This window comes from Aquirufa nivalisilvae, from assembly GCF_004307455.1.
Taxonomy (GTDB): domain Bacteria; phylum Bacteroidota; class Bacteroidia; order Cytophagales; family Spirosomataceae; genus Aquirufa; species Aquirufa nivalisilvae.
Genome location: NZ_SEWX01000008.1, coordinates 57672 through 173014 on the forward strand (window position 1 = coordinate 57672; position 115343 = coordinate 173014).

At 37.8% G+C, this 115343-nt stretch carries 97 protein-coding genes and 1 tRNA gene (2 of these 98 cut by a window edge); 44 read left to right on the forward strand and 54 right to left on the reverse strand.

The annotated features are described in order from the left end of the window. The 3 genes in view from EWU22_RS11315 to EWU22_RS11325 are tightly spaced (each overlapping or abutting the next) and all read right to left on the reverse strand, a layout consistent with a single transcriptional unit that may run on beyond the window. A protein-coding gene (locus EWU22_RS11315) for an MFS transporter (RefSeq protein WP_130925644.1) crosses the window boundary here: on the reverse strand, positions 1 to 696 show its 5' portion. The gene continues 570 nt to the left of window position 1, outside the view; the window shows 696 of its 1266 coding nt (coding positions 1–696); the start codon lies at positions 694 to 696; its stop codon lies off the left edge, out of view. Further along, positions 677 to 1474, reverse strand: coding sequence for a hypothetical protein (locus EWU22_RS11320; RefSeq protein WP_130925645.1), 798 nt, complete (start codon positions 1472 to 1474; stop codon positions 677 to 679). Before EWU22_RS11320 ends, EWU22_RS11315 begins: the two co-directional genes overlap by 20 nt. Continuing rightward, entirely contained in the window at positions 1461 to 2285 is an 825-nt protein-coding gene (locus tag EWU22_RS11325) for an MOSC domain-containing protein (RefSeq protein WP_130925646.1), read from the reverse strand. Before EWU22_RS11325 ends, EWU22_RS11320 begins: the two co-directional genes overlap by 14 nt. A 118-nt stretch (positions 2286 to 2403) precedes the next feature. Here EWU22_RS11325 and EWU22_RS11330 point away from each other — a divergent pair, with 118 nt between their 5' ends. Beyond that, a complete protein-coding gene (locus EWU22_RS11330; RefSeq protein WP_161566852.1) occupies positions 2404 to 3723 on the forward strand; it encodes a TolC family protein in 1320 nt (439 codons plus the stop codon). Here the strand turns inward: EWU22_RS11330 and EWU22_RS11335 are convergent. Next, positions 3694 to 5505 carry an ABC transporter ATP-binding protein gene (locus EWU22_RS11335; RefSeq protein ID WP_130925648.1) on the reverse strand — a complete coding sequence of 604 codons (1812 nt, stop codon included), beginning with the start codon at positions 5503 to 5505 and terminating at the stop codon, positions 3694 to 3696. The two genes, EWU22_RS11330 and EWU22_RS11335, sit on opposite strands and share 30 nt — an antisense overlap. Positions 5506 to 5595: 90 nt before the next feature. On the opposite strand from EWU22_RS11335, the gene nusB reads away from it, so the two are divergent. Genes nusB through EWU22_RS11365 form a run of 6 tightly spaced genes read left to right on the forward strand, consistent with a single transcriptional unit; the run spans position 5596 to position 11069 of the window. Further along, positions 5596 to 6759 carry a transcription antitermination factor NusB gene (nusB, locus tag EWU22_RS11340; RefSeq protein WP_109323429.1) on the forward strand — a complete coding sequence of 388 codons (1164 nt, stop codon included), beginning with the start codon at positions 5596 to 5598 and terminating at the stop codon, positions 6757 to 6759. Position 6760: 1 nt separating this feature from the next. Continuing rightward, positions 6761 to 7060, forward strand: coding sequence for a YtxH domain-containing protein (locus EWU22_RS11345; RefSeq protein WP_109323430.1), 300 nt, complete (start codon positions 6761 to 6763; stop codon positions 7058 to 7060). Position 7061: 1 nt separating this feature from the next. Continuing rightward, the gene (locus EWU22_RS11350; RefSeq protein WP_130925649.1) at positions 7062 to 7499 is read left to right on the forward strand and encodes a DUF1573 domain-containing protein; all 438 of its coding nucleotides are present in this window, start codon (positions 7062 to 7064) and stop codon (positions 7497 to 7499) included. A 16-nt stretch (positions 7500 to 7515) separates the two neighbouring features. Beyond that, entirely contained in the window at positions 7516 to 7806 is a 291-nt protein-coding gene (yajC, locus tag EWU22_RS11355; RefSeq protein WP_109323432.1) for a preprotein translocase subunit YajC, read from the forward strand. A gap of 4 nt (positions 7807 to 7810) precedes the next feature. After that, positions 7811 to 9232, forward strand: a complete 1422-nt coding sequence (gene coaE / locus EWU22_RS11360) for a dephospho-CoA kinase (RefSeq protein WP_130925650.1) — start codon at positions 7811 to 7813, stop codon at positions 9230 to 9232. Between the two features lie 40 nt (positions 9233 to 9272). Beyond that, on the forward strand, positions 9273 to 11069 hold the full coding sequence (locus EWU22_RS11365) for a DNA polymerase III subunit gamma/tau (protein WP_130925651.1): 1797 nt from the start codon (positions 9273 to 9275) through the stop codon (positions 11067 to 11069). Here the strand turns inward: EWU22_RS11365 and EWU22_RS11370 are convergent. The 13 genes from EWU22_RS11370 to EWU22_RS11430 form a co-directional block, all read right to left on the reverse strand. After that, positions 11066 to 11371: a helix-turn-helix domain-containing protein gene (locus EWU22_RS11370; protein ID WP_109323435.1), complete on the reverse strand. Its 306-nt coding sequence runs from the start codon at positions 11369 to 11371 to the stop codon at positions 11066 to 11068. The genes EWU22_RS11365 and EWU22_RS11370 overlap by 4 nt on opposite strands. Positions 11372 to 11515: 144 nt before the next feature. Next, positions 11516 to 12055, reverse strand: coding sequence for a DUF1697 domain-containing protein (locus tag EWU22_RS11375; protein WP_130925652.1), 540 nt, complete (start codon positions 12053 to 12055; stop codon positions 11516 to 11518). A 388-nt stretch (positions 12056 to 12443) separates the two neighbouring features. Further along, entirely contained in the window at positions 12444 to 12878 is a 435-nt protein-coding gene (locus EWU22_RS11380; protein ID WP_130925653.1) for a nuclear transport factor 2 family protein, read from the reverse strand. Between the two features lie 42 nt (positions 12879 to 12920). Next, positions 12921 to 14177, reverse strand: a complete 1257-nt coding sequence (locus EWU22_RS11385; RefSeq protein WP_130925654.1) for a glutamate-5-semialdehyde dehydrogenase — start codon at positions 14175 to 14177, stop codon at positions 12921 to 12923. Positions 14178 to 14190: 13 nt separating this feature from the next. After that, positions 14191 to 17253, reverse strand: a complete 3063-nt coding sequence (locus tag EWU22_RS11390) for a BamA/TamA family outer membrane protein (RefSeq protein ID WP_130925655.1) — start codon at positions 17251 to 17253, stop codon at positions 14191 to 14193. A gap of 48 nt (positions 17254 to 17301) precedes the next feature. Then, positions 17302 to 18342 carry an NAD(P)/FAD-dependent oxidoreductase gene (locus EWU22_RS11395; protein WP_130925656.1) on the reverse strand — a complete coding sequence of 347 codons (1041 nt, stop codon included), beginning with the start codon at positions 18340 to 18342 and terminating at the stop codon, positions 17302 to 17304. Continuing rightward, a complete protein-coding gene (cmk, locus tag EWU22_RS11400; RefSeq protein WP_130925657.1) occupies positions 18329 to 19015 on the reverse strand; it encodes a (d)CMP kinase in 687 nt (228 codons plus the stop codon). The genes EWU22_RS11395 and cmk overlap by 14 nt, the downstream gene beginning before the upstream one ends. Continuing rightward, complete coding sequence (locus EWU22_RS11405; protein WP_130925658.1) at positions 19008 to 19730, reverse strand: alpha/beta fold hydrolase; 723 nt, start codon at positions 19728 to 19730, stop codon at positions 19008 to 19010. The genes cmk and EWU22_RS11405 overlap by 8 nt, the downstream gene beginning before the upstream one ends. Position 19731: 1 nt before the next feature. Next, on the reverse strand, positions 19732 to 20256 hold the full coding sequence (locus EWU22_RS11410) for a hypothetical protein (RefSeq protein WP_130925659.1): 525 nt from the start codon (positions 20254 to 20256) through the stop codon (positions 19732 to 19734). A 7-nt stretch (positions 20257 to 20263) separates the two neighbouring features. Next, positions 20264 to 21514, reverse strand: a complete 1251-nt coding sequence (gene clpX / locus EWU22_RS11415; protein ID WP_130925660.1) for an ATP-dependent Clp protease ATP-binding subunit ClpX — start codon at positions 21512 to 21514, stop codon at positions 20264 to 20266. 2 nt (positions 21515 to 21516) lie between these two features. Further along, positions 21517 to 22224, reverse strand: coding sequence for a ClpP family protease (locus EWU22_RS11420; protein WP_109323446.1), 708 nt, complete (start codon positions 22222 to 22224; stop codon positions 21517 to 21519). 141 nt (positions 22225 to 22365) lie between these two features. Next, positions 22366 to 23706, reverse strand: coding sequence for a trigger factor (locus tag EWU22_RS11425; RefSeq protein ID WP_130925661.1), 1341 nt, complete (start codon positions 23704 to 23706; stop codon positions 22366 to 22368). A gap of 67 nt (positions 23707 to 23773) precedes the next feature. Continuing rightward, a tRNA-Leu gene (locus tag EWU22_RS11430) sits at positions 23774 to 23858 on the reverse strand. Positions 23859 to 24161: 303 nt separating this feature from the next. Here EWU22_RS11430 and EWU22_RS11435 point away from each other — a divergent pair. Next, complete coding sequence (locus tag EWU22_RS11435) at positions 24162 to 25853, forward strand: sodium:solute symporter (RefSeq protein WP_109323448.1); 1692 nt, start codon at positions 24162 to 24164, stop codon at positions 25851 to 25853. Here the strand turns inward: EWU22_RS11435 and EWU22_RS11440 are convergent. Both EWU22_RS11440 and EWU22_RS11445 read right to left on the reverse strand, forming a co-directional pair. Then, complete coding sequence (locus tag EWU22_RS11440) at positions 25837 to 26412, reverse strand: peptidylprolyl isomerase (protein WP_109323449.1); 576 nt, start codon at positions 26410 to 26412, stop codon at positions 25837 to 25839. The genes EWU22_RS11435 and EWU22_RS11440 overlap by 17 nt on opposite strands. Positions 26413 to 26460: 48 nt before the next feature. Next, entirely contained in the window at positions 26461 to 27672 is a 1212-nt protein-coding gene (locus EWU22_RS11445; RefSeq protein ID WP_109323450.1) for an MFS transporter, read from the reverse strand. 270 nt (positions 27673 to 27942) lie between these two features. Between EWU22_RS11445 and EWU22_RS11450 the strand changes: the two genes are divergently transcribed. From EWU22_RS11450 to EWU22_RS11460, 3 genes are read left to right on the forward strand one after another with little or no spacing between them, the layout of a single operon-like run. Then, on the forward strand, positions 27943 to 29082 hold the full coding sequence (locus EWU22_RS11450; protein WP_130925892.1) for a Gfo/Idh/MocA family protein: 1140 nt from the start codon (positions 27943 to 27945) through the stop codon (positions 29080 to 29082). Positions 29083 to 29093: 11 nt separating this feature from the next. Then, on the forward strand, positions 29094 to 30239 hold the full coding sequence (locus EWU22_RS11455) for a Gfo/Idh/MocA family protein (protein WP_130925662.1): 1146 nt from the start codon (positions 29094 to 29096) through the stop codon (positions 30237 to 30239). 5 nt (positions 30240 to 30244) lie between these two features. Beyond that, complete coding sequence (locus tag EWU22_RS11460; RefSeq protein ID WP_130925663.1) at positions 30245 to 31297, forward strand: sugar phosphate isomerase/epimerase family protein; 1053 nt, start codon at positions 30245 to 30247, stop codon at positions 31295 to 31297. Positions 31298 to 31472: 175 nt separating this feature from the next. Here EWU22_RS11460 and dnaG read toward each other — a convergent pair whose 3' ends face one another. The 8 genes from dnaG to kduD form a co-directional block, all read right to left on the reverse strand. Beyond that, positions 31473 to 33437: a DNA primase gene (gene dnaG, locus EWU22_RS11465; RefSeq protein ID WP_130925664.1), complete on the reverse strand. Its 1965-nt coding sequence runs from the start codon at positions 33435 to 33437 to the stop codon at positions 31473 to 31475. A 4-nt stretch (positions 33438 to 33441) separates the two neighbouring features. Beyond that, a complete protein-coding gene (locus EWU22_RS11470; RefSeq protein ID WP_130925665.1) occupies positions 33442 to 34680 on the reverse strand; it encodes a NupC/NupG family nucleoside CNT transporter in 1239 nt (412 codons plus the stop codon). 26 nt (positions 34681 to 34706) lie between these two features. Beyond that, a complete protein-coding gene (gene ppk1, locus EWU22_RS11475; RefSeq protein ID WP_130925666.1) occupies positions 34707 to 36995 on the reverse strand; it encodes a polyphosphate kinase 1 in 2289 nt (762 codons plus the stop codon). A gap of 7 nt (positions 36996 to 37002) precedes the next feature. Then, the gene (locus tag EWU22_RS11480; protein WP_109323456.1) at positions 37003 to 37215 is read right to left on the reverse strand and encodes a hypothetical protein; all 213 of its coding nucleotides are present in this window, start codon (positions 37213 to 37215) and stop codon (positions 37003 to 37005) included. A 3-nt stretch (positions 37216 to 37218) separates the two neighbouring features. Continuing rightward, a complete protein-coding gene (gene gyrB / locus EWU22_RS11485; RefSeq protein ID WP_109323457.1) occupies positions 37219 to 39186 on the reverse strand; it encodes a DNA topoisomerase (ATP-hydrolyzing) subunit B in 1968 nt (655 codons plus the stop codon). A gap of 140 nt (positions 39187 to 39326) precedes the next feature. Beyond that, the gene (gene purH, locus EWU22_RS11490) at positions 39327 to 40847 is read right to left on the reverse strand and encodes a bifunctional phosphoribosylaminoimidazolecarboxamide formyltransferase/IMP cyclohydrolase (protein WP_130925667.1); all 1521 of its coding nucleotides are present in this window, start codon (positions 40845 to 40847) and stop codon (positions 39327 to 39329) included. A gap of 180 nt (positions 40848 to 41027) precedes the next feature. Further along, on the reverse strand, positions 41028 to 42200 hold the full coding sequence (locus EWU22_RS11495) for a glycoside hydrolase family 88 protein (RefSeq protein ID WP_130925668.1): 1173 nt from the start codon (positions 42198 to 42200) through the stop codon (positions 41028 to 41030). A 91-nt stretch (positions 42201 to 42291) separates the two neighbouring features. Continuing rightward, positions 42292 to 43047: a 2-dehydro-3-deoxy-D-gluconate 5-dehydrogenase KduD gene (kduD, locus tag EWU22_RS11500; RefSeq protein ID WP_109325378.1), complete on the reverse strand. Its 756-nt coding sequence runs from the start codon at positions 43045 to 43047 to the stop codon at positions 42292 to 42294. A 183-nt stretch (positions 43048 to 43230) separates the two neighbouring features. Between kduD and EWU22_RS11505 the strand changes: the two genes are divergently transcribed. Further along, positions 43231 to 43443, forward strand: coding sequence for a DUF2188 domain-containing protein (locus EWU22_RS11505; RefSeq protein WP_130925669.1), 213 nt, complete (start codon positions 43231 to 43233; stop codon positions 43441 to 43443). 103 nt (positions 43444 to 43546) lie between these two features. Here EWU22_RS11505 and EWU22_RS11510 read toward each other — a convergent pair whose 3' ends face one another. Beyond that, a complete protein-coding gene (locus EWU22_RS11510) occupies positions 43547 to 44413 on the reverse strand; it encodes a helix-turn-helix transcriptional regulator (RefSeq protein WP_130925670.1) in 867 nt (288 codons plus the stop codon). Positions 44414 to 44544: 131 nt separating this feature from the next. Between EWU22_RS11510 and EWU22_RS11515 the strand changes: the two genes are divergently transcribed. Continuing rightward, a complete protein-coding gene (locus EWU22_RS11515) occupies positions 44545 to 45510 on the forward strand; it encodes a phytanoyl-CoA dioxygenase family protein (RefSeq protein ID WP_231962887.1) in 966 nt (321 codons plus the stop codon). Between the two features lie 54 nt (positions 45511 to 45564). Here EWU22_RS11515 and EWU22_RS11520 read toward each other — a convergent pair whose 3' ends face one another. Together EWU22_RS11520 and EWU22_RS11525 are read right to left on the reverse strand one after the other, a co-directional pair. Further along, the gene (locus tag EWU22_RS11520; protein WP_226998206.1) at positions 45565 to 46911 is read right to left on the reverse strand and encodes a glycoside hydrolase family 88/105 protein; all 1347 of its coding nucleotides are present in this window, start codon (positions 46909 to 46911) and stop codon (positions 45565 to 45567) included. Positions 46912 to 47037: 126 nt separating this feature from the next. Further along, the gene (locus EWU22_RS11525; RefSeq protein ID WP_231962888.1) at positions 47038 to 49890 is read right to left on the reverse strand and encodes a PQQ-dependent sugar dehydrogenase; all 2853 of its coding nucleotides are present in this window, start codon (positions 49888 to 49890) and stop codon (positions 47038 to 47040) included. Positions 49891 to 50057: 167 nt separating this feature from the next. On the opposite strand from EWU22_RS11525, the gene EWU22_RS11530 reads away from it, so the two are divergent. Further along, positions 50058 to 50483 (forward strand): YybH family protein, encoded by a 426-nt coding sequence (locus EWU22_RS11530; protein ID WP_130925672.1) that lies wholly within the window; start codon positions 50058 to 50060, stop codon positions 50481 to 50483. Here the strand turns inward: EWU22_RS11530 and EWU22_RS11535 are convergent. The 4 genes from EWU22_RS11535 to EWU22_RS11550 form a co-directional block, all read right to left on the reverse strand. Next, positions 50464 to 51078 carry a low molecular weight phosphatase family protein gene (locus tag EWU22_RS11535; RefSeq protein ID WP_130925673.1) on the reverse strand — a complete coding sequence of 205 codons (615 nt, stop codon included), beginning with the start codon at positions 51076 to 51078 and terminating at the stop codon, positions 50464 to 50466. The genes EWU22_RS11530 and EWU22_RS11535 overlap by 20 nt on opposite strands. Before the next feature lie 63 nt (positions 51079 to 51141). Continuing rightward, the gene (locus tag EWU22_RS11540) at positions 51142 to 51975 is read right to left on the reverse strand and encodes a diacylglycerol/lipid kinase family protein (RefSeq protein WP_130925674.1); all 834 of its coding nucleotides are present in this window, start codon (positions 51973 to 51975) and stop codon (positions 51142 to 51144) included. 33 nt (positions 51976 to 52008) lie between these two features. Further along, complete coding sequence (locus EWU22_RS11545) at positions 52009 to 52437, reverse strand: CBS domain-containing protein (RefSeq protein WP_109323465.1); 429 nt, start codon at positions 52435 to 52437, stop codon at positions 52009 to 52011. A gap of 109 nt (positions 52438 to 52546) precedes the next feature. Further along, positions 52547 to 53281 carry a dioxygenase family protein gene (locus tag EWU22_RS11550; RefSeq protein ID WP_130925675.1) on the reverse strand — a complete coding sequence of 245 codons (735 nt, stop codon included), beginning with the start codon at positions 53279 to 53281 and terminating at the stop codon, positions 52547 to 52549. 163 nt (positions 53282 to 53444) lie between these two features. On the opposite strand from EWU22_RS11550, the gene EWU22_RS11555 reads away from it, so the two are divergent. The 4 genes from EWU22_RS11555 to EWU22_RS11570 all read left to right on the forward strand — a co-directional run bounded on the left by EWU22_RS11555 (position 53445) and on the right by EWU22_RS11570 (position 58441). Continuing rightward, positions 53445 to 54161 (forward strand): SDR family oxidoreductase, encoded by a 717-nt coding sequence (locus tag EWU22_RS11555; protein WP_109323467.1) that lies wholly within the window; start codon positions 53445 to 53447, stop codon positions 54159 to 54161. A 78-nt stretch (positions 54162 to 54239) separates the two neighbouring features. Continuing rightward, positions 54240 to 55556, forward strand: coding sequence for an MFS transporter (locus EWU22_RS11560; RefSeq protein WP_109323468.1), 1317 nt, complete (start codon positions 54240 to 54242; stop codon positions 55554 to 55556). Then, complete coding sequence (locus EWU22_RS11565) at positions 55553 to 56503, forward strand: carbohydrate kinase family protein (RefSeq protein ID WP_231962889.1); 951 nt, start codon at positions 55553 to 55555, stop codon at positions 56501 to 56503. Before EWU22_RS11560 ends, EWU22_RS11565 begins: the two co-directional genes overlap by 4 nt. 6 nt (positions 56504 to 56509) lie before the next feature. Continuing rightward, a complete protein-coding gene (locus EWU22_RS11570) occupies positions 56510 to 58441 on the forward strand; it encodes an amylosucrase (RefSeq protein ID WP_130925677.1) in 1932 nt (643 codons plus the stop codon). Between the two features lie 16 nt (positions 58442 to 58457). Here EWU22_RS11570 and EWU22_RS11575 read toward each other — a convergent pair whose 3' ends face one another. Beyond that, positions 58458 to 59348 (reverse strand): sugar phosphate isomerase/epimerase family protein, encoded by an 891-nt coding sequence (locus EWU22_RS11575; protein WP_231962890.1) that lies wholly within the window; start codon positions 59346 to 59348, stop codon positions 58458 to 58460. Between the two features lie 174 nt (positions 59349 to 59522). On the opposite strand from EWU22_RS11575, the gene EWU22_RS11580 reads away from it, so the two are divergent. Continuing rightward, the gene (locus EWU22_RS11580) at positions 59523 to 60605 is read left to right on the forward strand and encodes a Gfo/Idh/MocA family oxidoreductase (protein WP_130925679.1); all 1083 of its coding nucleotides are present in this window, start codon (positions 59523 to 59525) and stop codon (positions 60603 to 60605) included. A 60-nt stretch (positions 60606 to 60665) separates the two neighbouring features. Here the strand turns inward: EWU22_RS11580 and EWU22_RS11585 are convergent, their stop codons facing one another. Next, positions 60666 to 62711, reverse strand: coding sequence for a S9 family peptidase (locus EWU22_RS11585; protein WP_130925680.1), 2046 nt, complete (start codon positions 62709 to 62711; stop codon positions 60666 to 60668). 58 nt (positions 62712 to 62769) lie between these two features. Between EWU22_RS11585 and EWU22_RS11590 the strand changes: the two genes are divergently transcribed. Beyond that, complete coding sequence (locus EWU22_RS11590; RefSeq protein WP_130925681.1) at positions 62770 to 64803, forward strand: M13 family metallopeptidase; 2034 nt, start codon at positions 62770 to 62772, stop codon at positions 64801 to 64803. Between the two features lie 361 nt (positions 64804 to 65164). Here the strand turns inward: EWU22_RS11590 and EWU22_RS11595 are convergent, their stop codons facing one another. The 7 genes from EWU22_RS11595 to EWU22_RS11625 all read right to left on the reverse strand — a co-directional run bounded on the left by EWU22_RS11595 (position 65165) and on the right by EWU22_RS11625 (position 78256). Further along, positions 65165 to 66610 carry a RagB/SusD family nutrient uptake outer membrane protein gene (locus EWU22_RS11595; protein WP_109323480.1) on the reverse strand — a complete coding sequence of 482 codons (1446 nt, stop codon included), beginning with the start codon at positions 66608 to 66610 and terminating at the stop codon, positions 65165 to 65167. 18 nt (positions 66611 to 66628) lie between these two features. Next, on the reverse strand, positions 66629 to 69778 hold the full coding sequence (locus tag EWU22_RS11600; RefSeq protein WP_130925682.1) for a SusC/RagA family TonB-linked outer membrane protein: 3150 nt from the start codon (positions 69776 to 69778) through the stop codon (positions 66629 to 66631). A 178-nt stretch (positions 69779 to 69956) separates the two neighbouring features. Beyond that, positions 69957 to 71387: a SusD/RagB family nutrient-binding outer membrane lipoprotein gene (locus tag EWU22_RS11605; protein ID WP_130925683.1), complete on the reverse strand. Its 1431-nt coding sequence runs from the start codon at positions 71385 to 71387 to the stop codon at positions 69957 to 69959. A 21-nt stretch (positions 71388 to 71408) separates the two neighbouring features. Then, the gene (locus tag EWU22_RS11610; RefSeq protein ID WP_130925684.1) at positions 71409 to 74615 is read right to left on the reverse strand and encodes a SusC/RagA family TonB-linked outer membrane protein; all 3207 of its coding nucleotides are present in this window, start codon (positions 74613 to 74615) and stop codon (positions 71409 to 71411) included. A gap of 206 nt (positions 74616 to 74821) precedes the next feature. Beyond that, positions 74822 to 76135: a gluconate:H+ symporter gene (locus EWU22_RS11615; protein ID WP_109323484.1), complete on the reverse strand. Its 1314-nt coding sequence runs from the start codon at positions 76133 to 76135 to the stop codon at positions 74822 to 74824. Between the two features lie 169 nt (positions 76136 to 76304). Continuing rightward, positions 76305 to 77171: a sugar phosphate nucleotidyltransferase gene (locus tag EWU22_RS11620; protein WP_109323493.1), complete on the reverse strand. Its 867-nt coding sequence runs from the start codon at positions 77169 to 77171 to the stop codon at positions 76305 to 76307. Between the two features lie 8 nt (positions 77172 to 77179). Then, on the reverse strand, positions 77180 to 78256 hold the full coding sequence (locus tag EWU22_RS11625; protein ID WP_130925685.1) for a GHMP family kinase ATP-binding protein: 1077 nt from the start codon (positions 78254 to 78256) through the stop codon (positions 77180 to 77182). A 78-nt stretch (positions 78257 to 78334) separates the two neighbouring features. Here EWU22_RS11625 and EWU22_RS11630 point away from each other — a divergent pair, with 78 nt between their 5' ends. Continuing rightward, positions 78335 to 79420, forward strand: coding sequence for a DUF5009 domain-containing protein (locus tag EWU22_RS11630; protein ID WP_130925686.1), 1086 nt, complete (start codon positions 78335 to 78337; stop codon positions 79418 to 79420). Between the two features lie 107 nt (positions 79421 to 79527). Here the strand turns inward: EWU22_RS11630 and EWU22_RS11635 are convergent, their stop codons facing one another. From EWU22_RS11635 to EWU22_RS11645, 3 genes are all read right to left on the reverse strand, one after another. Then, a complete protein-coding gene (locus EWU22_RS11635; RefSeq protein WP_130925687.1) occupies positions 79528 to 79920 on the reverse strand; it encodes a group III truncated hemoglobin in 393 nt (130 codons plus the stop codon). Then, positions 79913 to 81229, reverse strand: a complete 1317-nt coding sequence (locus tag EWU22_RS11640) for a vanadium-dependent haloperoxidase (RefSeq protein WP_130925688.1) — start codon at positions 81227 to 81229, stop codon at positions 79913 to 79915. The genes EWU22_RS11635 and EWU22_RS11640 overlap by 8 nt, the downstream gene beginning before the upstream one ends. A 66-nt stretch (positions 81230 to 81295) precedes the next feature. After that, positions 81296 to 82504 (reverse strand): protoporphyrinogen/coproporphyrinogen oxidase, encoded by a 1209-nt coding sequence (locus EWU22_RS11645; RefSeq protein WP_130925689.1) that lies wholly within the window; start codon positions 82502 to 82504, stop codon positions 81296 to 81298. Between the two features lie 86 nt (positions 82505 to 82590). On the opposite strand from EWU22_RS11645, the gene EWU22_RS11650 reads away from it, so the two are divergent. From EWU22_RS11650 to EWU22_RS11660, 3 genes are read left to right on the forward strand one after another with little or no spacing between them, the layout of a single operon-like run. Then, the gene (locus tag EWU22_RS11650) at positions 82591 to 83352 is read left to right on the forward strand and encodes an alpha/beta fold hydrolase (protein WP_130925690.1); all 762 of its coding nucleotides are present in this window, start codon (positions 82591 to 82593) and stop codon (positions 83350 to 83352) included. Between the two features lie 2 nt (positions 83353 to 83354). Next, positions 83355 to 84023: a CBS domain-containing protein gene (locus EWU22_RS11655; RefSeq protein ID WP_130925691.1), complete on the forward strand. Its 669-nt coding sequence runs from the start codon at positions 83355 to 83357 to the stop codon at positions 84021 to 84023. A 2-nt stretch (positions 84024 to 84025) separates the two neighbouring features. After that, positions 84026 to 84907: an NAD kinase gene (locus tag EWU22_RS11660; protein WP_231962891.1), complete on the forward strand. Its 882-nt coding sequence runs from the start codon at positions 84026 to 84028 to the stop codon at positions 84905 to 84907. Positions 84908 to 85168: 261 nt separating this feature from the next. Here EWU22_RS11660 and mutS read toward each other — a convergent pair whose 3' ends face one another. Continuing rightward, the gene (gene mutS, locus EWU22_RS11665) at positions 85169 to 87814 is read right to left on the reverse strand and encodes a DNA mismatch repair protein MutS (protein ID WP_130925692.1); all 2646 of its coding nucleotides are present in this window, start codon (positions 87812 to 87814) and stop codon (positions 85169 to 85171) included. Positions 87815 to 88108: 294 nt separating this feature from the next. Here mutS and EWU22_RS11670 point away from each other — a divergent pair, with 294 nt between their 5' ends. The 10 genes from EWU22_RS11670 (at position 88109) to EWU22_RS11710 (ending at position 98631) form a co-directional block, all read left to right on the forward strand. After that, on the forward strand, positions 88109 to 89863 hold the full coding sequence (locus EWU22_RS11670; protein ID WP_130925693.1) for a GMC family oxidoreductase: 1755 nt from the start codon (positions 88109 to 88111) through the stop codon (positions 89861 to 89863). Further along, complete coding sequence (locus tag EWU22_RS11675; protein ID WP_109323502.1) at positions 89863 to 90501, forward strand: gluconate 2-dehydrogenase subunit 3 family protein; 639 nt, start codon at positions 89863 to 89865, stop codon at positions 90499 to 90501. The genes EWU22_RS11670 and EWU22_RS11675 overlap by 1 nt, the downstream gene beginning before the upstream one ends. After that, the gene (pgeF, locus tag EWU22_RS11680) at positions 90494 to 91240 is read left to right on the forward strand and encodes a peptidoglycan editing factor PgeF (RefSeq protein WP_130925694.1); all 747 of its coding nucleotides are present in this window, start codon (positions 90494 to 90496) and stop codon (positions 91238 to 91240) included. The genes EWU22_RS11675 and pgeF overlap by 8 nt, the downstream gene beginning before the upstream one ends. 199 nt (positions 91241 to 91439) lie before the next feature. After that, positions 91440 to 91592, forward strand: coding sequence for a hypothetical protein (locus EWU22_RS13320; RefSeq protein WP_161566853.1), 153 nt, complete (start codon positions 91440 to 91442; stop codon positions 91590 to 91592). Positions 91593 to 91648: 56 nt separating this feature from the next. Next, complete coding sequence (locus EWU22_RS11685) at positions 91649 to 92515, forward strand: hypothetical protein (protein WP_130925695.1); 867 nt, start codon at positions 91649 to 91651, stop codon at positions 92513 to 92515. A 16-nt stretch (positions 92516 to 92531) separates the two neighbouring features. Further along, complete coding sequence (locus EWU22_RS11690; protein ID WP_130925696.1) at positions 92532 to 93800, forward strand: YcaO-like family protein; 1269 nt, start codon at positions 92532 to 92534, stop codon at positions 93798 to 93800. Positions 93801 to 93803: 3 nt separating this feature from the next. After that, positions 93804 to 94523, forward strand: coding sequence for a tetratricopeptide repeat protein (locus tag EWU22_RS11695; RefSeq protein WP_130925697.1), 720 nt, complete (start codon positions 93804 to 93806; stop codon positions 94521 to 94523). Positions 94524 to 94527: 4 nt separating this feature from the next. Continuing rightward, complete coding sequence (locus tag EWU22_RS11700) at positions 94528 to 95358, forward strand: SagB family peptide dehydrogenase (RefSeq protein ID WP_130925698.1); 831 nt, start codon at positions 94528 to 94530, stop codon at positions 95356 to 95358. Between the two features lies 1 nt (position 95359). Beyond that, positions 95360 to 96523 carry a zinc metalloprotease gene (locus EWU22_RS11705; protein WP_130925699.1) on the forward strand — a complete coding sequence of 388 codons (1164 nt, stop codon included), beginning with the start codon at positions 95360 to 95362 and terminating at the stop codon, positions 96521 to 96523. Then, positions 96520 to 98631 (forward strand): carboxypeptidase-like regulatory domain-containing protein, encoded by a 2112-nt coding sequence (locus EWU22_RS11710; protein WP_130925700.1) that lies wholly within the window; start codon positions 96520 to 96522, stop codon positions 98629 to 98631. Before EWU22_RS11705 ends, EWU22_RS11710 begins: the two co-directional genes overlap by 4 nt. Before the next feature lie 6 nt (positions 98632 to 98637). Here the strand turns inward: EWU22_RS11710 and EWU22_RS11715 are convergent, their stop codons facing one another. From EWU22_RS11715 to EWU22_RS11730, 4 genes are read right to left on the reverse strand one after another with little or no spacing between them, the layout of a single operon-like run. Then, positions 98638 to 99360 carry a peptidase associated/transthyretin-like domain-containing protein gene (locus EWU22_RS11715; protein WP_130925701.1) on the reverse strand — a complete coding sequence of 241 codons (723 nt, stop codon included), beginning with the start codon at positions 99358 to 99360 and terminating at the stop codon, positions 98638 to 98640. A gap of 55 nt (positions 99361 to 99415) precedes the next feature. Further along, entirely contained in the window at positions 99416 to 100246 is an 831-nt protein-coding gene (locus tag EWU22_RS11720; RefSeq protein ID WP_130925702.1) for a phosphatidate cytidylyltransferase, read from the reverse strand. Positions 100247 to 100255: 9 nt separating this feature from the next. Next, positions 100256 to 100462, reverse strand: coding sequence for a hypothetical protein (locus tag EWU22_RS11725; RefSeq protein WP_130925703.1), 207 nt, complete (start codon positions 100460 to 100462; stop codon positions 100256 to 100258). Beyond that, a complete protein-coding gene (locus tag EWU22_RS11730) occupies positions 100459 to 101409 on the reverse strand; it encodes a CPBP family intramembrane glutamic endopeptidase (protein ID WP_130925704.1) in 951 nt (316 codons plus the stop codon). The genes EWU22_RS11725 and EWU22_RS11730 overlap by 4 nt, the downstream gene beginning before the upstream one ends. 33 nt (positions 101410 to 101442) lie before the next feature. Here EWU22_RS11730 and dusB point away from each other — a divergent pair, with 33 nt between their 5' ends. The 3 genes from dusB (at position 101443) to EWU22_RS11745 (ending at position 104697) form a co-directional block, all read left to right on the forward strand. Further along, the gene (dusB, locus tag EWU22_RS11735; protein WP_130925705.1) at positions 101443 to 102435 is read left to right on the forward strand and encodes a tRNA dihydrouridine synthase DusB; all 993 of its coding nucleotides are present in this window, start codon (positions 101443 to 101445) and stop codon (positions 102433 to 102435) included. Between the two features lie 4 nt (positions 102436 to 102439). Next, positions 102440 to 103327 (forward strand): DMT family transporter, encoded by an 888-nt coding sequence (locus EWU22_RS11740; RefSeq protein ID WP_130925706.1) that lies wholly within the window; start codon positions 102440 to 102442, stop codon positions 103325 to 103327. A 101-nt stretch (positions 103328 to 103428) separates the two neighbouring features. Then, positions 103429 to 104697: a DUF2851 family protein gene (locus tag EWU22_RS11745; protein ID WP_130925707.1), complete on the forward strand. Its 1269-nt coding sequence runs from the start codon at positions 103429 to 103431 to the stop codon at positions 104695 to 104697. Here the strand turns inward: EWU22_RS11745 and EWU22_RS11750 are convergent. Then, on the reverse strand, positions 104689 to 106452 hold the full coding sequence (locus EWU22_RS11750) for a family 43 glycosylhydrolase (protein ID WP_231962892.1): 1764 nt from the start codon (positions 106450 to 106452) through the stop codon (positions 104689 to 104691). The genes EWU22_RS11745 and EWU22_RS11750 overlap by 9 nt on opposite strands. Before the next feature lie 77 nt (positions 106453 to 106529). Between EWU22_RS11750 and EWU22_RS11755 the strand changes: the two genes are divergently transcribed. The 3 genes from EWU22_RS11755 to frr are packed head-to-tail and all read left to right on the forward strand — an operon-like array spanning position 106530 to position 108569. After that, the gene (locus EWU22_RS11755; RefSeq protein WP_109323532.1) at positions 106530 to 107228 is read left to right on the forward strand and encodes a fatty acid desaturase; all 699 of its coding nucleotides are present in this window, start codon (positions 106530 to 106532) and stop codon (positions 107226 to 107228) included. 52 nt (positions 107229 to 107280) lie between these two features. After that, positions 107281 to 107991 (forward strand): UMP kinase, encoded by a 711-nt coding sequence (pyrH, locus tag EWU22_RS11760; RefSeq protein WP_109323536.1) that lies wholly within the window; start codon positions 107281 to 107283, stop codon positions 107989 to 107991. A 17-nt stretch (positions 107992 to 108008) separates the two neighbouring features. After that, positions 108009 to 108569, forward strand: coding sequence for a ribosome recycling factor (gene frr / locus EWU22_RS11765; RefSeq protein WP_109323537.1), 561 nt, complete (start codon positions 108009 to 108011; stop codon positions 108567 to 108569). 78 nt (positions 108570 to 108647) lie between these two features. Here the strand turns inward: frr and EWU22_RS11770 are convergent, their stop codons facing one another. Continuing rightward, the gene (locus EWU22_RS11770; protein WP_130925708.1) at positions 108648 to 109535 is read right to left on the reverse strand and encodes a patatin-like phospholipase family protein; all 888 of its coding nucleotides are present in this window, start codon (positions 109533 to 109535) and stop codon (positions 108648 to 108650) included. Positions 109536 to 109620: 85 nt separating this feature from the next. On the opposite strand from EWU22_RS11770, the gene EWU22_RS11775 reads away from it, so the two are divergent. Beyond that, positions 109621 to 110595 carry a polyprenyl synthetase family protein gene (locus EWU22_RS11775; protein ID WP_130925709.1) on the forward strand — a complete coding sequence of 325 codons (975 nt, stop codon included), beginning with the start codon at positions 109621 to 109623 and terminating at the stop codon, positions 110593 to 110595. Positions 110596 to 110690: 95 nt separating this feature from the next. Here EWU22_RS11775 and EWU22_RS11780 read toward each other — a convergent pair whose 3' ends face one another. Further along, the gene (locus EWU22_RS11780) at positions 110691 to 113309 is read right to left on the reverse strand and encodes a TonB-dependent receptor domain-containing protein (protein WP_130925710.1); all 2619 of its coding nucleotides are present in this window, start codon (positions 113307 to 113309) and stop codon (positions 110691 to 110693) included. Positions 113310 to 113451: 142 nt separating this feature from the next. On the opposite strand from EWU22_RS11780, the gene EWU22_RS11785 reads away from it, so the two are divergent. The 3 genes from EWU22_RS11785 to argB form a co-directional block, all read left to right on the forward strand. Further along, positions 113452 to 114012, forward strand: a complete 561-nt coding sequence (locus EWU22_RS11785; protein ID WP_130925711.1) for a GNAT family N-acetyltransferase — start codon at positions 113452 to 113454, stop codon at positions 114010 to 114012. Positions 114013 to 114095: 83 nt separating this feature from the next. Beyond that, a complete protein-coding gene (locus EWU22_RS11790) occupies positions 114096 to 115070 on the forward strand; it encodes a Rossmann-fold NAD(P)-binding domain-containing protein (protein ID WP_130925712.1) in 975 nt (324 codons plus the stop codon). Between the two features lie 4 nt (positions 115071 to 115074). Next, positions 115075 to 115343: the beginning of an acetylglutamate kinase gene (argB, locus tag EWU22_RS11795; RefSeq protein WP_130925713.1), read on the forward strand. 517 nt of this gene lie beyond the right edge of the window; the window shows 269 of its 786 coding nt (coding positions 1–269); the start codon lies at positions 115075 to 115077; its stop codon lies beyond the right edge, outside the window.

Genomic DNA, 115343 nt, shown 5'->3' on the forward strand with positions numbered 1-115343 from the left:
GATAATCTTGGTTTTAAAAACATAAACAATTCCCTCCTTTAAGCTATGCCAAATGGATTCATGGGTAACTGCTTTAGGAGGAACAGGCCTTTTCTTAATAAAAAACAAACAGGTCATCACCCCCAATAAAAACACAATCACCGTTTCTAAAGAACCTGCTAATCCCAAATAGGCATACAAAAATCCAGCCATACCAGGCCCTAAAATTGCCCCTAATTGCCAAAAAGAACTATTCCATGTGGCTGCATTCGCAAAAACTTCTTTAGGAACTAAGAATGGGTTTAGGGATGATGCCGCTGGACTAAAAAACCCTTTGGCCAAGCCAATCAGAAAAATGACAAAATAAATCGTATAAATATGAAAATCAGGGCTTTGTGAGTCTAATTGAAGGCTAGAATAGAGTAATAAAAAAGATCCAAAAATGATGACAGATAAAGATATTTGCATAATCTTTCGCTTATCTCTGTTGTCAGCATAATGCCCCCCAAATAGCGCTAAAGAAATATAAGGAATCACTTCCGCCAAACCGATTAAGCCTAAGGCCAAAGGATTATGAGTAATTTTATAAATTTCATATGAAACGATGACTTCTTGCATCAATAAAGCCATGGTAAATAACGTATTACCTACAATGAAGGCCCTAAATTCTGGGAATTTTAATGCGCTGTAAGCGTCCTTATTTTGAAAAAAACTCATAGGCGAAATAGAGAATAGGACTACAATAAGCTAGTTCTCCCCAAATGCGAGATGCTAACTTATTTTTTGAAAAGTAATGAATCCAACTTTGTATGGCAAATGTAATGGCAAATGGCACAAAAGTGATTTTTTCATCCAAGTAAAATAGTACAACTATGAATAGTAATAAAAAAAGCACTTCAATTCCAATTAAAAGATACTTCCAATAAGGCCATCCTACATTCGTATCCCCATACTCTTCCAATTCCCATGCATTGAACATGATTAAATTTTGCAGGACTAACAAAAATAGACTTGTCCCCAATATAACAGTCCTTTGAGTTGTTGGTATGTGATACCAAGTTGTAGCTCCTACTCCAAGGGTATAAATTAAGGCCGTCATAAATTCCTTGCTGAAAGGAATTCGACTAAATGCTCCAAAATACCACAATACCCAATAAATCAGCATGATGAAGCACAAACTTAAGCCGAAATAAATTAATGAGGGATCTAAAACTCGTAAACTCAAGCCTCCTATCAGCAGTAATACAAATACGATTATCTTAATTAAGTTTGCATATTGTGATTGGAATGAATGACGCTCATCTTGCAGAACACCTTTTTTCCGATCTATCATTCGATCGATGAGGTAAATTCCCCAAACAGCACATGCCAAGGAGATTTGTTCTGACCGACTTGGCATTTCTTTTAAAAATAGTTCGTGCAAAAGGGCTTGAAATGCGAGAGTGCCGCAAACAACATCGAAACTTAATAAGTGGGCTATTTTAATAAACCGCATCTTGTTGGACTTGAACTCTAATTTGATCTCCTAAAGCTAATTTCCCTAAACTCTCTGGAACAAACTGCTGTCCAAAATATACTTTGTTCCCAATCTTACGTATTTGGGACAATGCGCTTAATACTTCTTTGTGGATTGTCCCTTGCTTGGGATGGACTGTGATCAATTGACAGCGAGCACAAGGTTTTGCTCCAAATAACTGCACATCCCCAATTTGAATTTGCTTCCAAGTATCTTCCGCAAAGGCCTGAGTTCCTTTTACAATGATATTGGGACGAAAACGCAAACGGTCAACAGTATCACCTAATTGACTTTCCAATGCTTCAAAAGAGGCCTCAGAACACAGTAAAATGGGTAAAGCATCGGCAAATGAACTTTCCTTAGATAATGAAGTTTGATATTTCTCCTTCATTATGCGAGGAGAAGTATCATCCAAATGAACTAAATATACTTTTTCACCCAAGATTTGGCTAAACCATTCTGACCAATTATCAAGTACGATACGGGCTTCTACCTGATCGTCCCAAATTTCTACTGACATAGCATCGCCCAGTTCAACCGAGTGATGCAATATTTTAGTTTTGCCCAATTCCTTATCTTCCACCAAGAATCCACTGGGGTCAAGACTTAATTGAAATCGCGTTAGATCTGGACGAGTTCGCTGAGTAATAAACTTTCCTTGGTCATCAACCAACATGTATCGCCGATCTCCAGCAAAGCCTTGAATCTCCACATGAGCTTCATGCAAAGCCAAAGCTCCTAAGGATTTGATAGGGTAAATGTAGAGTTGAGTAATTTCTAAAGTAGGCATAAAACAAAAATAGCTAAAAACAGATCAAAATAGCTATGGGTACTTGTGTGGTATGTGCATCGAAAAATGCTTCAAAATCACTATGTTTGTTAATTATATATGCCAAATAGATTACCTTATGAAGATATCAGGCCTAAGCATTAGCCTCCTAGTTGCGTTTTCAGTAAGTATATTTCCATCTCAAGCACAGAAAAACTTGAGTTTAGAAGATGCGATTCAACAAGGATTACAGAACCACTATTCGATACAAATTGCCAAAAAAAGAGAGAAGCAAGCTCTTAATGACAATACTTTAGGGAATGCAGGATTTTTACCGACCATTACTGGAAACTTCAACAAAAACTATACCGTATCTGGCTTAGACCAGGAGTTTTTTGGGGGTGTACGTGCTCCTTTAGTTCAATCAGGAGTAAATTCCAACTCTTCTAATACAGGTGTTGCCATGGTGTGGACCTTGTATGATGGAAAAGGAATGTTTATTCTAAGAGATCGTTTTAAAGAATTGCAAAACCTAGGTGCAAAGCAAACTGAAGCTACCATAGAAAACTTAATTGCATTAATTAGCGCTTCTTATTACGATATCATTCGTCAAGATTTACGTGTTAATAACTTCAAAAAAGGATTGGAGATTTCTAATGACCGCTTGAAATTAGCCAAAGATCGTTTTGAGGTGGGCCAAGGTTCAAAAGTGGATTTTTATTCAGCACAAGTTGATTACAATGAAGATAAAGCTCTATTATTAGCTCAAGAGCAATCCTATTTAAGCACTAAAATTAATTTCAATACCCTTTTGGTTAGAGAGCACATGATCGATTTTGATGTGGTTTCAACCATTGAATTATTGCCAAAATTGAAATTGGAAGAATTAAAGAATCAGGCTTTACAGCAAAACCCAAATTTGATTTCAGCTCTTTTAAACAAAAAAGTAGCTGACATGGATATTAAAACGCTACAAAGTCAGCAGCAACCTGTCATTGACTTAGTTGCTGGATACAACTACAGTACAGTTAACAACGGTGCTGGTTTTGGTGTTTCCCGAGGAAGTAGTGATGTGATGAACTATGGTATTCGTGCCTCTATCAATATTTTTGACGGAAGCAATCAAAAGCGCCGTATTCAAAATGCCAAAATCAATGCTGAAATTGCGGATTTACAAGTTTTCGACTTGAAAAATACCTTGGTGTCTAACATTGAAAAAGCCTATGTTAATTATGAAAATGCCTTAAATTTAATCAACCTGGAAACAGAAAATTACGGCATAGCTAAGCAAAACATTGACATTGCTTTTGATCGATTCAAAGTTGGTATTGCGACTTCCTATGAATTAAGAGAGGTTCAAAGAAATGCAGTAGCAGCTGAGACTCGTTTGATTGAAGCTAAATTTGCAGCTAAAACGGCTGAAATTGAATTAATTAGATTGAGTGGAAACTTGCTCTAGATCTTGCTTTTCTTGATTTAATTGTTGCTGATACAACTCGTAATAACTTCCCTTCTTTTTCATTAAGGAAGTATGTGTTCCGTGCTCTACGATTCTACCTTCATGCAATACAAAAATACGTTTCGCTAATTTGGCAGATGATACCCGGTGAGAAATAATCAGGCAGGTTTTACCTTCCATGATGTGTTTCAAATGATTCAATATCTTATGTTCAGTATGTGTATCCACCGCTGACAAACAATCATCTAATACCAACATTCCTGGATTTTTGGCCAAGGCTCGAGCTAAGGAAACGCGTTGTTTTTGACCTCCAGATAAGGTTACCCCTCTTTCACCCAAAATCGTATTAAATCGATCTGGGAATTCCATGATGTTATCATATACATCAGCATACTTAGCCGCTTGCTCTAAATCTGTTGGATTTAAGTCCGCTTGTCCAAAACGAATATTCTCTGCTATACTCGTTGAAAATAAAAAGACATCTTGCGGGACAAAGCCTAGGTTAGTACGAACCAATTCCATATCCCAATCTTTCAACTCTATCCCATCCAATAATATTCTACCAGCCGTTGGATCATAAAAACGAGCCATCAGAGCCGCTATACTACTCTTTCCTGAACCTGTTGTACCAAGTAATGCCACAGATTCACCTGGCTCTATTTCCAAGTCTATATCACGCAACACCGTCCGATCTGTACCTGGATAAGTAAAATCAACATGTTCAAATGTCCATCGACCCTGAATCTTTTGTCGGATTTGTTTCCCCACCAACAGCTCAGATTTAACTTGCAAAAACTCATTGATTCTACCTTGCGAAGCAGCTGCCCGCTGAATTTGAGAACTGGTCCATCCTAAAGCGGTCACGGGCCATGTTAGCATAAATACATACATGATAAACTCCGTGATATTACCAATCGAGATTCTTCCTGCCATCACTTCTTGCGAACCTACATATACCACTAAAAGTGTAGAAAAGCCTACCAGCAATGAAATCAAAGGCGTAAACAAGGAATCCACCTTCACCAAGTCCAAGGATTTCTTGCGGTAATTTGCCGACGCATCTGCAAAGGCTTGAACAGATTCTTTTTCCCGCACAAATGATTTTAAGACGCGAATTCCTGAAAAAGCCTCTTGAGCAAAAGTAGAGATCGTAGATAGACCCGCTTGAATTTCCTCTGATTTCCTTAAAACAAGGGAATTGACATAATAAATGCTCACAGATAATATAGGAAGAGGCAATAAGACATACCACATCAAAGTTTGATTGACATGCCACATGTAGTAAATGACCAATACAAATACGCAAATGAGGTTAAGACCATACATCATACTAGGGCCCACATACATACGTACTTTACTTACATCTTCAGATATACGAGCCATCAAATCACCGGTATTCTGTTTTCTATAAAACGACATGGGCAAAGTTTGGTAATGCGCATAAATTTCATTTTTCATATCATATTCGATATGACGCGACATCACAATAAGCGTTTGACGAACTAAAAACAAAAAGACTCCTTTAATCAAGGCCATTAAAATGATTAATCCCCCATAGAAAAATAGGGTTGCCGCAAAAACCTCATAAAAGGCTCCTTGAAGAGAAAATTGCTTGAATAGAAAATAAACATCAATGGTCTCTGTCACTAAATCCAAGGCATAACGCACGAGTTGTGCTGGGACTACACCAAAAAAATTAGAACAAAATGTAAACAGGATACCTAAGAATAGTAGCCATTTATACTTCCAAAAATATTTATTGAGGTGACTTAGTGCGCCCATGCTTAATTTACTTCTAACAAAGATAGAATCTTTATCAATTAAAATCCTTAATTTTGTGTTTCAAACAACAAGAACGCTCTTTATTTTCGGATGGTAAACAGAAGATTACTTCGGGTGAAAGCATTTCAGCAATTGTATGCTTACAACACGCAAGAACGTGCCCAATATCAATTGGCATTTGATGAATTAGCTGTTATTTTTCAGCCAGATTTATCACTCATGGTGGCTAAAGAGGAACAAGCTCCTCGACTAGAAGGCCTAAAAAAATTGGCAGAAATTCAATTAAACGAGTTTTTTCAAGAAATCCCAACAGAAGAGAGTATACCACCTGAATCTTTGGCTGCGGCCAAATCGGTTTATCGAACCTATCAAAACAATACCAAAAAAATTGCGGAAAAGTTAAAAAAGGACATGGTGAAGGAAGTAGAGTCCATCTACAAACAATACCTAAAAATCCTATTTTACTTACAACATCTATCGGACATTGCCGTTTGGGATGAAAATCGTCGTTTATTAGAAAACCCCATTAAGACATCTCAGCTGAGCAAAAACAAAGTCTTAGCTATCATGCCCAAGTGGAAAGCTTTGCAACAAGCATTTGAAGATCAGCACATTGGATGGTCTGAAGATGAAGAAAATAGAATTAAAAAATTGTTTTTAGATGTAATCCTATTGGATCAAACTTTTGTTGACTACCTTCCTCAAGCTGGAAAAAGCTTTGAAGATGACATCGAAATGATTCGATATATTTTAAAAACATTTATTCTAAAACACTCGAGTATGACCGAGTATTTTGAAGAAAAAGATTTAAATTGGCATCTTAATAAGGATGTAGTTAAAAGTTTATCGACCAAAACATTTAAGGTTGATGCTCTAGAAGATTTAAGCTTACAACCTTTAGCTCTTCAATGGGATGATGATAAATTATTCTTCGAAGAGTTGTTTGAAAGTACCATTCAAAACGACAAAGATTTAGTGCTCTGGATTGGTGATCAAACAAAGAATTGGGAGTCGGATCGTTTGGCCATGGCTGATTTTATTTTGTTAAAAATGGCTTTGACAGAAATGATTAAATTTTCCAGTATACCCGTTAAAGTAAGTATTAACGAGTACATTGAATTAGCAAAAAATTACTCTACACCCAAATCAGGGCAATTCATCAACGGTATCCTAGATGTGATTTCTCTGAGATTGATACACGAAAAAATAATTACTAAATCAGGTCGAGGATTAATCGACATAGCTAGCAAATAATATGAGTAGATCATCAAAATCCTTTTGGGCATTTGTCGTAGGAGCTGCCACAGGTGCTATTATCGGAATTTTATATGCCCCTGATAAAGGTGAGAATACACGTAACAAATTGTATTTTCAATTAAACAAATACAGAGAGCAATTAAAACAATTGATCAATGATATTGTAGAAGGCAAGGAAGTTCCAGAAACTCTAGCTAAATCAGAAGGCAAAAAGGTAGTCAATGACACCAAAGTGAAAGCTGAAAAATTGTTAGAAGATGTGGAGAAAATGATGAGTCAGATTAAAGCGAAGCCTTAACATGAAGTATTTCGTTGCTATATGCTTTTTATGTCTTTTATCCTGTACGAACAAACAGAAAGAGGCGAGAAATTCGACAGAAGAATCCATTCCTATGGAATTGAGACCTTCCGTTGAAAAGCATCCCGTGATGAAATTTGATCAACCCAGCGTTTACCTTGGGAAAATTACCGAAGGTGATAGTATATCATATACCTTTCATTTCAAAAATGAAGGAAATATGCCTTTAAAGATTTTAACGGTGAATGCATCTTGTGGATGCACTACCCCAAAATGGAGCAAAGAATTGGTACAGCCAGGTAAAAAAGGCTTCATTAAAGTAAGCTTTGATTCCAAAGGCAAAGAAGGGAAAGTACAAAAAACCGTTACTGCCTACGCTAACACCATGCCATCAGATAATATGGTGGCATTTAAAGTAGAAATTGAAAGAAAAAAATAAACTATAAACGAACAAAATGGCTAACAATCCTCAAATCATGCAAATCTTCCTTTTTGGTGGAATCTTTGTGGTATTTTATTTTTTCATGATTCGTCCACAACAAAAAAAGGCGAAAGAAGCGAAAAAATTCATTGATGAATTAAAAACTGGTGATAAAGTAGTAACGATCGGTGGAGTACACGGAACAGTGGTTTCCATTCGTGAAAAAACATTGGTAGTTGAGATTGACTCTAGCAAAGGGGTTCGTGTCGTATTTGAAAAATCAGCTATTTCAAAAGATGCTTCTTCTCGCTTAACTGAAGAGTAAATCCATGAAAAAAAGCCTTCGACCTTTAATAGGTATCACAGGCGGAATGGGATCCGGCAAATCAATCATTTGTCGGATTTTTGCTTGTCTAGGCATTCCTATTTTTGAGGCCGACAAGGTGGCCCACCAATTGGTTAATAGTGATCCATCCATCCAACAAAAAATTATTGGCATTTTTGGTAAGGAAAGCTTTAATGAACATGGTAATTATAACAAAGACTTTATTCGTGGTCAAGTTAAAAGCAACCCTGATTTATTGTCGGCTTTAAATCACATCATTCACCCTGCTGTTCGTAAATCCTTACAGCAATGGGCTCTCATACCCAGTTCTGCGCCTTTCAAACTATATGAGGCAGCCCTTTTGACGAATAAAAACAAACCAACCTATATTTCACAATTAATAGCCGTTGATTGCCCTTTAGATGAACGCATTGAACGACTACAAAAACGAAACCATTTAACCTTTGAAGACAATATGAAACTGTTACAAAACCAACCTAGTCAGGAACAATACAATCAAGGTGTAGATTTAATTATCAAGAATGGCAAAAATGACCGCGTATGGCCACAAGTAGAGGCCATTTTCAAGCGCTTATCCATCATCTTGATTACCCTCTTACTTTTCAGTCATACAAGTATGGGACAAATTAAGGCCATGACTTTCAATATTCGCATGGATACTAAATCTGATGGGATAAATCAGTGGTCCAATCGTAAAGATCACTGTGCTGAATTAGTTAAATATCATCAAGCTGATATTATTGGTATGCAGGAAGCATTTATTCATCAGATCAAAGATTTTGCGGAAAGATTACCTGGCTTTGCTTGGTTTGGACGAGGACGTGACGACGGGAAAGAAGAAGGTGAATTTTCTCCCTTATTTTACAATACCAAGAAGTTTAAAGTTTTAGAGCAAAAAACATTCTGGTTATCAGATTCTTGTGATAAAGTAGGTTTTGGATGGGATGCCGCCTGCAGACGTATAGTTACTTGGGGACATTTTCAAGACTTGAAAACAAAAAAGAAATTCTATGTATTCAATACTCACTTTGACCATTTGGGTAAAATTGCTCGTAGAGAAAGCGCTAAATTAGTGTTAGCCAAAATCAAAGAAATCGCCAAAAACAACCCTGTCATTTTATTTGGGGATTTCAATGCCAAGCCAGATGATGAACCTATTCAAATCTTAGTTGATCCTAATAATCCAGATAGATTAACCAATTCAGAAAGTATCAGTAAGCTAGGACATTATGGACCAAAGAATTCGTTCAATGCGTTCAAAGAAGAAAGAGAGAACAGCCAAATCGATTATATTTTCGTGAAAAATGGAGTTAGTTGTGAGCAACATGCCACCCATTCTGAGACTTGGTCGAATCGATATCCTACAGACCATTTCCCAGTAAGCGCCACCCTCCGAATCCCTTAAATCGATTTGGGTTTTATGGCCTCAAATTGTAACTTGCAGTATGGAAAATTTTATTGTTTCTGCGCGAAAATACCGTCCTACCCAGTTTGATTCTGTGGTGGGTCAGAGCCATATTACCACCACGTTGAAGAATGCCATTAAGTCTAATCACTTAGCACAAGCATTCCTATTTTGTGGTCCTAGAGGGGTGGGTAAAACCACCTGTGCTCGTATTTTAGCCAAAACCATTAACTGTGAGAACCAAAGTCCAGAAGGTGAAGCCTGCGGAACTTGTTCTTCCTGCCAATCTTTCCAAGAAAATACCTCGCTGACTATACATGAACTTGATGCGGCATCCAATAACTCTGTAGATGATATCCGCAGCCTGATCGATCAAGTTCGTTACCCGCCTCAAAATGGACGTTATAAGGTTTACATCATTGATGAGGTTCACATGCTTTCTGCACAGGCATTCAATGCCTTTTTGAAAACATTGGAAGAACCTCCCTCCTATGCCATTTTTATCTTGGCTACTACGGAAAAGCACAAAATCTTACCTACCATTTTATCGCGATGCCAAATATTTGATTTCAATCGTATCAAATGGCAGGATATGGCCATGCATTTGGCTTCCATTGCTGAAAAGGAACATATTTCAGCTGAACCTGCTGCTTTGGAATTAATTTCCATCAAAGCAGATGGCGGTTTGCGTGATGCCTTGTCGATGTTTGATTTAAATGTCACCTTTTCAACAGATAATACCTTACGTCATAAAGCCGTTTTAGAAAATTTACATATCCTAGATAGCGACTATTATTTCAGCTTAACGGATCATTTATTAGAACAGAACCACACAGAAGTCCTTCTCTTAATTGAGGAAATCATGCGAAAGGGTTTTGATGGCATGCAGTTCATTTCAGGCTTAATGGAACACTTACGCTTATTGCTGTATGCCAAAGATCCCAAGACCTTAGCACTAATGGAAATGAGTGAAGAAACCAAGGCTAAGTTTAAAAAACAGGCGGAATTAACTAGTACTTCATTTTTACTCTCCTCTATGAATATATGTGCACAGTGTGAAGTAAATTATAAAAGTGCCAAAAATCCAAGATTGCATTTGGACTTGAGTTTACTAAAAATCAACTATTTAAACTCAGTATTCAAGCCTAACCAAACACCTGTGGTGGAGGACGGCGCTGGAAAAAAGCTTGAGGCTTCGGCCAATCCCAACCTTGAAAAAAGTGTTACACCATCACTAAATACTCCCTTAAAACCAGAAGTACTGGTTCTGGAAGTTCCAACTCCCCTGAAAGAAATCAAGGAGGAAAAAACGGAGCTACCTGAAAATATCCAAGCTAGTCCTGTACCGAACCGACCAAGCATTCAATCTTCCGGATTGCGAAGTGCTAAAAAATTAGTTGAAACCAAACAAGCGGAACAAAAGGAAGCTACCTTATTGACAGGAAGTGCCACGGGAGCAGAGAATAAAACTTTTACTTTAGAAGATATTAGTAAAGAATGGTTCCGAATTGCTAAGGCTTATGAAGCCAATCAAGACATCAATAAATTTGTCATGATGAATCGACCAATCGAGCTAGTGGGTACAGTTTTACATCTAAAAGTAGAAAACGAATTACAAATCCAGCAGTTTAATGAAGCCATTCGGATGGAAGTATTAAACCAACTCCGCTCTTCGCTGCATAATTTTGATATTGACATCGAACTCGATATCCTAGTTCAAGAAAAAAGTGATAAAAAGGTATTGTACACCCAATCAGATAAGTACGAATTCCTTTCCGAGAAGCATCCTATTTTAGTAGAAATGAAACAAAGGATGGGATTGGACTATGAATTTTAAAAATCGATGGATATATGAAGTTGACCTCCTAGACCTACTTCTACTATTTTCTTCAAGGTCGACAATCGAACTTCTTTCACATCATTTTCAATTTTAGAAATATATGATTTCGTAGTCCCTACTTTCAAAGCTAATTCTTCTTGGGTTAATCCCTGATTTTTTCGAGCTTCATGAAGCAAGAAGCCTAATTTGAAATGCTGATATCCTGACTCAAATTGATCCCTCGAATTGTTATCCGAATTACCATAGTTAGATTCAATAAATTGATCTAAACTAACAAATTCACTGTTTTTCGTTTTCATATATTATTCATTCAATATTGCTCTCTCTTTAAAGTGAGCTTTCAGCAAATGAAAGAAAATAGTATATCAATTCATCTCATAGATTTAATACGAATAATAATTATCAAGAAACTGATAATTTAAACATCGAAAAATATATGGTAATCACTTAAGCATATCTCGCAAAGTCAACATCGTCTTCCAATTTCGTGTGGTAGCTGACACCTTCAGCTTATTCTCTAAGAAATTATTGCTCAATTTGGCGTTTCCATAACCTTTTGGAACATATAAATATACTGCCCGATCAATGAGTTGATAGGTTTCTTCTTGAAAGGCAAAACTTGCTAATTTTTCCACGTTTTCAGGCAATGGCTCCTTCGCCAATAAACTCACATACAATTTAGCTTCATCCAGATTATCCCGCGTTACAAAGGGATTATTGGCAATAATTAGATTCCAATGAGGCACACTATAGACCTGAACGTCTACCTCAAACCCAAATCTTTCAAGAATAGACGAATGGATTTTTTCAACCATTTCATTCTCCATTAAATCCTTACTTTGAAACAAAACATTCCCACTTTGGATATAGGTCTGAACTGCGTCAAATCCTACTGATTCAAACATGGCTTTCAACTCCACCATCTTGATCATCTTCTGACCAGATACATTAATTCCTCTCAACAAAGCGATGTATGTAGCCATTACAATTGAATTAAATATCCCTCAAAAAATTAAATAATATTGCTAATTTGACCCTCAATTAATACTTACCCAAAGTAACCACTAAAAAATATGAAAAGTAAATTCAACTGCCCGAATTGCCACAAAGCCCAAAATTTAAAATATCTATTCCTTGTTCATAAATCCTTAAAATGGAAATGCCCACATTGTAAAATTGAAATTACACCCAAAAAAACATCTCCTATTCTAAGTGTTTTGATAGCAATCAGCTTTTATGTTACCTGCTTTATTCCTTTAATAATTTTGAAATGGAATATTGTCAATTCAATTCTTTTAGGTGTGATTAGCGGGCTTTTTACTTATTTCATAACGCTAGTGTTCTATTTTTTCACCAAGGAAATCGAATAATTTAAAAATTATCGTAATAGGTGAAGTCTTGTACAATCTTGCCATTTTCAATGCGGAAAATAACAACTATGGGCAATTCAAATTTCTTTTGATCGGCTCCAGTGCCTGTGGAAACAAACTCCACCGTCACGTGCTTTTCTCCAGATGGATAGATACTAAGCACTTGATCATGTACATCTGGAAACTGCTGTTGCAAACCAGTATACTCCTGCACAAACTGGGCTTTCGTCTTTTTAATTACCTTCATCCCTGAAGTCGGATCTTTAAACGCAGCCGTGTCCGCATACATCTCCGACAAAGCCTTCCAATCATGCTGATTAAATAATGTAAAATACTTTTCAATGAGCGCCCTATTCTTTTCCTCAATATTGGATGATGAACTTTGGCATGACACAAAAAACAAACTAAATACAAGAAGTGCAGATATCTGTTTCATCGTTTATTAATTATATAGAACGTAAATAATTTGCCAAAGCTTCTACCTCACATGCCCGTTTCCCACTAGCACCCACTTTTCTGTCACCAATTTCTCCAATGCAAATGGCCCTCGAGCATGCAATTTTTGTGTTGAAATACCAATCTCTGCTCCCAATTCAAAAACTCCCCCATCGGTAAATCGAGTAGAGGCATTCCAATAAACTGCGGCGGCATCAATGGCCTGCAAAAAATAATTGGCCTCTGCCTCATCTTCAGTTATAATAGCTTCCGAATGGCGTGAGGAATAATTGGATATATGTAAAATCGCTTCTTCTGTACTATCAACCACTTTAATGGAACAAGCAAAATCTAAAAACTCACGACCAAAATCTTCTTCGCTAGCCTCATATAAGTAAGGGTAGGCTTGTGCCTTTAACAAAGCATAAGAGCGAGGATCAGCATGAATCTTAACATGGTATTGAATAAAACCATCTTGAATCAAACTCAAAAAACGTGATAATTTACTCGCATGAATGACAATGGTATCCAAAGAATTACAAACAGATGGTCGAGTGACTTTGGCATTGACTACGACAGGCACTGCTTTTGCCAAATCTGCCGTTTCAGCCACGTAAGTATGGCAAACCCCTGCACCTGTCTCAATAGTTGGTACCAATGATTCTCTTCGTACTCGTTGAATTAATGCATCAGAACCTCTAGGAATGATTACATCGATGTATTTAGTAGCCGTTAGCAAGGTGCTAACATGTGCTCTGTCGGTAGGCAAAAGGCGAACTAACTCCTTTGAAAATCCATTTTTTTCTAGCGCCTGATGAATCAAAGACACCAAATAAGAATTACTATACCAAGCATCTGTTCCACCTCTCAAAACGGCTGCATTCCCCGAACGAATACAAAGAGCCGCCACATCAATGGTGACGTTGGGTCTAGATTCATATATAACTCCCACTAAACCCAAAGGCACTGCTAGCTTCCGTAAATGTAAACCATTCTTCAGCTGTTTCTCTAAAATAACCTGTCCAGAAGGATCTGGCAATAACATGATATCCCGTAAACTATCAGCCAACGATTGAATGCGCTCTTCCGTTAACAATAAACGATCACGCATGGGATTATTAGCATCATAATTTGCCAAATCTTGAGCATTCGCTTGAATAACCCCTAATTTGTTTTCTTCCAAAATAGTTGCCAAATCTGATAAAATGGCATTTTTTTGATCACTACTTGCCATCGCCAAAGAAATGGCAGCATGTCTTGTTGCAGCTAAAGAAGCTAATAGTTCACTCGTATTTTCCATGAATTAATGTAGGCTAAAAATCGTAACCAAATGACAAATAGGTTACTGGTGCTTTAATTTCTTTATTATCCATACCAAAGGCATAATCCAACTTAATGAAATAGCCTAATAAATAAGCCCTTGCTCCTAAGCCATAACCTACTAGGAATGGATTCCTAAAATCAGTTACTGTGGCTAAGAATGGATTGGTATTACCTCCGTAAGTATTCGTATTGAATCCATTGGTTCTGGCAAATGGATTGGAACCCGTCCAGGCGCTTCCTATATCTGTGAATCCCGCAAATTGGAAAGAATTCATGAATCTAGATTTTGAAAAATCTGGACCCATCAATGATTTCAATGGAACACGCAATTCTAAATTCAACAAAATATGACTTTGTCCAGACAATTTATTCACATTAAAGCCGCGCAAAGGGCTCGCCACATCACTCATAAATACATCTCTTTGAGCAATACCCGCCGTTCCCATAGGGTTTTCCTTATTCCTACTTTCTCTTTGAATAAATAACCAATTATCTACCCCACCTAACATCGTTTGGGGTGCAGCAGAACCTAGTGCATTAGAAGCAGATAGACGTGCTGCCAAAATAAAACTATTCGTCAACTTCAAGTATCGACGCATATCTATTCGGATTCGACTAAAATTCTGGGGTAATGCTAAACCTGTTTGGTATTCCGCAGAAAGGTTCATCCGAAATCCTGTTCTTAGATTTTCATCCAAATGTACCGTGTTGTCAAATGTATATTCCAATTTAGCTCCGGCATAGGTAGCTAAGTTTTCGGGAGTCGTTAGACTAAATTGATCTATTGCCCGATTGGAACTGAAAGATCCTGTAAAACTTAGTTTACTAAAAAGGTTAAATGGATAGACACCTTTCACCTCAATGCGATTGTAACGAACTTTCTGTGAAAAGCTTTCATTTTCTTGATCCAGGACCTTCCTGTCAAATCGAACAAACCAATCCACTTTATTGGCTAAATAGCCGTATTCCGCCCACAAATCAGCATTACGTAAATTAGAAGTCACAAAAATTCCCGTTCTCACCAAATGATTCTCCAAAAGATCATTCATCTTAACTTCGAAAGAATATCCCAATCCCCGAATGGGATCCACCATGAAATTTCCTTCTGATTTATTAACAACAAAAGAGTTTTGATAATCCACTGGCCCCAATAATTTACCTGGATCTTTTCTTAATCGCTGGCTTTGTTGCCTTAATTCTATCCTAGCTCTCCGTTGATCAGCCCGACGCATTAAGGGTTTGTCTACGCTGTCTTTAGTCCCCTGAATACTAAGATCTATTTGTGGAGTTTCAGTAATTTGAGGATACCATCGACTCTGTCCTGCGCTAAGTACGGAGCCCACGGGATATGTGCTGATCATTTGCGTCAGCATATCATTTTGCCGAACCACAATCTGATCTTTAGCCCACTCAACTGATCTCCATGGACCTGAGCGCGCTGCATTTTGATAGAAAGTAGTATCTGCCCAACGTAAACTAATCAAATTCGTTCCTGAAGTTTCTTCACTCAGAAAAGTCCAAACAGAATCTGATACTTGCCGTAGATTGTGGATGTATCCACGGTGAGCAAAAATACGGTTCGGATTAGAAGGGTCATCCGCTTTCCAATGATACAATGAATATATATCTTCTTTAGATGTTGTTGGCTTCCAAGTTGAATCCACATACTTTTCCGTGATATAGGCTACATCATTCCCATTATTCCACCAATGAGCCTCTATCTCGTCATTCGCATCTTGGGTCACTGCGGTATACCGATTTCTTCTTAAATCATAAATACCCACATCCACTTGTCCATTTCTAAGAGCCCTTACCAGCATGCGCTGACCATTTGAGGCAATCTCAAAATCCAAGCAATTCAAATCAATCAATTTCTTTTTGGATTCAACGCGTAGGCTAAATTTATTAGCTGTCAAAGCCGAGTACGTTTGCAAATAGGAATTACCTTCAGCACTATAAAGAATGGATAATGCATTGGATTTACCCCATGATAAAAGTGGACCTCGGTCCGTTGAAATTCTTTCTGAATCTTTCAGACCTGTTTGGAAAATACTTTGAGACCTTTGATTACTTAAATTCATCAAATTCACTTGAAATTTTCCCGATTCACCTAAAACATAGGCTAACCATTTTCCATCTGGGCTGATTTTAAAATCTCCTAAAATTTGATCATTCAGCATATCCACTGATGTCAAATTTTTTAATCCATTTAAGGCTACGGTATTGACTTCCTCTTGCTTGGATTGGTTCAAATAGTACTCAAACCATTCTCTTAAAAACTTACTAAATGGTTTTTTGATTGTACTTGATATACTTGATTGTTCATTTCGAATGATACGAGTCAAATTCAAAATGTTACTAACTGGTTGCTTCCCATAAGTTTTAACCAAATAAGCCCAAATAGAATGTCCTAACCAAATCGACTCTTTACCTTGTGCTAAATTAGGTTTACGCACACGGTTATTAACGACAACCTGATACATGAATTGATTCATTTCAGGCGAATCACCTTCAGCCATATAGGCGGCAATACCTTCGGAAAACCACTCAGGTACTGATAATAACAAGGAATTTTGAAGTGCATCTTTAATACTTCCTCCAAAAAGCATATCATTTACATACACTTTGGTGACCTCTCTCACTAGTTCCTTTTTGTATTCCGAAGTATTATTTTGAAATGCGATTTCAACTTTAAATTTGGCAAAATTTTCCGCCTTTGCCTCTTCGGCATTATCCAAACTTATTCCCGTATTGGATTGTATCCAATCTTGATGAGAGGGATAAACAAAGAGTTTGATTTTATTGAATGGACTATAACCTAAGATATCGGTGATTCGTGGAAATTCAGCTTCTAGAATTTGGATAGTACTTCTGGCTAAAGCTTCGTTTTTACCAAAATAATACACCTCAAAGTTTTGACTAGTGAAGAACTTCCAAACAAATTTCTGGTATTGGATTCGGGTTTTATCGAATTTCTTTTGACTAGGATAGAAATCTTGCCCGTGTAGCATGAAGGAAAAAAGCAGCAAAAACAATAGCAATATTCTTTTCATCCAGTTTTCTGATTAATAGGCAATTTCAATAAAACCAAATTTAATGATTTATGTGGAAAATAAATGGTAAAATCGACGAATTGATGCTTCGGAATTTATCTGCCCCTCACCTTTCCATTCAGCTAGCCATTGTTGAGCAAAATAGGGACTTAAAGAAACTCCTTTAGAACCAAAACCATTAAATATAGCTAAAGGTAAATGAGGATGAAATCCCACCAAAGGCCTACGATCTTGGGTGGCTGGTCTAACTCCAGCAGACATTTCTATTTCCTGATATTCATTTATTCCAAATGTTTTCAGCTTAGCTCTTAAATCAAGCTGTGCTGAAGTACTTGCTTGATTTGAAAAATCATCCCACCGATAAGTGGCTCCTACTTTAAATTCATGATTTCCTAGTGGTAAGAGAAAACCATTTTTATTCAAAATATAATCAGAAGAAGGTTCTTGAGATCTGATTTTCATCAACTCCCCTTTGGCGGGTAAAAAATTCAAATGACCAAAGAAGGGATTATGTTGTTGTGCGTGATAGCCTTCACAAAAAACAACACATGCATATGCCTGACCTTGAAAATGAACCTCATCATCGAAAATCGCTAAATCTCTAGACGGATTAATGGCTATTTCCTTGATTAATTTTTTCGATTGAAAATAGCGTTTAGAATATGTTAATAAACTTTCAACATCCAACCAACCTGCTTTTTCTACCCATACACCTTTATCTTCCCAGCAAAGGTATTCATTGTGAATAGCCTCCTTTCTTTCTAATAACCATCTTTTCATTTCCTCATTGGCATAAGGTCGAAACAAAGGCATAGGATGAAAAAATGAACAATCTAATGTTTTTTCTAAGGAAGCATAAAATGGAAAAAGATAGCCAAATAACTCCTCGACTAACCAAGTTTTCTCGAGTTTTCGACCAGTAACAGGATTGAATATTCCTCCTGCAGCATAGGATGAAGTAAAAAAAGTCTTAGGGGCATCGACCATAAGAAATGGCTCAGAAGCTTGATCTAAGGTATGAGCCAATATGGTTCCAGCCAGGCCTTGACCAACCAGTAAAATAGGAAGTGAATGCTTACTTTCCAGCATGCTGAACGCGTCGAACTTGTTCTAAGACAAAAGCTACTTGTTCGTCCATGGATTTATAAGATGTATCTAAATCAATGGCATCTTCGGCACGCTTAAGTGGCCCTTCACTTCGATTGGAATCAATTTCGTCCCGAATTTTTAAATTTTCCACAATTTGCTCAATAGGTAAATCCTCCCCTTTTTGCATTAACTCCAACTTTCTTCTTTGAGCTCGAATTTTAGGGTCTGCCGTCATGAAAATTTTCACTTCTGCGTTAGGAAATACCACAGTGCCTACATCTCTACCGTCCATAACAACTCCCTTCTTTTTACCCATTTTCTGCTGTTGAGCCACCATTGCATGGCGTACTGTTGGAATGGCACTTACCTGACTTACTATATCAGAAATGTACATTTTACGGATTTCATTCTCTACATTTTCTCCATTCAAATAGGTATCTGAGGCTAGACGTTCTGGATTAAATTCAAAAGTAATGTGTACTTCCTCTAAGGCTTTTTCAATAGCATTTAAATCATTACAATCCACTTGATTACGATGAAAATAGAGTGCTACTGCTCGATACATAGCCCCTGTATCTACAAAAGCATAATGCAATTTAGCCGCAACGCGTTTGGCTGTAGTACTTTTTCCACAAGAAGAAAAGCCGTCAAGGGCAACGATAATTTTAGACATGAACGGAGTTAATAAACTTTATAATAGCCAAATGTACTAATTCTGGAGATTCATAAGCTGCTTGATGTCCTACATTTGGGATTCGAACCAATTGATGAATGAAAGAAAGTTCCACCGCTTTTTCTACATCTTCCAATGGAACTAAGGCATCTAGATCACCATGTATAAATAAAAAAGGAATCTGGGTTGATGTCAAAAACTCCAATCCAGCTGGTCGGTCGCGCATAGCTTTTGAGGCTGCCACTAAACCTGAGGCTGGAATATGTTGATATCGTTCGATTAATTTTCTGATGATTGATGAATGCTGTTCAACAAAATCCTTTGAAAACAAATTGGGAACAAAAGGCCCAATAAAGGCTTCTGTTCCCAATTTTTGTAAAAACTCCATGGTTTTATTCCGGTTCAATTTCTTCTCCTCTGAATCAGCCATGGCAGTTGAATTCAACATCACCACGGATTTCACTTGTTCCGGAAATTCCTTGGCCAAGGCCAAAGCAACATAACCTCCCATCGAATGCCCAATAAGGTACCAAGCTTGGTCCTTGGGTAATTCTAAGGCAATTTTCTGAGCATATTCCGACATATCGAGGCAATCCTCCCAGCCTGCATAATTAGGTGCAATTACTGGATATGGCCAAGTATATGTGGGTATGAAATCATCCCAAACACGGTGATCTTCACCAAATCCGTGTAAACAGACGATGATTCCAGACATATTAAAACGTATGCAAAAGACCTAAGAGTACAAATATCAAACCAATGAATGCAGAAACTGCCCCAATGGCTCCCAATCCAAAAATGGAAAGAATGATACCAATAATCAATAATATAACTCCAATTTTCACTTTGGAATCCCAAGATGAAGGACTAGATGCTTGCTTTTGTTTCTTAGCTTGTGCTTTATATTCCTTAATCTGGGTTTTAAGCTGAGCTTTGAATGCTTTTTTATGTTGAATCAACTCTTTTTTCTCCATGTGTTTCATGGATTTCACTTCTTGATTCAAAGCTGTTAACTCGGTAATTAGCTTAGCCTCTTCAGGTGTATTTGCTTGAACAGGTAAGATTTCTTCCGAAAGCTCATTCGATTGACTAACCAATAATTGGGGTTCTTCTGCTTTTACTGGGCTAACAGTTGCCTTAGTAGTAGGCTGTGCTTGCTGATAAACAGCAAAATAAGCTCCTTTATGTGAACAAGAAGCAATGAATAAAGTTAATGCGAGAACGATTAGATTGTTTTTCATAATTAAATTAGGCTACAACTTTCATTTGATGGAACACTGTTTTTTCGAATTTCAATTTAGCATATGCCAAGTCCACTTCAAAATTTGAAATGTTTGTTTGAGAAGGAATATCAAACATGGCATCTGTCATGATGGCTTCCATAATGGATCTCAAACCACGCGCACCCAATTTGTATTGCATCGCTTGTTCTACCATGTAAGTTAAAGCTTCTTCTGTAAACGTCAGCTTTACCCCTTCCATGTCAAACAATTTTTCATATTGCTTAACAAGCGCATTTTTAGGTTTAGTCAAAATAGCTAATAAGGCTGCTTGATCTAATGGGTTAAGGTAGGTAATCACTGGCAGACGACCTAACAATTCAGGTATTAAGCCAAATGATTTCAAATCTTGAGCCGTCACGTATTTCATGATTTGATCCTTTTCAAACGATTCGTGAAAAGTATCATCTCCAGAAAATCCAATTGGACGAGCATTTAACCGTTTAGAGATATGTCGACCGATACCGTCAAATGCCCCACCACAAATGAACAGGATATTCTCTGTATTTACGGCAATCATTTTTTGATCTGGGTGTTTTCTACCACCTTGAGGCGGCACATTGACGATGGAGCCTTCTAATAATTTCAATAAGGCTTGCTGCACTCCTTCACCTGATACATCACGAGTAATGGATGGGTTATCAGATTTACGTGCAATCTTATCGATCTCATCAATGAAAACAATACCACATTCTGCCTTAGCTACATCGTAATTAGCAGCCTGCAAAAGACGAGTCAAAATAGTTTCCACGTCTTCGCCTACATAACCAGCTTCCGTAATAACGGTGGCATCTGCAATGCAAAAGGGTACTTGAAGTTTCTGAGCTAGCGTTCGCGCCAAATAGGTTTTACCCGTTCCGGTTTCACCTACCATCAAGATGTTTGATTTCTCAATTTTCACATCCTCTTCATTGCTTGGCTGCATCAAACGCTTATAATGGTTGTACACTGCCACCGAGAGATGCCTTTTAGCTTCTTCTTGCCCAATGACATATAAGTCTAAATGCTCCTTTAAGTCTTTGGGTTTAACTAACTCAAACTGCTGTTTGGAATTCTTTTTATTAACTACTGGAGCTCCTAATTCTTCTTTAATAACTTCATAGCCTTGTTGCAAGCATTGGTCGCATATTTGTCCATCGATTCCCGATAACAAAATACCGACCTCTGCTTTGTTGCGGCCACAAAATGAACAATTATTATTCTTTTTGGGATTTGCCATCCTTACACATTACGAGTTAAAATTTCATCAATCAAACCATACTCTTTGGCTTCAGCCGCCTTCATCCAATAATCACGATCAGAATCACGCTCAATTTCTTCAAAGGTTTTTCCAGAATGCTTGGCCAAGATATCGTATAATTCCTGACGAATTTTAACGATTTCACGAGCCGTAATTTCGATATCGCGACTTTGTCCTTGAGCTCCACCTGAAGGTTGGTGAATCATCACGCGGGCATGTTCTAATGCAGAACGTTTACCTGCAGCTCCTCCAGCCAATAATACAGCTCCCATGGAAGCTGCTAAAGATGTACAAACAGTAGCTACTTCAGGACGGATATAATTCATTGTATCATAGATACCTAAACCCGCGTATACGGATCCACCTGGACTATTGATATACATCACAATGTCTTTTTTGGCATCGGTGGATTCCATAAATAACAATTGGGCCACAATGATGTTGGCCATATAATCGTCCACAGGCACGCCCATGAATATGATGCGATCCATAATCAAACGTGAAAACACGTCAATTTGAGCAAAACGCATCGGACGCTCTTCAATGATGTATTGGGTCATGTCGTCAATACGATGATTCACTTGGCTACCCATTTGATTCATGTATTGATCAACGGCTAAACCGTTTAAGCCTTTATGGTGTACCGCATATTTGCGAAACTCGTCTCCTGATAATTCCTTGGGATACATAATTTTTAGTTTAAGATTCAAATTTAAAATAAATGTCGGATTAATTGCGAGCAATTAGCTGGTAAACCAAATTTTGAAATGCTTAGTTCACACAAAACCCCGTAAAAACGGGGTTTTGAAAATTCCAACAAATAACCTTCACTACAAGGCCGCAGCGATTTCTTTGAATTTATCCACATCAATTTTAGAAACTTTGTGTGGGATTTTCTCAACGATTACAGTAGACACCTTATCTGCAAAAGCTTGATTGTACAAATTCATGAAATTATCAGACTTCGATTTATCACTTAAATAACCCATGGCTATTTTCTCAATCATCTCTTCAATACCAGGTTGGTCAGCTGATAAGTAACCGCCAAATTGTTGACGCACCATATATTTCGCTTTTTCTACTACCTCAGCATATTCCACTTTTACTTCAAATTTCTCAGCAATTTCGTTTTTGATTAGGTTCCAACGGATATCCTTTTTCACATTATCAAAATCTTGATCAATTTGCTCTGGAGTAAATTTACCTTCATTGATACGTACTAACCAATTACGTAAAAATGCTTCTGGCAAATCAATTTTCACTTGATCTAACAAGGCTTTTTCAGCATCGATACGCAACAAATAATTAGCTTCGCGCTTGTAGTTATCTTGAACAATCTCAATTAATTGCTCACGGAAACTTGCTTCGTCAGTAGCTTTGCCTGCTCCTAATACTTTATCAAAAAATGCTTGATCCAAATTGGCAGGAACTGAACGAGTGATATCTTCAACCACGTAAGAAACCTCACCTGTTAAATCACCCACTTCTTCTTCTTTCTTGCCAGTGGCTAAAGCCAACGATTTAGCATCATTGAATACTTTATCAATAGCAAACTTCAAGGTATCTCCTACCTTAGCACCAATGAAAATCTTTTTCGATTTATCATTGATAGAATGCAATGGAATGGCTGATTTCTCTACCCACTCACCTTGAGTAAAAGTACCGAATACTAAATCACGATCTTCTACCGATTCTGGATGAGTCTGCTCGCCAAATTGCTTTTTCAAGTTCTCAATCGTTTCTTCGATCTCTTTTTTATCGGCTTTGATTTCGTAAGAATTAACGGTTTTGATTTTATCTAAATCAACCGAGAACTCTCCGTGGAAACCTAAATCGTAATGGAAAGTAAATTCTGTATCTTTTTCCCAGTCGATAGCATCTGCCTCTTCTACTGCAGGCATTGGCTCGCCAACTAAGTTTAATTTATTTTCTTTGATATAATCACTTACTGCATGACCTAATAAATGATTGATTTCTTCCACTAAAATGGATTGTCCTGCCAATTTCTTGATTAATGGCATTGGCACCATACCTGGGCGAAAACCTTTGATGCTCGCCTTTTTACGGTAATCTTTTAATTTAGTTTCTACTTTTTCTTGGTAATCAGCAGCTGAAACGACAACAGTCAAACGACCTTCTAAATCATTTGAATGGTTGAGCGAAATATTCATATGGAAGTATTTAAATTTTTTAATTAAAAAAAGCCCCCAATACCTTATGGTCTTGAGGGCTTGCCGATGGTACGGGCGGAGGGACTCGAACCCCCATGCCTCGCGGCGCCAGATCCTAAGTCTGGTATGTCTACCAATTCCACCACGCCCGCTTGCATTTGGAGGTGCAAAGGTAATTAGCAAATTTAAGTATTCCAAAACACTTGGAAAATTTATATTTGCCATCGCTTTTTCGTCTCATGAATTGAAAAAGAAATCGCAAATTTTAACAGCTTTTAAGATTAAATGCGATAATTGTAAGCTTTTCTGAGCTATTTTTAGAAATTCAATTCAACCATGAAACAAGAAACAACGCACCATCACACCAATTGGAAAGTTTGGTATCTATTGCTTGGCCTATTCGTGGTATTCATCGTTCTATTTTTTGTGATTTTTAGCGCCATATTCCAATAAACATGCATCAATTAGACTGGATAGTACTACTATTAACCATCGGCGGAATTGTGCTCTATGGAAGTTGGAAAGGCCGAGAAGCTAAGCATTCATTAAAGGGCTTCCTTTTGGCAGATCGTGAGCTACCTTGGTATCACATTTTATTATCGGTCATGGCCACACAGGCCTCTGCCATTACTTTTTTATCGGTACCAGGACAAGCCTATACGGATGGCATGCGTTTTGTTCAATTTTATTTGGGTCTACCCATTGCCATGATTGTGCTATCTGTCACCTTCATTCCTCAATATTATCAATTAAAGATTTTTACGGCTTACCAGTTTCTAGAAGAGCGATTTGATTCAAAAACACGAATTTTAACTAGTTTTTTATTCTTAATTCCTCGGGCCTTATCAACCGGAGTCACCATTGCAGCTCCATCCATTATCTTATCCACTTTATTAGGGTGGGATTTAACTTGGACCAATTGCATCACTGCAGCAGTAGTAACTTTCTATTGTATATTCGGAGGTTCCAAAACCATTTCCTACACCCAATTATTGCAAATGGGTGTAGTTTTAGCCGGCATGGTCATTGCTGCCATTTACATCATTCAAGCATTACCCCAAGAAATAGGCATGAAGGAATCCTTACAGCTTGCTGGTAAAATGGGGAAAATCAATTTAATCGATTGGAAATTTGACATCAATAATCGGTATACCATTTGGTCAGGTATCATTGGTGGATTCTTTTTACAGCTCTCCTATTTTGGCACTGACCAAAGTCAAGTAGGTCGATATCTAACTGGACATACAGCGAATGAAAGTAAGAAAGGTCTATTATTGAATGGTTTTCTAAAAATCCCCATGCAATTTTTCATCCTATTGGTCGGTATTTTAGTTTTTGTTTTTTACCAATTCAATCAGGCACCCATATTTTTCAATAAAAGTACAGAGCTAAGTTGGAGTACCGCCAAGGGGCATGAGGCCATTGATCAAGAAAACAAACAGATTTTCATTCAAAAAAAGCAGACGGAAACTGCTTTAATACAGGCTATTTCTCAAGAAGAATCAGCCAAGATTCCAGCTTTGAAATCGAAGATCATGGATTTGCATGATCAACAAGCTAAAGTCAAGGAAAAAGCTGTTGAATTATTGAAATCACAAGGTAGCAAAGCTGAAAGTCAAGATACCAATTATATCTTCCTTCGTTTTATTGTCGATCATTTACCCATTGGATTAGTGGGCTTTTTAATCGCCATGATCTTGTTAGCTTCCATGGGTTCCATGGCCTCAGCTTTTGGCTCATTGACTTCCACGGTCATGGTGGATATATACCAAAGATTCATCAACCAACATGCCAGCAATGAACATTATTGGTGGTCATCCAAATTAGTTACTTTGGCTTGGGGAATTTTCTGCTTGATTGTGGCACAATTTTCTGTCAATATGGGCAGCTTAATCGAAGTAGTGAACATCTTAGGTTCCTGGTTTTATGGAACCATCTTGGGGGTATTCTTATGTGCCTTCTACTTACCTAAAACACAAGGGTCTCATGTTTTTTGGGCGGCAATAATAGCGGAAGCATTTGTAATATATGCTTGGAAAATAGACCTAATGGCTTTCTTGTGGCTAAACGTGCTAGGTTGTGTCATGGTTGTTGCTTTAGCTTTTATCTTCCAAAGCATTGGTCAACTAACTAAGGCAAAACCTTAATGTCGAACTTCACTGGAATGACCGGCTTTTCGTCATAAGATTTGGCATTAAAGATGGAATCTACAACAGCCATTCCTTTTGTTACTTTACCAAATACCACGTATTTCTTATAAAATCTTGCTGCTTGTTCGGTATCAGTAACTATAAAAAACTCGCTGGGAGAGGATGCTTGTTCTGGGTTTCCTTCGTCATAACGAGCCATGGCAAGACTTCCCCGTACAGGCTTTAATTCGTCGATATATTCTGCGGGAACCAAATAATTCAATCGATCACGATACTCTCCTCCTCCTTGAATTCCTGTCACATAAACGATTCGATAAAAATATCGATCTTCGAAATAACCCATTTTTACTAAACGGATAAAATTCAGTCGGTGCAAGGGAGTCCGAGGGTCTAGTTCCATTTCAAAATCCCCAAGTCGAGTAGTGACAAGTACCTTATTTTCAGTCCATTGATCCGCTCCTTTTTGCAAAGATTCTTTTACGTGAACGGGATCTAAATTCCAATTGGATTGACAAGAAAACAGACAAAAGGCAAAAAATAAAATAAGTATACGCATAAAAAAAAGGGGGCCTAAAAGCCCCCTAATTTAATTTAAATATCTGGTTTATGCAGAATGGTTAACTTTCTTTCCGAAGAAGTATAATCCAACAAACGCTACGATTAAGATAGCAGGGAAAATCAACATATTAGAAAGAGTAGCTTGTCCAGCAGCCAAATCAGCTGCATCACCAGCTAAACCAGTTGCTTCTGCTGCCACTTTGTTTTCTTGAATCCAAGCTCCAATGATAGGTTGGAACATAGAAGAAGAGAACATACCGATACCACCCAAGATTGATAATCCAAGCGCACCAGTTTGAGGCATTGTCTCACTTACATATCCTAACATGTTTGGCCAGAAGTAGCAAATACCTAAGGCAAAAAATACAGCTGCTACGTATAACATAGAACCGTCCATAGTAGACATCATGTATAAACCAATAACACCAAAGATGGCAGAACCTAAAAGTACACCAACTGTATTTAATTTATGGATGATTGGACCTGCGAAATAACGACCAACCGCCATTAAACCTGTTACAAGAGCTAAAATCAACATAGGACTAGCACCAGCTTTAGCTAAGATTGGACCAACCCATTGCTGAGGACCAAATTCAGAAATTGCTGTTAAAGCCATACATGCTGCCATGAATAAGTATAATGGATTCAACATAGCTTTGAAACTATCCAAAGCATTCTCAGCACCTGCACGAGGTTTAGGGAAAGCTTGGCCGTAGAATAACACAGCATAAATAGCAGTAGGGATCAAAATAACCCAAATTTGCGCTTGCCAAGGCATAGACGCATCCGTCATAAATTTAGAAATCAATGAACCAATCACGATACCACCTGGGAACCACATGTGAAAACGATTCAATTTGCTGTTAAAGTCCAATCCTGAATAAGAATCAGCAATCATTGGATTACAAGCTGCTTCTGTACATCCGTTACCTAAACCAATCAATAAAGTTGAAATCAACAAAGTATCATAACCCGTGGCATAAATAGTTAATAAAATACCAATGGTGTGGGCGATCAAGGCAATTTGCATGATCAATTTTGGTCCAATGGCTGAATAGAAAACCCCACCAAGAATCATGGATATCGGGAAACCTAAGAACCACATTTGGTTGATATGTCCTAATTGGACAGTATCTAAGCTTAATTCTGCTCCTAACTGCGTTAGAATACCTGCTCTAATGCTAAAAGAGAAGGCCGTCGTGATAAGCGCAAAACAGCTAGCATAAAATAGACGATTTGCATTAATGGTTTGACTCATAGTTGTTTAGATTTAGTTAAAGGGTGAAACAACGTTTTTTCTTGAAAAATTAAAAATTAACATTAGAAAAATCATGTCAAAAAAACGAAAAGATTTTCAAAGTTTCCTATTAAATTGAAAATATTTTTAATATTTCATTAATTCTACAGCGCTTTTAGCTCAAATTAGTATATTTAGAGTCAATTTTTTAAAAAAATCTAAATCAATATAGATATGATTCAGGGAGGATCTTCCACACAGGCTAAAAACCGTCAAGGCAGAAAAATCCGTATGGGGATGATTGGTGGTAGTTTAGAAGCATTTATTGGTGCTGTTCATCGTCGTGGTTCTCAATTAGATGGAGAAATAGAATTAGTATGTGGTGCATTTAGCTCGAGTGCTGAAAAATCCAAAGCAACGGGTGCTGCATTATATTTAGAACCTAGTCGTGTATATGGATCATACGAAGAAATGATTCTGAAGGAAAAAGCATTACCTGAAGGGGAGCGCATGGATTTTGTATCCATCGTTACGCCAAATCACTTGCATTTTCCTGCGGCCAAAATGGCTTTAGAAAATGGATTTCATGTGGTTTGTGATAAGCCGGCTACTTTAAATTTGGAAGAGGCAAAGGAATTAAAGAAAATCATTGAGGCTTCGGGGTTAATTTTTGCTTTAACGCATAATTATACGGGTTATCCTATGATTAAAGAAGCGAAACATTTAGTTGATTCAGGTGAATTAGGCGAAATCAGAAAAGTGATCGTGGAATATCCACAAGGTTGGTTAATTGATTTGGTAGAAGCCACTGGTCAAAAGCAAGCGGCATGGAGAACCGATCCGACTCGTTGTGGAGCCGCTGGGGCCATTGGTGACATTGGAACCCATGCTGAAAATTTAGCTGAATACATCACAGGTTTACATATTGAAGAATTATGTGCTGACTTAACCATTTTTGTAGATGGTCGTCAATTGGATGATGATGGCAATATCTTAATCCACTATAACAACGGAGCTAGGGGCGTTTTGCATTGCAGTCAAATATGTAATGGAGAAGAAAACGACTTAAACATTCGAGTGTATGGTTCAAAAGCCGGAATTGTTTGGCATCAAATGGATCCAAATACGTTAATCATTAAATCCAGAAATGGAGGTAGTAGGACAATACGTACCAATGTAGGAAGTCTTTCTGCTCAAGCACAAGCTCACACGCGTCAACCAGCAGGACATCCAGAAGGATACGTTGAGACCTTCGCTAATATATATCGCAATTTCGCTTTTGCTCTTCGTGCACGTTGGGAGGGAAAAGAGCAAGATCCTTTGTACGATTTCCCAGGAATTGATGAAGGAATAAAAGGGATGGCATTCATTGAAAATGTGGTTAGATCATCCAGAGACAATACAAATAAGTGGACCAAATTTGAAATTTAATATAGAATAACATGACAAAAATTAAAGTTGGAATCGTAGGAACAGGCTTTATTGGACCTGCTCATATTGAGGCATTAAGACGATTACCGAATGTGGAGGTAGCTGCACTTTGTGAGGTTACCATTGAATTAGCAGAAGCTAAGGCCAAACAATTGGGGATTCCTCGTTGGTATACATTTGATGAATTAATGAAACAAGATGACATCGAATGCGTACACATTTGTACTCCTAACTTCTTACACTACTCTCAGTCGAAAGCTGCCTTATTAGCTGGCAAACATGTGGTTTGTGAAAAACCATTGGCTAAAGACTTGCATGAAGCAGAAGAATTAGTGGAATTAGCTGCTAAGTCAGGTAAAGTGAATGCGGTTCACTTCAATTTACGTTACTATCCTTTGGTACGTCAAATGAAAACCATGCGTGAAAAAGGAGATTTGGGAGATGTATATTCTATCATTGGTTCATATTTACAAGATTGGTTGTTTTATGAAACAGATTATAACTGGCGTTTAGAACCAGATAAATCAGGTGATTCACGTGCCATTGCTGATATTGGTTCGCACTTAATGGATATCATTGAATACATCACAGGTTTAAAAACGGTAGAAGTGATGGCCGATTTCAATACGGTACACCCTACACGTAAGAAGCCATTGAAAGCCATTGAGACATATTCGGGCAAAATGCTTCAACCAGAAGATTATGCGGATGTAAATATTACAACGGAAGATCATGCCAGCGTGTTATTACGTTTTGATAATGGCAACCGTGGATCTATTACGGTATCTCAAGTATCTGCAGGACGTAAAAACCAATTGAAATTAGAGATTTCAGGATCTAAGAAAACTTTTGCTTGGAATTCAGAAGCTCCTAACGAAGTTTGGTTAGGAAATAGAGATCAAGCGAACCAAGTATTGATGCGTGATCCATCATTAGCCTATCCTGAAGCTTCAGCCATCATGACTTTCCCTGGAGGACATAATGAAGGTTTCCCAGATACTTCGAAGCAATTATTCAAGGAAGTTTATGCGGCAATTGAGCAAGGCAAGCAACCAGAAAAGCCAAGCTATCCAACCTTTGCTGATGGATACCGTGAATTATTGATTTGTGAAAAAATTCTTGAAAGTACCCGCAAACAAGCGTGGGTTAAAATTTAATTACTATGCAAACCATCAAAGGACCTGCTATCTTTTTAGCCCAATTTTTGGGTGATGAGGCTCCATTTAATACATTAGACGGAATTACAACCTGGGCTGCGGGCTTAGGATATAAAGGAGTTCAAATCCCATCTTGGGATCCTCGCTGCATCGATTTACAAAAAGCGGCGGAATCGAAAACATATTGTGATGAATTGAAAGGAATGCTTGCAGCTAAAGGCTTGCAAATCACCGAACTTTCTACACACTTACAAGGACAATTAGTAGCTGTAAATCCTGCTTACGACATCATGTTTGATGGATTTGCTCCTGATTCAGTGAAAGGTAATCCAAAGGCTAGAACTGAATGGGCTATTCAACAATTGATGTATGCAGCCAAAGCGTCGGAAAACTTAGGTTTGAGCGCGCATGCTACCTTTTCTGGTGCCTTGATGTGGCATACGGTATATCCTTGGCCTCAGCGTCCTGCGGGTTTGGTTGAGCAAGGTTTTGCTGAATTAGGACGTCGCTGGACTCCTATTTTGAATCAATTTGATGAATGCGGAGTAGACCTTTGTTATGAAATCCACCCAGGTGAAGATTTGCATGATGGGGTTTCATATGAGATGTTTTTGGATGCAGTAAAAGGACATAAGCGTGCCAATTTATTGTACGATCCATCCCACTTTGTTTTACAGGCTTTGGATTATAAGCAATACATTGACTTCTATCATGAGCGCATCAAAATGTTCCATGTGAAAGATGCTGAGTTTAACCCAACAGGGAAACAAGGTGTTTATGGAGGATATCAGTCATGGGTAAACCGTGCGGGTAGATTCCGTTCATTGGGAGATGGCCAAGTGGATTTCAAAAGTATCTTTTCTAAATTAACTCAATACGGTTACGATGGTTGGGCTGTTTTAGAATGGGAATGCTGTATTAAAGATCCGGTACAAGGAGCTACTGAAGGGGCTCCATTCATTGCTAACCACATTATCAAAGCTACTGAAAAAGTATTTGATGATTTTGCAGGTGGTGGTGCTGATGAAGAGTTCAACAAGCGTGTATTAGGATTATAAGAATAAAGCGATTCATGCTTTTAAAAGAAATAAAATTGTCTTATTTCTAGAATTACCAATTAACTGATTTCCGCAGTTATTTATCAATTCCAACAAGTCTTTTTTGATTAAAATTCCCTAGCTTTCGGCAAGGCTGTCAGCGTTCCAAACGCTGCCAGCCTTAGGGAAAAATACGTTATTTTTCAATCACCGTTCCCAGCTCTTGGGATATGTTTTTTTGAATTTCCTTATAATGAATGAAGTCTAATAATAAAGCATTCATAGTATCCGCATCCCCCTGAAAAGATTCCATTTTCTCTAAGGTCTCATGCAAATGTTGATCGTTATACACTTTTCTTAAACGCAGTACATTTTTAAAAGCTAAATCCTCTAACATTTCATCTTCCAACTTCACACGAATATCATGCTTGTCCTTCCAAACATCTGATAAACTATGCTTGCCAGCACTGATATCTATGGCAAATTTTTGAATCTCTTCATTTTGGTGATGTAAATAAAACTCAGGAGCAGGGAAGCGATGTTGGTTAAATTCCGCTTTACATATCTCCAATATCTCTTCAAAAAGGGGTGTTTGAAAATGTGTTCCTTCCAACTCTTCAATCAAATACTGCATCAAAGTGACCCCTGGAGCCTTGGACGGACTAATTTCCAAATGACCAAAACTAACCAATAATCGTATGCATTCCGACTCTTGATAATAAGCTAAATTTGATTGCGTTTCAGTCGCTGCTTGGCCCGTAGGTTCAATGATTTCTTGAATCTCCTGCCAAGTTTGATTCGAAATTGGTTCCGAAACATTAGCTCCTGCCCCACCCCGCTGTTTCAGATTCTTTAAGTGAATTTTATTCAATTCAGCCAACAACACATCCTCATCCAAACGCATTAGAGAAGCCGTTTTTTGAACAAATAAACTACGCTGAATGGCATCTGGAATCTTGGAAATACTTTGAACCATTTCCTTAATCAATTCAGCTCGCTTAAAAGGATCATCGCCTGCTTCCTTTAAAAACAAATTGGCTTGAAAAGATATAACATCCTTCGATTCTGATTTGATGTATTCTAAAAATGCCTCATAACCCACCTTTCTAACAAAGCTATCAGGATCTTGGCCTTCCGGGAAAACAACTAAATTAACTTGTAACCCTTCTTCCAAGATCAAGTCCATTCCTCGTAAGGCAGCTTTGATTCCAGCGGAATCACCATCGTACAATACAGTAACATGCTGGGTAAATCGACCAATTAATCGAATTTGTTCCACTGTCAATGAGGTTCCTGAAGAGGCTACCACATTTTTAATGCCTGCTTGGTGCAAGGAAATAACATCGGTATATCCTTCCACTAAGTAGCAAATATCCTTAGCTCTAATCTCATTTTTTGCCTGAGAAATACCATACAAAGTGGCCGATTTATGGTAAACCTCCGTCTCAGGAGAATTCAGGTATTTGGCTTGATTTTTGGTATCTGATTTTAATATTCGAGCGCCAAAGGCAATCACTTTTCCTGCTACACTATGAATAGGAAAAATGACACGATTGCGAAAACGATCATAAACTTTCCCCTCTTCATTTTTCTGGGTCACTAAACCTGCTTTTTCGATGATTTCTTGACTAAAACCATGCTTAATAGCTGTTTTATAAAAGATATCCCAAGATTCAGGACTATAGCCTAAGTCAAAAGTTTGCAAAGTGGAATCTGAAAATCCCCGCTCTTTAAAATAGGGAATGGCAATGGATTTGCCCTCGGGAGATTCTATTAACTGCTTTTTGAAAAAGTCTTTGGCATATTCCAAAATGATCAACAAACTCTCCCGCTCGTTCTGACGAACGATTTGGTCATCTGTTAATTCTTCTTCCTGAATGTCTATGCCATATTTTTTGGCTAAATGCCTTAATGCCTCTCCATACCCCAAGCCCTCAATATCCATGATAAAACGGACAGAATCTCCAGCTTTACCACAACCGAAACATTTATAGATTCCTTTACTTGGAGATATGGAAAAAGAAGGAGTCTTTTCCCCATGAAATGGACAGCAAGCCCAATAGTTGGCACCTTTCTTCTTCACCGTCACATAATCGCCCACCACGTCCGCAACAGCGGCCGCTTGTTTGATTCGTTCGACGGTTTCAGGATCAATACGCATGAAATTACAATAATAAACCCGCTAAAGTGGCAGATAAATAACTAGCTAATGTCCCTGCAATTAAGGCTTTAAAACCTAATTTAGCTAAATCACTTCTACGAGAAGGTGCTAATTCCCCAATACCTCCAATTTGAATAGCCACAGAGCTAAAATTGGCAAAACCACACAAGGCAAAACTGGTAATAGCAATGGTTTTAGAATTTAAAGTATCCTTCACCTTCATCATATCTAAATAGGCCACAAACTCATTCACGACCATCTTCTTACCCATCAAGGCCCCAGCCACTTCAATATCTGCTGATGGTACACCCATCGCAAAGGCAAATACAGAAAATACTTTGCCTAACAATAAATTCATGGACAAAGTTGGCATACCAATCCAATTACCAATATGACCCAAGCCTAAATCCACCAAGGCAATCAAGGCAATAAAACCAATTAACATAGCAATGACATTCAAACCTACTTTTAATCCCTCACTAGCTCCTGCAGCAATGGCGTCCACCAAATTGGCATGTGACTTTTGTTTTTCCAATTTCACAGCACCCTCTGTTTCTGACTTCTCTGTTTCTGGAAATATAATTTTTGAAATAACTAAGGCTCCTGGAGCAGCCATTAAACTAGCCGCCAATAAATACGCCGCTGGCACACCTAATGAAATATACACCGCCATAACACCACCCGCAATACAAGCAAAACTACCTGTCATGGAAGCCATCAGCTCACTATTAGTCATATTCTTCAAATAAGGTTTTATCATGATTTGAGCCTCTACCTGGCCAACAAATGTGGAAGCCACATTGGATAAAGCCTCCGCTCCACTAACGCCCATCAACCAGTGAACCACCTTTCCGATAGCGGCAACGACACGCTGCAATATGCCCAAGTGATAAAACATGTTCACCAATACCGCCACAAAAATGATGGTTGGAACTACTTTGAAAAAGAAAATATAGTCATTGCCTGAACCAAAAGCACGCGACATCAAGTCGCGATTAACCAATGACCCAAACACAAATTGAGCTCCTTTATCTGCTTGACCTAATAAAGTATTGATTGAATCTCCTAACCATTGGAAAATTGCCTGACCAGTATCCGTTTTAAGAATAAATACGGCTAAAAATACTTGTAAAAGCAAGCCTACACCTACTGTACGATAATTAATCGCCTTCCGGTTGTTTGACATTAAAAATGAAACTCCCAGAATTAAAATAATCCCCAATAGCCCCGTAAATCTTTCCATAATGTTATATTGATGTTCGTGTATGCCTAAATTTTACCTTCCAATGTAACTGTAAATTGATCAAATGGCAATTGACTAACCAAATCATCTTCTTTTATTTCATAAAATGCCTGATGTATATTGAATGGATCATTACTTTCCACCTTCCAATAAGAACCATCTTCCTGCATTTCGTAAGAATTTATAGTATCTCTCAAATTCCACAATAAAATGGTAATGGCCATGTTCTTGGCTCTTGGGTTAACCAATTCAAACAAAGATTCGATTCGGCGATCAAAACTACGCACCATGACATCAGCAGAACCTCCATAAACCTTAGGCTCTCCAGCATTATGAAAATAAAATATACGCGTATGTTCCAAATAATTCCCAACAATGGACTTGATGTAGATATTTTCTGATAAACCTTTTCTTTGAGGTCTCAAACAACAAATCCCTCGAACTATTAACAACACGGGCACACCTGCTTGAGATGCTTCATACAGCATTTCCATCGTCTGAGTGTCTTGCAATGAATTGATTTTCAGGCAAATACCAGAAGGTAAGCCATTTTGATGATTCTCCATTTCTGTACGAATCATTTCCAACAATCGATTACGCATGTCACGAGGAGCCGTAATCAAATGCTCATAATGGGTCGGCATAGAATGCCCCGTAATAACATTGAAAAACTCGGAAATATCTTGAGTAATCCGACTGTCCGTAGTCAATAATCCTATATCAGTATATAACTTAGCCGTATCCTCATTGTAATTTCCAGAGGATAAATGCGCATAACTCATCACATAATTTCCTTCATTACGAATGACTTGCAATAATTTAGTATGGGTTTTCAAACCTGGAATACCATAAATCACAAAGCAACCTGCCTTTTGCAATTTGGTGGCTTCTCGGATATTATTTTCCTCGTCAAAACGTGCTTTTACCTCAAACAATACCGAAACGTGTTTACCTTGTTCGGCAGCGCGCAATAAAGCATGCGAAATACGAGAATTCTTTGAAATACGATATAAGGTAATTTTAATCGCTAATACATGAGGATCATCAGCCGCCTGATCCAGCAATTGTACTACAGGATCAAAATTATTGTAAGGGTGATGTAGTAAAATATCACCTCGTTTCATGGTTTCAAAAATATCATCAATCTTAACCGACTTCAATCCTAATGCTGGAACTACAGGGGGATTGGCAGCCATTTTCCCCTTAAAATCAGGGTGTTTGACAATTTGCCAAAATGCTGTAAAATCCAAAATGGATGACTTGATGAAAATATCTGACTTTTCTAATGACCAGCGCTTTAACATTTCTTCTAAAAGAAATTCAGAATGCTCCTTCTCCACCTCTACCCGAGTTACTCGGCCTAAACGACGGTCTTTAATCTTCTTTTTAATCTCGTCTACGAAATCAATTTCAGCATCTTCATGCTCCACCACATCAAAATCTCCATTTCGAGTAATACGAAATAAGGTGGTAGACTCAATTTCGACATTACGATAAAGAACTTGTAAATGATGACGAATTAATTGTTCAATGGGTAAAAACAAGACTTTATCATCGCGTTCAATCACGTAAAAACGAGCCAAATTCAATGGAATTTGAACAAAGGAAATCTTTTTGTCTTTTTCCGACTTATGCTTTCCGTGGTTTTTTTTATCTGATGTCCCTACTGTAACAACTCCAAAAATCAAAGTTTTGGCCAACAAACTTGGGAAAGTATGTGTATGGTCAAAAACCATAGGCGTTAACATCGGGTAAATAGTCCGGTGAAAATATGTTTCCACTTCTTGCATTTCTTCCGATGTCAAATCATCTAAATTAGCCATTAGAAGACCATTTTCAGGAAAAAGAGGTAAAATCTCCTCAACAAACAAGCGATGTTTTTCTTGACTAAATTCTTGAGCTGCAGCGATTAAGGTCTGTTTAAAAGGAATTTCTCTTAAACCTGAATAATCTGTTCGTTCTTTACCGAAATCAATGTAATTATATAATGAACCAATTCGAATGGTAAAAAACTCATCTAAATTAGAAGCTGTAATGGCTAAAAATTTTAGACGATCAAACAAGGTTCTTTGACTATCCCTAGCTTGATCTAGAACACGTTCATCAAACTTCAACCAAGATAAATCCCTCGATATAAACTTAGATTTAGCAATGATATCCTTCGATTTCTGCATTGCTTTTTCCACTTTACGAGAAGAGTCTCTTGGAGCCACCAAATTGATCTTCCAATTCTTAGGCTTTAGTAATGACAAAAGATTCCCTGTGGAGGAATCTTTTGTATCGCTATGTTTGACTGCTTTATTCGAATGATCCATTGTTTATTTAGGCATTTGATTGTTTAATCGCTTCATAATCTGAACCCAATCGGCCTACTTCTTGAAGTAGATATCGTTGAAGCTCTGCATTAAAAACTTTCTTTTCCTCTTCGTCTAAACTGGCATAAAAGTCCTTTAATTCTTGATTAATGGCATTTTTCTCAGCTTCGTCGGCCGCATTGATGGCCCTAACGTGATAAGACTTAAAATCAAACTTCATACTCTAAACGTCTACTTTGGCGTATTTAGCATTTTTTTCAATGAAATCTCTACGTGGCGCAACTTCATCTCCCATCAACATTGAGAACAATAAATCTGCTTCAATGGCTGAATCGATGGTTACCTGCTTCAAGGTTCTTGATTCTGGATTCATTGTAGTTTCCCACAATTGCTCCGCATTCATCTCTCCCAAACCTTTATAACGCTGAACACCCACATTATCTTCCTTACCACCGCCAGCTAATTCTTGTACGGCTTGATCACGTTGATTTTCAGTCCATACATAACGTACATTTTGACCTTTTTTCACTTGGTACAATGGAGGTTGAGCAATGTAGATATAGCCATTATCCACCAATGGACGCATGTAACGGAAGAAGAATGTCAAAATCAAGGTACGAATGTGGCTTCCATCCACGTCAGCATCCGTCATGATGATGATCTTGTGATAACGTAATTTATCTATATTCAAGGCCTTCTCATCTCCATCCTTACCAAAAAAGACTCCCAAAGCGGTCATCATATTTTTGATCTCCTCATTCTCATAGATACGATATTCTTGAGCCTTTTCTACGTTCAAAATTTTACCTCGCAAGGGTAAGATAGCTTGAAATGCACGATTACGTCCTTGCTTGGCAGTACCACCCGCCGAGTCTCCTTCGACAAGGTATAACTCACAAATTTCAGGATCAGAATCTGAGCAATCGGCCAGTTTACCAGGCAACGAGTTAGAACCTAAAACCGTTTTTCTTTGAACCATTTCACGTGCCTTACGAGCAGCATGTCTGGCTTGAGCCGCTAAAATAACTTTAGCTACAATCTGACGAGCCTCTTTAGGATGTTCTTCTAACCATGACTCTAACATGTCTGACATAGCCGCAGAAACCGCTCCTGATACCTCTCCATTACCCAATTTGGTTTTGGTTTGTCCTTCAAACTGAGGCTCAGCAACTTTCACGGAGATAACAGCCGTTAGGCCTTCTCTAAAATCATCTCCTGCAATATCAATCTTAAGCTTTTCTAAAGCACCTGATTTATCCGCATAGTTTTTCAACGTACGAGTCAAAGCACCTCTAAAACCAGCTACGTGGGTACCTCCTTCAATGGTATTGATGTTGTTCACATAGGAAACCACATTTTCAGAATAAGAGGTATTATACAACATGGCGACTTGAACTGGAACCCCATTTTTATCACCTTCCATGTAGATCGGCTCTGCAAATAAAGGCTCACGAGTAGCATCTAAATAAGTGACAAATTCACGCAAACCACCTTCAGAGAAAAACTCCTCCGATTTAGCTACACCATTTTCATCCAACTCCCGCAAATCCGTTAAAAACACGCGAATACCAGCATTCAAAAAGGATAATTCACGCAAACGACCAGCTACAGTTTCATATTTGTATTCAGTAACGGTAAAAATACTTTCGTCTGGTTTAAACAAAACGGAAGTACCTGTTTTATCTGTTGTACCTACTTCCTTTACTGGATATTGAGGAACACCAATTTTATATTCTTGCTGGAAAATCTTTCCTTCTCTTTGAACAGTAACCTTCAAATCAGTAGATAAGGCATTCACACAGGAAACACCGACCCCGTGAAGACCCCCTGAAACCTTGTAAGTATCTTTATCAAATTTACCCCCAGCGTGTAACACGGTCATTACTACTTCCAAAGCTGAACGCTTCTCCTTAGTATGCATGCCTGTTGGGATACCACGACCATTATCTTCTACCAAAATAGAATTATCGGTATTAATGGTTACTTTAATCAAATCACAATGACCCGCTAATGCCTCATCAATGGAGTTATCAACAACCTCCCAAATCAAGTGATGTAGACCTTTAAATCCGGTATCACCGATGTACATGGATGGACGCTTACGAACCGCCTCTAAACCTTCTAAAACTTGGATATTATCTGCACCGTAATTTGCTCTATCTTGAGCCGCCGAATCTTGTGCTTCTGACATAATGATGTGTAAAAGGGTTAAATGAAGAACTACCTATTTCCATAGGGCAGTCCTCGAAAAATTCTTGAATTAATTTTTTAAAAATAAGGATTTTTTCCCTGAAAAACTAGTAATTCTTCAGGGAAAAAATACACAAATTCTTAATGTTTGAAATGGCGAATTCCTGTCATGACCATAGCTATTTGATTGGCATCACAGAAATTAATGGAATCTTGATCCTTGATAGATCCTCCTGGCTGAGTAACAGCCACAACGCCTGCTTTACTAGCAATTTCGACACAATCTGGGAATGGGAAGAAGGCATCAGATGCCATCACTGAACCTTGTAAATCAAAGCCAAATTCTCTCGCTTTTTCAATGGCTTGTTTCAAAGCATCCACACGTGAAGTTTGACCAACTCCCGAAGCCAACAATTGGCCTTCCTTCGCTAATACAATTGTATTCGATTTGGTATGCTTACAAATCTTCAAAGCAAATGCCAAAGCTCTTTTTTGCTCTTCAGTAGGTGCCAAAGTCGTAACTGTTTTAAAATCAGCCACACCTTCCATCACCAAATCCTTATCTTGTTCTAAAACCCCGTTCAACAATGTCTTGAACATTACCTTAGGGAATTCAACTTGATTTCTCTTCAAAAGAATGCGATTCTTCTTTGTTTTTAATATCTCCAATGCCTCCTCCGTAAATGAAGGTGCAATTAAAATTTCACAGAACAAGGGATTAATGGATTCTGCAGCGGCCTTATCCACTTCTTGATTCGTAGCTAATACGCCACCAAACGCCGAAACTGGATCGCAAGCTAATGCTTTATCATAAGCTTCCTTAACTGAACTGCCCGTTGCCACACCACAAGCATTCATGTGTTTGATGATAACAAAGGCCGTTTCTTCAAATTCATCCAATAAAGACAAACAAGCATCTACATCCACTAAGTTGTTGTACGACAACTCTTTCCCATGCAATTTGTCAAACAACGCAGCTAAATCACCATAAAACTTACCTTGTTGATGAGGATTTTCTCCATAACGCAAGGAATGAGATGGCAACGTAGTATAATTCGCTAAATCAGCTGATTCACCTGCGAAATAACGCTGAATAGCTCCATCATAATGTGAGGAAACGGCAAATGCCTTTTGAGCAAAACTTCTTCTTTGCTCCAAGGTAGTACCCGCACCATTCGCTTCAAAAATGGAAGAAACTTCGGCATATTGATCTCTTGATGATACAATTAATACATCAGCAAAATTTTTCGCTGCTCCACGAATCAGTGAAATACCTCCTATATCAATTTTTTCAATAATATCTTCATCAGAAGCGCCTGAAGCTACTGTTTCTTCAAAAGGATACAAATCCACCATGACCAAATCCAATGCTGGAATTTCATATTGTTTAGCAACTTCCACATCGGAAGCGTTATCACGACGGTATAAAATACCTCCAAAAACTTTGGGGTGTAAAGTTTTCACACGACCACCAAAAATAGAAGGATAACCGGTTAAATCTTCTACCGCTATGACAGGTATACCCAAATCTTCAATAAATGATTGAGTTCCTCCAGTAGAATACAAGGTCACTCCTTCTTCATGAAGCTTTTGAATGATAGGGGCTAAACCATCTTTGTAATAAACAGAAATTAAGGCTGATTGAATTTTTTTAATCGACATGGGGCTTGGAAATAAATGAAGCCACAAAGGTACGAATTAAAACAAAAACCGACTAATGAAAATACGAATGCTTATTTGGGTATTTTGATTGAAATAACTCGGTAAAAAGATTCCCACCTCTCTTTTCAAAAAAAAGGAATCCATTCCTAAAAATGGATTCCCTAGAATTCTATAATTAATTTAGTTTTTGGTTTTTTTATTCAATGCTTCATAACGTAATAAGCCTTCTAAATAGTAATAATCAGCATACACTAAAGGCACATCGATTTCCGAATTCAAAGACTTTGCTCCCACACAATGCTTAATTAAGAAATTATTATTCTCTCCCAATGCTGCACGATAGGCAGGACTAGACAATGAACTTAACATCGTCACAGCATCCTGATAATAGCGCTTGCCTTTTGCGCCTGAATAGGTACTCAACTCGAATAAAGCAGATGCGGTAATTGCTCCAGCAGAAGCATCTCGCTCTTCATTGGGGATATTAGGTGCGTAAAAATCCCAATAAGGTATTTTATCAGCAGGTAAATTCGGATGGTTCAAATAATAATCAGCAATCTTTTGAGCAAAATCCAAGTACTTCTTATTCTTAGTCTCCCGATACATGGTCGTAAATCCATAGATAGCCCAAGCATGCCCCCTAGTCCAGGTCGACTCATCTTGGTACCCTTGATGCTGTTTTTTAGCAAGTACCTTTCCTTCTTCATCATATAATATCACATGATAGCTGGAATAATCTGGTCGGAAATGATTTTTAATGGTGTTTTCAGCATGAGTAATGGCTATATCATGAAAACGCTTATCCCCTGTCTCACGAGATGCCCAAAACAATAGCTCCAAGTTCATCATATTGTCAATGATAACGGGATATTTAAATCCTCCTTTAAAGCTATTCCAAGATTTGATGAGTCCTACTTTAGGGTCAAAGCGGGTTGCTAATGATTTAGCCGATTGAATTAACACCTGCTTGGCTTGTGGGTCTTTGGTTAAACGCAATTGATTTCCGAAGGAATCAAACATCATAAATCCTAAATCATGAGTTCCCGTGTTGAATTGCTCTTTCTTAACTGCCGCAGTCCATAACCTAGCAGCCTTCTCCCATTGTGGATCTTTTGTTTTCTCATACAAGAACCAAAGGCTTCCTGGAAAAAAACCAGAACACCACCAACTAGAGGGCAAATTTCGATAAGTTCCATCTGGACGAGCAGAATGGACTGTGGTACTCGTATCTGGATGATCAGCTAACATACGTTGATACTGTTGACCTGCCAAAGCAAACTGCTTGTTGACATCAATTTTCTGGGCAAATAGTCCTGTGCTAAGGAAGCACAAAATTAGATAGACATGTTTCATAGGTGTGTGTAGTATTTCAATAGGTATAAAGGACTTTACTCAAATCCTCCATTTATAATTTATAACTTATCATTTACCATTTACTTATTCATTACCTTCCCATCCAGCCTCCATCTACTGTTAGGATGGTACCATGGACATAATTGGATGCTTCTGAGGCTAAGAACACCAATGGCCCTTTAAAATCATCAGGGCTCCCCCACCTTCCAGCTGGGATTCGACTTAAAATAGAAGTACTTCGGTCGGGATCATCACGAAGCGCAGCGGTATTATCTGTGGCAATATATCCAGGAGCAATGGCATTGACATTAATTCCTTTGGATGCCCACTCGTTGGCCAATGCCATGGTTAAACGGGCAATTCCTCCTTTACTGGCTGCATATCCTGGCACATTGATTCCACCTTGAAAACTTAATAAGGAGGCTGTAAATATAATTTTACCCGAGCCTTGTTTCAGCATAATTCGACCAATCTCTCGGCTCAAAATAAACTGGGAAGTTAGATTTACTTCTAATACTTCATCCCAGTATTCGTCAGAGTGCTCTGCCGCAGGATCGCGTAATATCGTACCGGCATTATTGACTAAAATATCAATTCTTGGAAAATCGAAGCTGACATTTTTGATGAGTTGATACAAAGATTCTCGATTGGAAAAATCGGCTTGGTAGGCTTTAAAGTTTCTCCCCAAGGAAAGCACTTCTTTCTCGATTTCGGAACCACTTAATTCCAAATTAGCTGATACTCCGATGATATCCGCTCCTGCTTCAGCTAAGCCTAAGGCCATAGCCTTACCTATTCCCCTTTTACATCCTGTAACTAAAGCTACTTTTCCACTTAAATCAAACATCTTGGTTTCAATTTTACATTCAAAAGCCGAATCTTGATTAAAATTACTCAAAGTTCTAAAATACGTCTTAAAAAGGATTTTAATCGCTTTTTATCAATCAATTGATATTAATTCAAAACTTGATTTAGCGCAAGTTTTTTAAAAATCAAAAGTTGCAATTTTAAATTTCAAATTGACAACAATATGACAAAAAAATCGAATCATGTAGTTCCTACGCTTTCAGGAGGTTGGTCAGTTAAAAAATTAGGCACTTCCAAGGCAATAAGGAATTTCGATAGCCAAGAAAAAGCCATCGAATACGGGCAAAAGCTAAGTCAAAATCAAAAGACCGATTTTTATATCCATAAAAAGAATGGCATGGTACAGACCAAATACTCTTTCGGTACCAATAAATAATAATGGATTTTGAGAAGAATATTTTTATCAATTGCCCAATTGATCAAGAATTTATTGATAATCTCTTAAAGCCCATTTTGTTCATCGTAATAAAAAATGGATTTTAAATCAATTTTAAGGGCTTAATTGATTTAACTCTTTTCCTATATTGATTCGGACTTTCGCCTATGGTACGAGTAAAAATTTTGGTAAAATACGACAGCGATTCAAAACCGCAGGCAAATGCTATATCTCCAATACTAACATCCTGCATCAGCATTTTCTTAGCTTGAGTAATGCGATATTGATTGACATAATTACTAAAGGTCAATTGGGTTTTTGATTTAAAATATCGACAAAACGCTTCCCTCGATAAATGACATTTCTCAGCTATTTCCTGTAAAGTAATGGCCTCCATAAAATGATTTTCAACCCATTCCTTAACAATTTGCCAGCGTTGCTGATCTCGAACCGAAGGATTTTCCCAAGTGGCCATTTCATTCAAATAAATCGATTTCATTTCCTTAGCTAACACTTGAAATATAGACAAAATCTCCATAAACTGATCAAAATGCGATCTATCAGGTAAAGCCATCAATCGCTGACCAATTTCTTCTTTCCTGTCTCCTTCAAAAACAATCCCCGTTTTAGCTCTTTCAAATAATTCCTTGATAGCATGCAATTCCGGTACCTCTGACCATGTTCTTCCTAAAAAATCCTCTTTCATCTGCACCACAATTTTACGATAGGGCACTTTTAAGCCATAATCAAAATTCAAATGAGGAATATGCGGACCTATAAACACTAAATCACTTTGCTGGTATTGACTCACATGATCACCAACTCTCCTTGGACCAGCCTCTGCTTCAATGTACAACAATTCATATTCTGGGTGGGAATGCCATAAATAAAAATCCTGTAAATGAGGTGTTTGCAAAATTCGAAATGAACTTTCTTCTTTTATTTGTATGGCTTCAAATTGAATCTTCATTTTAATCAAATTGACAATTTAATTCCAATACTAGTTAATAAATGTCAATATTGTTACAATATTGGTTAATTCTATCCTAAAACTAGGTATTGCCAAATACTAACTTGCATCATTCAAAATTCAATCAAAACATGCAAACAAAATCTCCAAACAAGACCTCCATGGCTACCATGAATGCTCACTTAGACATCCCTGGAAACCCTTCTCTTGCCAAAAGCAGTATCAGTCAATTGAATGATGGAAAATCAGGAAAATCCCTACGTGCTTTAAGCCAAGAGGAGTTCAATTTTTGGAAGCAAGAAGGCTATATTGTTGTCAAAAGTGCTATTTCTAAAGATCAGGCCGCTCTTACGGCACAAGCAATCTGGGAGTTTGAAGAAAAAGACCCAAATGACAAAAGCACATGGTATACTCCACCCAGAGCTGATATGCAAATGAAGGAATTGATTGGTTCAGGCATGGTAGAAATGTACAATCACCCAATGCTATGGACAAATCGACAAAGTCAACGTGTGTACGATGCTTTTGTGGATGTTTGGGGAACAGAGGATTTATGGGTAACGATAGATCGATGTAACCTCAATTTTCCCATTCAGCAAGATAGACCATTCAAAGGATTCATTCATTGGGATTATGATCCAGAAACCAAACCCGTGAATGTACAAGGAGTATTGGCTTTAGTAGATCAAACAGACGAAAATATGGGAGGCTTTCAATGCATTCCTGAACTATATCGTACCTATGATACTTGGAAATTAAGTCAACCCGAAGATCGTGATCGATTTAAACCCGACACGACAGGATTTGAACTGACAAAAATTAAAATGGAAGCAGGAGATTTACTTATTTTTAATAGTTTATTAGCTCATGGTATTAGACCCAATTTAACTCAGGACAAAGTTAGAGTCGCTCAATATATTTCCATGATGCCAGCAGAGCCTGAAAATCAATCCTTGTTGGATTGGAGGATTAACTCCTGGAAAAATAAAATTGCACCAGAAGGTTATGCTTTCCCTGGGGATCCAAGAGGAAAAGAAAAGACACAGCCTGTGGCTGAATTAAACGAACTGGGGAAAAAAATACTGGGTTTGGCTTAGGTATATCCGATGCATGTATATCCGATGCATGCATCGGATATGCATGCATCTAATCTACCGCAAATGAATAGCTGAGTCTTTGAGCTCAAAAGGATGATTTTTCATCATTTCCCACATGGCAGCTCCTGCTAGCAAAACGGGGCCGTATCCATGGGCTGCAAAGGGAGAAATAGGTCTGTTAAAATAAAAAGCAGGGTCCCAGCCTAGGCCAGTACCTACGCAAGTTCCATCTACTTGACCTTGTGCATTAACTTTAGAAGCTACAGCTTGCCAACCCAAAATAGCAGCAGGTCCATAAGTTCTTGGATCTAGCCATCCTTGGTTGATTCCTTTAGCCAATACATAAGTATAAATAGCTGTAGCTGATGTTTCAAGATAGGAATCATTCCGATCAATTAGTTGATGCCAAAATCCCGTTCCATCTTGATGTGCTAACAGTCCTTTCAAATGCTTTTTCAATTGAATTAACATCGCTGGACGAGCAGGATGATTAGCAGGTAAATGCTCTAATAATTCTGCATTGGTTAACAATGCCCAGCCATTGGCTCTAGCCCAGTGGAATTCTGGATGCTCCTCAGAACCTTCGAGATAGCCATGCATAAACAAGCCCAAACTAGGGTTAAACATTCTCTTTTGATAAGATTCAAATTGAAAAGCTGCTTCATTAAAACAATTGACATTAACAGAGTCCTTACCCAATTGCAATAAGGCAGGAATGGCCATATATAAATCATCTAACCAAATGGTATTGGGTAGAGGACGCATACGAGCCAAAGTCTTATCTGGTAAACGATGCTCCTCCTTTAAAATAAAATTCAACGACTTTTGGGTAATTAAAGAATCATCCCCATCAAATCCAGCACGTTTAGCTTTTAAAAAAGCCATGGACATAGCTCCTATATCATCCAATGCTTTTGGATTAATTAAACCACTCAACACATGAGATTTAGTGGGATTTTGCTGGGTATATTGATAGGCCTTTGGTAAAGTCTCTAAAATAAATTTCAATCGCTTGAATACATATTCCTTGTATTTGGCATCCCCACTAACCTTTTCTAAGGCCAACATGCCACTGTAAGTTACCCCAAACTCGTAAGAAACGGGTCTGAAATCACCTTTAGCAAAAACTAATTGATCTGAATAAATTTGATAAGGATTCCATGCTTCACCTGAAGCTTTATGTATCAAATTAGCAGGAGTTGCCTTTTCCAAATAGGTATAAACCTTATCTACCGTAGCTTTGATTTGAGCTTCATTAGGAACAACGTAAGGGGTTGGATAATCAGGTTGAAGCGCATGCAATGGAGCATTCGCATCTGAAGCAGCTGTAATATTTTTTTGAGCAAAGCTAGGAATGATGGAGGAAATGGTCATTCCCCAAATCAAGATGGTTTTTTTCATATTCAAATTTTTACACAATAAATAAAGACAAAGTGCTCACAAATCTACGCATTAAGTCATAAAAAAAGGAGTTTTCTTGCGCTTTGAACGTATAGAAAACTCCTTTATTAGGCATTTATTGTAAGCTTATTGCTTCACTTCAATTCCTGAAATCTGAACAACAATTTGTTGTGGTGCAGTTTGTGGGTTGACAGCAACAAAATAGACATCATGTGTACCGTTTACGGCTTGAATATCTACTTTAATTGGAGCTGGACCACCCATTCGTCTTTGTCCACCAGCTTGACCCGCAGGTGCACCTGCCGCTGGAGCTGGAGCAGTAGTTGGTGTTCCCAATGGTGCGCCTTTTTGCTGTGTATTTGCAGCAGCTGGAGGAGGACCAAATCCTGTTGCTTGTGATACAGCGATCGGAGTCGTTTTACCAATTAAAGTTCCAGTTGGAGAATCCAAACGAATTTCAATTACTCCACCTGTGGCATTTGTACGGGCTTGAGCAGAGGCACTGATATCCATGGATTTAATTCCTGTCAAATCCAATTGCTTGTATGCAATGTAAGGATTTTGTCCAACCATGTTCGTTGCACGAGCAGGAGTTATCAATTGTTGAATTCCAAAACGTAAATCGGCCTTCTCTGGGTCTAATGCAGGATGACGTAATAATAACCATTTCTCCGATTGCGCTGGAGCAATTTTATTATTCCCCTTATCTAAGTAAGTAGCTCGAACCACAAATACTCCTTTGGTTCCTACTTGCTCCTTAGGAACAACCGCATCAATTTCACCTGCCAAAGGAATGTTATTATTAGCTTTTTTATCACCTAAACTAAGAATATAATTCACCATGGATTTAGCATCTGCTTTAGAAATTTGTGGGTGGGCGCTCATCGCATGCTCTCCCCAAACTCCCATTCCACCAGAGATAACTTTCGCAGATAATTGATCTACAACGTTTTGTCCTTTGTATTTAGCTGCCACTTCTTGGTAGCTTGGTCCAACAGAACGTACATTCGGAAGGTGGCATGATTTACAATCACTTTGATTAATCAATTTCAAACCAACAGATGCAAACAAATCGCTATCGGCTTTACGGTGACTTTGAGACATTTCAATAGGATCATATCCAGAAGCAATGTAGTCGATAGTAGCTGCTACTGATTCAGGAGCAATACCTTTTCCTAATACACCATCTTCTTTATCTTCAACTTGAATCTGATAAGCTAATTTTTTACCAGGGAAATAGAATGATTTATTACCATTTGGAACAACGATATCCACATTAGGTGATTCATTACCTACTTGAACTTCCAATGAAGCAGTATTACTCAAGCCTTTAGGATCAGTAGCTTTCAATACTACTTGGTATTTACCAACTTGACTTAATGTCAATTCTGGAGATTCGCCTGATAAGGCTTTCACTACTTTTCCTTGTTTTTTTACTGTCCAAGTATAGCTTAATTTATCTCCATCATAGTCCTTCGTTCCTTCAGCAGATAACTTGGTTTTGAATGGTAAAGATCCACTTAATTTACCTGCGCTTACTTCCACTGCTGGTTTTCTGTTTCCTCCTTGGTACTCAACTTTCACTAATCTAGCATTATCATTTCCGCGGAACCAAGCAGAACCATATTCTAGTACATATAAATCTCCATCTGGACTAAATTTCATGTCAATCGCACTACCAAAACTTTGGTTTGGCAAGAAACGCTCCATGGATTTATAGTTTCCGTTTTCGTCTAAAGTAACTGACATAATCCAACCACGCATAAACTCCACGATCAACCATTTGCCCTCATAATACGAAGGGAATGCGCGTTTTGCAGTGCTTGGGAAATCAGAACGGTGATAAACTGGACCACCCGTTGCACTTCTACCAGAAGCACCCACTAATGGGAATTCTTCAGAAGTACCATATGGATACCAAATAAATGCTTTTTGAGCAGCTGGTAATTCCTTTAATCCGTCGTTATTCGGCGATTCATTCAATGGCTTGGCAGGATTAAAACGAGGACCTACAGCAGAATTCTCGAAATTATAATCTGCATATGCTTTGTTGTCTCCAATAAAATATGGCCAACCAAAAAATCCTGGGCCTTTAGCCTGGTTAAATTCATCATAACCGCGAGGTCCTCTATCAGAGTCCACTGAAGCATCAGGACCTACTTCGCCCCAATAGATATAACCTGTTTTAGAATCCACACTTACTCTCCATGGGTTACGATGTCCCATTGTATAAATCTCAGGGCGAGTTTTAGGAGTTCCTACCGGAAATAAATTTCCTTTTGGAATGGTATATGAACCATCTTTTTCAGGATGAATACGCAAAATCTTACCTAATAAATTGTTGGTATTTGCTGCTCCACGTTGATCATCCCAATAAGCTTGACCAGCACGCTCATCAATCGGAGCATAACCATCTGAATTACTATTACTTGTGTTATTACCAACTGTCAAGAATAAATTTCCTGATTTATCAAAAGCCATGCCTCCACCAGTATGGCAGCATTCCTCTCTTTGTGTAGGAACTTCAAGCATTACTTTTTGCTGATCAATCAACAATTCCTCTCCTTTCAACTCCATACGCACCAAAATGTGCTTACTCTCTGTTGGATGAGCATAATATAAATACAACCAATGGTTCACTTTAAAATTAGGATCAACTGCAATCCCCATCAAGCCTTCTTCTGCTTCACGAACCACACCCACGCGATTCTTATATTTTGTATTGACAACAATGTGTCCAATAACCTTGGTTTCTTTGGTACTAGGATTGTATTGTTTTACATCCCCTTTTCTTTCTACAAATAAGATGCGACCATCAGGCAAAAAATCCATTTCCATGGGTTCATCTAATTTTTCATTTAATACAGACTTGACAAATCGATTTTCATCTGGAGCCTGTGCATTTCCTTGGAATGACCAAAGGGAAACGCAAGAGAGCATTAAAAGGCGCGTTAACCTGCCCATTGTAAAGTGTTTCATATGTGTAAGGTTGTTCATTTTACAAAAATGATACAATAAGTCGAATGAAAAAAATGCATATATGCTTTTGCTACCAATGCGCACTATTTGTCGACAAAGCCTTAAATAGCTTTAAAAATCAGGCTTAAATCCTAGAAATTTCCTAATTTTCAAAAAAACAGATTCAAATGATCACTAGAATAAGCTTATTATTTTTGATTTCATTCAGCGCCATTGCCCAAGCAAATTCGGATAAATCAAGTATTCGCAACTTATTAGCCACACAAAACAAACTTTGGAATCAAGGAGATATCCCTGGTTTTATGGCTTACTACAACCATTCCGAGGATTTAAAATTCATTGGTAAAAACGGAATAACCCAAGGATGGGATGCCACCTTAGCTCGATATCTTAAAAGCTACCCTAATCAAGAGGCCATGGGACAATTGACCTTTGATATCATTGAAGTAGACATTACAGCCTCCAAAACCGCTTGGGTTATTGGCAAATGGCATTTGGCAAGACCAAAACTAGGAGATGTAGGAGGCCATTTTACCTTACTTTTGAAAAAAGTCAAAGGCAAGTGGCTTATTTTCAGAGACCATACGAGCTAAGTCTCTCAAAGGCATAAAACAACTCTGAACCTATTTGTGCAGACCGTTCATCGTATTGAAATGCCTCTTCTGGGCTATCATCAAATGCTTTAGGGTCCTCATATCTCAAGGGAATCCTGGCTGAAGCACCTGGTATAAATGGGCAATTTTCATCAGCGTGTGAGCAGGTCATCACAGCAGCAAATTGCTGGTGAGGATTGATGGGATTATCATAGATTTTGGAAAATGCGATCATAGGTCGACTATCCTCTGTATGAAAAACAAAATAGACTGGGTTAGCATGTCCTCGCTTATTAACTTGAAATCCGAAACGTTGCAATGAAGCGACAGCTCGCTCATTGAAGGCTGTTTCTTCAACTCCTCCAGAATAGGATTGTAAAGGAATATTAAAATAGTCAGCGGCCGTTTGCGCCCAAATCTGAGACAATTGACTTCTTCTAGAATTGTGTGTACAAATGAAATTCAAGCGCAAGGGCTTTCCTTGTTGTAAGTTGTCTTTCATATAAGTCACTAACATTTCGATCTGTTCTTTCCGATCCAAGGAAATGGGCCTCTGTCTAATCTCTTGAATTTTTGCTTCTAAATTGGAATACATGTTAAATCAAATTATATCGCAATATTACGATAAATAAACTATTTCAAAAAGTGTAATGAAAATTTAAGGAACAATCACCAGAAAATGAGAGGGCAATACTTGAAATTCAAACTTTTCTGAAACGATTAATTCTCCGTCGATTTGAGCTTTCAATTCCCGATCTGCCTGTATCGTGATTTGCTTGGCTTGCTGAAAATGCAAGAATGAAATATGCTCATGCTTACCTTGCTGGATCTTAGGCAGATACCAAATCCGTTTAAATATCGACAAAGGTTCACAAAGTAAAACATCCAATTGATTATCCCAGATGGATGCATGGGGCACAAAATGAAAGCCTCCTCCAGCTCTGGAAGAATTAAACACCATGCATAAAAAAACTTGACACTCAATCCATTCCGTTTCTAAACATATTCGGATTCGGAAAGATTTAAAAAGAAATAATTGAGGAATAGCTGCCAAAAAATAACCGATTAACCCTCCAATGGCACGAATGGCATTCATGGACTTCAACACCTCTCCTTCTAAACCCATGCCCACTCCATTTAGAAACAATTGGCCATTACACATTCCTGCATCGACAGCTTGGTTTTTCGCTCTCAAAATAGTTTCTAAATGTTCCTGACGAGTTACATTGCCATATAATTTCCAATAAAAATCATTTCCTGTTCCTCCTTTAAAAAAGGCAATAGGAATTTGACAGTTCGGATAGGCATTAGCAAAGAAATTGTAGGTCCCGTCTCCTCCCAATACCCATACTTGGCTAAAAGCTTGTAAGCTGCTTGGCCAATCCTTAAAAAACATGGTCAGTGTTAAAGCACCTTTAGCATATAGTTTAGTTTGCTCTTCTACCCAATGGGCATAAAGCTTTGTTCTTTTAGAACAAAATGGATTTATCAAGAATGCGATATGTTGAATCTCCAAACCCAAGTCTTACATCTGAATGTAATTTTTCAGATGCTCTATCGTATCCAAATGATCCTGAATAGTAGCTGTAATTAAATCATTGACAGAAATGATTCCTACAAAATGACCATTTTCTAACACAGGCAAATACCGAATGTTTTTTTCCGACACGATAATCATACACATTTCCAAGGTAGTTTCTCGATTGATATGAGGCAAATCGGTTGACATAATTTCCTTGACAGAGGCGTCAATGGAACTTTTACCTAAAAGGATAACCTTCCGAGCGTAATCCCTTTCTGTCATAATCCCCAAATACTGGTTTCCTTCCATCACAACCACTGAACCAATGTTTTGGTCTTGCATTATTTTTAATGCCTCAATCACATGTGTGTCAGGTCCTACAGTAATGGTATCCCTCTTTCTTTGCGATAAAATGTCATTAACTTTTTTCATAGCTTTAATTTTGTGTTGGAATAATTCAAGTTAAAACAAAAATATTACAAACAAAAAGCTTTGAACATAAAAAAAGAGGCCGAAGCCTCTTTTCATTCAGTGAACCACATTAAACGGCTATAAAAATCGTATGGTTCAGATCATATCCACCTGATGCATTGGCGGTTACACTAGCTAATTCATTCGACAAAGAGTCCTTAATAATGGAATCAGTTGTGTTTTTTGTGGAGTTTTGACCATGTGCCTTATATAAATCCGTATTGTAAACAGCAGTATTGATATCCTCAGGAAAAGCAATTTGTGTTGTCAATTTCAATACGTTATTCACATAAATTTGAGCGTGAACGTGAGTCACACGACCTTGGTACCAACCTGGATAGATCGTAGTGAATTTAGCTATCCCATTCGCATCCGTTGTAGCTATTCCTCGACAAAATGTTTTGGCAGTATTATCTTGGGTACCTAGATAACCTGTATTCGTATAGCCAGAATAGTAACCATCCTTATCACAATGCCAAACATCCACGCGGGCATAGGGCAATAAAGCACAATTAGCACTCACATTTTTAACAGCAATAACCATATTCAAAGGTAATCCAGTCTTCCCTTCCGTAATATCCGCATGTGTAATGGAAGCATCTCGCTTATTGTACAATGGATAAGGACCATCCGTTTCGGTGTCCCCTACTTTACAAGTGCTCGATGAACTACTAGAAGAAGAACTGCTACTGGAACTTGAGCTACTTGATGGGCTAAGCGTTTCATCTGATTTACATGCTACCATGGCAACTTGCCCCATCAATACGGAAGCACCTGCTTTTAATAAAAAATCTTTCCTTTTCAATGTATTATCAATTTAGGGTGTGTAGAACTACAAGTCAAATTACTCAATAGACACCTAGATTATTGGCAACAATCGGTCAATATGGAAAACAAAAAGTCGAAATCTATCATTTTGTCGATATCCATATCAGCTCAAATCCTTATCTTAGAAAAAAAATAGAAACATGTCACAAAAACCTCCCGTAGCTATCATAACTGGGGCTTCCAAAGGAATAGGAAAAGCTCTGGCCTTATTATTAGCTGAACATAATTTCCAATTAAGTCTTATTGCTCGAAGTAAGGGAGAATTAAAAGACTTATCAGAGGCTATTGCCGAGATTGGACATCGCCCCTTATATTTTGTAGGTGATGTAGCCGATGAAAGCTTTGTGAATTATGCTGTAGAAAAAACAGCACACACTTTTCAAGGAATTGATTTCCTGATTAACAACGCAGGATCAGGTGTTTTTGGGCCTACAGAAAGTTATACCGTTGAAAATTGGGATCAAATATATAATACAAATGTCAAGGGTACATTTCTTTTCTCGAAAGCTGTTTTGGCTACCATGAAAACGGCTAAAAAAGGTCATATTATTTCCATTGCGTCCGATGTTGCCAAACGAGTATTTGATGGAGGCTCCTTGTATTGTTCCTCCAAATATGCTCAGCATGCATTTACAGAAGCGCTTCGAAAAGAAGTTAGAAAAGATGGAATAAAAGTTTCTACCGTATATTCTGGCTTAGTAGATACCATGTTTCATCCAGAACCACAAGGCGATTCTAGCCATCATGCCTGGTTGACTTGTGAAAATATGGCTGATAGTATTTATTTTATCATGAATCAACCACCACATGTTGTAATCGATGAGTTAATGGTTCACCCTTTGTCGCAAGAATATTAAAATTTATTCAATTATTTCCTCAAAAAAGCAGGTTTTATAAATGGTATTATTTATATTTATTTTTGCAATAAATACATTATGCCCCTAATAAAACCTACTTTAAGCTTCCAGCAGATCATTAATATGAATGTTGGATTCTTTGGAATTCAATACAGTTTTGGATTACAACAAACGGCCGTTGGGCCACTTTACAGCTTTTTAGGAGCACATGAAGGTGACCTTCCTCTCTTGTTTCTAGCTGGACCGGTTACTGGTTTACTCATTCAACCCATCATTGGTGCCTTGAGTGATAAAACCTGGCATCCAAAATATGGCCGAAGAAAACCATTCTTTTTAATTGGCGCTATTGCATGCAGCCTTTGTTTATTTGCCTTTCCATTTAGTCGAAGTTTATGGATGGCTGCTGGATTATTGTGGATATTAGATGCCGCCAATAATACGGCCATGGAGCCGTATCGGGCATTTATTGCAGATAAATTACCGAGTGAGCAATTGGCTACGGGTTTCCTTACTCAGAGTTTTTTCACAGGTTTGGGAATTACCTTAGCTAACGTTTCCTTGTTTATTTTTCAAAGTTTCATCAAAGGCCAAAGTGAAGTTGGGATCCCTTATTGGGTATATGGTTCATTTTTTGTAGGAAGCTTTTGTTCTATTACTTCTGTATTATGGTCAGTTGTAAAAACTCCAGAGATTCCTCCTTCCGACGAAGAGTTAATTCACATGCGTGCTCAAAAACGTAATTTCTTGGATCCTTTTTTTGAAATATTTGAGGCTATTGGTGATATGCCACGTGTCATGTGGCAACTAGCGTTAGTTTATTTATTCCAATGGTATGCTTTATTCATTTATTGGCAATATGTACCCTTGAGCATTGCTCGTTCCGTATGGAATACAAGTTCCGAAGAAAATATCCAGCTGTATGAAGAAGCTGCAGCATGGACAGGCTTGGTTAATGGCTTTTATAATGTCATCACCTTTTTATCTGCTTTTTTCTTAGTGGGTCTGGCCAAAAAATTTGGACCAAAATGGGTGCATATTGTTTGCCTTTTAGCTGCTACGATATCCTTACTTATTTTACCCACCATTCATGATAAGTATTTATTGTTTGCTCCTATGATAGGTTTTGGTGTGGCTTGGGCCAGCATGATGGGAGTCCCTTACTTGTTAGTAGTAGAAAGTTTACCCAAAGAACGTTATGGGGTTTACATGGGCATCATCAACATGATGATTGTCATCCCAATGATCGTTCAAACATTAAGTTTTGGGGCTATCTTTAAAAACATATTGGGTTCCGACCCAAGGAATGCCATTTCCTTTGCGGGGGCATTGTTGGCTGTAGCCGCTATTGCCACAGCATTTATACCTACTAATGAATCTAAAATACCCCAATCATGAGTGTACTTTGTATCGGAGAAGCCCTGATAGATATGATATGTACCGATAAAGGATCTACCTTATCGGCTGGTGAAAATTTTCTAAAAAAACCGGGTGGTGCACCAACCAACGTGGCTGCTGCTATTGCAGCATTGGGTGGTGAAGTCTACCTCATTGCCAAAGTAGGAAATGATCCATTTGGTAAACAACTACAAGAAGTCATGGATAGCTTTGGTGTGAATATCCAACACATTCATTTAGACAAGAACTATTTTACAACCTTCGCTTTTGTATCCTTAATGTTGGATGGAGAGCGGGATTTTGTATTCAATCGAGGAGCAGATGCCCAATTAAACATCGAAGAAATTAAGTTGATTGATTTAAGTCAGCAACATATCATACACTTTGGATCGGCTACTGCTTTTTTAGAAGGAGAACTGAAAGAGGCCTATTATTATTTATTGAAAGAAGCTAAAGCAATGGGTAAGATTATCAGTTTTGACCCAAATTATAGGCATCTATTGTTTGGCGATAAACAGGATAGCTTCATAGAACAGTCGTTATTATTTCTTCAGCAGGCCGACTTCGTCAAACTGAGTGACGAAGAAGCCATGTTGATAACGCGCACTCCTACATTAACTGAAGCTACAGAAAAACTACTCCAAATATGCTCTGGAATATTCGCAATTACCTTAGGCAAAGAAGGAACGCTGTTGGGTTTGGCTGGTAAAACAATAACTATTTCTAGTATACCGATCCAGCCAACAGATACTACCGGTGCTGGAGATGCATTTGTAGGTGCAGTGCTGTATCAATTAGATCAATATCCTTCCAAAGACCTGATTCAATTGAGTACAGATGAATGGACTAAAATCATTCAAAATGCCAATAAAGCAGGGGCTCGTACCTGTGAATACATGGGAGCAATGGAGGCTTTCCGTCATTTAAATTCAGCTATTTTTAACTAAGTAAACGTGTACAATCCTACATTACAACCTTTCATAGATTCCATAAGTCAGTCGAAAAAATTAAGTAAATCGACGCAAGATCAATATTTCCTACATCGATTGATCGCCAATATAGATGATATACATGTCTTGTTTGCAGGCATTTATGGCCATTTACCTCAAGCAAAAGACATGTTTGGACAATTGATCCAAGTCCTATTTCAAGCCCATCTACAAAGAAGCCAGGCATTAAAAAATAGAGATGAGGTCAAAGAGAAAAAAGGAAAATGGTTTTTGAGTAATGAATTGACCGGCATGAGCCTCTATGTGGATCGATTTGCTGGGAATTTAGAAGGTTTAGAAAGTAAATTACCCTATTTAGAAGACTTAGGAGTCAACTTACTGCATTTGATGCCGCTGTTTAAAAGCCCTGAAGGTGAAAGTGATGGTGGTTATGCCGTAGAAGACTTTCGAGTAATTGAAAATAAACTGGGTACTATTGAGGATTTAAGAAAACTTCAAGCCCATTTATTAGAGAAAGATATGTACCTCATGATTGACATTGTACTCAATCATACGTCGCACCACCATGAGTGGGCCAAAAAAGCAAAAGAAGGAAGCAAAGAATTTCAAGACTATTATTACTTCTACGACGATAGGTTCATTCCAGATCAAATGGAAGAAACGATGCCTGAGATTTTTCCAGAAAGTTCTCCAGGCAGTTTCACCTTTCAAGAATCCGTTCAAAAATGGGTCATGACGGTTTTTCATCAATATCAATGGGATTTGAATTACAGTAATCCTAAAGTCTTGATAGAAATGCTAGACAACTTACTTTTTTATGGCAATTTAGGTGTAGATATTGTTCGTATTGATGCCCCTGCTTTCATTTGGAAACAAATGGGTACTAGCTGCCAAAATCTTCCCGAGGCTCACCAATTATTACAATTAATAAAATTATGTACTGAAGTATCCACTCCAGGTATGGCCATTTTAGGTGAAGCCATTGTGGCACCTGCCCAAATCATGGAATACTTTGGAAAAGACCGGTATGCCACTCATGAATGCGATTTTGCCTATAATGCAACACACATGGCATTGCAATGGGATGCTTTAGCAACGGGTGATACAAGAATTATGCTAGAGGCTCAACATGAACTGGCGAAAAAACCATTAGGGAGCTCTTGGATTACCTATACCCGCTGTCATGATGATATTGGCCTTGGATATGACGATTACATGATCGCGAATGTTGGGTTCACTCCCTATTTACATCGATACTATTTAAAAAACTATTACGGAGGTCTGCAGGAAGATTCCCCAGCATCGGGAGCATTATTTGCGATCAATCCCAAAACACAAGATGCCCGTATTTCAGGTTCACTAGCTTCCTTGTGTGGCTTAGAAAAAGCTTTAAAAGCTAAAGATTCGAAATGGATTGACGAATCCATTCAAAAAATTCTATTGATGGAGGCTCATTGCCTATTTTTAGGTGGAATTCCCATGTTATTTTATGGAGATGAGGCCGCTTATACCAACGACTATTCTTATCTCCAAGACCCAGGCAAAAGCTATGATAACCGTTGGATGCACCGACCTGTCATTGATTGGGAAAAAAATAAACGTGTTAAGAAAAAAGGAACGGAAGAAAATAAGGTCTATGCATCCTTGAAGGAATTAATCTCCTTGCGTAAAAAGCTGAAGGTAGTTGCCGATTTAAAAAATTTAGAATGGCTTCCTTGCACCAACAAATCCATCGTAGGATATGTACGCTATATCGGTAGTGAGCGTGTTTATTTCCTATTCAATTTCTCCTCTTTGGAACAAACAATCCCTGTGCATGCCATAGAACCGAACAAGCAAAATAAAAACTGCCTTTGGTCTAAGAAACAAGTTTCACTAGAGAAAGGCAGTTTAAGTTTTCAACCATACCAGTTTTATATCTTGGCGGATTCTTAGGGGATTTTTAGGTATTTTATAAAATTTTGTCCAAAGCACCTTTGCCTAAACGGATGCTTTCAAATGCATCTTTAGGCATATCATGCTCTAGGAAGTAATGTTGTAAGCCTCCGATGGATGCTGCCTTGAAGATAGGTTCGTAATTCACGATACCTTGACCTACAGGTACTATATTTTTGAAATCTGTATCAAAGTCTTTGATATGGCAAAGAGGGAAACGACCTGGTTGTTTTTTGAATAACTCAACTATATTCTCTCCTGCTTTAGTAGCCCAGCCCAAATCCAATTCAAATTTCATTAAGTCAGAAGAAATTTGACTTGAAAAAACATCAAATGCCCGCTGTCCATCAACAACTTTAAACTCGGCATCGTGGTTATGGTAACAAAACGTAAGTCCTGCTTTCTTAGCTAATTCTGCCGATTTGCCTAAGGTATCTACCGCCTCAGAAACTTCTGATTTCGATTCAATTGGGATGTTAGCACAAACTAAATATTTAATTCCAGCCTCAGCTACATTATCAACAATTTGGCTAGCATCAGTTTTCAATGTTAAAAACTTAGGCATTTTGCTAGCATCAAAACCCGGGCGAGGTTTCAATGGTGCTCCCATAACGTGATGAGAAACCCAGTTCAATCCCAAGTTATTGGTCAAAGATTTGAATTCTTTTCCTGTATAACCATAAAACATAGGCTTGAAACTAAAAGCAGACTCAAGCTCTTTAATTCCCAAATCAGCTACTTTCTTCAGATTTCCAGGTACGTCCTGATCAATGATGTTAAACAAGGTAAACAATTGAAGCCCCAAGGGTTTAGTTGTCAACATACTTTCCCAAGTAGCAGTTCTGGATAAAAATATAGATGAAGCTAACAAGGAACTTGATTGCTGAATAAACTGTCTTCTTTTCATGATTTTCGGGTTTTATTGGCACAAGTATAATGTATTGTTTTGATACAATAAAATTTATTTCACAAGAATTTGCGATATGAGCTCAGAAAGAACGTTTGAAAGGAGAAAACCCGATAGCCCCTTTCTATTTATCCCCCTTTCTTTTTAATTTCACTACTCAAATTAAGAAAACCAATGAGTTCAAAAAATAAATTACGCGTATTAGTTGTGGGCTGTGGAAACATGGGAGCCTCGCATGCCATGTCGTTCCATACGCATGAAGGATTTGAAATATGTGGCCTAGTTTCCACGGGGGCAAGTAAAGAAAAGTTAAATCAAGATTTAGGTGGTCTGTACGACTTATTCACAGACTATATGGAAGCATTAGCCAGTACGAAACCGGATGCCGTGTGCATCTCTACCTATCCAGATACCCATGAAGCTTATTCCATAGCTGCATTAGAAGCGGGTTGTCATGTCTTTTTAGAAAAACCTATTGCTGATTCATTAGCTGGCGCTGAAAGAGTAGCTGAAGTCGTTCGTAAAACAGGCAAAAAACTCGTAGTAGGATATATTCTTCGTCATCATCCTTCTTGGATTAAATTCATTGATATCGCTAAGGAATTAGGAAAACCTTTGGTCATGCGGATGAACTTAAACCAGCAAAGCCATGGATATATGTGGGATGTACATCGCAATTTGATGAAAAGCCTAAGCCCAATTGTTGATTGTGGCGTACACTATATTGATGTCATGTGCCAAATGACACGCTCTAAACCAATTCGTGTAGCTGCCATAGGCGCACGATTGACGAATGACATTCCTGCAGATAATTACAATTATGGTCAACTTCAAATCCATTTTGAAGATGGTTCAGTAGGCTGGTATGAAGCAGGCTGGGGACCGATGATCTCTCAAACTGCCTATTTTGTCAAGGATGTATTTGGACCCAAAGGCTCAGTTTCCATTGTGGCCAAAGATGCTGGTGGAGAAGGAAAATCAGATTCAGTTGAGTCTCATACTAAAACAGAATCACTTCGTGTACATAAGTCCAACATTGATGCGCAAAATGAGTTTACGCAAGAAGATGAGTGGGTCAATTTATTGGATGAGCCTGATCATCAAGGATTATGCGATCGCGAACAAGCGTACTTTTATGACGCTATCACTCAAAATTGGGATTTAACAGACCATGTAGCAGATGCTGTCAACAGCTTAAAAATAGCTTTTGCTTGTGATGAATCTGTCAAAACAGGTAAAATGATTGAGCTCAATTAATCGCTTAAAATTAAATATTTTAAAAGCCCAAGTAGGATTCTCATGCTTGGGCTTTTTCTATTACTTTAAATAAGTGGCTAACCAATTTCGAATTTCTTGGTAATGAAAGCGAGAATTTTCTGCCTTCAATACCCAGTGATTTTCTTCTGGAAAAACTATCAACTTACTTGGTACTTTTTGTCGCTGTAGAATACTCCAGTTTTCCAACGTATTATTGATAGGCACACGAAAATCATTTTCACCAACTGTTAACAGAATCGGCGTTTTGAAATTTGCAGCAAATCGCATGGGATTTTGTTCCTTCCATGTTTTAGTAGGAATCCAAGGTGCGCCACCATTCATCAATTCCCTACCCCAAATAACATCTGAAGTACCCCACTGTGCTTCTGAATTCACTAAACCTGCATGAGAAATCAAGCATTTAAAATGGCTTGTGGTAGCTTGCAACCAATTGGCTAAGTGCCCACCATAACTGGCTCCACTAGCTGCTTGCCGACTTCCATCTATAAAAGGATATCGTTTAATAGCATCATTGGCCGCATCCAAAATTTCTTGTCCTGGGCCTTTAAAGGGATCAAACTGTATGTCTTGAGCAAATTTTTCTCCATATCCTACAGAACCTGTATAATCTGTCATCACAATGACATATTCTGTGCCCGCAATCACATGGGGATTCCACCGATAACCATAAATATCTTTATAGGATGAGGCTGGCCCACCATGCATTAAAACTAACAAGGGGTATTTTTTTGTAGGATCAAAAGAAGCTGGTCTCAAAAGAAAACTACGCACTTTTTTCCCTCTACTCTGCGTCCAGAATTCTTCTGGATCTTTCACATCGTAGTTTTTCAAAAGTGTTTGGTTGGCATTTGAAATAGCCACTTCTTTATCCGTATGATGTACCAATACCTCCATGGGGCTAGCCATACTATTGTATTGATAAGCAAATATATTTTCTCTTTTAGATATGGATACTTGATTATAAGATCCCTGCTTTCCTCCTAAAACCGATTGATAGGATCCATCCTGTAATGAGATTCGAATCAAACGGTCCACACCTTGGTCCTCAATACTAGCCAAAATATAATCTTTCGAGACCTCCATTTGATTGATGGGACGATCCAGAGAGCTTAGCAATTCTGTTTTATTGGACATTTCTGGCCAAGTAAAACGATATAGGCGACTCAGTTGATAAACCTTTGTTTGATTCAGCGGTGCACCTAAGGCTATGGCATATTTTCCGTCTTCAGAAAAATCAATCGAATTATAATCCCCTTGATCATCTACTAAAAGCTTTTCCTTGCCACCTTGAATACTGACTTGATAAATTTTCGAAATCGAATTTTGATAGGCTGTCGTATGAAGGTCTATGGTGGCAGTAAAAACAACGGATTGTTGATCTGGAGCCCAAGTAAAAGATCCCAATTGAAAACCCTTGGATTGAATTAAACTGATACCAGTGAATACATTTTGGATTTGTTGGGTTTTTAAATCGAGCACAAAAACGTGTGACTGTTTTTCATCCAACCAAGTATCAAAATAACGAATCGGAAATCCAGTGTATACTCTGGCTTTATACTTTAGTTTCTTCTTTTCTTCTGCATGCTTTTTATTCAGTGAATCCGTAAACATTCCGGGGAACACTTTAGCTGAGAACAACACTTTATTCCCATCAGCACTTATTTGGGGGCTTCCAATACCTAATGAAAAACTACTTACTCGTTGGGCATCTCCCCCATTAGACAAGTCTAGCATGTACAATTGTGCGGATTCATCGCCTTCTCGCTTTGCGGTAAAAAACACTTTCCTCTCAGATGGGTGCCAAAAATAGTTGTCTTCGCCAGCCTTTGTCTGAGTGATTTTCCGAGGGGCTTGAGTTCCATCTGACGAAGCCAACCACAAGTCACTTGTATTGGATTCTGAATCATAAGAAACTGACTGTTGAGAATAAATAAGCCATTGTCCATCTGGGCTAATTTTAGGAACCCCTACTCGCTTGATAGACATCATCGCTTCGTGGCTCAGCGTTTTCAAAACGGGTTTCTGCGCACAAGTGGAGTAAACTGAAAAAATCAGTATAAAAGAGAGTGTTAACAATTTGTTCATGGATGAAGTTATATTAATTTGAATTGAATTTAAAAAAAATCAACTAACTAAAACGAATATGAAGACTATTTACCAATGTTTGGTAGTATCTGGCTTATTATTAAGTTCAGGAAATCTGGTCGCGCAAAGTCCAGAAAAATTCATTGATAAGGCCAATATGAACACGAAAGTGAAGCCTGGAGATGATTTTGCGGAATATGCTAATGGTACTTGGGTAAAGAATAACCCGATCCCCGCTAAAGAAACCCGATGGGGTAGCTTTAATCAATTAAGGGATTTCAACATCAATGCCGTCAAGACGATTCTAGAAGAGGCCAAATTGAATCAAAAAAATTATCCTGCAGGTAGTATTGAAAGACGTGTCGCTGACTTTTATTCAGCAGCCATGGATAGTATCACGATTGAAAAATTGGGATATACACCCATCAAGGCAGATTTAGACAAAGTAAATACCATCTCATCCAAGAAAGAAGTACTAGATGCTTTGGCACAATTTAGAATTTCGGGTATGGGATCTCCTCTATTTGGATTTGGAGTAGGCCAAGACAGGAAAAATGTAGAAAAAATGGTACCACAACTTTCTCAAGGAGGTACTACATTACCCGATCGTGATTTCTATTTAAAATCAGACGTTCGAAGCGCTAAAGTTCAGGAAGTATATAAAAACTACATCAAAACCTTATTTGAATTAGTAGGAAACACCTCTGACCAAGCTAAAGCTAATGCGGACATAGTTTTTGGAATAGAAAAACAATTGGCCAATGCCCAAATGTCCCGTGTTGAAATGCGTGATCCTTATAAAACGTATAACAAGTTTATTTGGAATGAATTTCAGCAAAAGACTGATGAAATAGACTGGACTACTTTTTTCAGTCAATTGAATGTGCCTAAGCAGGATTCCATTTTAGTTTCAGCACCTAAGTTTTTCGAAGAAGTCAATCGACTTGTTAAGGAAACTCCTGTCAATCAATGGAAAGTATATTTACAATGGTCTATTTTAAAAGGAGCCGCACCCAATTTAAGTAGTCCCTTTGTAAAGGCTAGTTTTAGTTTCAATCAATTATTGACAGGCCAAAAAGTCCAAACTCCACGTTGGCAGCGAATGTCCAGTCTAACAGATGGTACAATCGGTGAATTACTTGGTCAATTATATGTAAAGAACTACTTCAAACCAGAAGCGAAAGAACGCATGAAGGTCTTGATCGAGAATTTAAGAAAAGCCTTTGAAATCCGAATTCTAAAATTGGATTGGATGAGTGATGTAACTAAACAAAAAGCCTTGGATAAATTACATGCCTTCACACCAAAAATTGGATATCCTGACAAATGGAGAAATTATGATGGTTTAGAAATTTCTGGCGATCAGTATTTTCAAAATCTCCGTAATGCCAGTGCATGGAGCTTTAAAGAAAATATCAGTCAAGTAGGCAAAAAAGTAGACCGCAGCCGTTGGGGTATGACTCCTCCAACAGTAAATGCATATTATAGCCCAGTCATGAATGAGATTGTTTTCCCAGCAGGGATTTTACAGTTCCCATTCTTTGACCCCAAAGCAGATGATGCTGTAAACTACGGAGGCATTGGAGCGGTCATCGGACATGAAATGTCGCACGGATTTGATGATTCTGGCAGTAAATATGATAAGGATGGTACCTTGAGAAACTGGTGGACGGATGAAGACTTAAATAAGTTTAAAGCTAAAACGGCACTATTGGGGGCACAATTTGATGCATATACCATTTTAGACACCATTCATGTCAATGGAAAACTGACAATGGGGGAAAATATTGGTGATTTGGGTGGTTTAAATATGGCCTATGAAGCCTTTAAAATGACGGATCAAGGAAAGTCTAAAAAGAAAATGGATGGATTTACCCCAGATCAACGATTCTTTTTATCCTGGGCACAAGTGTGGCGTGGCACTACCCTACCTGAAACAGCGGCTCAATTGATCATCACGGATCCACATTCACCGAATCAGTACAGAACGATTGGTGCACCTGTCAATATGGATGCATGGTATGATGCCTTTAAAATCAAGCCAGGTGATAAATTATATAAGAAACCTGAAGACCGAATTAAGATTTGGTAATTGGTATTTGCTCTTGAATGTAATAGCCCCTGAGATTTCGGGGGCTATTTTTTTGTAGCTATATCAACTATTAATTTAAATCATGGTATTTATGAATGAGTCTTCGAATGAAATAATAAAGCCATTGAAATAGCTTAAAATAAAAACGAATGATATAAAAAAGAGTTGGAAGCAAGATAAATACTTGCCATAATAACATGCCATAAGTTGGTTTGATCATTTCGCGTAGCGAATTAGTGGCTGTATGTACTTCAAATATCTACTACCTTTTCTAATCGAACTTGCAAGAAAATCAACCTGTAGGACATAAAAAAAGGGCTTGCCATCGGCAAGCCCTTTTGATACTAAATAGATTTCAAAACTAGTTTCCGATACCCGGGTTAGTTTGTGTTTCTACTAATGGAATTCCATAAATATAACGTGGATCAGATGAAGGAATCACAGCTCCTGCACCAAATGAATTGATAGACTCACCTCTACGTAAGATATCGTTCGCACGGAAACCTTCCGCTAAGAATTCGATACGACGCTCAGTTAAGATCGCTTTGACCACATTAGCTTTAGAATCCAATCCTGTAAATACATAAGATGGATCAGAACGCTTATGAACTGCATTTAGAATATCGATAGCACGGTTGATATTTCCTCCTTCAGCTTCTGCTTCTGCCAAGTTCAATAACACTTCCGCATAACGGATGCTCGGTACAAAATCAATGTACGGAGATACACCGCTAAACTTAGTTGATGAAGGGAACTTCGCGATTGATGTAGTAGCTACTGTCAACTTCGTTTTACGATCATCCGTTGCTGCAAATTGTGGATTACTATAGATCCCCGTAGAACCTGTGTTCAAATAATACTCTACGTTACCCGCATTAAAGTAATATCCCAATTGGTTTTGAGTACCTGGCGCATTGGTTGCATCCATAGGGAAAGAGAAGATGGATTCAGTAGAAGTATATGGTGCTTTGAAAACAGATGAAACATCTGCTTGCAAGGTATGTGCCACACGTGCATTGGATTTATATGGAGCAGTAGAAGAAACAATCTTATTCGCTTCTGTAATCACACCTGCATAATCTCCTTTAGCTAACAATACGCGGGTTTTCAAGGCAATAGCCGAGTTTTTGTGCGCGCGAGTTGTATTCAATAAAGCGGATGCATAGCTATCTGGTAGCTCTGTTTCTGCTTCATTCAAATCCTTCAGGATTTGATCGTAAACTTGAGCTACGGTACTTCTAGCCAAGTTATTATTAGCGGAGGAAGTTTCACCCTTCAAACGTAATGGCAAACCTGCCGAAGCACCTTTATCCAAGATATAAGGCTTAGCAAAGAATTGTACCAAAGAGAAGTATGTCAAAGCACGGATGAATTTTGCTTCACCACGGTAATTCGCTGCCAAAGCCGATGAAACTGCATTCGGATTAGCCGCAAGACCTTCCAAGAACAAATTGGCACGGTTGATAGTCAAATAACCTTGGATCCAGAATCCAGCTAAATAAGTATCCGATGGATCTTGGTTACCCTGATAGGTAGAATAACCTGTAACCGAGTTTGTAGTACGGTTAACAAATTCTTCGGCACGAATATCATTATAAATCAAGTAACGACCACCAAATAAGCTACCACTTTTAGCTGATCCGTATATACCATTTATTTGTGAAAGCACGCGAGCGGGGGAATTAAAGACTGTAGCATCAGACAAGTCTAATTCAGGGACTGCATTAAGAAAATCCTTACTGCAAGAGGAAACTGTCAAAGCTAATGCAATGGTCAGATATCCAATTTTGTTTGTGAATAATTTCATTTTATATATCCTTTAAAATTATAAACCGATGTTAATACCAAATGTGAAAGCTCTAGCTTGAGGGATGGTATTTCTTTCAATACCAGAAGCTAAGTTAGAATCTCCATTCGATGAGATTTCTGGGTCAACCCCTTTGTAAGGTGTCCAAAGGAACAAGTTCGTAGCTTGCGCATAAACGCGTAAACTAGTAATTCCTAAACGACTCAAATCAGCTGGAATTTTGTAACCCAAAGTAGCTGTTTGCAAACGTAAGAAATCTCCTTTTTGGATGTTCGCATCAATCAAGAATGAAGATCCATTGGATACGTTATCTCCGTAAACTGCACGAGGAATCTCCGTGATATCTCCTTCTTTTTTCCAAGAACTCAATACATCAGTGGAGTTATTCCAAACACGTTGGTCACGTAAACCAGCTTGAGATCCGTTGTAGATATAGTTTCCTCCAGAGAAAGTAAAGTTCAAGGCTAAATCAAAACCAGCATATTTCAAGGTGTTGTTAAATCCACCGTAGAAAGTAGGCAAAGTATTTCCTAAGATTTGTTGCTCTGATGAAGGAGAAGTTGTAGCCTTACCATCTAAGGTAGTCCAAGCTAAAGCTCCACCTAAATGCTGATATTGCACTTGAGTACCATCTCTTTTAATAAAGATACGACGACCATTGGCAGGATTAACTCCTCCCGTTTTCACACCATAAATCTGAGCTGCTGAATAGCCTACTTTCGTAATAGAAGTTGCCTCTAAACCCGACGTATTAGTCAAAATTGGAGTGTTGGCATCTACTAATGAAGTTACCATGTTTTCGTTAGTCGCAAAATTCAAGCTAGTGTTCCAACTGAATTTACCCGTATTAATAGGAGTAGCAGTAATGGCTACTTCAAATCCTTTATTATACATCGAACCTACGTTAGCTAAGATTGAGTTACCAGGAATACCTTTTGAAGGAGCTTGTGGCACGTTCAAAATCAAATTGTTGATATCCTTGTAGTAGTAGTTCGCTTCTAATGTAATACGGTCATTTAAGAAACTTACGTCGATACCTACGTTGGTTTGTGCTGAAGTTTCCCATTTCAAATCCTTATTTCCTGCTTGGTTAAAGGATAAAGTTGGAATAGAACCATATAATCCAGAACCAAAAGTAGAGTAAGAACCATAAGCATTAGGAACGTTACCATTACCTACTTTACCATAACTAGCTTTTAATCTCAAGTTAGAAATGGTATTTCCTAAGTCCATGCCTTTGAAGAATTCTTCTTCAGAAACTGTCCAACCTAAAGATACTCCACCAAAATCACCCCAACGGTTTTCTGAAGATAAAGCTGAGTTACCATCACGACGAAGGTTACCACTTATAAAATATTTACCTTTGAAGTTATAGCTCAAATTAGCGAAATAGGCTTCGTAAGCTACTTGTGAGATACTATTACCTGCTGCTAAGTTCGTTCCAAAGTTTCCTTGGAAATCTGTAAAGAAGAAATCCGCTAAGGTTTGACGTTGAGCACCCCAGTTCAATACACGCGTTTTTTGAACATCAGATCCTACAATCGCTGAGATGCTATGCTTTTCAGCCAATGTAACATTGTATTGTAAAGTATTAATCCAGTTCCAGTTATCAGAACGAGCCGTATTGTTGTAAGCATCACCTGAAGTAGACCAACCATCACCATTAAATGGGTTAAAGAAACGAATGTTCTCTGTATTTCTACGATCCCATGAGTAAGATGTCTTAGCACTTAAACCTTCAGCCAAACGTACTTCAGCGCCTAAATTGGCAATCAAACGTGTATTTTCAGATGTAATCTTATCCAAATCACGAACAACTGCTGGGTTAGGAAACTGTGCAGGCAATAAGTTGTTCAAACGACCAACTGTATTGTTTTCTAAGTTATAAGAACCATCGGGTAAATAAGCAGGCAAGTTGGGAACTTGAGCAACCGCAATACGACCTAAACCAGATGTATTGAAAGCGCCACCGGCATTAGATCCTGACATAGGTGCTTTGTTGTACGTATTTGAGTAATTGAAATTAGCTGTCAACTTCAACCATTTCGTAGCTTGGTGATCCATATTAAAACGACCTGAACGACGTTGGAAGCTATTACTTCTCAAGAAACCATCTTGATCAGAATATCCACCTGAGAAATAATAGGTTGTTTTATCATTACCACCTGATATAGTCAAGTTATGATTTTGAGATACACCTGTTTGATATACTTCTTTATACCAATCTGTATCGATTAAACTTCCATCTGGGTTGTAATTTGGTAAAAATGATTTGTTTTCCGAGTTACGTTGTGTAGATGTGATTGCGTTTGGATTCAATAATAAGGCATTAGCTATCGCCATATTCTTGTGATCCATGTATTGCTGTGCATTTAAAACCGTAGGTAAACGAACGGCTTGACTTACACCTGCCCAAGAATCAATAGATACTTTTGATTTACCTGATTTACCACGCTTAGTAGTAATCAATAAAACACCTGCACCAGCGCGTGAACCATAAATAGCAGCAGAGGCAGCATCTTTCAACACGTCAATAGACTCAATATCCGATGGGTTAATATCAGCCAATGGATTATTAGTTGTTGAGTTAGCAGATACGTTATCTGTACTAATAGGTATACCGTCAATAACCACCAATGGGAAAGAGCTCAAAGATAATGAGCTAAGACCACGAACACGGATTACTGGAGGGTTGTTCAACAAACCGTTAGGTTGTGTGATGTTCACACCGGCTGCTTGACCAGTTAATCCTTGCGAAAAACTTTGTACGGGTCTTTCCGCAATCGTAGCTGCTTTGATGGTTGAAGCCGAACCGGTAAATTCCGTTCTTTTTCTAGTACCATAACCAACAACAACTACTTCGCTTAATTGCTTAACATCTGAAACTAAAGATACGTTAACAACCGAACGATTTCCTACAGCAATAGTTTGGCTGGTGTAACCAACAAAACTGTAAACTAAGGAAGCTCCATCTGCAACTTGAATACTGTATGAACCATCTGATGAAGTGGTGGTTCCGCGCGATGAACCTTTTGCGCTTACACTGACACCGGGCAAGGCACTTCCATCATCGGATGAGGTCACCTTCCCTGTAACCTGTTTCATTTGAGCTATCAATGGGGCACACGAGACCACCACTAATACCCCAAGGAGTAATAGTTTTTTCATTTTTTTTAGTTTGATTAATGAGAAATAAGTTAAAGGAGCTTTCCGCTGGTAAGCGTAAAATTCCGTTCATAATTTAGTTAAACACGCTTATAAATAAAAATGTTTTAAAATAAATTAGACAAAAAAAATGGGGCTTCTTTCGAAGCCCCATTTTAAAATGAGTATAATCTAAATTTGACTAGAATTTATCCCAATACAATTTAGTTGTTACAACATCTCCACCAATAGCAGAAGCAGCAGCTGTATAATTAGCTCCGTTCAAAGTCTGCTCATTAGCCGCATAAGTTAAGCGAGTTGGGAAAGTTGATTTAGCACCAATAGGATTTGAAATCTTAGGTTGATCGAAACGACGAATCTCAACCCATCCTTCATATGGTCTATTGTATAATGCAAGCCACTTCTGAGTACCAATTTTCTGTTTCCAATCACCAGCTGCAGTAGTGTAAGCTACTGAAGGTTGAGCTAGATAAGCATCAGCATCAGCCGATGTTCCACCCCAAGCTACGATGGAAGCACGAATCGCATTGTTATAATGAGATTCAGCAGTACCAGCTACGTTAAATCCTCTTTCTTTCGCTTCAGCACGTAAAAACTCTGTTTCTACATAATCAGCAAATACATAAGGAGCTGCAGCTTCGATTACTTTAGCACCAGCACGAGAGAAATCAACGTAAGTACTAACTTTTCCCGCTGGAGCACCAGCATATACACCAGCGTTATTAGGAGTAAAGAAAGCCCCAGTTCTTGGGTCATTCCATCCTAATAATTTATCCATCAAATCCTTAGATGCGATGTAATCTTGACGACCACCCAACACGATATCCACATATAATGGATTTTGGTTAGGAGAAGCAGCCATATAAGTAAACAAACCATTGTCTGCTGCAGCTGAAATAGCACCAGCGTCTGAAGCTTCTACAGCCGACTTAGCCAATGATGCATCTACATCTGATTGAATCATACCAAGCTTCATACGAAGTGTATTAGCAAATTTCAACCATTTAGAAACAGATCCCTTGTAAATCAAATCCTCACCAGCAGTAAACCCTGCAGCCGAAGTATTGATTTTAGTAATATCTGCATTCAAACGATTAATTAAATCAGTTGAAACAGTTTTTGCATCATCGTATTTAGGGAATAAGATCGCAGGATTCAAGGACTCAGAGTAAGGAATATTACCAAATGTATTAACTAAAATACCATAGGTATAAACTTCCATCACATCTAAGATCGCTAATTTATTTGCTTTCTCACCTGGAGCTAAAGATGCATCAGCGCTAATTAATTTAGCTGATTCACGTAAATCCATGATTACATCACGGTACATAGCTGTCCACCAAGCTTGTGGAATATTACGAGTTGCAAAATCATACTGAACTTCATCTTGGTATGTTGCCATAGCCCAGTGACTCACAGTAAAACGGAATACGTTGGTATTAACACTAGCCGTAGCTAAGTTACCCGTCAATGCTTTAACAGCATTTGAAAACAAGGTTGGTGCAGGAACTGCTGCAGGCCTTTTGGTCTCAATGTTTAATTGAGAGATATCTTCTGTACAAGCCGATGCAAGGAGCAAAAGTGGTACAAAAACTAAAAATATTTTTTTCATCTTTATCAAATTTTAGGATAATTAGAATAATAATTTGATGTTAAATCCAATCGAACGAGTTGTTGGATAAGCACCCGATTGATTTCCTTGTACGTTACCTGAAGAAAGATTCTCTTCTGGATCAGCATAAGGAACATATTTCTGGATGATCCATAAGTTTCTTCCAAAAATAGATAAATCAACACCTTTAACACCTCCTAATTTACGTACAACTGAACTTGGTAAAGAGTAAACAATGTTTGCCTCTCTCAATTTAATGTAGCTAGCATCATAAACAAATGCAGCTGCTGGGTTTTGAGCATAACCAAATGTACCGTAATCATTCTCTACACGTGTTGTGTTAGGAGTACCATCAGCTTTAACACCTGGCATAATTACTCCACCACCTTCAGCAATTGTAGAACGAGAAGGATTTCCTTTATCATTGATTACAACTGACTCAGGATATACACCTGTTGCTTGACCATAGTATTGATCCAAAGAGAATACACTACCACCACGCTTGATGTCAATTAAGAAATTCAAAGTTACATTCTTGTACTTGAATGAGTTATTGATACCACCAATCCAATCAGGATTAACATTTCCAATCACATTGGTTGTAGTAGAAGTTATGTCATAACGACCATTCGCTTTTACTAATTTCTCTCCATTAAGCATTTTCCAAGTTTTTCCTTTCAATGTACCGTAAGGCTCGCCTACCGTTGCATTTAAAGTAACACCACCTTGGAAAGAAGCAATTTGTAAGTTTTGGCTATCATTGTACAAGCTCAATACTTTACTTGTGTTCTTAGTCCAGTTTACATTTACATTCCATGAGAAATCAGCCGTTTTGATTGGTGAACCATATAAGCTAAGTTCAAAACCTGTGTTTTGAATATTACCCGCATTAACAAAAGTAGTAGTAAATCCAGTTGCAGAAGAAACAGTTGCAGGCAAGATTTGATCTAATGTATTTGTATGGTAGTAAGAGAAGTCAAAACCTAAACGATTTTGCAAAAATGCCATCTCTAAACCGATTTCTTTACTTTGAGTTTGCTCAGGTTTCAAGAATGGGTTGTTTTGAGTAGAAGGCGCAGAGAACAAAATAGTTGGACCAAATGGATCTGGTTTGTCATATACGTTTCTAACTGATCCCCAAGGAGCATCGTTACCTACTGTAGCGTAGTTCATTCTCAATTTACCAGAAGTCAACCAAGGAAGATCTTCAATGTGGTGAGAGAATAACCAGCTAGCAGATCCAGCATAGTATAAATAAGCATTGTTAGCTGCAGGTAAAGTAGATGACTTATCTTGACGAATAGTCCCATCCAATGTCAAGAAATCTTTGTAAGTCAAAGTTAAACCTCCGAATACACCAAAGATTTCACGTGGGTTGTAGTTTTCTGTTGGAGCAGAAACTGTACCCAATGAGTTAGCGATAGAATATAAACCTGGAACGATCAAACCACCGTTAGTAGCAGCAGAGATAGAACGAATATACGATTTACGTAAGTTCAAACCAGCTAAAGCTTTTACATTTAAGCCATTAATAACATCCTTATCAAAGTTAGCCATCAAATCGTAGTTCATTTCTTGGAAAGTACGATCGAAACGACTGTATGAAGGAATACCTTGGCTACCTACAGCTCTACGCTCCTCTTGGAATTCGTTGTAAGTATCTAAAGTTACACGACCCATGAAATTCAAGAAGTCAGCAGCTTTGTAGTTCAACATCGCATTTCCGAAAATACGAGAACGAGTATCATTCTCATAGTTTTGGTAACGAGTCCAATAGTAGTTATCTGTAAAGATTGGTTTCAAACCAGCAGGAGTAGAAGGATCACCCCAGTTCCAAGTTACGTTTTGTTGATTTCTGAAATAAGCTTCTTTTTGCTCTAAGATATCTACGTTAGTTTGATACCACTGACGGAAGTTTTGATTTACGTTCAAACCACTATATCCAGAACCATAACGGCCTTTTCCATCAATAACGGAAAAGTTAGCTGTAGCAGAAGCAGTTACTTTTTTAGAAATATTGTAAGAACCGCCTAAGTTCATAATGTTCTTAGTCACGTTTGAGTTAGGTAAAGTACCACGCTCATCGTTACGAGTATATCCTAATTTAAAAGTACCTTGATCAGTAGCTCCATCTAATTGAACGTTTACGTTGTTAGAAATAGCTGTCTCGTAAAATTTAGCTGGTGTATTTTGAGCTGCAACCCATGGCTTAGTTTTTAAATAGTTTGGACCTGCTGGATCAAATGAATCCCAGTGGTAAACCATTAAAGAAGGATTAAACTTAGCTCCGTAAGAAGCATCTTCAGCTGTTGGAACAACTAAATCTTTTGTTCCATCACCATTCGCATCAAAATAGTAGAAACCATCTTTTTGATATGGATCAGAGTAACCAGCACCATATTGGTTTTGGTAAGTAGCAAATGTAGACTTATCAATAGTTCCTACAGTTAAACCTGCATTCACTGTTAAGCCTAAACCTTTTTTAGCTTTCTTAGAAGTAATCATGATAACACCATTCGATGCACGAGAACCATAAAGAGCTGTTGCTGCTGCACCTTTCAATACAGTCATTGACTCGATATCGTCTGGGTTAATATCCGCAGCCGCATTACCATAGTCATAACCACCACCACCAGATTGCTGAGTAGCTGTGTTTTTATTTGTATTATCGATAGGTACACCATCTACTACAAATAAAGCCTGGTTGTTACCAGTTAAGGACTTGTTACCACGGATAACTACGTTGGTAGAACCACCAATTGCGTTACCTTGTGTGATTTGAAGACCTGCTACTTTACCTGACAAAGCAGAAAATGCATTACCTGATCTAACACGTGTTAATTCATCTCCTTTTACCTGCTGAGCAGCATAAGGCAATGAGTTTTTAGTACGTGTTAAACCCAAAGCTGTAACAACAACCTCACTCAATTCAGCAGCATCAGCCACTAACACTACGTTAATTGCGCTTTGACTACCTACAGTAATTGTTTGAGCTTTGTAACCTACAAAAGAGAACTGAAGAGCCGCTCCATTGTCTACACTGATTTTGTAAGATCCATCAGCTGTGGTTGTAACACCACGCGAGGTACCTTTAAGGCTAACACTAACGCCTGGAAGCGCAGTGCCATCCTCTGAAGCAGTTACTTTACCCGTAACTACCCTTGATTGGGCCAGCAACGAACTGCACGCAGTCGTTACTAGTGCCATCACTAGTAAGAGTTTTTTCATGTTGATTAGTTTATTTAATGAAAAAATAATTTGAAAACGATGGCAAATTATAAATTTTCCAATAAATACCAAAGAAAATTGCGCCCAAACACAAGTTTGCAAGCCAAAAACCGTTATAAAGCGCAATTTGGCAAAATTTGATTTTGAATTTTTCCGAGAGAAATTAAATCTACTCTATTTAATATTAAAAAATTACCAATTTCCCATTAAATAAATTGATTCAAAACTAGTACTCCAAGAAGGCCAACGATCGAAACGATGCTTTCCATGAGTGACCAGGAACGGATTGTCTCTTTGACCGAAAGATTAAAGTATTCCTTAAATAACCAGAAGCCCGTATCATTGACATGAGAAAACATTAAACTTCCTGCTCCAATACTGAGTACCATCAAGTTAGGATTAACTAGACCCGTGGAAACAATGGGATAAATCATACCCGCAGCTGTTAAGCCTGCAATAGTAGCCGACCCCACACAAACTCGAATAATAGCCGCCATCAACCATCCCAATACCAATGGAGGGAATGGTAATGTTTGTAAATAGCCCGCAATTTCTTTACTCACTCCTGATACCAACAATACCTCTTTCAATGATCCCGCACCGGCAATAATTAATAATATCATAGCCACATCTTTTACCGCATCTGTGTATATGACCATGATTTCTTCCATTTTTTTGCCCATCCGCAAGCCTAATGTATAGGTTGCTACACAGATGGCAATCAACATGACCATGGAAGGATCAGCAACTAAATGTATCAACGGCGTCAAAGCCGAACTTTTATCTATTTTCAAATCCGCTAAGGTCGTTACCACCAAAAGAAATACAGGGAATAAGGCTGTAATGAAACTGGCTGTTCTGCTTGGTAATTGGGATTCAGGAATAGGTTCTCCCTGAAATGCTTTTAATGAACGAATCGGAAGGCGAGTTAATGTTTTAGAAAATAATGGACCAGCACAAATGATGGCTGGAATGGACACAATGATCCCATAAAATAAAGTCGTTCCCATGTTGGCATCAAACTGAGCCACCAAAGCTGCGGGAGAAGGATGGGGAGGTAAAAATCCATGAGCGACGGATAAAGAAGCCATCATAGGAATTCCCGTTACTAATGGATGTAATTTAAACTGATGAACCAAGGCAAAAATCAGAGGTATCATCAAAACAAATCCCACATTATAAAACAAGGGTATACCAATGATAAATCCTGTCAGCATCAACCCCCAAGCCATATTCTTTTGACCAAATGCTTGAATTAAACTGCTTGAAATTTGTTGAGCCGCCCCACTACTAGCTACCAATTTACCCAACATAGCACCCAAAACGATAATAGTAACTAAAGAGCCTAAAGTATCCCCTATTCCTTTTTGAACTGACTTAGCTAATTCACCCAAAGGTAAACCCAATAAATAACCTGTTGTTAAACTTATGATTAAGAATGCAATGAAGGCATTAACCTTTTGGTACGTAATCAAAAATACTAAAAGGCAAATACATAAAACGACAATAGCGATGGTCATAAGGTATGAGTATGGAGTGAGGGAAATGGAGTATTAAAATTATAAGCAAAAGCTTATTTTTTCTTTAAAATACTCCATTTGACTCCAAATATATAGAATGGATCTAATATTTCAGCATACTTAGCTAGTTTGCCGAAAAATCAACTTCATTTCTATGAACTATACTCCATTAAAAATCACCGTAAGTATCTTCCAGATACTTTTGCATCACTAAGATATCTTCTTTAGAAGTTAAATCTGGAACATTTTCAGCTAATGGAATAGCAAAAAATCCCTGACCTTCCCCTTCACCAAATAATGCTACCGAGGTAGGTAATTCCTTTTCATTTCTTACAGGGTGAAATGGAGTCTTTGCCAAATAGGGTAAAAAAGTAGATGCCTCAAATACAAATATATTCATACTTACTCCCAATCGGCCTTGCTGAGCCATTAACTCCTCGGCTTGTTGGGCTGTAGGTTTTTCAATGATTTCTAACAAATACCCTGCTGCATCAGTACGAATCAATGCAAAAGCTGAAATTCTTTCAGCAGGATATAATAAACTATCGCGGTGATATGAGATCAAAGCTTGCGCATGGTCAGTCGACCAAAGTGTTTTAAGGGCATTAACCGAATACAAATTATCTGAATTACACACGATTACTCGACCTTGCTGCCAATCAGCATGTTGCATTAATGCCTGATAAACGGCATCTGCTGTACCAGCTGGTTTTTCACGATCTGCCGGTATTTGTTGACGGGCAAATACAATTTTCATCCCCCAACATGCATCACGAGACATTAACTCTTCACAATATGCTTGGGTAACTTGATCCGTAGGATGCAAAAGTAGCATCACCTCTTCGATCCCTGCTAAGTGAGCATTGTATAATTGATAATCGATTAATGTCTTTCCATTTTTGCCCACTTGAATCATCCCTTTGGTCACAGAATTAGCCTGAGCAACTAAATTGGGATCTAAATCACTTCCTTCATTAAGTGCCTTCTTCATTCGAGAAGCCATCCCACCTGCTAAAATCAATAATCTCTTTTTCATGTCGTGAATTAATAAAACAAACTTTCTTTTTCTACTTTAGTTCCTTCGTCTACTCGAATGATGTAGGCCTTTCCTCCTTCTTTTTCAATGGCCTCTACTACTTTCTCTGGATGTACCGGTGCATAAGCAAACATGCAGCCGCCACCACCTGAACCATTTATCTTAGCTCCCAATGCTCCCGCTTCCAAAGAAGCTTGAATCATGCGATCTATTTTAGAAGTAGAAATTTGCTTATGTTCCCTAAGATTTACTTGATGACGATTCAATAAGTCTCCCAATTTTTCATCACTCCATTCGGATTTGCCTTCAAACATTTCCTTTGCTTCCAACAAAATATCACGATCCGAAATGTTGGCTTGCAATAAGATCCATTCTGCATCTGTCAAAATCGATTGATATGTTAAGCAATCTTCCAAACTTGCCTTTTCTAAGTCAAAATCAGGATTTACCTGTTGGATTTTCTCCAACCCACTCAACATACCAAACTTAACATGTGCCAATATCTTCAATGTATCTTTAGCTTCTAATGAATCCCCGAGTACAAATGTTCCTAATTCTCGGGCGTAAGTTTCAATGGCAATTTTCGGTCGACTTTCTAAAAATATCACATTTCCCACAGCCGTAGAATATTGATCCATCATCCCACCAGGTTCTGTAAATTCCAGCACCTCTGCTTCGTAGGTTATTTCTCCAATTTCTTTCTGAGTGGCAGGTATTTGATACATTTCACATAAAAACTTAACAAAAGAAACGATCATGGCAGAGGAGCTGGATGTCCCCGAATTTATAGGAATATTACCTCTTACTTCAATCTCTAAACCTTTTGCCAAAGAATGACCTTTACGGTGTAACACATTGCATACACTTTTAAAATAATCTCTTTCTTTTGTATAGCTCAAAGGAAAGTCTAATTCAAATTCTTCTACCGATTGGACATCAGGTAATGAAAATCGAACAACTTTGTCGGCCCTAAATTGGCCTTTCATTTGAATTCGTTTCGAAATTGCGGCTGCAATAACGGGTAAGCCTAAATAATCTTGATGTTCGCCAAACAAACAAATCCGACCGGGAGTTGAAACAATCATGCTAAATTTTAATGTAAAACAAAAGTACAAATTAGATTTAAAAAAATACCTTACCTTTGAAACACTTAAATACTATCGATGATTACGAAGCGCATCCCATCCGTCGATTATTTCCGAGGCTTTATCCTCTTTCTACTTGCTGCGGAAAGCACAGACTTATATCATAATCTGGATAAGCTATTTCCTGATAATTTCATCATCACGCAGTTTTTCCATGTCAAATGGCAAGGCTTGCATTTCTGGGACTTAATTCAACCTGGGTTTATGATGATTGCTGGGGCAGCTTTGTATTTCTCAACTTACAAAAGACTTGATAGTGGAGACACTTATGGGACACTTTGGCCAAAGGTTTTAAAACGCTCCTTATTATTGTTTTTATTTGGTACTGGCTTACATTGTTTAGGAAAAGAGAAATTAGTATTTGAATTGTGGAATGTGCTTACCCAGTTGTCGGTTACCACCATCATTGCATTTTTCTTGTTACGATTTTCCATTCCGCTTCAAATTGCGGCTTCTTTGCTTCTATTATTACTTGCTCATAGCTTATACGTCTTTAGTGATATCCCTGGTTACAATGAGCCTTACACGCCAGACAAGAACTTTGGATCTTATATGGATATGCTCTTAATGGGGAAATTAAGTGGCGGCCATTGGATTGCGATTAATTGTATCCCTACTGCAGCACATACCATTTGGGGGGCATTAATTGGAAGAATCATCCATCGCAGTACATCTCATCAAGTAGTTATTCGTACGTTGATTGGATTAGGTTTATTAGGTATTTTAGTTGGCTATGGACTTGATTTTGCGGGTATTCCCATTATCAAAAGAACAGCTACCCTTTCCTTTACCTTAGCTTCAGGAGGCTGGATTTCCTTAATGATGGCGGTATTTTATTTGAATTGGGAACGAAGTCAAGCCATTATACCGGCACCAGATTACATTTTATCCTTTGGAAAAAATTCCATTTTTATCTATTTGTTTTTTGAATCTGTAGGTCCACAATGGCTGAATAAAGCTTCTTATGTTTTTGTAGGAGGATTTTTAGAGAAAGTTCATATCACTGAAAATATAGCCGAACTTGTGAATTCCTTGGTAGTTCTTGGAATCATTGGAGGAATAGCTGTATGGCTAGACAAGCATAAAATCTACATTTCTTTGTAGTGTATATGAACAACGTCGTCAAGGTTTAAAACCTTGACGACGTTGTTTTAGTCCTTCAAAAAAACAAAAAAAATCCTTCAGGTAGCTTCTACTAATTGATAATTATCTTATTTATCCAACTTGTTCATATAATCAAACTTATATGCCCAAGTTTGTGCAATATTGAATGCTTTCGTCTTAGCTTCTTCTGCCTTTGGCCCTTCAAACAATGAATCAATGGTATTGGTAAACAAGCTTATCCAGTGCTCAAAGTGCGCCTTGGTGAGGGGTACTATTTGATTAACTAATAAATGAGGTTGCATTGGAGCTCCTTTATAGGAATGCCCATCCAGTAAAAGCATTTCCCAAAAATCATACATTTTGGGTAAATGATGATCCCAATCGACATGCATCACATCCAAAAAAATATGCCCTACCAAGTCATCTGAAGTCATACTCTTGTAAAAAGCATTGACAAATGTCCTAATGTCTTCTTTTGACGTTATATCACTTTTACTCATGTGTCTTGATGGTTTGAATCAACCAAGAACCAACCTTATGTCCTTGTTTAGCTCCTTCATCCAAGGCTGGCCAAAAGTGAATTCCTCCATACAATCGACTAATAGATGCTTCATCCGAAGCTTGAATAAACGAGGTGAATTTTCTTGGTGGTAAGCCATAAGGGATTTCTGTAGAATCATTAAAGGCTACATTATCACCAAACAATTTCGTTAAAACGACTGCTGCAGAACTAGAGATAGTACTATGCCCTGAGGTATATTCAGGAAATGGAGGTGTTTGTAAAACTGGCATCCAAGTTTTATCAATTGAAGCATTAATGACGGTTTCTGGGCGGATTCGTATCGAGCGATATTTTTCATCCCAACAAGAAATAAAACCATCAAAAATGGCAATGGATGTTAATGCAAATGCCTCTGCTGTCTCTATGTAATTCTTATTTAATTGTCGAGAAACTTGACCTGCAATTCCTAACCAGTGTCCACCTGGCGACATCTTTTTGGTAGCAAACATGGCATGGCCAGTAATATTCATTTTGAAAGGATTACAATCCCAAAAATTAGCAATATCACGTTGGTCATTCGTTAGATTTTTCACCGTTTCATATGACTGCATCACTTCTTTGTAGTAGGGACTACCTTTAGTCAAATCAAATTTACTCGGCACTGGCGCTCTAAACTGAGAAGATGAATCCAATACCGCTGGTCGAATTTTAGTCCAATATGGCTCCACTGCATCGATGTAAGCTGGAGGAGTAGGTGTCCATGTCCCTGGCAAATTGGTCACTGTAAATCGAAATCCTCTGGTTTGCTTGTAATTATCTTTGGAGGCATACTTCATAATAGATTCTGCTACAGAATCACCAAATGCTATGGAACGATCATATACATCATCTGGAATTCCAATTTTCTTAAAATCTGCCTCTAATTTTTTATCGAATTCCTCATAAAGTTCTTGGGCAAATGTCAACTTTTTACCAACCGCTAAATAAGCTCTAACTGAAGCTAAAGGAAAGCAATATTCCTCCCCTGCTTTAGGCTGAGCTACTTTCTCGAATCCGTTTAATTGACCTACTAAAGATTTATACCCTTTATTTCCATGTACCGCAGCTTCATAGCCAGCAATACTGGCATACATATATATTCGGGAAGATACAGGCGGAGCAAAAATATCATGAATGATACTCTCCGTTAACATAACTTCCGAACGAATCAAAAATTCAGGATTTGCTGCTTCCTCTTGATAATTGGGATTGTCTGATTTACATGCAGAAAACCATAAAGCAACAAACAAAATAATATATCTCTTCATTGGGTCAAATTTTAGGAAGAACAAATATACCAATACTTATAATTAGAATGGAAATATTGACAAAAATCAGCTAATTGCTGACTCTGCGGCTAATCTACCTGATGCAAATGCAGCTTGCAAGGACGGATATTGAGTATAATCACCCGTTAAAATAACGCCTTTTTTATTAGCTTTCTGTTTGACAAACTTCCAAAAACCTTGTTTTGAAAGGGACTCAGGAATGGAATACGATTTTAAAAATTTCCAGTTCAATTTTTCTTTTCCTAAGTAATGACCCAATTCAACTAATACTTCTTTTTCTGAAATATCCGTTTTCAACGTAGTCACCGAAATCAATTCCTTCCCCTCTGGCGCGTAGCTCGGATTAACTTTACTTAAACAAACAAAATGCAAAATGTTTGATTCTTCTGATTTAGGAACTAAATGCAACAATTTACCATCATTGGGAAAATCATCGGCGGAAAAGTAAAATGTTTTACTCTGTAAAATAGCTCCCTTGGCCAATGGAATATCCAATAATTCAGCAGCAGCAGTTGGATTAGCTGCCAAAATTATTTTTGAACATTCCAATGTTTCACCATTTTTCAAAACAACCTTTCCTTCATGAATGCTCTCGACTTCTATGTTTAGTCGAACAGCAATGGGAGGCAAAGCACGTAACAATTGATCTGAAATAGCACCCATGCCAGCCTTAGGAAGAGCTGCTCTACCCTCTAAAAATTGCTTCAAATAAAAAACAAACAAAGGTGCGGGTTGTGATAATGTATCATCCAAAAAAATACCACAAAAAAATGGCTTCAAAAATCCATCTCGAAAGGCTGCAGAAAAATGGAGAGAATCAATATACTCCATAGCACTCAATTGACTTTTAGATAAAGGCTTGGCATCTACTTGGATTTTCAACCATAGCTTAGCCAATTTAAATAAATCACCGATGTTTATGATTCCATCTCCTAAAGCCCGTAGAAGCGAAAAAGAATCGTGCCAAGGACTAAAAAAAGGAAGCCAAGCATTTTCTTTCCACAGATATGCACCCGAATCAAAATAAGATAAATCCAAATCGGGTAATCGTAAACTTTGCTGCACTTCTGGATAAGAAGTTTGTAAAACTTGAAAACCATGATCCAAGGTAAAACCTTGAAAATGTTCACTTTGCACTCTACCTCCCACATGAGCTTGTTTTTCTAGTAAGACAAAAGGAATTCCTGCTTCATGCAACACATTGGCTGCTTGTAAGCCTGCTATACCCGCTCCGATTATGACGATTGGTTTCATGATAAATTTATATTTAAACAAACTCTTTGAACTTACAAAAGTTTAAAGTCTTTTTTATTACTTTGCATATTAAATGATTCCCTGGAATGAATTACAAAATTAAGGAGGAAAACGGTTATCACTATATCGACGAGGGTAAAGGGGAAATATTATTGATGTTGCATGGGCTTTTTGGTGCTTTAAGTAACTGGGAAGGAGTAATCTCCCATTTCAAATCAAATTATCGCATTATTATACCACTTATGCCTATCCATGATATGCCAATCAAGGAGGCTGGCTGTGAAGGCTTAACCGTTTTTATAGAAGATTTTGTCGACTTTAAACAATTAGACCAATTCAGTCTTATTGGCAATTCCTTAGGTGGCCATGTAGCTTTAATATATACACTTAGACATCCTGAGAAAGTCCAAAGACTCATTTTAACGGGTTCATCTGGTTTATTTGAAAACTCCATGGGAGGTTCTTATCCTAAACGAGGCAATTACGAATATATCAAAGAAAGAGTAGAATATACATTTTATGACCCCAAAACGGCTAGCAAAGAATTAGTAGATGAGGTTTTTGAAATTACCAATAGTATACCGAAAGTGATGCGCATAATTGCCATTGCTAAATCAGCTCAAAGGAATAATATGGCCAAGGATATTGTCCGTATTAACACCCCTACTCTATTAATTTGGGGATTAAATGATACGATTACACCTCCACAAGTAGGTCATGAATTCAATCAATTAATTCAAGGTTCAGAACTTCAGTTTATTGATCATTGTTGCCATGCTCCTATGATGGAAAGACCCAACGAATTCAATGCCATTTTAGATAAATGGTTACAAAAAACGAAAGTTTAGCTATGCTAGTCTTATCCTATTTATCCTTTGACTATCCAACGCTTTCCCCGCAAGATAGCCTTCAGAAGGCTTTGAAGGTGATAGAAGGGAATAAAGTGCCTGCATTAAGTGTATTAGATGGGAAAAAGTGGGTAGGAACGGTAACGGCACTTCAAATCTCTCAGCAGCTCTCATTAGCTGCCAAATTGAAAGATATTCAAACTGAATTTCAAAAGGATAAATTAGAATTAGAAGAAGATATTTTAGCTAGCCTACCACTTTTTGAGAGTACAGGATTTAGCTTATTACCCGTGGTAAATGACGAGGGAAATTGGATGGGTTATATTCACCAAGATGTCATTACTCAGATGTTTATTCAATCTGGGTTTACCGGAAAAAATGGTGGTATTCTCCGTATTCCTTTTCACGTTCAGCGGGATTCGATGAGTGTCATTTTACGTATCATTGAAGAAAACAAAGGACTAATGGTCCGCAGTTTTTTTCATCGTTCAGAAAAAAATCCACAAGCTTTACCGGAGTGGGTCATTCAAGTTCAAACAGATCAGTTTTCTCAATTGGTAAAAAGTTTGGAGCGGCATGATGTTGCCATAGAAAAAGCTTTTGTTTTTGGACAACAAGAAGACGTGGATCAATTACGATTCGATTTACTTTTGAAATACTTAAATCCTTAGTTTTGAGCCTAAAAATTGCCATTCATGGAAAACCATTTACAGGTGAAACCAAAAGCCTGATGGAGGATTTATGGGCAGATATTCAAGCAAAAAACTGTCAAATCACTCTATCAGATGTTTTTAAAGCTCATTTACTAGAGCATTCGTTTGATGTAGAACAGATTCCAGCCTATTCTTCAAGCACAGGACCACACCAAGTGGATATGGCCTGGAGCATTGGAGGAGATGGAACATTACTGGAGACCTTAACTCACATTGGAGATAAAATGATACCTATTTTAGGTATTAATACAGGTAGATTGGGCTTCTTAGCCACCATATCTCCGCAAGAAGTCTCTCAAGCCCTTGATTTTTTAATTGAAGGAAATTATCGAGTTGAAGAGCGAGGACTTGTTGAGGTTAAAACAGAAGTTGATTTGTTTGAAAACAAATCCTTTGGACTCAATGAAGTAGGTATTATGAAAACAGATACCTCTTCTATGATTGTAATCAAAGCCTATGTCGATGGCAATTACCTGAATTCCTATTGGGCTGATGGTTTAATTGTATCCACGGCTACAGGCTCTACTGGCTATTCATTATCTGTAGGTGGTCCATTAGTGATGCCTACTTCCGATATTTTCATCATTGCACCTATGAGTCCACATAACCTCAATGTGCGCCCCTTGGTGGTTTCTAGTGATACACATTTACGTTTCGAAGTCAGTAGTCGTAGCCAAAACTTCTTAATCTCCATTGATTCCCGATCTAAAGTGGTCGATAGCCAGTTTAGTATCGAAGTTCAAAAAGCCCCTTTCCCTGCCAGATTAATTAAAATCCCAGGTGACGACTTCCTACAAACCCTAAGAAATAAGTTAAATTGGGGATTAGATGCGAGGAACTAAATTGTGAATGGTAAATGGTGAATTGTGAATGAAGAGTGTAGAATGTAGAATTATTAGGATTTAGGGATTTGAATGTACCCCCCATTTATACTTTATAATTCATCATTTACAATTCCTTTTCCTCTTCGCTCATGCTGCGTTCCCATCTTTCGTTGAGTTAACCATTCAATGTATAATGGAAAATGTAGAATGTAGAATTATTAGGATTTAGGGATTTGAATGTAGAAAGCCCCCCCCCATTTATACTTTATAATTCATCATTTACAATTTATTACTTATCATCTTTTTCAGTTCATTCAGTTTCAGAAGGGCTTCAATTGGTGAAAGTGAATTAACATCCAATTTCTCTAATTGATCGTTAATCTCTTTTAATCCAGCTGGAATTTCTGCACCAAAAAGACTTAATTGATAATTAGCTTTTGGCATATCTTTCAACTTTTGATCATGATCTTCTTTGATATGATCTTTTTCCAAATGCTGTAAAATTTCGTGGGCACGAAGCACTAAAGGGGTTGGCATGCCAGCCATTTGAGCCACATGAATACCAAAACTATGGGCTGATCCACCAGGTAATAACTTTCTCAAGAAGATGATTTTATTCCCCATTTCCTTGACCGACACATGAAAGTTTTTGATTCTTGGAAAATCATCTGCCAGCTGATTTAATTCATGATAGTGCGTGGCAAATAGCGTTTTGGCCCTACTTTTAGGATGGTTATGCAAATGCTCCGCAATGGCCCAAGCCATTGAAACGCCATCGTAAGTAGAAGTCCCTCTTCCAATTTCATCTAAAAGTACCAAAGACTTGCTCGACAAATTATTTAAAATTGCTGCTGTCTCGGTCATTTCCACCATAAAAGTAGACTCCCCTTTGGATAAATTATCTGAAGCACCAACCCGGGTAAATACTTTATCCACTAAACCAATAGTAGCCGCTTGAGCAGGTACAAATGACCCCATTTGTGCCATTAAAACAATCAAAGCCGTTTGGCGTAACAAGGCCGATTTACCTGCCATGTTAGGTCCGGTAATCATGATGATTTGTTGGGACTCATTATCCAAATAAACATCATTGGGAACATAGGATTCACCAACTGCTAATTGTTGCTCAATAACAGGATGTCGGCCATCCTTGATATCAATCACATCATTTTCCAACAATTCGGGTTGCACATATTGATGCTTGATAGCAATAGAGGCAAAACTTTGCAAGACATCTAAGGTAGCAATACCTTGAGCATTCACTTGAATAAGCTCTAAGTATTCCAAAGCTTCTCGAATCAAATCTTGGAATATTCCGTATTCAATTTGAGAAATCCGATCTTCAGCTGTTAGAATTTTTTCTTCATAAATCTTGAGCTCATCTGTAATATAGCGTTCGGCATTCACTAAGGTTTGCTTTCTGATCCATTCAGGAGGAACACGGTCTTTGTGAGAATTGGTTACTTCTAGATAATAACCAAAGACCTTATTGTATGCTACTTTCAAAGATGAAATACCTGTACGTTCTACCTCTCTTTTTTGTAAATCCTGTAAGTATTCCTTTCCATTTGATGACAGTAAATGAAGCTCATCCAACTCTGACAAAAATCCTGTTTTAATTATTCCTCCTTGATGAGCTAACATGGGTGCATCATCACGTAAGGCTACTTCGATTTTATCGACCAAAAGAGCGCATGGGTTCAATCGATCTGCCCATTTCTTCAAACTACCATCACTATTATCCCATAACAACTCCTTGATTAAAGGAATTTGCTGCAATGCCTTTTTTAATTGAACCAGCTCCCGAGGATTAATTCTACTTGCAGCCACTTTGGAAATTAAGCGTTCCAAATCTCCAATGGGTTTTAGGTAGCTTGTCAATAAATCCAGTAAATCCTTATTTTGAACTAATTCAGCTACACCCGACTGTCGATCTTGAATTTCAATCAACTGTTTCAAAGGTAGCACCATCCATTTTCGAAGCAAACGAGCTCCCATAGCAGTTAACGTTTGATCCATTAATGAAATCAAAGGAACACCCCCCTCTTGGGATGGGTGAATCAATTCTAAATTTCGAATGGTAAAACGGTCTAGCCAAACATATTTATCTTCTTCAATGCGTTGTATGGAAGAAATATGCGCCACTTGCTTATGTTCTGTTTCTGCCAAATAATGGAGAATAACACCTGCTGCTATGATGCCCAAGGGCATTTCCTCAATCCCAAAACCTTTTAAATTTTGGGTTTTAAAATGTTGCGTTAATAATGGATAAGTAAAATCATGCGTAAATATCCATTCTTCCAAACTAAAGGAATGAAACTGATCACCAAAAGAATCTAAAAACTGATTTCTGAATTTTTTAGGATATAAAATTTCCGCAGGCAAAAAACTTTGAACTAACTTTTGAATGTAAGCTAAAGGTCCTTGAGAGCACATGTACTCACCTGTAGAGATATCTAATAAGGCCAACCCGTAAAGATTCTGTGCACTTTCAGGAAAAGCTATGGAGGCAACGTAATTGTTTCTTTTATTATCTAAAACTTGGTCATTAAACGATACTCCAGGGGTAACTAATTCCGTAACTCCTCGTTTGACAATACCTTTAGCTTCTGCTGGATTCTCTAATTGATCGCAAATGGCCACTCGCTGACCTGCTCGAACCAATTTAGGCAAGTATACATCCAAGGAATGGTGAGGGAAACCTGCCAAGTGGTCATCGGCATTTCCATTGTTTCGGCGGGTTAAAACAATGCCCAATATTTTAGAAGCTTTGACGGCATCCTCCCCAAATGTTTCGTAAAAATCGCCTACTCTGAAAAGCAAAATTGCTCCAGGATACTTGGCTTTAATTTGATTAAATTGTCGGGAAAGTGGAGTTTCTCCTTTTTTCAAAGGCTCTTGTCCATCTGCTGCTTTTCTGGCCAAACTTGAATGAGATAAAGGTTGTAAAAATAAGAATTTTGCCCGAATTATTACATCAAATCAAAGGATTTTGACCTAGGATTAAAAACAAAGCGGGAAAGAATAGACTGTTTACAAATTTGATGAGCCTATCAAATGGTAATAAAAACAATCTCTCTATTTTCTCGTTCATCTATCAGAGGAATAATGGAACAAAAAACACTCCAATATTCCCTATTAAGCTATTTTCAGGATAGTAAAATTAGAAATTGAAAAAATATTTCCCTATTTTGCCAAATAATTTCGAAACCCATAACTATGATTAATTCTTCCATATACATCAAATCTCAACAAGAGGTTTTTGATGTAGTGATTGTTGGCTCAGGTGCTGGTGGTGGTATGGCTGCCCATATGTTAACCAAAGCAGGAGCTAAAGTCTGTTTATTAGAAGCAGGTCAACCTTATGACCCAGCTGACCCAAAAAATATTACCCAGTTGAAATGGCCATATGAATCGCCTCGTCGTGGTGCTAGTACTACGCGCCCATTTGGTGATTTTGATGCTGCTTATGGTGGTTGGGATATTGAGGGTGAACCTTATACTCGCAAAGAAGGAACCAAATTCGATTGGTTCAGATCTCGTATGGTGGGAGGTAGAACCAACCACTGGGGACGTATTTCCTTGCGTTTCGGACCAGATGATTTTAAAAGAAAAAGTATCGATGGTTTAGGTGACGACTGGCCTATTGGCTACGATGATGTGAAGCCATATTACGATAAAGTAGATCGTTTAATTGGTGTATTTGGTACTAATGAAGGATTAAGAAATAACCCAGATGGTATTTTCTTACCTCCTCCTAAGGCTCGTTTACACGAATTAATGATTAAAAAAGCGAATAAGGCCATTGGTATTCCAACATATCCTTCTCGCCTTTCTATCTTAACTAAACCCATTAATAATGAACGTGGACAGTGTTTCTATTGTGCACAATGTTCTAGAGCTTGTCAGGCATATGCCGACTTCTCTTCATCTTCTGTATTAGTTAAACCAGCAGCGGCAACAGGTAATTTAACTTTATTACCTTATGCCATGGCGAGAGAAGTAACTACTGATCCAATCTCAGGATTGGCTACAGGCGTTTCTTACGTTCATACTGGTACTTTACAAGAATATTCAGTTAAAGGTAAAATTGTTGTTTTAGCAGCTTCAGCTGGAGAAACAGCTCGTTTATTATTAAACTCAAAAAGTTCTCGTTTCCCGAATGGTATTGCCAATTCAAGTGGTGTCGTAGGAAAGTATATCAATGACTCTACGGGTGCATCTCGTTCAGCTATTATTCCTTCTTTATTTGATCGTAAAACATACAATGAAGATGGTGTTGGTGGATCACATATCTATTCTCCTTGGTGGGGCGATAATAGTAAATTAGATTTCCCTCGTGGATACCACATCGAATATGGTGGTGGTATGGGTATGCCTAGCTATGGTTTTGGTTGGGGTATTGAGGGATTAAATGGACGTGAAAACTTCACTCGCGATGGTTTGAAAAAAGCTGCAGGTGGATATGGTGCCACATTAAAAGAAGATTACCGTCGTTTCTACGGTTCTTATGTCAGCTTTGCTGGTCGTGGAGAGCCTGTACCAAGAGAAGATAACTACTGCGAAATTGACCCGAATGTGGTTGACAAATATGGTATTCCTGTATTACGTTTCAACTACAAATGGAGTGATTACGAAATCAAGCAGGCTAAGCACATGCAAGATACCTTTGAGCAAATTATTGATGCGATGGGTGGAAAGCCAATGGGCAAAAAACCAGGTGCTGATACCAATTATGGTTTGGCTGATCCAGGTCGTATTATCCACGAAGTAGGAACAGCACGTATGGGAAATAATGCAAGTACATCGGTTGTAAATTCCAACTGTCAAGCTCATGATGTGAAGAACTTGTTCTTAGCCGATGCAGCACCTTTCGTCTCTCAAGGAGATAAGAATGCTACATGGACTATCCTAGCTTTATCTATGCGTACTTCCGAATATATCATTGATCAACGTAAAAAAGCCAACTTGTAATGAAAAGAAGAGATTATTTAAAAAATATCGGCTTAAGTTCATTGGGCTTAGCTGCATTGAATCCTCAAGTAAAAGCCATGGAGGCTTTAGAAGGTGCACCAGATCCTAAAAAAGTCGCTCCTTTAAAAGTTCCTAATGGTAGAACCATGGATGAGGCAGAACGTGATGCCAAATTGATGGCGGAAAAGTTCTTAAATGCTCATGAATTAGCTACGATCACCATTTTGTCAGATATCATTATCCCAGCAGATGGTAAATCAGGAAGTGCTTCTCAATCAGGAGTTACTAAATTCATTGAGTTTATTGTAAAAGATAAGCCAGAATTTAAAACACCGATGCGTGGTGGATTAAGATGGTTAGATGGTGAGTCAAAGCGTCGTTTCAGTAAACTATTTACTGAAATCACTCCTAAACAACGCATCGAAATTGTTGAAGATATTGCTTATCCTGAAAAAGTAAAACCTCAATTTTCACAAGGAGTGAATTTCTTTACTTTGATGAGAAATCTAACAGCCACAGGATTCTATACTTCTAGAATTGGTTTAGATGATTTAGCTTACAAAGGAAATACACCGAACGATTGGAAAGGTGTACCAGATGATGTATTAAAGCAATACGGATTATCTTACGATGATTAAACATTCCGATTTATACCATAAACCGGAAATTTTCAAACATATTCCTTCTTTAGTGGCGGGTGTCAGTACCCGCCACGGAGGAAAAAGTCAAGCTCCTTATCATTCGCTTAACCTGGGTGTTCATACAGAGGATCAAGCTGAAATCATTCAAGAAAACATCTCATTATTATGCCAATCTTTAGGCATAAAACCTCAACAGTTAGCTAGGTCTTTTCAAACCCACCAAGACCTAATTTGGGAATGCGAACAACCCGATTATCTAAGTGGATTTGATGCCATTATAAGTACACAAACGAATATATATTCCGCAGTTGGCATAGCAGATTGCTGCCCTGTTCTCTTAGTGGATCCCGTACAAAAAATCACAGCAGCTATTCATGCAGGTTGGAAAGGTTCCGTTTTAGGAATTGTTCCTAAAACTGCCCATTTATTAATTTCCAAATACCAATGTGTCCCTGAAAATATATTGGCATATATAGGGCCATGCATTAGTTTAGCTCATTTTGAAGTAGGTGATGACGTGGCAGCCCAATTTCCTGAAGATTGTAAACTCAAGCCAGCCAACAAGTGGCACGTGGATCTAAAAAAACACCATGCTAATCAATTACAACAAGTAGGCATTTCTCAGATTGAAATTTCACCTTGGTGTACGGTGGAACATAATGAACACTTTTTTTCGCATAGGAAAGAGCAAGGCATAACTGGTAGAATGTTAGCTTTTGCTGGTTTTCAGTCCTAAATTTTAATCAAGTTTTTGGAATCTCTATTTCCAATCATTTTCTAAAATTCCATCCTTAGGACTCTCTCTGTCCATTTTTACCATTTAAATTATCGATTAACTGATAATGTAAGTTTCAACCATTGACAGACCTTTTGTAATTAGGACATTTTTTTGAAATTGCCTTCGAAATAATTCAATCAACCTAACCCTAATCACAATGAAAAAGTTAAAATTAACCCTGACTGTTTTAGAAAACAGAGATGCTTCTTTCGGAGGATCAAACGAAGTAGCTCTTGCTGGATCGACTTGCACCTGTACATGTACTTGTTGCAAATCAAACAATGATGCACCAGCAGAAGCTACCGCCTAATTTGTTGAATGGGTGGGGATATTCCCTGCCCATTTTTAATAAATACCTACCCACACATGAAAACTACGATACCCCACCAAGCCATATTTTGTGGTCCAGATTCGCTATTCATTTTAGATGGAGACCAAAACCTCATTGAAATCAATGGAGAATCTTCACCTCTCATCAAAGAGATACTTGTAGGTTTAAACCAAGAGCAGTCCTTAGAAAGCATTTTTGAAAACCATCAAGAACAGTTTGAAAATGACAGTGCATCTTTTCGTGACTTAATTGATTGGATGTTGGATAAACAACTAATCCAACAGGCAACAGAACTGCAAAAAATTAAAATCCATCTACTTATTGACTCCCTTCCATCTACTCAATCTGAATCCATCATTAGCACGCTCAATGATTTAAATAGGAATCAGATGGAGTACATACTGGAAGAATCACTTGAAAAATCTGATTTAATCCTTTACATCGGTTCGCTATTTACCCATCGTAAAAGCATCAAGGAATTAGCGAAACGTAGCTATGAGGCAAAAATACCTTTGTTTTATTCAGAGATTGATAGCACTTCATTCACCTTAGGTCCCATTATTTATGCTGAATTATTAAGTCCTTGTTTGAATTGCTATGCTGACAGAAAACAAGTTCAGCTAAAAAATCCCAAAGCATTTTCTATTCTACAAAGCACACAAAAGCAAGAATTCATTTTTACCCCTTTACTAAAGAACAAACTATACTATCCAGCATTTCTAAACTTTATAAACCATGAAATTCAGAAATTCTTCCAATCTAACTTATCCTATTCTCCCCTCTTAGGTCAAAGCTATTTTATTAATGGCACCACATTCGAAATGCAAAAATTAAAAATCCTAAAAGTGCCACATTGCCCTATCTGCAGCAAAAAGAATCAATCCATGACATTCAATATATAAAATAGTGAGTTCAACAATGAAACTAATTAAAGATGATTTAATTCATGGAAATCGATACCAGATTCCCACTCGAAAATGCTTACCCACAGGTTTGTTTCAATGCTATGTTGAAGCAAACCATCTAGACTTATTAGCCTCCAATACTAAGCTCATTCAAGGTTCAGGAATTGGATTTAGTCAAGTAGAAGCAAATAATTCAGCGGTGGGAGAATGGATAGAAAGATATGCCGCATCGCATCAGGATATCCAGGATCTTGTCTTTGCCACCGAAACAGACTTGAATGACCAAAATAAGTCCTACTTACCCGTTGAAACATTTATCCCATTTCATTCAGAACAATATTGTTCCAATTTCCCCTATCAAGAATGGAATACTCAGGATAAAATTAGTTGGATTGAAGGTCAAAATATCCTTAACCAAGAATCTGTTTGGATTCCCGCATTTGCTGTTCATTTACCACATAATACAGACTGGGATCAGAAAAAGAACTACACACTTCAAACTTCTACAGGTATATCCGCAGGAAAAAACCTAGATGATGCGATCATTGGTGGCTTTTTAGAATGTGCTGAAAGAAATGCATTTGCTGAATTTTGGTATCGTCAAGACAAATGGATTCATCATGTCCCCATGTTCAATCAAGAAGCTGTATTATCTTCTTTTCAAAATCCCAAAATCAAGCACTTGTTTAACAATGCCCGTGTTCAAATTAAGCTTTTTGATTTATCTCCAATTAGTCCAATAGAAACACATATGGTTGTCTTATATTTTCCATATAAAGGTCAATTATTCCAATCGATGGGATGCGCTACTCGATTTAATCGAGAAGAGTCAATCATTAAAGCTTGTTTGGAAGCATACCAAGGCATTGAATATGCGCTTGGCTTAAGTCAAAAACCTGAAGATTGGATAGAAAATAAAGTTGGCTTTGAAGCCATTAATAGTTTCGACAAGCATTTCGCATTTTATAATCGCTTTCCCCAGTATAGAAAAAAATCACCTATACTACAGGCCGCACTATTGGAAGGTTCATTTTTCCCATCAAACGAAATCTCTCAAACCAAAATTCATTCCTGGGAAGAGGTGAATAAGCTCAACTTAAGCCACATTCTAGTTGTTCCATTAAGCACTGAAGATGTAAAATCGCAAGGATATGAAGTAGTTCGGGTAATAGTCCCGCATTGGAATTTATTAACTGGAGTCCATACTCAGCCTTTTTTAAAAAATTTACGTGTACAACCTGGCGAAAATCTTTTTACTACCTATCCACATCCATTCCCATAAATCATGAAAAAAAGACTCATTTTCTTATTTGCCACTTTCCTTCTTCCAAACATTTGCTGGTCACAAGGAAACCCGGATATTATGTTTCAAGATGTTCAAAAAATAACATGGAAAACACACAAGGATAGTTTACAAAAAATCATCAAGTATATGAATAATCATCCAAGCAACGACTATTACTATTTGTATTGGAATGCCTATGCTCATTACATGGATTATTTCAATTATAAATTAACGATAGCAGCAGAAGAGAAAAAAGCACAACAATGCCTTGATCAAGCTTCAAAATCGCTAAGTAAAATCTCCAAGTCTAATTCTGAAACATTGGCTTTACAATCACTCATTGATGGCTTGAAACTCAATTTTACCAATATTTTCCTTTTGCCTATTAAAGCAGGAAAAGTAGGCAAATTAGCCGAAAGAGCCATTGAATTAGACCCTAAAAACCCTCGTGCATATTATGCATTAGCGATATATGATTTTTATACTCCTAAAATGTACGGTGGCCGCAAACAAGTAGAATCCAATCTCGTTAAAGCCATTTCTATTCCAACTATCATTCCAGAAAACACGAAAGATCCACAATGGGGCATCACTGAATCTTATTTATTCCTGATTCGGTTTTTAAAAGAAGAAAATCAAAAGCCCAAAGCACAACATTATTTACAAGAGGCAAAAAGCAAATTTCCTGATAATCCCACTTTTCTTCAGTATAAACTCTAATCCCATGGCCAAGATCAGAAACCTATTATTTGAACCATGCATCGCTGATGTTTCCTATGATTTTCTTGAACAAAGTAAATTGTATTGCTTTCAAGCAAAAGAGTATAGTGAACGACTCAATGCGGTGATGTCCAGCGAATATTTCATGAGAAATATAAGTCAACATAGCATTGAATTGGGATTTTGTGAGGAATATGATTTATTGACAACTGATCATTTACCCCCATTGGCTCAGGCTTTGAATGAATTAAACCAACTCAGAAATAGTCAGAGGAATTTCAACCAAGAAAATAAAATCTCGCTAGAAGATCTATCTCATTTTCTCCATCTAAGCTACTCCATTACACAACGATTTGATCCCGCTATGTTAATTCCACCTAGAAGGAATATTCCATCTGGAGGTGGCTTATATCCAATTGATATTTATGTGATTAACCAACAAATTCATGAACTACCTCAGGGTGTATTTATCTACGATATATTTACAAACAAACTCAAATTGATTCGAAAATTCATGGACTCAGATGAGCTAAATAAAGCGCTTAACAAAACACTTTTTGCTCAGCAAAAAAATGACATTGACTATACCCGGGCTAGCGCTTTTATGGTTTTAGGAGCCGAATTAGAAAGGTCATGTTTTAAATACCTCGACAGAGGCATACGGTGGGCAATCTTAGAAGCGGGTGAAATAGTTCAGGCCATGTATTTAGCAAGCGCCTCACTAGAAGTAGGCTGTTGCGCTATTGGTGGATTCAATGATGAAGCATTAGCTCAATTAATTGATTATCAAAATCCTAGTCAAATTACTCTATTAGCTATAGCCATAGGAAAATAATATGTACTACCTAATCAATCCGGATTATAAACTAATCTATGCGAAAGAGAGCACCGAAGACCTCTATTTCAAGCACACTTGGAAAGACATGCTGATCCAAATCAGTCAGTATGAATGGGAAATACTAACTCATCTTGTCAATCATCGAGATGAAAATGTAACTCTTGACTTCATGAGGCAAAGTTATGAAGCTGATAAAAACATCTTGAATCAATTAATCCAATATTCAAAAGAACTCGAATTATTAATACCTGAGGAGGCATATGATGAATACCAAAAACAAAAAAATCAAATTCAAAAGCAAAGTATTTCAAACTGGAAAATGGGCATTAGCCAACTATTTTCCTATATATCAATTCCATTAGAATTCATAGGTAGAGGTAATCTGAGATTTTATAAAATTGCTAAAATTCCATTAGAGAATACATGGATGGAATTATTAGCTAAAAGTTACTCCTTTCAAAAATCAATCCAGTATATCTCGATTATTCTTTCAATTATAGGAATTTGGAAATGTTTTTTCGACCCACATTTAATACAAAATTGGATACAATTTGAATTGCTGCTCAGTCCATTTCTCCTACCTTTTCTACTAATTGGGCTAATTTTTACCACCTTTCTACATGAATTGGCACATTATATCACCTATTTAAAATATGGTGGTCTGATTGCAGATTTGGGATTTTCATTGGTTCTAGGATTCATTCCATTTATTCATATTAATACGAATTCTCTCCATTTTTGGGAAAATCAAAGACAAAGAGTCTGGGTCATTTCAGCAGGAATTATCATGGATATATCCTTGCTATTAAGTATAAATATCATCCTTGGATTAGATATCAACAAAGTCTGGCTCTCACATTGGCAATTTTTCCAGTGCTTTATTGCGTTTCGAATCATCTTTAATACGATACCCTTTATCCCAGGAACAGATGGGTATTTTCTACTTTCCGAATGGATTCAAGAGCCAGCCTTATTCCATGAGGCTAGCCGCACACTTCAAAAATTCAAATCAATCATTTTCCGAATCGAAGTAATCCAATTAAAATCAAAGGACTACCTCTATTTAGCATATATCATGATGAGCTATTGTTTTATAACAGCCTATTACTGTTTGTTAGCGCTTTGGATTATTGCACCCTATTTCATTAGCATTCTACCATGAAAAGAATAAGTATACTCTTATATATTATATTTCTTCCCATTTATTCCATAGCTCAAACAAGCATTAAAGGGAAAGTAATGGATGCTTATCACCAAGTTTATTTGGAAAATGTCAGTTTATATTTAGTACAAAACAAACTCAATATATTAAGTGACTCTAGTGGCTCATTTCAATTTCAGAAATTAACCAAAGGGCTGCCTGATACTTTATTGGTTTCTATCATGGGCTACAAGAAACTCCATATTCCCATTACGGATTCCCGATTTCAATATATTCTCTTACAATTAGATAAGCCAAATGCACTTGCCGAAGTAAAAGTAAAGGCAAATGTCCCCATGTCTGAAGATTTTGTTAATCATAAAATCAACTTCTTGGATGTGGTATTAAATGCTTCATCCAAAGCTGATCCACTATTGGCTGTACAATCCACCACGGCAGCGAGCCCTTACAATGAATCAGCATCCATTAGTTTCCGAGGTAGTAATCCTCAACTCACTCAAATTTACGTGAATGATATTCCTATTCCTGAGCCTATCAAATTCACTCAAATGTCTAGTCTAGGCACTTTTAGCCTCATCCCAATAAATACCATCAAAGATTTACTGATTTTCCCAAGCAATCCTCCTATCGAACTAATGAATGCCAGCACAGGGGTTGTTCAAATTCAAACAAATGAATCATATAATAAACCTAGCTTAGAACTAGATGTCAGTCTTGGCCAAACAGGGATTTATTGGACTCCATGGTCCAATGAAAAAAATGGGATAAGCTTCTTTGGACACCATCAATTTAGTCCTTTACTAAAATTCTTCAATCCTAGTTCATTGAGTAATTTACCTCACTTTAGCGAAAGCGACTGGGGTATGAATGCATATTTTCAAACTAAAAATTTATGGCGTTTGAAACTATTTAGCCTATTTATGAATGAAAAATATGCTAGTCAATTTAAACATCCATCTTTCGAAGGAATCTTTGATTATCAAAAAAACAGACACATTCAAACCATCAATCTGTCAAAACTCCTAGAACATGCTCAATGGACTTTTAAATTTGGCTTACATGAATCAGCTCAACGTGACAGTACTGGAAATTATGCCTATCAGCCCAAATCACTTCATCTATTTAGCGGAATTGACCTTCAATTGTTCCCAATGGAAAGATGGACTGTAAAATTGGGTTACCAATGGCTTCAAGCTAAAACAAACTATCAAATCCAAAAACCCATCTTTAATTTTGATTACCGCCCACAATCCCCAAGTATTCTGTTTTCCAATAATCCCTCAATCTCTCAGCATGAATTGTTTCTATCGAGCAATTATGAACTTGCCAAGCAGCTTCGATTTGGGCTTGGACTCAAACTGATAGATTCTCCCCAATTGAACCACATTCAAATAACTCATCAAATTCATACTAGGTGGTATATCCGTGATTCCAATACTTATACCCATGTTGCATGGAGTAAACAAATTGCCAGCCTATTTACCCTTGAAAAAGACTTTATATGGGTAAATACCCAACAGATTTCTTGGGATATCATTCATGAGCAAGAACTTGCTAAATGGGGTTTTAGCGCCTATTATAAGACAGAAAAATCTACATTAAATACAGGGCAAGCGTGGGGAGCTGAAATAAACTATAGCCTTTTACAACCTAAGTCAAAACATGAGATTGGAATAGGTAGTCATTGGAGCCAATTGAATGACGGAAATTTAATTCAAAATTCGCCTTACCAAATTCCTTATTTTTTACGTACTCAATCACAATGGAAATGGAAATGTTTTGACCTCAGCATAAGTGGTATTCTTCGATCAGGCAATTATTATAGGCCTCTAATTTCTTCTACTTATTCTACTGAATGGCAGATTTACATTCCCCAATTTGAACCTAGAGCTAATCAATCTTTATCCCCCTACTTAAGAATTGATGCCATGATAAGCAAAATAATTCATCAATCAGAAAGAGTCTCTTGGATTACTTATTTATCCATAGGAAATGTCCTAAATCGCGACAATGCTAAATCAATAAATTACAGCTGGGATTATCAACATTCATTTCAAGAGTATTTCCAGAAACGAATCATATACATAGGCTTTCAACTAAGATGGTAATCCCTTCTATTTGGAATTCGTCTCCCTTAAAAACTGTTGTCTGGAGATATTTTCTTTAGGCAAAAACTCATATGCTTTCTTCCATTCCTTTTTCTTCAAATCTCCGTTCTTAATGGATTGAATAAAATTAATCCAAGCAAAAGGATTGGTTAATGATAAAATAGGACTGGCAAAAAATGTTTTATTTGCCTGTGCCGCAACCATTTGATCTGAAAAATTTCTAAAATTAGACGAAGCACCCATTCCGGCCTGTAAAGCAAAAACATTGAGTTTAGACTGCTCTAGATTATTTGCCAATATATTCCTTTGCTTATCATCCCGCAAACGCATGTTTAAGAAGGCCTGCTTAAACTCTTCCTCCGTACTATGCGGAAATACCTTTACTTCCGACAAGATTTTAGATTCCTCTGATAAAGAAATAATAGCCCGATGAACTTGATCGGTATTTTTGGGAATAATGTAATACTTCTTCTGATAACCAACGTATGTAAACACCAAACTATCTCCAGGAAATACATACATTTCCACCATACCAAAATTATCGCTCAAAGCTCCTCTACCTGCTTTTGGATTATAAACGTATGCTAAAGGTAAATCCTCTGCTTTAGTGGCTGTAACGACTCTACCAAGAAATAACACCGTCTTATCTTGCCCTTGAGCCAATAAATCTTGACTGAAGCCCGCAACTAAAAAGAAAAGTCCCAATATAACTAGTTTGCAAATTTTCATTGAGCTGCAAAGAATTTTTTATGATTTAATTGATCAATCGTTAAACGAATGAAGCTTAAAATAATTTCAAAAAAGTAATAATAAATGGGATGGATAATAATAAGCCATCAAAACGATCTAAAAATCCTCCATGCCCTGGAATAGTATTAGCCGAATCCTTGATATTGATACTCCTTTTAAACAACGATTCTACCAAATCTCCATAAGTGCCAGCTACCACAATAATTCCTCCAATGGCGAACCATTCCCAAACTTCGTAATTCGTAAAGTACCTAGAAATAACATATGCAGCTAGCATAGCACTCAATAAACCTCCCATCAATCCTTCCCAGGATTTCTTAGGTGAAACTCTTTCAAACAATTTTGTTTTGCCAAAATATGTTCCTGCAAAATATGCACCTGAGTCACTTGCCCATAATAAAAACAAACTTCCCATGATAATGTTCGCATCATATGTTCCAGAGCGCATAAAGGCCAATACGGTCAACAAAGCAAAAGGAAGTGCCACATAAATAATTCCTAAAAAGGTAAATGCAATATTTTGAAACGGCTTGCCATCTTCTGATTTATATAATTTTATAAAAAAGATGATCGTTAATAAGGGTGACAAAATATAGTAGTTATGATATCCTATCATACCTTTTTCGATGAAGAAAGTCAACAAATGCAGAATAACACCACAAAATGTCCCATAAAAAGTCAAAGGTAAATTCCCCTCCAAACTCCCCACTAATTTATAAAACTCCAATTGTGCTAATACGCCTATCAACAGGAATAATCCCAAAAATGTATAATCGTTAAAATTGATACAGAATAACAAAAATGGAACTGCAATCACCGCCGCAATAATCCTTTGCCATAAATTACTCAAATTGGACAAGCCCATAGGTTAATTTTAATTCTTAGTTTCGACAATCGCTAACTTAGCTTGATCGATATGATCTTGGTGTACATACAATTCAAATACGCCCAAATTATAAGGGCTAATTTTCTTATTTACTACAATAGCAGGAATTTCATAGCTTTCAGAAAGCATTGACTTTTGCATTTCTAAATCAATCCCATTTTCGGATGTTCCTAATAATACCCAGTCCTTGATCATAATTCTTCTCTTTGTTGATACATTAAACGAATATAATAAATAAGGAACAGCAATGAAACAGCAGCAGACCACCATGGTATCATATCGCCAACTTGCTCAGGATCTAAATCAATCAGCTTTTCTTGATGCAAATAAGACAATGCTAATGTCCATGCATTATTAAAAAAATGAGCTAAAATAGGCAACCAAATATTCCTAAACCAGATATATAAATAGCCAAAAAAAGCTCCTAATAACATCCTTGGTAGGAATCCATAAAATTGAAAATGAATAAAACTAAATATTGCAGCAGATAACCAAACAGCGACATGAACGTTTCCTAAGTAACGCTCAAATAGATTTTGTAATACTCCACGGAAAAACAATTCCTCACCAATAGCCGCCATTCCTGCAATCACCGCAATTGCCGTCATGAAATCCATGGGTGTTTCAAAATGCAATAATAATTTAGTCAAACGAGCCATATTGTCTTCCGAAGAACGCATCCACGCCTCTACTTCTTCATATCCTGCTGGAAGTACAATGGATTGATTCCATTGAATAATATACTCCATCATAGGTATGGAGACCAGTAATGAAATAATTGCCCATGAAAAAATTCGCCAAGATGGCGCATCTATAGGACTTAACTCATATAAAGATCGTTTTTCAATAAATCTTAAATAAGCCCAAGAGCCTCCTACAAATGTAAATAAGGAGACAAACCACTGCAAGGCCATCATTCCTTTAAATGCTCCATGGTATTTCTCCGGGTTAGCCATGAAATCCAAGATTAATTTTTGAAATTCCGCCACATTTGTTGAAGGAAATTCCATAATTAAAACCACTGCCACAAGGCCCAAAAACTGACCTAAAAAGCTTCCAAGCAGAAAAAATCCAAATAGACTAAGTAGCTTTGAAAAAAGACCAAACCAACGCGCGGGTCCAGAAATATAGTTTTCTTCCATAATGGTCGTAAATTTACTGAATTTTTAATGAGAATGGTAAAAATAGGCAACATCGAATTAGGCTCTTTCCCGCTGCTTTTAGCTCCAATGGAAGACGTATCTGACCCACCCTTTCGAGCAGTATGCAAAGAAAATGGAGCAGACTTGATGTATACTGAATTTATATCTTCCGAAGGTCTAATTCGAGATGCCGCTAAAAGCGTGCAAAAATTGGATATTTTTGAATACGAGCGCCCCATTGGTATTCAGCTTTTTGGCTCTTCCATTGAAACCATGGCTTCTTGCACAGAAATAGCTACCCAAGCTGGTCCTGATCTAATTGACATCAATTATGGTTGCCCCGTAAAACAAGTTGCCTGCAAAGGTGCCGGTGCGGCCCTTTTACAAGATATTCCTAAAATGGTCACTATGACCAAAGCGGTAGTCAATGCGACGCATTTACCCGTCACAGTAAAAACCAGATTAGGCTGGGATGAATCAACCAAAAACATTGAAGATGTAGCTGAAAGACTACAAGATATTGGTATTCAAGCTTTAAGCATACATGGACGTACCCGAGTTCAAATGTATAAAGGTGAAGCTAACTGGGAATTGATTGCCAAAGTCAAAAATAATCCCCGAATTAAAATTCCTATATTCGGAAATGGAGACATCGATACTCCTGAAAAAGCACTAGAATACAAAAATAGGTATGGTGTCGACGGAGTAATGATTGGTCGAGCCACCATCGGTTACCCATGGATTTTCAATGAAATTAAACATTTCATTCAAACCGGAGAACATTTGGCTCCACCTACGTTAGAAGAACGTATCCGCGTCTGTCAAAGTCACTTAGATTTTTCTATCAAATGGAAAGGAAACCATGGAGGAATCGTAGAAATGCGACGACATTATGCCAATTATTTCCGTGGCATGGACCATTTCAAACCATTTAGAAGCCGATTAGTTACCTCATTATCTTACGAGGAAATCAATCAAATATTACAGGAAATTGCTGAACATTACCAAGCTATTTCGCCTGCATAAAAACATGACATCAACACAAAAAGTACCTGCGCTTTGGATCATTTTAGCCATTGCTGCTATTTCTCTAATATGGGGTAGCTCCTTCATTTTAGTAAAAAAAAGCCTCTCCACTTATTCCGCTATGGAAGTAGGAGCTTTACGCATTGCCTCCGCAGCGCTATTTTTCTGTCCATTCTTTTTTAAAAGAAGAAAGTTCATTCAAAAACAACATTGGCCTTCCTTCTTACTTGCCGGTTTAACAGGAAATTTATTTCCAGCTATTCTATTTTCCATTGCGGGAGAACACCTTCCAAGTGCCCTTTCTGGCATGCTGAATGCCTTTACTCCATTGTTTACTTTGATTATAGGAGTTGTTTTATTTCAACAAAAGTTCGTTTTAAAACAAACGGGAGGTATTATCTTGGGCTTAATTGGTTGCATAGGCCTGTTGGTGGCTGGGAAAAGCTTTTCCTTTCAATTCAACTATCATGCCCTCTGGGTTATTCTAGCTACTTTCTTATACGGCATAAACTTACACACTGTAAAATCAAAATTCGCTGATTTACACCCTCTTACATCCACAGCTGGGGTCTTTATGATGATTGGGCCTTTAGCCTTAGGTCTTTTGACCTATTCTGGATTCTTCAACCGCCCATGGTCTGACCATGCAAAAATGTGGCCACTACTTGCCGCCATTGCATTGGGACTATTTGGCTCGGCCATTGCTATGGTCTTATTTAATCAATTAATCAAATGGACTAGTGCCATCGTAGCAAGTTCGGTTACTTACCTCATTCCCATTGTAGCAGTAGCTTGGGGACTTTTTGACGGAGAAACCATTTATTGGTCACAGATTGTATTTATGTTCATTTTACTTTGGGGTGTATACCAAGTAAACAATTCAAAATCTTGATAATTTTCTAATACAGGAAGCTCAAACATAGAATATCAAATAACTTTTACTATTGAATGGTAGATTGCTAAGACCTATTAATCGGTTTAAATCTTCTACCTATGAACGAGCAAATCCTAAGTCAAATTTGGAGTAAACAGCTTTTCAACCATAAAAACTTGCGTAGCCTGCAGGGTGAATATCTTCAAATCATCCATCCTGGTTTTTTAAATAAACATGCCGGGGCAGATTTTCAAGAAGCACATATCCTTCTCAATGATTTTGCTTGGATTGGATGCGTAGAATTACACGTTCTTGCTTCCGACTGGTTACTTCATGCTCACCATCATGATGCCTCCTTTGAAAACGTTATTTTACACGTGGTTTGGAAAGCCGATTTGCCCATTTATTACCAAGATGGAAGAGAAATTCCAACCTTGGAATTATGCCACCTTGTTCCAGAAACTAAAATAGTAGAATCACTCCCACAATCCACCAATTCTATCCCCTGCCAATCATTATTTTCAGATACACCACATGTCCTAAAAACACAAATGTTGAGCCTTTGTGCCGAACAAAGGATGCAAATCAAATTGGAATCTATTCTGGAACTTTGGAACAAAAACCAACAGGACTGGGAAGAGACATTCTACCAATCGCTAGGGAAAAGTTTTGGATTTGGCCTAAATGCAGAACCTATGCTTCGCCTTACCCAAGCCATACCACTCAAACTTATCTTAAGAAATAGAGATCGACCATTAGGAATTGAAGCTGCTATGATGGGACTAGCCGGCATGTTGGAAGAACCTATCAAAGATGAATACCAGTGGGGACTAAGAAGAGAATTCATCCACCTCAAGAAAAAATACCAATGGGAAAGTGCCTATTTACATATTTCAGATTGGAAATTTCTACGATTAAGGCCAGCTAACTTTCCTACCATCCGAATGGCTCAGTTTGCTGAAGTTGTTCGCAATAATTGTTCATTACTTTCTATTTTACTTGAAATTCAAGACCTCAAAGTCATACAAAACCTCTTTGAAATCAGCCCCTCTTCCTATTGGCAAAAGCATTATCATTTTGGAAAAACAAGCAATAAACCATTGGGCCAAATGGGAAAATCAACTTTTTATTCCCTCTGTATCAATACATTGATTCCAATTCTTTTAGCCTATGCCCACATCAAAAAAGAGCTGAAATATACCGAAAAAGCTTACCGTTGGTTATTTGAAATGGATGCAGAAAACAATGTTGTTTCCAGAATTTACGCTGAATTAGGTCTAAAAATCCATAATGCGCATGATTCTCAAGCTTGCTTACATTGGTACAAACACTATTGTCAAGCAAAAAAATGCCTTTCCTGCCAAGTTGGTCAGCATATTTTACTCTGATTTAATGATCACACCCCGCTTAGCAATACCATTTTCATTGAATGCTTCAATTTGAAAATAATACGTTTTGTCTTTATCCATGGATTTGAAATAATACTCATTTGCACCAAAAACTTGTACCGAAGTGTACATTTTATCTGGGGCTATTCCCGAATAAACAACATAACCCGTAGCCTGTGGGTCATGTCGCCATTTCAACCAAGCCGATCTTTTATCATGCTCTCCACGCAAAACCACAAAATCTTTCACTTCTTTTGCCAACTCCCCATGCCCCTTGCCAAATACCCGCAAACCACTGATTGCAAATTTCCCTGCGGCCATATGTTCATTGACTAATTTAATATATCGCACTTCCACAGACTTTGCCAATTCTACATAGTCATGTGGAACGTCTTTTTTATTCTTGGATTTATCAATAATCAATTGCCAAGTCTTCCCATCTTTACTTCCAAATACCTGATACTGATGATATATCCCTGATATTTTTCCCAAAAAACTAGTGTCTACATCCTGATCGGCATAATTAATTTGGATGGCTTTCACGGTTGATACTTCTCCTAAATCTGATTGAATATATTCTCCCTTTTTAGAAGATTTTGCAGACCAATAAGTTTTCATTTGCTCATCAACGGCATAATTTGCCCCATACCCAGCCAAACTCGAAGACACTTTCACTGGTTTGTTATAATTGAGCAACATCCATCCTGTAAATAAATCGGAAGGTCTATCAAATTTAGATGTAGGCATTCGATGCGGGTAATCTCCATATGCAGTCTCTGTATACAATATTCCATCCTTATCAAAGGCACTTGGCCAAAGCCCCAATCGGCGCTCAAAGCTATTTTTTACGGCAATTGTAATGGTTGACACATGCCACCAATTCCCATATTGCCCCTCAAAAGTTGCCCCATGTCCAGCTCCACGAGTAAAACCACCTGGCTTAAATGAAAAAGGATTATGCGCTTGATAAGTAAATGGCCCCATAGGTTTATCAGCCGTATAAACGCCATCCCCATAGGCAGAAAACTCAGTCCCAGGTGCCCCATATTGTAAGTAATATTTCCCTTTATATTTGTTCATCCATGCTCCTTCCAAAAAGGGTTTCAAAAAAGTGTTATCCTGATATTCTCCAAATCTTTCCCATCCATGTAGTTCATCATTCAATCGGATCAAATCCTTTCTTTCACCTATAGGTTGTAAAGTCTTTCGATCGATCTCTTGACCATACATAGGATAAAAATTACTGGAGCCATGGTATAAATACAGTCGACCGTCGTCATCCAAAAAGAAAGCTGGATCCCACGCTCCTGCAGTAAAAGCATGCACAGACTCTCTCCAAGTATCTGTCTCGGGCGAAGAACTCGACCAAAGGGTAAAATCTTTGGCATAGGTTGAACCAATGACATACAAACTATCTCCTATTACAAAGGTCGCCGGAGCACAAAGCTCATCATATACTTTATGATAAGGTTGCAGAAAACGTCGAGAGACAAAATTCCAAGTCAACATATCCTGACTCCACCAATAGCCCCACTGATTAGTTGAAAACAAATAATACTTATTCTTAAAAAAACTGATAACGGGATCCGCCGTTGCTCTATGTCTACCTGCCTCCGAAAAATTGGGGATTGGTGTGAAACCATAATCCAGATTCATCGGATTACAATAAGTACTTTGTGCTAAAACATGCGGTGAATTCCATGCCAAACAAATGGCCAGAATTAATGTTAAGTAGCTAGTTTTCATTCTTTTCATGGATATTATTGACCAAAATACACATTGATCTCGATAAAAATACCAATTTTACATCGACATTAACACCTAGGTTCCTTATGAAAAAATATACCGGTTTATTTAGTGCAGGTATGATTATACTACTTTGGGGTCTACATCTAAGTTTCTGGATTCAAGAACCCATCCATTGGCAAAGTCCTTGGTTCTATTTAGCGATTTTGGTTCAAACCCATCTATATACAGGTCTATTCATTAGCTCGCATGATGCCATTCATGGGGTAGTCTCCATAGAATATCCACGATTAAACCATGCGATTGGTAGGCTCTGCGCAATTCTTTTTGCCTTCAATAATTATACCATTCTACGAAAAAAACACCACCATCATCATGCATATGTAAATACTGTAGATGATCCTGATGTTCATCAAGGCAACTTTTTTATCTGGTGGTTTAAGTTCATGTTTCAATATATTCATTGGACACAAATTCTGGCCATGGCCATCACTTACAATCTATTAAAAATTTGGTTTCCCATGGAAAATATCATTCTTATTTGGGAACTGCCAGCCATTCTTGCCACCCTTCAACTATTTTATTTTGGCACTTATCTTCCTCACCGAGGAACACATGAACCAGATAATAAGCACCAGTCGAGAAGCCAAGCAAAAAATCACTTGTGGGCATTTCTTTCCTGTTATAATTTCGGCTATCATTATGAGCATCACGATAAACCCTATTTACCTTGGTGGAAATTAGCAGAAGCGAAGGAGCAAAACAGCCAAATTTCTAGCAGATAGATGAATATTTTTTCTAAATTTGCAGCGCACATAATCGACCCATCACATACCAATGTCAGAACCCAAATACAAGCGAATTTTATTAAAACTTTCTGGTGAAGCCCTTTCCACGCCTACGGAAGTTATTGATCCAAGCATTTTAGATCAATACGCGGCAGAAATTAAAAAAGTCCATGATTTGGGAGTTGAAGTAGCCATTGTAATCGGAGGTGGAAATATTTTTCGTGGCGCAAGTGCTGCCAAAGCAGGAATCGATCGTGTTCAAGGAGATTATATGGGCATGTTAGCTACAGTAATCAACGGTATGGCAGTTCAAGCATCTTTAGAAAAGCATGGATTATATACCCGCATGATGACTGCCATTAAAGTAGAAGCTGTTTGTGAACCTTTCATTAGAAGAAGAGCAATGCGCCACTTAGAAAAAGGCAGAATCGTTATTTTTGGTGCAGGTACAGGGAACCCTTACTTTACAACAGATTCTACTGCCTCACTTCGAGCTATTGAAATTGAAGCCGATGTAGTATTGAAAGGAACGCGTGTGGATGGAGTTTACACGGCTGATCCAGAAAAAGATCCTACCGCCACAAGATATACCCATTTGAGCTTTTCAGAGGCTATTGGTAAAGGGTTAAAAATCATGGATACCACGGCATTTACTTTATGCCAAGAAAATAATTTACCGATCATCGTATTTAACATGAACAAAGACGGAAACTTGTGCGACCTCGTTTCTGGAAAAGATGTAGGAACCTTAATCAGTTAATAAGCAATCAAATTTAAATGGAGGAGTTAGAATTTTATATTGAAGCTGGACAAGAAACTATGGAAGGTGCCATTAAGCACTTAAACATTGAACTTTCAAAAATCAGAGCCGGTAAAGCCAGTACAAGTATGTTAGATGGTTTAATGATCGAGTATTATGGTGTTCCTACCCCTATCACAGGTGCAGCATCCATTACAACTCCAGATGCCAGAACCATTGCGATCAAACCATTTGAAAAGGGCATATTTGGAGAAATTGAAAAATCGATTCGTAATTCAAACTTAGGTTTAAACCCTATGAACGATGGAGAATTAATCCGCTTATCCATTCCTCCTTTGACAGAAGAGCGTAGAAGAGATTTAGTGAAAAGAGTGAAGCAAGAAATAGAAACTGCTAAAATCAATATCCGTAACGCCCGCCAAGATGCTAATAATAGTATTAAAAAATTAAAAGGAGAAGGCGTTGCCGAAGATGACATCAAAGCTTCAGAAGATCGTATTCAGAAATTAACGGATGCTTTTGTGGCAAAAATTGATCAAATCTTTTTGGATAAAGAGAAAGATATCATGTCAGTATAATTTTCAATTACATCCTAATGAAAAAGCTGATCATTTAGATCAGCTTTTTTTATGCCAAAAAATGATCCAATAATCATTTTAAAAATACTCCTCTGACTTCCCCATCGCGTATCCTATTTCAAGCATACGTCGAATATCCAACTTAGTGAAATTTCTAATATCTATGGAAATTGGCTGAATCGGCCGAATCGATTGAATCGATAGATCACTTCGCTGATTTTGTACCAAAAGAGCTTCTTTCAAATCCGCATTTAAAATCTCATTGACCGCTATATCCATGACCCGATCTACTAAGGCCAACAGGTCCCCCGTTTCAAAAATTCCCCCTTCGATGGTTTGAGTATGGCAACTGATACAAACGATATGTTTCCCACCATCTTTAATTGCTTTTTGTAATGGTGCCACATCGCGTAAACCTCCATCCAGAAAACTCCGTCGCTTTTCTTGGTTAATTTGGACAACAGGCATCAAAATGGGCACAGCAGAAGAGGCCAACAAATAATCAAAAAAATGATCGTAACTAGGATCTACATAATGAATTCCTCCATCAATGATATTGACTGCCCCAATTCTCATCTCAACAGGGCTCGCTTGCAAATTTCTTATATCTAAAACTCCCTCAACCAATTCCTTTAATGGTTTGGTGCTGACTAAACCTCTGAATTGCTTCGTTAATGCCGTCCAGCCTAATTCCCATAAGCTAAATGGCTTTGATAAACACTCAGGGTGGGTAATCCTAGTCTCCCAAAAATCCCATAAATCTTGCCCTGCCTGTGGAAAATTTAATGGCTCCCCGTTTAACTTTTGACGGCCCAGCTGGTTAACCAAATAAGCCGCATTTAAGCTTCCTGCTGAAATCCCATAAATCAAATCGGGCTCATAACCTCTTTCAAATAATGCTCGAATTACTCCTGCTTGAAATGCCCCCTTAACAGAGCCTCCAGATAATGCCAAGATCTTACTCATAAATTTGAATATTGAAAGGACTATTTGTCCCAAATTGTTTTAAATTTACACAATTAATAAGCCTAAAGCTTCTTCTCTTTATAATATGTCCTATTCGCTTTCATCCATTCAAGTACCCATAGCGGAACCGATGAAAGCTTTCGAAGGCAAGTTTCGCCAATTCATGCGGTCTAAAGTTATGCTTTTGGATACCATCATGAACTACATTATTCAACGCAAAGGAAAGCAAATGCGACCGATGTTCGTGTTCCTGTCTGCGGGGGTAATGGGTGAAATTAATGAAAAAACGCATCGTGGGGCTGCTCTCATTGAATTATTACATACGGCTACTCTCGTACATGATGATGTAGTCGACGACTCCAATTACCGTCGAGGTTTTTTCTCCATCAATGCCATTTGGAAAAATAAAATAGCCGTTTTAGTAGGAGATTATTTATTATCCAAAGGTTTATTACTTTCTATTGAGAATGATGATTTCGATTTATTGAAATCTGTTTCTACCGCTGTAAGAGAAATGTCCGAAGGAGAATTACTTCAAATTGAAAAAGCTCGAAAACTCGACATTACGGAAGACATATATTTTGATATTATTCGCAAAAAAACGGCTACGCTCATTTCGGCTTGTTGTGCCGTAGGTGTACAATCAGTAGGTGCCAGCGAGGAATATATCCAGATAGCTAGGGATTTTGGTGACCGTGTTGGAGTAGCTTTCCAAATAAAAGATGACCTCTTTGATTATGGTGATGCTGAAATTGGTAAGCCATTAGGAATCGATATCAAGGAGAAGAAAATGACTTTGCCATTGATTTATTCTTTACAACATACCAATTCGAGTACCAAAAAAAGAATTATTCATTTAATCAAAAATGACTCCGAAAACCCTCAAAGTGTTCGTGAAGTCATTGAATTTGTCAAAAATACTGGCGGTTTAGAATATGCTACCCAACGTATGCATGAGTTTGCTCAGGAGGCCAGAGAAATCCTAAATAAATTCCCTGAATCCACTTACCGGAACTCTTTGCATGATCTGCTGGGATATACCATCGAAAGAAATAAATAGCCCGTTCCGATAAATTAACTTAATTTCGCGAGCACAAAAAAAGCTGGAAACCATTGGTTTCCAGCTTTAAGCACTAAACTACTTTAAAACAAAATCTATCTAGGGCCACCGCCACCCATTCCACCGCCGCCAGCGCCACCGCCCATTCTTCCTCCACCGCCACCTGGCATTCCCATTGGCTGAGCTTGAACTGGTTGTGGTGCAGCATCTCCTCCTCCATCTTTCTGATCGTCATTATTTACAGATTTCTTTCTCTTAGTTCCTGCAAAACTCATTTTACCAATACGGTAAGAGAAATTCACCTTAAAGTTCATATTACGCATGGTATTGTAACCCACTTGTGTAATAACAGGCGTTACCGTCTCACTACGAATAATCATAGCTGAAGTGAAGAAGTTCTCTGCTCCAAAGCCAATACTTCCCTTTTTGTTTTTGAAATCCTTTTTGAAACTCAAACTATAGATTCCAAATCCTCCACGCTTACCTTGCAATTGAATCTCATTAGCACGATAGAATGAGAACAATTGAGCTCCCCAGCCTCCACCTAAATTATAGTTACCGAAAATACGGAAGTTAGATACCATACCTTCATTCTTAGCATTCAACAAAGGATCTGGTACATTATTAGCCAATTTCAAATAAGAGAAATCTGCTCCACCACCAATCATCAAGCGATTAGTCAAATTCGCGTTGATATTCAAGTTCAACCCATAAGCATCCTCGTTTCCGATATTCACCGAACGAGTCTTTACGGTATCACCAATAACTTCACGAATTTGGTTAATAGCTCCTGTTGTGTTTCTAATAAATACTGCTGATGAAATGTAGAACGACTTGATGTACTTACTGTATCCAATTTCAAAGTTATTGGTATACTCTGGTGCCAAATTAGGGTTACCTGTTGAGATGTTCAATGGGTTAGTCGCATTCACGTTTGGATTCAAGAATTGAACCGATGGACGTTGAATACGCTTATTGTAACTAAATCTCCAAGTTCCTGATTTAAATGTTTTAGACATATTGAAACTTGGAACAATTACTCCATAGGGAGGAATAGTCAAGTTCTGTCCTTCCTTTTTCAAGAAACTAGCTGTAATATCAGTATGCTCATAACGAGCTCCTGCTTTTACACTCCATTTATTTTTAGTGGTTAAGGTATAAGATGCATAAGTACCCCAAATGTTTTGATTATAATCAAAAACGTTGGTCGGTAATGTCGCTAAGTTCACCTGATTGTAACCCGTAGGATTATTTCCTGTTGGATTAATAAATGACTTGTAATCAGAAGAAGCATTTCTCAAAATACCTTTTCCTCCAAATTCGATCATTTGATTTTTCAAGATTGGAGTTTGATAATCCAATTGAAATGTTGCCTCTTCATTATATGCCAAGTTCTCGTTTTTAATAGAACTCATGATTTGACTCATCGTTGCGTTCGGATTCATGATATCATTATAGAAATCACTAGTACGATTACTGCGGCTATACATCGACAAAATACTGAACTCTTTTTGTGGCGTATCGTAGGTGTGAGAATAATCAATATTCAAATCTACGTTGCCCGACAAATCAGAAGAATTCGTATTTCTTAAGCTTGTAACTAAGCCATTACGAATCTGTGATAAGTTATCTTGGTAACTATTACCATTTCTTACTCCAAATCTTGATGATGCAGTTATGGAATTATGTTTATTAATATCCCAATCAAAACCAATTTGATAATTTCCAAATAAGTTATTGGTTCTACTTTCCGCAGTTTGAACGTTAACTGTTTCTACACCTTGATTTTTTGTAGTTTGTGTGTTTTCAAACTTTCCAGTGACATTGTATTGAGAACGACCAAATCCTCCTAATGACATTCCCCAAGTCTTATTACGGAAATTACCATTCAAAGACATATTTGAACCTCTAACTCCTACACTTGAATCAAAGCCTAAAGTCAAACCCTGTAAGGTGTTCTTTTTAGTAACAATGTTAATGATACCAGCTGAACCTTCTGCATCATATTTCGCAGACGGAGATGTAATAACCTCCACCGTTTTAATCATGTCTGCTGGAATTTGCTTCAAAGCATCAGCCACATTGGATGCCATAATAGAAGATGGCTTGTTGTTAATCAACACTTTAATATTAGTAGAACCACGGAGCGAAGGATTACCATCTAAATCAACAGATAACATCGGCACCTTTTTTAATACATCGGTTGCATCACCACCACGATTAGTTTGATCACGCTCAGCATTGTATACTGTACGATCCACTCTTTCCTCAATCATGGCTCTTTGACCCTCTACAGTTACTTCTTGTAACATTTTAGTAGAAGACTGCATTTTGATGACCCCTAAATCATGGTCATCTTTTTTGGCAGTGACATCAATAAAAACAGTTTTGCTTTCATAACCTAAGAAAGAGATAACAATTTTATAGCTACCTACAGCCACTTTAGTCATGGTAAATTTACCTACTTGATCAGCCACTGTTCCATCCACTGGACGATTCGTCGCTTTGTTAATTAAAGCAACAGAGGCAAATTCAACAGGTTTGTTGTCCGTTGAATCTAAGGCATAACCCACAATTTTGGCTGAACCTTTAGGGGCAGCTGCTACTGGAGCCGCCGCTTCTCTTCGTGCAGGCGCACCAGCTCCACCAGGAACTTGAGCATTGACCTGCATAGCACACACTACTAAGGCGATAAGAGCGAATAATTTTTTCATAGTTTTTTTTGTATTGGCTAATTGATTTTAAACTATTAAAATCGAATGCAAATCTGAGGTAATTCCTTTGAGTAATTTCTTTTTTGCGACCAATAGTCATAATTTGTAGGTCAATTTCAAAGATGCAAAACGTCGATAAAACATGATTGCTATCAAAACACCACGTTTACAATTAATTCCGCTGGACCATTCATTATTGACGACTTGGGCAGAACAAGGACGTGATGCCCTAGAAATTCAAATAGGTTTACAACATAATACCTGGGAAATAGAAGCATTTTTTCAAGAGGAAACTCAAATGGCCTTACAAGACTATTGGCTTCCTATGACAAAAAAATTCCCCTTCGATTTTATTTGGTACACAAATTGGGAAATAGTTCTTTTAGAAAAGTCCTGTTCTATAGGGGGAATAGGTCTAGCTGGTTTACCTAACGATCAAGGTTTTACAGAAGTAGGTTATTGCTTAGATAAAAAATTTAGGGGACTGGGCTATGCCTGTGAAGCATTACAATACTTAATTGGATGGGCTAGCCAAGATAAGGATCTCCAATACCTCATCGCTGAAACTCCCATTGATAACCTATCATCTCAATCAGTCTTATTAAAAAATGGGTTTCTTCAAACTGGACAAAAAACACTTCAACAACCCAAAGGCATGGAAGTATTTACCTGGAAACGCCCAATTCAATCCTCCAGAACTTAATTCTCCTATTTTATTTCCTTTCAAGCAATTTTCGGTAATTTTACTGAATTATAAATGCCTAAAGTCCCTAAGGACCCAATCATATGCATCATTTCACTTCCATCCATGACGCTTACAACATTCCTCAATTGGTCAATGAAGCCCTTTTAATGAAAAGAGCTCCCTACTCCGATTGTTTCATTGGTAAAAATAAAACCATCGGATTATTGTTCTTTAATTCCAGCTTACGTACCCGATTATCAACCCAAAAAGCAGCCCAAAACTTGGGAATGAACGTTATGGTGATGAACGTTGGTGCTGATTCCTGGCAATTAGAGATGAATGAAGGTGTTATTATGAATGGCGACAAAGCAGAGCACGTGTCTGAAGCTGCTGCCGTGATTGGTCAATATTGCGATATTGTAGGCCTCAGAAGTTTTCCAAGTTTAGTCAATCGGGAAGAAGATTACTCTGAATTGGTTCTCAATCAATTCATGAAATATACAGGAAGACCTATTTTAAGTTTAGAATCGGCAACAAGACATCCTTTACAGTCTTTAACAGATTTAATTACTATACAAGAATATAAAAAAACGGCCCGCCCGAAAGTAGTCCTAACTTGGGCTCCTCACGTCAAAGCCTTACCTCAATGTGTACCTAATTCCTTTGCAGAATGGATGAATCACGCTGATGTTGACTTTACCATTGCTCATCCCAAAGGTTATGAATTAGCTCCAGAGTTTAGTGGAAATGCCAACATCTGTTACGATCCTAAAGAAGCCTTTGAAGGTGCCGATTTTATCTATGCCAAAAACTGGTCTTCCTACGAAGATTATGGTAAAATCCTTAACTCAGATCCTGCATGGATGGTTACCATGGATAAAATGAAATTAACTAATGATGCCAAATTCATGCATTGTTTACCTGTTCGCAGAAATGTAGTGGTGGAAGATGCCGTATTAGATTCAGATCATTCCATTGTAGTCCAACAGGCAGGCAATCGTGTTTGGGCCGCTCAAACAGTGCTAAAAGAGATGCTTTTATCCCTTGCCAAAAAAGAAAGTCCTTACTTATTTTAATCTTATGAGTGTCAATCTGCCTAAGCTTCAGGTCATTAAAATTGGAGGGAATGTCATCGACAATCCTCCCTTGTTAGAAGCATTTTTACAGGATATTGCCAGCATAAAAGAGCCCTTTGTCTTAGTACACGGAGGTGGTAAAATTGCCACTGAAATGGCTAAAGAATTAGGTATTACCAGTCAAATGATTGAAGGACGACGTGTCACTGATACAGCAAGTTTACGCATTGTAACGATGGTATATGCAGGATGGATTAACAAAACTCTGGTAGC

What these genes read in the sequence shown, in the direction of transcription:
- EWU22_RS11515 (WP_231962887.1), top strand. Translation starts at nt 44,545, where the DNA reads ATGCAAACAAAATCTCCAAACAAGACCTCCATGGCTACCATGAATGCT.
- pgeF (WP_130925694.1), top strand. Translation starts at nt 90,494, where the DNA reads ATGATTAAACATTCCGATTTATACCATAAACCGGAAATTTTCAAACAT.
- dusB (WP_130925705.1), top strand. Translation starts at nt 101,443, where the DNA reads ATGGTAAAAATAGGCAACATCGAATTAGGCTCTTTCCCGCTGCTTTTA.
- EWU22_RS11380 (WP_130925653.1), bottom strand. Translation starts at nt 12,878, where the DNA reads ATGAAACAGATATCTGCACTTCTTGTATTTAGTTTGTTTTTTGTGTCA.
- EWU22_RS11575 (WP_231962890.1), bottom strand. Translation starts at nt 59,348, where the DNA reads ATGAAAAGAAGACAGTTTATTCAGCAATCAAGTTCCTTGTTAGCTTCA.
- pyrH (WP_109323536.1), top strand. Translation starts at nt 107,281, where the DNA reads ATGTCAGAACCCAAATACAAGCGAATTTTATTAAAACTTTCTGGTGAA.
- cmk (WP_130925657.1), bottom strand. Translation starts at nt 19,015, where the DNA reads ATGTCTAAAATTATCGTTGCCCTTGACGGCTTTTCTTCTTGTGGAAAA.
- EWU22_RS11425 (WP_130925661.1), bottom strand. Translation starts at nt 23,706, where the DNA reads ATGAATATTTCGCTCAACCATTCAAATGATTTAGAAGGTCGTTTGACT.
- EWU22_RS11480 (WP_109323456.1), bottom strand. Translation starts at nt 37,215, where the DNA reads ATGAAGTTTGATTTTAAGTCTTATCACGTTAGGGCCATCAATGCGGCC.
- purH (WP_130925667.1), bottom strand. Translation starts at nt 40,847, where the DNA reads ATGTCGATTAAAAAAATTCAATCAGCCTTAATTTCTGTTTATTACAAA.
- clpX (WP_130925660.1), bottom strand. Translation starts at nt 21,514, where the DNA reads ATGGCAAATCCCAAAAAGAATAATAATTGTTCATTTTGTGGCCGCAAC.
- nusB (WP_109323429.1), top strand. Translation starts at nt 5,596, where the DNA reads ATGGTAAACAGAAGATTACTTCGGGTGAAAGCATTTCAGCAATTGTAT.
- yajC (WP_109323432.1), top strand. Translation starts at nt 7,516, where the DNA reads ATGGCTAACAATCCTCAAATCATGCAAATCTTCCTTTTTGGTGGAATC.
- EWU22_RS11370 (WP_109323435.1), bottom strand. Translation starts at nt 11,371, where the DNA reads ATGAAAACGAAAAACAGTGAATTTGTTAGTTTAGATCAATTTATTGAA.
- EWU22_RS11780 (WP_130925710.1), bottom strand. Translation starts at nt 113,309, where the DNA reads ATGAAAAAATTATTCGCTCTTATCGCCTTAGTAGTGTGTGCTATGCAG.
- EWU22_RS11580 (WP_130925679.1), top strand. Translation starts at nt 59,523, where the DNA reads ATGAGTTCAAAAAATAAATTACGCGTATTAGTTGTGGGCTGTGGAAAC.
- EWU22_RS11750 (WP_231962892.1), bottom strand. Translation starts at nt 106,452, where the DNA reads ATGAAAAGAATGAAAACTAGCTACTTAACATTAATTCTGGCCATTTGT.
- EWU22_RS11405 (WP_130925658.1), bottom strand. Translation starts at nt 19,730, where the DNA reads ATGTCTGGAATCATCGTCTGTTTACACGGATTTGGTGAAGATCACCGT.
- EWU22_RS11440 (WP_109323449.1), bottom strand. Translation starts at nt 26,412, where the DNA reads ATGCGTATACTTATTTTATTTTTTGCCTTTTGTCTGTTTTCTTGTCAA.
- gyrB (WP_109323457.1), bottom strand. Translation starts at nt 39,186, where the DNA reads ATGTCAGAAGCACAAGATTCGGCGGCTCAAGATAGAGCAAATTACGGT.
- EWU22_RS11535 (WP_130925673.1), bottom strand. Translation starts at nt 51,078, where the DNA reads ATGTATTCCAATTTAGAAGCAAAAATTCAAGAGATTAGACAGAGGCCC.
- EWU22_RS11775 (WP_130925709.1), top strand. Translation starts at nt 109,621, where the DNA reads ATGTCCTATTCGCTTTCATCCATTCAAGTACCCATAGCGGAACCGATG.
- EWU22_RS11520 (WP_226998206.1), bottom strand. Translation starts at nt 46,911, where the DNA reads ATGAAAAAAACCATCTTGATTTGGGGAATGACCATTTCCTCCATCATT.
- EWU22_RS11350 (WP_130925649.1), top strand. Translation starts at nt 7,062, where the DNA reads ATGAAGTATTTCGTTGCTATATGCTTTTTATGTCTTTTATCCTGTACG.
- EWU22_RS11730 (WP_130925704.1), bottom strand. Translation starts at nt 101,409, where the DNA reads ATGGAAGAAAACTATATTTCTGGACCCGCGCGTTGGTTTGGTCTTTTT.
- EWU22_RS11555 (WP_109323467.1), top strand. Translation starts at nt 53,445, where the DNA reads ATGTCACAAAAACCTCCCGTAGCTATCATAACTGGGGCTTCCAAAGGA.
- EWU22_RS11710 (WP_130925700.1), top strand. Translation starts at nt 96,520, where the DNA reads ATGAAAAGAATAAGTATACTCTTATATATTATATTTCTTCCCATTTAT.
- EWU22_RS11635 (WP_130925687.1), bottom strand. Translation starts at nt 79,920, where the DNA reads ATGAGTAAAAGTGATATAACGTCAAAAGAAGACATTAGGACATTTGTC.
- EWU22_RS11685 (WP_130925695.1), top strand. Translation starts at nt 91,649, where the DNA reads ATGAAAACTACGATACCCCACCAAGCCATATTTTGTGGTCCAGATTCG.
- EWU22_RS11740 (WP_130925706.1), top strand. Translation starts at nt 102,440, where the DNA reads ATGACATCAACACAAAAAGTACCTGCGCTTTGGATCATTTTAGCCATT.
- EWU22_RS11755 (WP_109323532.1), top strand. Translation starts at nt 106,530, where the DNA reads ATGAAAAAATATACCGGTTTATTTAGTGCAGGTATGATTATACTACTT.
- EWU22_RS11605 (WP_130925683.1), bottom strand. Translation starts at nt 71,387, where the DNA reads ATGAAAAAAATATTTTTAGTTTTTGTACCACTTTTGCTCCTTGCATCG.
- EWU22_RS11385 (WP_130925654.1), bottom strand. Translation starts at nt 14,177, where the DNA reads ATGGAAAATACGAGTGAACTATTAGCTTCTTTAGCTGCAACAAGACAT.
- EWU22_RS11630 (WP_130925686.1), top strand. Translation starts at nt 78,335, where the DNA reads ATGATTACGAAGCGCATCCCATCCGTCGATTATTTCCGAGGCTTTATC.
- EWU22_RS11495 (WP_130925668.1), bottom strand. Translation starts at nt 42,200, where the DNA reads ATGAAACATGTCTATCTAATTTTGTGCTTCCTTAGCACAGGACTATTT.
- EWU22_RS11345 (WP_109323430.1), top strand. Translation starts at nt 6,761, where the DNA reads ATGAGTAGATCATCAAAATCCTTTTGGGCATTTGTCGTAGGAGCTGCC.
- EWU22_RS11600 (WP_130925682.1), bottom strand. Translation starts at nt 69,778, where the DNA reads ATGAAAAAACTATTACTCCTTGGGGTATTAGTGGTGGTCTCGTGTGCC.
- EWU22_RS11690 (WP_130925696.1), top strand. Translation starts at nt 92,532, where the DNA reads ATGAAACTAATTAAAGATGATTTAATTCATGGAAATCGATACCAGATT.
- EWU22_RS11510 (WP_130925670.1), bottom strand. Translation starts at nt 44,413, where the DNA reads ATGAAGATTCAATTTGAAGCCATACAAATAAAAGAAGAAAGTTCATTT.
- EWU22_RS11395 (WP_130925656.1), bottom strand. Translation starts at nt 18,342, where the DNA reads ATGCTGGAAAGTAAGCATTCACTTCCTATTTTACTGGTTGGTCAAGGC.
- EWU22_RS11675 (WP_109323502.1), top strand. Translation starts at nt 89,863, where the DNA reads ATGAAAAGAAGAGATTATTTAAAAAATATCGGCTTAAGTTCATTGGGC.
- EWU22_RS11620 (WP_109323493.1), bottom strand. Translation starts at nt 77,171, where the DNA reads ATGAAAAAGAGATTATTGATTTTAGCAGGTGGGATGGCTTCTCGAATG.
- EWU22_RS11590 (WP_130925681.1), top strand. Translation starts at nt 62,770, where the DNA reads ATGAAGACTATTTACCAATGTTTGGTAGTATCTGGCTTATTATTAAGT.
- EWU22_RS11565 (WP_231962889.1), top strand. Translation starts at nt 55,553, where the DNA reads ATGAGTGTACTTTGTATCGGAGAAGCCCTGATAGATATGATATGTACC.
- EWU22_RS11390 (WP_130925655.1), bottom strand. Translation starts at nt 17,253, where the DNA reads ATGAAAAGAATATTGCTATTGTTTTTGCTGCTTTTTTCCTTCATGCTA.
- dnaG (WP_130925664.1), bottom strand. Translation starts at nt 33,437, where the DNA reads ATGCGTATTGATCCTGAAACCGTCGAACGAATCAAACAAGCGGCCGCT.
- EWU22_RS11655 (WP_130925691.1), top strand. Translation starts at nt 83,355, where the DNA reads ATGCTAGTCTTATCCTATTTATCCTTTGACTATCCAACGCTTTCCCCG.
- kduD (WP_109325378.1), bottom strand. Translation starts at nt 43,047, where the DNA reads ATGTTTGATTTAAGTGGAAAAGTAGCTTTAGTTACAGGATGTAAAAGG.
- EWU22_RS11745 (WP_130925707.1), top strand. Translation starts at nt 103,429, where the DNA reads ATGAACGAGCAAATCCTAAGTCAAATTTGGAGTAAACAGCTTTTCAAC.
- EWU22_RS11625 (WP_130925685.1), bottom strand. Translation starts at nt 78,256, where the DNA reads ATGATTGTTTCAACTCCCGGTCGGATTTGTTTGTTTGGCGAACATCAA.
- ppk1 (WP_130925666.1), bottom strand. Translation starts at nt 36,995, where the DNA reads ATGGATCATTCGAATAAAGCAGTCAAACATAGCGATACAAAAGATTCC.
- EWU22_RS11365 (WP_130925651.1), top strand. Translation starts at nt 9,273, where the DNA reads ATGGAAAATTTTATTGTTTCTGCGCGAAAATACCGTCCTACCCAGTTT.
- EWU22_RS11505 (WP_130925669.1), top strand. Translation starts at nt 43,231, where the DNA reads ATGACAAAAAAATCGAATCATGTAGTTCCTACGCTTTCAGGAGGTTGG.
- EWU22_RS11455 (WP_130925662.1), top strand. Translation starts at nt 29,094, where the DNA reads ATGACAAAAATTAAAGTTGGAATCGTAGGAACAGGCTTTATTGGACCT.
- EWU22_RS11435 (WP_109323448.1), top strand. Translation starts at nt 24,162, where the DNA reads ATGCATCAATTAGACTGGATAGTACTACTATTAACCATCGGCGGAATT.
- EWU22_RS11715 (WP_130925701.1), bottom strand. Translation starts at nt 99,360, where the DNA reads ATGAAAATTTGCAAACTAGTTATATTGGGACTTTTCTTTTTAGTTGCG.
- EWU22_RS11700 (WP_130925698.1), top strand. Translation starts at nt 94,528, where the DNA reads ATGGCCAAGATCAGAAACCTATTATTTGAACCATGCATCGCTGATGTT.
- EWU22_RS11705 (WP_130925699.1), top strand. Translation starts at nt 95,360, where the DNA reads ATGTACTACCTAATCAATCCGGATTATAAACTAATCTATGCGAAAGAG.
- EWU22_RS11650 (WP_130925690.1), top strand. Translation starts at nt 82,591, where the DNA reads ATGAATTACAAAATTAAGGAGGAAAACGGTTATCACTATATCGACGAG.
- EWU22_RS11445 (WP_109323450.1), bottom strand. Translation starts at nt 27,672, where the DNA reads ATGAGTCAAACCATTAATGCAAATCGTCTATTTTATGCTAGCTGTTTT.
- EWU22_RS11375 (WP_130925652.1), bottom strand. Translation starts at nt 12,055, where the DNA reads ATGGCTACATACATCGCTTTGTTGAGAGGAATTAATGTATCTGGTCAG.
- EWU22_RS11330 (WP_161566852.1), top strand. Translation starts at nt 2,404, where the DNA reads ATGAAGATATCAGGCCTAAGCATTAGCCTCCTAGTTGCGTTTTCAGTA.
- EWU22_RS13320 (WP_161566853.1), top strand. Translation starts at nt 91,440, where the DNA reads ATGAAAAAGTTAAAATTAACCCTGACTGTTTTAGAAAACAGAGATGCT.
- EWU22_RS11335 (WP_130925648.1), bottom strand. Translation starts at nt 5,505, where the DNA reads ATGGGCGCACTAAGTCACCTCAATAAATATTTTTGGAAGTATAAATGG.
- EWU22_RS11595 (WP_109323480.1), bottom strand. Translation starts at nt 66,610, where the DNA reads ATGAAATTATTCACAAACAAAATTGGATATCTGACCATTGCATTAGCT.
- EWU22_RS11785 (WP_130925711.1), top strand. Translation starts at nt 113,452, where the DNA reads ATGATTGCTATCAAAACACCACGTTTACAATTAATTCCGCTGGACCAT.
- EWU22_RS11410 (WP_130925659.1), bottom strand. Translation starts at nt 20,256, where the DNA reads ATGAAAAACAATCTAATCGTTCTCGCATTAACTTTATTCATTGCTTCT.
- EWU22_RS11470 (WP_130925665.1), bottom strand. Translation starts at nt 34,680, where the DNA reads ATGGAAAGATTTACGGGGCTATTGGGGATTATTTTAATTCTGGGAGTT.
- EWU22_RS11695 (WP_130925697.1), top strand. Translation starts at nt 93,804, where the DNA reads ATGAAAAAAAGACTCATTTTCTTATTTGCCACTTTCCTTCTTCCAAAC.
- coaE (WP_130925650.1), top strand. Translation starts at nt 7,811, where the DNA reads ATGAAAAAAAGCCTTCGACCTTTAATAGGTATCACAGGCGGAATGGGA.
- EWU22_RS11560 (WP_109323468.1), top strand. Translation starts at nt 54,240, where the DNA reads ATGCCCCTAATAAAACCTACTTTAAGCTTCCAGCAGATCATTAATATG.
- EWU22_RS11615 (WP_109323484.1), bottom strand. Translation starts at nt 76,135, where the DNA reads ATGACCATCGCTATTGTCGTTTTATGTATTTGCCTTTTAGTATTTTTG.
- EWU22_RS11450 (WP_130925892.1), top strand. Translation starts at nt 27,943, where the DNA reads ATGGGGATGATTGGTGGTAGTTTAGAAGCATTTATTGGTGCTGTTCAT.
- EWU22_RS11640 (WP_130925688.1), bottom strand. Translation starts at nt 81,229, where the DNA reads ATGAAGAGATATATTATTTTGTTTGTTGCTTTATGGTTTTCTGCATGT.
- frr (WP_109323537.1), top strand. Translation starts at nt 108,009, where the DNA reads ATGGAGGAGTTAGAATTTTATATTGAAGCTGGACAAGAAACTATGGAA.
- EWU22_RS11720 (WP_130925702.1), bottom strand. Translation starts at nt 100,246, where the DNA reads ATGGGCTTGTCCAATTTGAGTAATTTATGGCAAAGGATTATTGCGGCG.
- EWU22_RS11525 (WP_231962888.1), bottom strand. Translation starts at nt 49,890, where the DNA reads ATGAAACACTTTACAATGGGCAGGTTAACGCGCCTTTTAATGCTCTCT.
- EWU22_RS11320 (WP_130925645.1), bottom strand. Translation starts at nt 1,474, where the DNA reads ATGCGGTTTATTAAAATAGCCCACTTATTAAGTTTCGATGTTGTTTGC.
- EWU22_RS11790 (WP_130925712.1), top strand. Translation starts at nt 114,096, where the DNA reads ATGCATCATTTCACTTCCATCCATGACGCTTACAACATTCCTCAATTG.
- EWU22_RS11530 (WP_130925672.1), top strand. Translation starts at nt 50,058, where the DNA reads ATGATCACTAGAATAAGCTTATTATTTTTGATTTCATTCAGCGCCATT.
- EWU22_RS11670 (WP_130925693.1), top strand. Translation starts at nt 88,109, where the DNA reads ATGATTAATTCTTCCATATACATCAAATCTCAACAAGAGGTTTTTGAT.
- EWU22_RS11545 (WP_109323465.1), bottom strand. Translation starts at nt 52,437, where the DNA reads ATGAAAAAAGTTAATGACATTTTATCGCAAAGAAAGAGGGATACCATT.
- EWU22_RS11460 (WP_130925663.1), top strand. Translation starts at nt 30,245, where the DNA reads ATGCAAACCATCAAAGGACCTGCTATCTTTTTAGCCCAATTTTTGGGT.
- EWU22_RS11645 (WP_130925689.1), bottom strand. Translation starts at nt 82,504, where the DNA reads ATGAAACCAATCGTCATAATCGGAGCGGGTATAGCAGGCTTACAAGCA.
- EWU22_RS11770 (WP_130925708.1), bottom strand. Translation starts at nt 109,535, where the DNA reads ATGAGTAAGATCTTGGCATTATCTGGAGGCTCTGTTAAGGGGGCATTT.
- EWU22_RS11420 (WP_109323446.1), bottom strand. Translation starts at nt 22,224, where the DNA reads ATGTATCCCAAGGAATTATCAGGAGACGAGTTTCGCAAATATGCGGTA.
- EWU22_RS11585 (WP_130925680.1), bottom strand. Translation starts at nt 62,711, where the DNA reads ATGAACAAATTGTTAACACTCTCTTTTATACTGATTTTTTCAGTTTAC.
- EWU22_RS11610 (WP_130925684.1), bottom strand. Translation starts at nt 74,615, where the DNA reads ATGAAAAAACTCTTACTAGTGATGGCACTAGTAACGACTGCGTGCAGT.
- EWU22_RS11725 (WP_130925703.1), bottom strand. Translation starts at nt 100,462, where the DNA reads ATGATCAAGGACTGGGTATTATTAGGAACATCCGAAAATGGGATTGAT.
- EWU22_RS11325 (WP_130925646.1), bottom strand. Translation starts at nt 2,285, where the DNA reads ATGCCTACTTTAGAAATTACTCAACTCTACATTTACCCTATCAAATCC.